The sequence below is a fragment of the Micromonospora sp. LH3U1 genome, from assembly GCF_028475105.1.
GTDB lineage: Bacteria > Actinomycetota > Actinomycetes > Mycobacteriales > Micromonosporaceae > Micromonospora.
Map to the genome: position 1 here is coordinate 2,727,501 of NZ_CP116936.1, position 115,343 is coordinate 2,842,843.

Genomic DNA, 115,343 nt, shown 5'->3' on the forward strand with positions numbered 1-115,343 from the left:
GCGATGGTCGACCCCGCCGATCCGCTGCTGGTCACCGGCGAGGACCCGGCCGAGGAGTACGTCTCCCGGGGCGGGCACAAGCTCGCGGGCGCGCTGGCCGCGTTCGGCCCCGGTGGGCTGCACGTCGCCGGGCGGCGCTGCCTGGACGCCGGCGCGTCGACCGGTGGCTTCACCGATGTGCTGCTGCGCGCCGACGCCGCCGAGGTGGTGGCCGTTGACGTCGGCTACGGGCAGCTCGCCTGGTCGCTGCGCACGGACGAGCGGGTCCGCGTCCTGGAACGCACCAATGTCCGTACCCTCGATGCTGACGCGATCGGTGGGCCGGTCGACCTCACGGTGGCCGACCTGTCGTTCATCTCGCTGCGGTTGGTGCTGCCGGCGTTGGCCGGCTGCACCCGCGACGACGGTGACCTGGCGTTGATGGTGAAGCCGCAGTTCGAGGTCGGCAAGGACCGGGTCGGTGCCGGCGGTGTGGTCCGCGATCCGGAGCTGCGTGCCGAAGCGGTGCTGGACGTTGCCGCGGCGGCCGCGCGGCTCGGCCTTGGACTTGCCGACGTGGCGGCCAGCCCGCTGCCCGGGCCGAGCGGCAACGTGGAGTTCTTCGTATGGTTGCGCCGGGGCGCACCACCGGCCGACCCGCAGCGGGTGCGGGCCGTGGTGGCGGCCGGGCCGGACGGCCCGACGACGGCCGGCGACGTGCCGGACGTGGCGGCGGCGGAGGAGGTCGCAGGGTGAACGCGCGCAGCGAGGGCACCGGAACGACACGCGGTTGTAGCGGGGCGACGGTGGTGCAACGCCGCCCGGTCCGGGACGGGCGGGTGGCCCGATGAGCCGGACCGCGCTGCTGGTGACCCACACCGGCCGTCGACGCAGCACGGAGCACGCCCGGTCGGTCGCCGCCGACCTGATTGCCGCGGGTTTCGAGGTACGGGTGGTCGCCGACGAGGCCGACGACCTGGACCTGCCCGGCGTGGTGCCGGTCGCCGGCCCGCAGGCCGCCGAGGGCGCCGAGATCGTCTTCGCGCTGGGTGGGGACGGCACGTTCCTGCGCGCCGCCGAGCTGGCCCGGCCGGCGAAGGTGCCGCTGCTCGGCATCAACCTCGGCAAGGTGGGCTTCCTGGCCGAGGCGGAGATCGACGATCTGGACATCGCGGTCCGTGACGTCGTTGGTCGTCACTACACCGTCGACGAGCGGCTCACGCTGGATGTCACCGCCGAGTTCGACGGTGGGCCGACCATCGAGTCCTGGGCGCTCAACGAGATCAGCGTCGAGAAGGGCGAGCGGGCGCAGATGCTCGAGCTGCTCGTCGACGTGGACGGGCGGCCGTTGTCCCGTTACGGCTGCGACGGTGTCGTCTGCGCCACCCCGACCGGCTCCACCGCGTACGCGTTCTCCGGTGGCGGGCCGGTGGTCTGGCCGGAGGTGGAGGCGTTGCTGCTGGTGCCGATCAGCGCGCACGCGTTGTTCAGCCGCCCGTTGGTCACGGCCCCGACGTCCACCTTCGTGATCACCGTCGACCCGTTCACCACCCTCGCCGTGCTCTCCTGCGACGGGCGGCGCGTCTACGACCTCCCACCGGGTGCCCGGGTGACGGTGCGTCGGGGTGCCCTGCCGGTGCGCATCGTGCGGCTGCGCCCCCGCCCGTTCACCGATCGGCTGGTCGCCAAGTTCGGCCTCCCCGTGCACGGCTGGCGCGGCAGCCGCCGGTGACCGTGGGGTACACCGTCGGTGGACGTCGGTTGTCCACCTGACGACATGTCGCCGCTGCGGCGGCTGGCGACTAGTGACCTGGTGACACGCTCCGTCGCAGACTCCGATCGGCCCTCATCTACGGATGGCGGGCCTGGAGGAGTAGAGGAGCACATCGCATGCACTGGTCCCCACGCTGGCTCGCCGTCGGCGCGGTCGGCGCGTTGGTGGTTGGCCTCGCCGCACCGGCGTCCGCCGACCCGCCCGCCCGGCCTACCGGCCCGAAATCGGGCACGCCCGCTCCGGGCGCCGCGCCCGTACGTCTCACGCTGATCACCGGCGACCAGGTCGACCTGGTACAGGCCGCACCTGGCCGGGTCGCCGCCACCGTCCGCCCGGGACCCGGGCGCGAGCGGATCGTGTTTCAGACCATGGAGGTCGACGGCGGGCTGCGAGTGCTTCCCAGCGACGCCCTGCCCTACGTCTCCAGCGGGGTTCTCGACGCCAACCTGTTCGACGTTCAGAAGTTGGCCGCTGACGGTTACGGCGACGCCGCGCAGGGCAACCTGCCGCTGATCGTGCGCTACCAGGAGCCGGCCGCCGGCCGGGTCCGGTCGCTCGCCGTCGCCGCGGACGCCCGCCCTCTGGAGAGCATCAACGGCGCGGCTCTGCGGGTCGGCAAGGGTGACCTTGGCGGCCTGTGGAGCACGCTCGCCGGCACGCCGACCACCCGGACCACGGCCGCCGCGCCCCGGCTGGGCGGTGGCATCGCCCGGATCTGGCTGGACGGGAAGGTCCGCCCGACGCTGGAGCACAGCGTGCCGCAGATCGGCGCCCCGGAGGCCTGGGCGGCCGGCCGGGACGGCAGTGGCGTGACGGTGGCCGTCCTGGACACCGGCGTCGACGCCACCCATCCCGACCTGGCCGGACGGATCGCCGAGGCGCGGGACTTCTCCGACAGCGGCAGCGCCCGTGACGGGCATGGCCATGGCACGCACGTCGCGGCCACCATCGCCGGCAGTGGCAACGCGTCCGCCGGGCTGCGCAAGGGTGTCGCGCCCGGCGCGCGGCTGCTGGTCGGCAAGGTGCTCGACGACGGCGGCTCCGGCTATGACTCGTCCATCATCGCCGGCATGGAGTGGGCCGCCCACTCCGGCGCGAAGGTCGTCAGCATGAGCCTCGGCGGCGACCCGACCGACGGCACCGACCCGATGAGCCAGGCCGTCAACGACCTGACCGCGGAGACTGGCGCGCTCTTCGTGGTCGCCGCCGGCAACGCGGGCGAGGCGCGTACCGTCGGTTCGCCGGGCGCGGCCGCGGCGGCGCTCACCGTCGGCGCGGTGGACCGCGACGACAACCTGGCGGAGTTCTCCAGCCGTGGTCCGCGGCTCGGCGACAACGGCCTCAAGCCGGAGATCACCGCCCCGGGCGTCGGCATCGTCGCCGCGCGGGCCGCCGGGACCACCATGGGTACGCCGGTGGGCGACGCCTACACGACCGCGTCCGGGACCTCGATGGCCACCCCGCACGTGGCCGGCGCTGCGGCGATCCTCGCCCAGGAACACCCGGACTGGACCGCCGGGACGCTCAAGGACGCGCTGGTGAGCACCACGAAGGCCAACCCGGCGCTGACCGTCTTCGAGCAGGGCGGCGGCCGGGTCGACGTGGCTCGGGCGCTCAAGCAGCAGGTGTACGCCTCGGCCACCGCTGACTTCGGACGGATCCAGACCGGCGCCGCGCCGGTCGAGCGGACCGTGACGTACACCAACGGCACGAAGGTCGCGCAGACCCTGCGGCCGGCTCTGGAGCTGCGCAATCTGGACAGCGGCGCGGCCGAGACCGACGGGGTGGCGGTCGCCTCCGGCGCGGTGACCGTGCCGGCGGGCGGAAGCGTCGCCGTGCCGCTGCGTGCCGACCCGGCGAAGCTGGCCCGGGGCCCGCACGGTGGCTGGCTGGTGGCGACCGGTACGGACGGCGTCACCGTGCGCACGCCGGTCGGGCTCACCGTCAGCGGCCCGTTGCGCCAGGTCACCATCAAGGTGTTGGACCGGCAGGGTCAGTTGACCCTCACGCCGGGGTTGACCCTCTTCGGCGAGCAGACCGAGTCGGACTATTGGGGCCCGTGGCCGGGCGAGGGCACCCTCCAGGTCGAGGAGGGCACGTACATGGTGACCGCGATGATCCAGCACGGCGTTCCCCTGGACGAGCAGTTGACCCAGGCCGTCGAGCCAGAGCTGGTCGTCGACCGGGACCTGACCGTGGTACTCGACGCGCGCAAGGGCACACCGGTGCGGATCGAGACGCCGAAGCCCAGCGAGCAGCGGGCCACGCTCAGCTACTACGTGCACCGGGTGTTGGCCAACGGCCGGCAGATCGACCACGGCGTGATGGCCTACAGCACCGTCCAGCAGGTCAACGTCACGCCGACGCGCCAGGTGCGCCAGGGTGAGTTCGAGTTCGCCTCGCGCTGGCAGCTCGTCGCACCGATGGTGGACGCGAAGATCAGCGGGGTGTCCGCTCCACTGGACATCAACCTGCTGGGTACGTCACCGGCACCGACCGGCCGGCGCAAGCTGCCGCTGGTCTGGGCCGGCACCGGGACGCCCGCCGACCTGACCCGGGTGCGGGCGCCGCGGCGCTGCTCGCCACCGACCCGGACCGTTCCGAGGAGGAGCAGGTTGCCGCCGCCGCGGCCGCTGGCGCCGCCATGGTGCTGATCGTTCGGCCGGCGGACTTCTCGGCGTGGACGGTGTGGCGCCCGATCCGGGACCGACTGCCGATCCCGTCGATGGTGGTCGCGTACGACGACGGGCAGCGGTTGATCGCAGCGGCGCGCAAGGGCCGGGCGACGCTCGACCTGACGCTCACCGTGGACAGCCCGTACCTGTATGACGTGTGGCAGGTGTCGAAGGGCCGGGTGCCGGAGCGCATCGTGCACACCGTGACCGCGAAGAACACGGCCGAGGTGACCGCGAGCTATGGCGACACGGGTGCCGGCTGGGCCAGCGAGGAGCGGTTCGGCTGGCGTCCGTGGCAGGAGTACTCCTGGAACGACGACCAGCGCATGGTCCGCACCGGCACCACCCGGCAGGAGTTCGTCAGTGCCGGGGACAACTGGTGGCAGCACCGGGTCCAGCACAAGCTCATGTTCATGCAGTGGGGGCAGTTGGCCGGCGGTCTGACCGAGGAGCCCCGGCGCTACGACGCCGACGACCGGGAGACCGAGACCTGGCACTCCCCGGTGATCCGACCGGCCGTACCGGCCAGCGGCGGGGCGCCCGTGCCCACCCGTACCGGGGACACCCTCGACGTGCGGGTCGCCGAGTTCGTCGACGCCGAGGGGCACTACAGCCTGGCCGGCGACAGTGAGGAGTCGGACACCGTCGAGGCTCGGCTCAGCCGCAACGGGCAGCAGATCGCTGACCTGTCCAGCGGGTGGGCTCCGGTGCCCACCACGGCGCAGCGGGCCCGCTACCGGCTGGACCTGACCACGAAGCGGTCCTCGGAGGAGTGGCGCTACGCCACCCGGACCGACACGGCCTGGGAGTTCACCTCGGCCCGACCGACGGGCGACGCCAAGCCGTTGTCGCTGCTGCAGGTGGACTACCGGGTGCCGGCCGACCTGCTCGGCACGGTACGCGGCAACCGCCCGCACCAGGTGGGGCTGACCCTGCGTCAGCCGGCCGGTGTGTCCGCGCCGACCGGCACCAGCGTCCGTGCGCAGGTCTCCTTCGACGGAGGCGTCACCTGGCGGAACGCGCCGACCAAGGGGTCGGGCACCCGATACACCGCAACCGTGCCGGCCGGGCGCGGAACGGTGTCGCTGCGGGTGCACGCCGCCGACCGGGCCGGGAACACCATCGACCAGACGGTGCTCCAGGCGTACGGGCTGCGCTGATCCGGCTGGGCGGGGCGGCCAGGCCGTCCCGCCCGCTCGTCGAGGGGTCCACCGTTTTCCGGCGGTGGGCCCCTTCGGCGTCAGAGCCAGCCGCGTCGGGCGACCTGGAACGCCAGCCCGGGCCGGGTGTCCACGCCCGCGGCGTCCATCAGGTCGGCGATCCGCCGTTGCACGGTCCGCCGGCTCACGCCGAGCTGAGAGGCGATGGACTTGTCCGGTACGCCGGCCACGAACAGCGACAGCAGCCGCGCCTCGTCGGCGTCCGGCTGGTAAGCGTCACTCGGGTGGTCCTCGGGGTCCGGCCGCCGGCTCTCAGCCGCCGGAACGGCGAGGGGGTCGTCGAGTCGCAGCCGGGTGGACACCCGCCAGTGACTCTCGAAGAGGGCGAGCAGCGCGTCGAGCAGTTGACTGCGGCCGATCACGGCGGCGCTGGGTTCACCGCCGTCGCGGTCGGGCACCAACGGGCAGATGGCGGTGCGGGCGTCCACGATGGCCAGTCGGACCGGCAGCCGGTCCAGGACCCGGGCCTGCTCGCCGGCGGCGACGCCCTTGGCCAGGTCGGTCAGGGCGCCCGGTTCCAGCAGCAGGTCACGCTCGTAGATGGCCCGGTAGCTCACCCCGCGGGCCAGGGCGTCGAACTCCTCGACGTTCTCCGGGCCGGCCATGGCGAGGGGGTTCGCCCGGCAGAACCAGAGCACCTCGGTACGCGCCGAATTCTGCAGATCGCGCAAACGGTCCCGGAGGACCCGGGCACCGGTGATCACCTCGACGAGGTGGTCGACGTGGTGCCGGCGTAGCCCGGACCGGTACTCCTCGGCCAGTTGGGTGACCCGGCGGCGGGCCGCCTCCAGGTCCTCCTGGCGACGCAGCAGCGCCCCGCCGAGGGCGACGTCCGGGGCGGTCGGGTGCAGTGGCCCATCGGGGTCGGTGTCGGTGGGCTGCACCAAACCCTTGGCGCGCAGGGCCTCGACCTGGGCGACGACCTGCTCACGGGGGCGTTGCAGACGAGCGACCAGGTCGTCGACGCGCGCCACCGTGAGCTGGAGCAGGCAGCGGTAGAGCTCCTCTTCAGCCGAGGTCAGGCCAATCACGTCCAACACGGGGCAGAACTGTACGTCGGCCGGGTGCCGGCCGCATCCGGGCCCGTCGGCTGGTCAACTGTCGGGCCTCGCGTCTACTGTCGGTGGCTGTGCTGGAAGAGCTGCGCATCACCGGACTGGGCGTCATCGACGACACCACGCTGCCGTTGACCGGCGGGATGAACGTCATCACCGGCGAGACCGGTGCCGGCAAGACGATGGTGGTCACCGGCCTCGGCCTGCTCTTCGGCGGCCGGGCCGACGCCGGGAGGGTCCGCGCCCAACCCGGCCGGGCGGTCGTGGAGGGGCGGCTGCGCCTGTCCGGGCGGGTCGCCGACGCGGTGCACGCCCGGATCACCGAGGCCGGTGGCGAGCCCGACGAGGACGGCACGGTGCTGCTGAGCCGCACGGTGACGGTGGAGGGGCGGTCACGCGCCCACGTCGGCGGTCGGAGCATGCCGGTGTCGATGCTCGGTGAGGTCGGCGAGCAGGCGGTGGCCGTGCACGGCCAGTCCGACCAGCTGCGGCTGCTGCGTCCGGCCGAGCAGCGGGCCGCACTGGACCGGTTCGCCGGCCCGGCGCACGAGAAGCTGCTCGACGCGCTGCGTGAGGCGTACACCGGGTGGCGGCGGGTGGTCGACGACCTGGCCGACCGGCGGCGCAACGCCCGCGAGCGCAACCAGGAGGCCGACCTGCTGCGGCTCGGCCTCGACGAGATCACCCGCGTCGATCCGCAGCCCGGTGAGGACGACGAGCTGAAGACCGAGGCGCAGCGGCTGGAGCACGCCGAGGGCCTGCGGACGGCCGCGCAGATCGCCCAGCAGTGCGTGGCGGGCGGCGCGGAGGCCGCCGACGAGGCACCCGACGCGGCGGTGCTGCTCGGCACCGCCCGGCGGACGCTGGAGGCGCAGGCCGGCACCGACCCGGCGCTGGGTGAGCTGGCGGCCCGCCTGGAGGAGGCTGCCACGCTGGTCACCGACGTGTCGGCGGAGCTGTCGTCGTACCTGGCGACGCTCGACGCGGACCCGGCCCGGTTGCAGCACGTCTACGAGCGGCGGGCGGCACTGCGCGCCCTGACTCGCAAGTACGCCGACGACGTCGACGGCGTGATCGCCTGGGCTGATCGGGCTCGCACCCGACTGTCCGACCTGGACATGTCCGACGATCTGGTCGACGAGTTGGAGCGGGAGGGTCAGCGGCTCGCCGTCGAGGTGACCGACCTGGCTGGGCGGGTGTCGGCCTCCCGGCAGGAGGCGGCGGTCCGCTTCGCCGACCAGGTCACCGTCGAGTTGGCCGGGTTGGCCATGCCGCACGCGCGGATCGAGGTGGCGGTGCTGCCCCGCCCGGCCGGGCGTGCCGAGCCGACGCTGTCGGTCAACGGCGTCGAGGTGGGTGTCACCTCCGACGGTGGCGACGAGGTGGAGCTGCGGTTGCTGGCCCACCCGGGCGCGCCGTCGTTGCCGTTGCAACGCGGCGCCTCCGGCGGTGAGTTGTCCCGGGTGATGCTCGCCATCGAGGTGGTCTTCGCGGGCTCGGGCGGTCCGCCGACGTTGGTCTTCGACGAGGTCGACGCGGGGGTCGGTGGTCAGGCGGCGGTGGAGATCGGCCGGCGGTTGGCTCGGCTGGCCCGCAGTCACCAGGTGCTGGTCGTCACGCACCTGCCGCAGGTGGCCGCGTTCGCCGACCGGCATCTGGTGGTGGCGAAGGACACGGGCGGCGCGGTGACGACCAGCGGGGTGCGGGTCGTGGAGGACACCGAGCGGGCCCGGGAGTTGGCCCGGATGCTGGCAGGTTTGCCCGATTCGGATCTGGGTATCGCCCACGCTGAGGAGCTTCTGGCAGTGGCCGCCAAGGAAAGGCGGTTGTGACGCCGCGTATTGTGAGCGCAAGCACACCGGCTTGTGCCGACGTGTGCTTCCCTGGGTAGGCGGCCCTGCTCAGGCATGTCGCGACAGAAAAGCCTGCCTCACATGCCAGGATGGTCACGATGCGTCTACCCACGTTGCGCCGGAATCGGAACTCCGAACCGGGCAGAGTCCTCGGCACCGCGCGCCTTGATCGCCGGACGAAACGCCTGGTCGGTCGGCTGCGCCCTGGTGACATCGCGGTCATCGACCACGTCGACCTGGACCGGGTGGCGGCCGACTCGTTGGTCGCTGTCGGTGTCGCGGCGGTGCTCAATGCCAAGCCCTCGGTCTCCGGCCGTTACCCGAACCTCGGCCCGGAGGTGTTGATCGCCGCCGGGATTCCGCTCCTCGACGACCTCGGGGAGGGCGTCTTCGAGCAGATCCGCGAGGGCGATCATGTACGCATCGAGGGCAACACGGTCTTCTCCGGTGACGAGCCGGTGGCCCACGGCAGCCTGCAGGACGCCGAGTCGGTCGCCAAGGCGATGGCCGACGCCCGGGAGGGTCTGTCGGTGCAGTTGGAGGCTTTCGCCGCCAACACGATGGACTACCTGCGCCAGGAGCGCGACCTGCTGCTCGACGGTGTGGGCGTGCCGGACATCGAGACCCAGATGCAGGGTCGGCACTGCCTGATCGTGGTGCGCGGCTACGACTACAAGGCCGACCTGGACGTGCTGCGCCCGTACATCCGGGAGTTCAAGCCGGTGCTCATCGGTGTCGACGGGGGCGCGGACGCGCTGGTCGAGGCCGGGTACACCCCCGACATGATCATCGGTGACATGGATTCGGTCACCGACGACGTGCTGCGCTGCGGCGCCGAGGTGATCGTGCACGCGTACCCGGACGGACGGGCGCCCGGCCTGCCCCGGGTCAACGGCCTCGGTGTGCCGGCGATTCTCTTCCCGGCCGCGGCGACCAGCGAGGACCTGGCCATGCTGCTCGCCGACGAGAAGGGCGCGTCGCTGCTGGTCGCGGTCGGCACCCACGCCACGCTTGTCGAGTTTCTCGACAAGGGTCGCGGCGGGATGGCCTCGACGTTCCTGACCCGGCTGAAGGTCGGCGGCAAGTTGGTCGACGCCAAGGGTGTGAGCAGGCTCTACCGGCAGAGCATCTCCGGTTCCTCGTTGCTGTTGCTGGTGCTGTCGGCGATCGCGGCGATGGCGTCCGCGGTGGCCGTTTCGACCGTCGGGAAGGCGTACCTGGGTGTGGTCGCCGAGTGGTGGGACAATTTTGTGTTCCAGCTGTACCGGCTTTTCTAGTTCCCGACCGATCAAGAGGCTGCAAGCGTGATCAACTTCCGCTACCACGTGGTGTCCCTCACCGCGGTCTTCCTGGCTCTGGCGATCGGCCTGGTGGTCGGCACAGCCGCCCTCAACGGCCCGGTCGCTGACTCGCTCAAGGAGCAGGTCACCGGGCTGCGCAAGGACAACCAGCAGTGGCGTCAGCAGGTCAACAGCATGGAGAAGCAGCTCGCGCTGGAGGAGGAGTTCGCCGAGCAGGTGTCCCAGGTCGTCCTTCCGGGCACCCTCACCGGGCGTCGCGTGCTGGTGCTCAGCCTGCCCAACGGGCGCGACCACACCGAGGGCGTGCTCAAGAAGATCCAGCAAGCCGGGGCGACCATCACCGGCCGGGTCGATCTGCAGGACAAGTTCATCAACCCGGACAACAACTCCAACCTGCTGGAGTTGGCCGTCACCGCCGCCCGCCCGACCGCGCAGACCACCGGCCTGCCTGGCAACGGGCACGGCGTGGAGACCTCCAGCGCGCTGCTGGCCAGCGTCCTGCTGGACCGGGCGCAGGGCGCCGCGCCGGTCAGCGACGCCGATCGGCGGGCCGTGCTCGCCGCGTACAACAACGCCGGCTACCTGACCACCGACAACAACAAGGTCACCGGATCCGCCGAGGCGGTCGTCGTGGTCAGTGGGCAACCGTACGTCGACAAGGACTCCGACAAGCGGGACGAGTCGGTCGTCAAGATCGCCGAGCAGTTCGACCGGACCGGATCGATCGTGGTGAGCGGCAACGGCTCCGTCGGCGGCAACGTGGTGGCCGTGGTGCGCGGCGACCCGGTGCTCGCCCAGACCATCTCCACGGTCGACAACGCCAACACCGTGCAGGGCCAGTTCGTCAGCAGCCTCGCCCTGGCGCAGCAGCTCACCGAAAAGAAGGCCGGCCAGTACGGCGTCGGCGACAACGCGGCCTCCGGCTTCCTGCCTAGACTGCCCCAGTGAGCGAACGACGTACCCCCGTGTCCGGATCCAACAAGGCGGCACGTGAGCGAGCGCAGCGAGCGAACCTGCGGCACAGCGAGGTAGTGGCGTGAGGGCGCTGGGCCGGCTGCTGATCGCGGGCGCCGGTGCCGCGGCGGCCCGGTACGCGCTGCGCGAGGTGCGTACCTCCCCGGCCGGTCCCGCGTTGCAGCGCACCAACTTCCGTGGCCGCACGGTGACCCTGGCCGCCGGGCCCGCGCTCGCCGCCGGTGCGGCCGCCGCCGGCGCGTTCGGTGCCACCAGCGGCGCCTCCGGTGGGGCCGCCCTGGTCGCCGGCCTCGGCGCCGGTGGCGTCGGGCTGTACGACGACGTGGTCGGCGCGCGGCCGGAGCAGAAGGCGGCCAAGGGCTTCGCCGGTCACCTCGCCGCGCTGCGCCAAGGGCGGGTCACCGCCGGCCTGGTCAAGGTCGTCGGGGTGGGTGCCGCCGGGCTGGGCGCCGCCGCGCTGCTCGCCGCCGACCCCCGGGTCGCCGCGCACCCGCGCCGGCAGCGCCACGGCGCGTTCGGTCGGGGCGTCGACGTGCTGCTCGGCGCTGGTGTGATCGCCGGCACGGCCAACCTGATCAACCTGCTCGACCTGCGGCCCGGTCGTGCCCTCAAGTCCGGGCTGCTGCTCGCCGCGCCGCTGACCGGCGGCCCGCACGGCGGGATCGCCGCCGGCGCGGCCGGAGCCGCCGCCGGCGTGCTCCGTGACGACCTGGCCGAGGACGTGATGCTCGGCGACAGCGGCGCGAACGCCCTCGGGGCGCTGCTCGGCGTCGCGCTCGCCGCCCGTACCGGCCCGCTCGGCCGGGCCGGTCTGCTCGCGGTGCTCGCCGGCCTCACCGCCGCCAGCGAGAAGGTCAGCTTCACCTCCGTGATCCAGCGGACCCCGGGGCTGCGTGAGCTTGACGCACTGGGCCGGCGCGCCGACTGACGTGACAAGACCGGCACCCCTCGCCGGCGCCGGCCGGCTGGCCGGGGCAGCCGCGCTCATCGCCGTCCTCACCGTGGCCAGCCGCCTCGCCGGCTTCGGCCGCACCGCCGTGTTCACCTGGAGCCTGGCACCCACCGACCTCGGCGGCGCCTACGTGGTGGCCAACGCGGTGCCGAACTTCATCTTCGAGATCGTCGCCGGGGGAGCGCTGGCCAGCCTCGTCGTACCGCTGCTGGCCGGTGCGGTCGCGGCCGGCGACCGGACGGCCGTTGCCCGGACCACCGGTGCGCTGCTGACCTGGACGCTGGCTCTTCTGGTGCCGCTCGCGCTGCTCGTCGTGCTGTTGGCCGGTCCGGTGGTCGAGTCACTCGGCCACCACCTGACCGCCGCTCAGCAGCAGAGCGGCGTCCGGATGCTGCGGGTCTTCGCGCCGCAACTACCGCTGTACGGGGTCGGCATCGTGCTCACCGGGGTGCTCCAGGCGCACCGCCGCTTCGCCTGGCCGGTGCTCGCCCCGTTGCTGTCCAGTCTCACCGTGATCGTCGTCTACCTGGGCTTCACCGCGACACAGGGCCGGTACGCCACCGTCGGCGGGGTGAGCCCCGGTGGGGAGTTGCTGCTCTCCGCCGGCACCACCCTCGGCGTGGTGGTGCTGTCGTTGTCGCTGCTGATCCCGGTCCGCCGGCTGCACCTGGGGTTGCGGCCCGGGTTCGGGTTCCCCGCCGACGCGCGGGCCCGGGTCGGCGGGTTGGCGGTGGCCGGCGCGGTCACTGTCACCACTCAGCAGATCGCCCTGATCGTCAGCCTGAACCAGGTCACCGCCGGTGCGCGGAGCAACCCGGGCGTCTACAACCTGGCGCAGAGCGTCTACCTGCTGCCGTGGGCGGTGCTGGCGGTGCCGTTGGCCATCGCGGCCTACCCGACCCTGGCGGCGGCACGGGCCGCCGCCGACGAGGACACCTACCGGGCGACCCTGGCACCGGCCGTTCGCGGGGTGCTCCTGTTCAGTTGCCTCGGCACGGCCGCGTTGATCGGGACGGCGGGCCCGGTCGGGCACTTCTTCTTCCCCGCGTCCACGGCCTCGACCGCCGCCGCCGCGATCATCGGGTACGCCCCGGGACTGGTCGGCTACGGCCTCTTCGCGCTGCTCACCCGTGCCCTCTACGCCCGGGGCGAGACCCGGGCGGCGACTGCCGCCACCGCCGCCGGTTTCCTGGTGGTGCCAGCCGTCGTCCTGCTGTTCGGTGCGCTGCTGCCGTTGCGGGATCGGGTGCTCGCGGTGACGTCCGCCAACTCGGTGGGGATGCTGGTGCTCGGGGCGTTGCTGCTCCTGGCGGTGCGGCGTAGCGCCGGCCGTCCCGCACTGGCCGGAGCGGCACGGGCCGGGGCGGCCGGTGGCCTCGCCGGTGTGCTCGCCGCGCTCGCCGGGTGGGGTCTCACCCGATGGCTCGACACGCCGGGCGGCGGCACCCCGACGATGGCGGCGGCACTCGGTCAGGGCATGCTGTCCGGGGTTCTGGTCGGGGCTGTGTTCCTCGCCGTGGTCTGGTTCGTCGACCGGCGGGACGTACAGCCACTGCTCGCCGGGGTGCTGCGGCGTCTGGGCCGGCGGGGGCCACGGGGGCGGGGCGGCGGGCCGACGCCGAGCGCGGACTCCCCGGAGCGGGGCGACGGGAAGGAGACGGCGACTCGATGAGTGAGCCAGCTCTGCCTGCCGGCTGGTCGGGCACCGTCGCGTTGGTGCTCGCCTCCAGCACCGGCGGGGTCGGCCAGCACGTCCGCTCGGTGGCACGTGGCCTCGTCGCGGGCGGCGCGACCGTCCTGGTCTGCGGGCCTGCGGCGACCCAGGAGCAGTTCGACTTCACCGGTGTCGGTGCGCGTTTCGAGCCGGTGGAGATCCCGGCCAGCCCGACCCCGGCCGACGCCCGGGCGGTGCTCACACTGCGTCGGGCGCTCACCGCCGCCCAGGTCGATGTGGTGCACGCACACGGCCTGCGCGCCGGCTTGGTCGCCGTATTGGCCCGTTCCGCCGCCCCGCTGATCGTCACCTGGCACAACGCGGTGCTCGCGGGCGGCTTGCGGGGCGGGGTGTCCCGACTCGTGGAACGGGTGGTGGCCCGGGGCGCCCGGGTGGCCCTCGGCGCCTCCACGGACCTGGTGCAACGGGCCGCCGCGCTGGGCGCCAACGACGCCCGACTCGCCCCGGTCGCCGCGCCGACGTTGCCCGCGCCGCGTCGACGCCCGGCGGCGGTACGCGCCGAGTTCGGGGTCCGCCCGGACCAGCCGTTGATCGTCTCCGTTGGTCGGCTGCACCCGCAGAAGCGCTACGACGTGCTGATCGACGCGGCGGCCCGCTGGCGTACGCGTACCCCACCGCCGGTCGTGGTGATCGCGGGCAGCGGGCCGGCCTACCTGCCGCTGGCTGCCCGGACCTCCGCGGCCCGTGCGCCGGTGACCCTGCTGGGGCACCGCACCGACGTGGCCGACCTGCTCGCCGGCGCCGACCTCGCGGTGGTGACCAGCGACTGGGAGGCCCGGCAGCTGTTCGCCCAGGAGGCGCTGCGCGCTGGCGTACCGCTTGTCGCCACCGCTGTCGGCGGGCTGCCGGAGCTGGTCGGCGACGCTGCCACGCTCGTTCCCGCCGGTGATGTGGACGCGGTCGACACGGCGGTGCGCGCGCTGCTGGACGATCCGGCGGCCCGGACCGAGTTGGGCCGGCGCGGCGCCGCACGGGCGGCGACGTGGCCGACCGAGACGGACACCGTCGCCGCGCTGGCCGCCCTCTACGCCGAGCTGGCCGTGGAACCCACCGGTCCGGCGGCCGCCCCAGGCTCCGACGCCCCGAGAACGGGACACCGGTGATGCTGCGCCGAATCGCTCCCGCACTGTTGACCGTGCTCGTGGTGGCGCTGGGCGTCACCGCGCTCGCCGCCCGCCCACCGCAGGGTATCCCGCAGCGCACCGCCGACTTCGTGGTGCTCGCCGGGGTCGCCGGGCTGCGGTGGGAGGACGTGGATCCGCAGAGCACCCCGACGTTGTGGCGGATGGCCCAGGAGGGGTCGATCGGCTCGCTGTCGGTGCGCTCCGCGCACCGACCCACCTGCCCGGTGGACGGCTGGCTGACCCTGGGGGCGGGCAGCTTCGCCGCGTGGAACGGCAGCCGGGTGGACGGTGGCTGCCCACCGGCCGGGGTGGCCGTGGAGCAACCGGACGGCATCGGCGCGAACCTGCCCGACCAGGAGAGCGTGGTCCAGTACAACCAGCAGCGCCTGGCCTGGGGTGCCGTGCCCGGATCGCTGTCGGAGTCGGTGCGGTGCTCGGTCGCCGTGGGCCCGGGTGCGGCGGTGGCCGCCGCCCGACCGTTCGGCCGCGTCGACCGGTACGCCTCGGCGTTGCCCGCTGATCCTCGGGTGCTGCTCGGCTCGTGCGTGCTGAGCATCGTCGACCTCGGCACGGTCGCGGGGACCGACCCGGCGACCCGCGCCGGGGAGGCCCGCGCGGCGGACGCCCAGCTGGCCCGGGTGCTGGCCGCCCGGCCACCTCGGTCGTTGGTGCTGGTCGCGGGGATCTCCGACACCGACCAGACGTCGCGGCTGCACGTGGCGGTCGCCGACGGGCCAGGCTGGGAGCGGGGGTGGCTCACCTCGGCCAGCACCGGCCGGGACGGATACCTGCAACTCGTCGACCTCGCGCCGACCGCCCTCGCCGCGCTGGGCCGGCCGATGCCGGAGCGACTCTTCCTCGGCCGTCCGGCGACCAGCAGCGGCGACCGTCCGGCCGACCTGGTCGACGCGATCAACGCCCCGGCGGACGCCGATCGGGAGGCGGCCGCCCAGCGGGACGTCTCCGGCCGGTTCTTCACACTGCTCGCCGGTGTGCAGGTGCTGCTGGCGCTCGCCATGCTGCCGCTGCTGCGCCGGGCCCGTCCGCACGCCGGGCCCAGTGGCCCGACCCCCGTCTCCGGGCGGATCGTGGCAGTGGTGGAGCTGCTGCTGGTCGCCGCGGCGTTGACGGTGCCGGCGGCGCTGCTGGCCGACGCGGTGCCCTGGTGGCGCGGCGAGCACCCCGGGTGGATCTTCGCCGGGGTGACCGCGCTGCTGGTGGCCGCCGGCACCACGGCGGTGCGGTTCGCCCCCGGGTACGCGGGCAGCCTCGGCCCGGTCGGCGCGGTGGCCGGTCTCACCACCTTTGTCGTCGGGCTGGACGTGCTCACCGGGGCCAGCCTCCAGCTCAACGGCGTGGTCGGCTACTCCGCGTTGCAGGGCGGCCGGTACGCCGGGTTGAGCACGGTGGGGCTGGGAGTGTTCCTCGCCGGCGCGTTGCTCAGCGGGGGCTGGCTCGCGCAACGGGTGCACCGTGGCTGGCGGCCGGCGGTGATGGTGGCCGTGGGTGGCCTCGCCGTGGTGGTGGTCGGCAGCCCGTACCTGGGTGCCGACCCGGTCGGCGCGATCGCGCTCACCGCCGGGGTGAGCGTCGCCGCCGTGATCAGCGCCGGCGGCTGGTTGACGATCACCCGGTTGGCCTGGGCCACCATGGCCGCCCTGGCGGTCGGCATCGGTTTCGCCGTGGTGGACCTGCGCCGTCCGGCGGCGGAGCGGGGCAGCCTGGGTCGGTTCCTCTCCGCGCTCGGTGACGGCACCGGCGGGTTCACGGTGCACCGATCCAGCACGGAGAATTTCGAGACGTTGGTCAACAGCCCGCTGACCGTGCTGGCGCTGGCCGGTGGGTTGCTGGTGTGGTTCGCCCTGTTGCAGCCGTGGGGTGGGCTGATGCGGCTGTTCGGCATCTACCCGGCGGTCCGGGCCGCGTTGGCCGGCACCGTGGTCGCCGCGGTGATCGGTGGTGTGCTCGACGGCGCGGCGCTGGACGTGATGGGCGCTGCCGCCGCGTTGGTGGTGCCGATGGCCGCCCTGGCGTCGTTGCGGGTGCTCGGGCACGCCGCCGACCGGACCCGCCCGGTCCCGGGCCGCTTCCGCGTGGACGGCGCCGACGACGACTCGGGGTCCGGCGGGGTCGGCCCGGCCGGTGGGGGTGGCGGCCCGACCGTCGGTGGTGGGCCTCTGGGTGCGGTCCATCCCCGTCCCATCAGTGGCCCGCCCGCGAGCGCACCCGCCCCGGATGCGCCGCCCTCGGATCCCTCCGCTGGCGCCGACGACCCGGCGGAGCCGACCGCGAGCGGGTCGACGCCGGATGCCGCTCCGCCGGTGGTCGTACCGCCCCGGCAGGTCACCCGGTCGTCGACCGAGGTTGCCGCTTCCTGAGCGCCGGGCCTCGTCCGGATGACCCGGTGGTGTCGCAGGCGGGGTGCGGCCTGCGGGTACCCGCCCGGGAGGTGTTACCGTCAAATCCCGTGGATCGCGTGATCACTTAGCTGATCAAGCACGGCGGTCTGCATGACCGCGACAGACGACACGGGAGCAGGCCTTGGCCCCATCAGCACGGACGACCAGGCACATTTTCGTCACCGGGGGCGTTGCCTCCTCGCTGGGTAAGGGCCTTACCGCCTCCAGCCTCGGCAACCTGCTGACCGCGCGCGGGTTGCGCGTCGTGATGCAGAAGCTCGACCCCTACCTGAACGTCGACCCGGGGACGATGAACCCGTTCCAGCACGGTGAGGTCTTCGTCACCGAGGACGGTGCCGAGACCGACCTCGACGTCGGGCACTACGAGCGTTTCCTGGACCGGGCGTTGTCCGGGAAGGCGAACGTCACCACCGGCCAGATCTACTCCGACGTGATCGCCAAGGAGCGGCGCGGCGAGTATCTGGGCGACACCGTTCAGGTCATCCCGCACATCACCAACGAGATCAAGTCGCGGATCCTGGCGATGGCCGACCCGGACGAGGACGGCCAGCTCCCCGACGTGGTGATCACCGAGGTCGGCGGCACGGTCGGCGACATCGAGTCGTTGCCGTTCCTGGAGGCGATCCGCCAGGTCCGCCACGACCTCGGTCGGGACAACTGCTTCTACCTGCACGTCTCGCTGGTGCCGTACCTGGCGCCGTCGGGTGAGCTGAAGACCAAGCCGACCCAGCACTCGGTGGCGCAGCTGCGCAACATCGGTATCCAGCCGGACGCGATCGTGCTCCGCTGCGACCGGGAGATCCCGGTGAAGCTCAAGGAGAAGCTGTCGCTCTACTGCGACGTGGACACCGAGGCGGTCGTCGCCGCCCCGGACGCCCCGAGCATCTACGACATCCCGAAGGTGCTGCACCGTGAGGGGCTCGACGCGTACGTGGTGCGTCGGCTCGGCCTCTCCTTCCGGGACGTGGACTGGACCAGCTGGGACGACCTGCTGGAGCGCGTGCACCGCCCCCGGCACACGGTCACCGTCGCGGTGGTCGGCAAGTACGTCGACCTGCCCGACGCGTACCTGTCGGTGAGTGAGGCGATCCGGGCGGCAGGTTTCGGCCACCGGGCCCGGGTGCAACTGCGCTGGGTGCCCAGCGACGAGTGCGTCACCCCGGCCGGCGCCGCCGCTGCCCTGGCCGGCGTGGACGGCATCCTCATCCCCGGCGGCTTCGGCGTGCGCGGCATCGAGGGCAAGATCGGCACCGCCCGGTACGCCCGGGAGAACGGCATCCCGCTGCTCGGCCTCTGCCTCGGTCTGCAGTGCATGACCATCGAGGTGGCCCGGCACCTGGCCGGCCTGGACGGCGCCAACTCGTTGGAGTTCGACGAGCAGGCCGCGCACCCGGTCATCGCCACGATGGCCGACCAGGAGGACATCGTCGCCGGCAAGGGCGACCTGGGCGGCACCATGCGGCTCGGGGCGTACCCGGCGACGCTGACCGAGGGCTCGATCGTCGCCGAGGCGTACGGCAGCACCGACATCAGCGAGCGGCACCGGCACCGTTACGAGGTGAACAACGCCTACCGGGACGCGCTGACCAAGGCGGGCCTGCACGTCTCCGGCACCTCGCCGGACGGCCGGCTTGTCGAGTTCATCGAGCTGGACCGGAGCCTGCACCCGTTCTTCGTGGCCACCCAGGCGCACCCAGAGCTGAAGAGCCGCCCCACCCGCCCGCACCCGCTGTTCGCCTCGTTCGTCAAGGCCGCGGTGGCGTACTCGCAGGCCGACCAGCTGCCCGTCGACCTGGACGCGGCGACGGAGGCCCCGACGACGCGCAAGGCCGCCCGCAACGGCGCCGCGACGAAGGCGGCGTCCGCGTCGTGACCGAGATCGAGCACCGCTACGAGGTGCGTTCCCGCGAGGAGCGTTACCGGGGTCGGATCTTCGACGTGGTCACCGAGGAGGTGACCATGCCGGGCGGCGGGACCGGGCTGCGCGACCTCGTCCGGCACGTCGGCGCGGTCGCCGTGGTGGCGCTCGACGACGCCGGCCAGGTGGTGCTGATCCGGCAGTACCGGCACCCGGTCGGGCGGCACCTGTGGGAGTTGCCCGCCGGGCTGATGGACGTCTCCGGTGAGGAGTTGCCGGCCGCCGCGTTGCGGGAGCTGGCCGAGGAGGTCGACCTCACGGCCGGTCAGGTCGACGTGCTGGTCGATCTGCACAGCTCGCCCGGGTTCACCAACGAGTTGGTGCGGGTCTTCCTGGCCCGGGACCTCGCCGAGGTGCCGGTCGCCGAGCGCCACGAGCGCCACGACGAGGAGGCCGACCTCCAGGTCGTCCGGATCGACCTGGACGAGGCGGTCGCCATGGTCCTGGCCGGTGAGATCACCAACGCGTCCGCGGTGGCCGGGCTGCTCGCCACGGCCCGCGCCCGCGACACCGGTTGGTCGGCGTTGCGCCGGGCGGACGCGCCGCTGCCACGCTGAGCGTCGTCGTCTGTCCAGCCGGCGAGGGGGTACGCGCGAAGGGGCCCCGCGGTCAGCCGCGGGGCCCCTTGCCGTCGGTCGGGTCTATCAGTCGCGCAGCGGCCGGCCCTGCGCGTCCGTGCCGCCGTTGACCAGGATGAGGATGCCGTCGATGAGGCCCCAGAGCGCGCCGACACCGCAGGTCACGAGGCTCACCACGAGCTGGAGAACGGCGATCTTGGTGTGTCCGGTGTAGAACCGACCGGCGCCGAAGGTGCCGAGCAGGATGCCGAGGATGCCCGCGACGACCTTGCTCTTGTCGGAGTGATCCGGGGCGTACCCGGGCTGGTAAGGGGGTGTGGTCATGGGCGGACATGATAGTGATCCACTTACTCGATGTCCGCATCAGCTTCCGACAGATGGGACGATGATGGCCGAACAGTGTCCTGACGGCTATGAGGCGCTGCGCCGCCCATTCCGGGCCTGGGGCCCTGACACTCCGTCAGGACACCCGGGTACCGGATGCCACTGTGCTGGCTCACGGCGCGGTCGCACGCGCCTAGACTGCCGCCGGCGGGACCGGTGGACCGCGGTGGCAAAGGGGCCATTGCGGCACCGAGCAGTCGGGGGAGAGCAGCCCCGAAGAGAGGTGTCTGCATCGTGAAGGTCGGAATCCCACGCGAGGTCAAGAACCACGAGTACCGCGTGGCGATCACGCCAGCGGGCGTCAACGAGTTCACCCGCAGTGGCCACGAGGTCTTCATCGAGTCCGGCGCCGGGCTCGGCTCCAGCATCACCGACGAGGAGTTCGCCGCCGCCGGCGCGAAGATCCTGGCCACCGCCGACGAGGTGTGGGCGACCGCCGAGCTGGTGCTCAAGGTCAAGGAGCCGATCGCCGAGGAGCACCACCGGATGCGCGAAGGGCAGGTGCTCTTCACGTACCTGCACCTGGCCGCCTCCAAGGAGTGCACTGACGCGCTGATCGACCGCAAGGTCACCGGCATCGCGTACGAGACCGTGGAGCTTCCCGACCGGTCGTTGCCGCTGCTCGCCCCGATGTCCGAGGTGGCTGGCCGGCTCGCCCCGCAGGTCGGCGCCTTCTACATGATGCGTACCGGCGGTGGGCGCGGCGTGCTGCCGGGCGGTGTCTCCGGGGTGTACGCGGCCAAGACCGTGGTCATCGGCGCCGGGGTCTCCGGCCTGAACGCCGCCGCGATCGCGCTGGGCCTGCAGTCCGAGGTGCTGCTGCTGGACAAGAACGTCGCCCGGCTGCGGTCGGCCGACGCCATCTACCGCGGCCACCTGCAGACCGTCGCCTCCAACGCGTACGAGGTCGAACGGGCCGTGCTCGACGCCGACCTGGTCATCGGCGCGGTGCTGGTGCCCGGCGCCAAGGCACCGAAGCTGATCTCCAACGAGCTGGTCTCCCGGATGAAGCCGGGCAGCGTGCTCGTCGACATCGCCATCGACCAGGGCGGCTGCTTCGAGGACTCGCGCCCCACCACGCACGCCGACCCGGTGTACAAGGTGCACGAGTCGATCTTCTACTGCGTCGCGAACATGCCCGGCGCGGTGCCGAACACCAGCACGTACGCCCTGACCAACGTCACCCTGCCGTACGCCCTGGAGTTGGCCAACCACGGCTGGCGTGAGGCACTGCGTCGGGACCCGGCGCTGGGGCTGGGCCTGAACACCCACGACGGCCACGTCACCTACGGTCCGGTCGCCGAGGCGCACGGCATGGACGTGCTCCCGCTGGCCGACGCGCTGGCCTGAGCGGTGGCGGGCTGACCGGCAACACGGACTCCGCCGGCGTGGGCGAACAGCCCACGCCGGCCCTGCGCCGTGCCGTCCGAGGCTACCTCGACCACCTCACCGTCGAACGTGGTCTGTCCGCGAACACGCTCGCCTCGTACCGTCGGGATCTGGACCGCTATCTCGCGACCCTGGCCGATGCCGGCGTCGCCGACCTCGCGTCGGTCGGCGCCGGCCTCGTCGAGTCGCACCTGGCGCGGTTGCGCGCGGGCGACGACGCACACCCGCCGCTGGCGGTCTCCTCCGCCGCCCGCGCGGCCAGCGCGGTACGCGGCCTGCACCGTTTCGCCCTGCGCGAAGGCCTGGCCGGCGGCGACCCCAGCCGCGACGTCCGCCCGCCCACCCCGCCGCGCCGGCTGCCCCGGGCGCTACCGGTCGACGACGTGGTCCGGCTGCTGGAAACCGCCGGGCCGATCACCGCCACCGGCGACGACGCGCCCCTCGCGCTGCGCGACCGGGCGCTGCTGGAGTTTCTGTACGGCACCGGCGCGCGGATCTCCGAAGCTGTCGGCGCCGCCGTGGACGACGTCGACACCGACGAGGGCACCGTGCTGCTGCGTGGCAAGGGCGGCCGGGTGCGGCTGGTGCCGATCGGTGGGTACGCCGTCGACGCGGTCCGCGCCTACCTGGTCCGGGCCCGTCCTGGGCTGGCCGCCGCCGGGCGAGGCACCCCGGCGGTCTTCCTCAACGCCCGCGGCGGCGCGCTGTCCCGCCAGGGCGCCTGGGGCATCCTGCGCCGTGGCGCGGGCCGGGCCGGGCTCCCCGTCGACGGGCCGGCCGCCGTTTCCCCGCACACCCTGCGCCACTCGTACGCCACCCATCTGCTCGACGGCGGCGCCGATGTGCGGGTGGTGCAGGAGCTGCTCGGCCACGCATCGGTGACCACCACGCAGGTCTATACCCTGGTCACCGTCGAGCGGCTGCGCGAGGTGTATGCCACGTCCCACCCGCGTGCCCGGGGCTGAGCCCGTTCACGGTCGGTGCCGACACGCCGGGCAGGTGCCGAACCCCTGCTGGTCGGTGGCGTACAGTCGGCATCGGCGCGGACCTCCTGGGGCGACACGACCGGGGTGCGCAGCGGCGCCGCGAAGGACGTCGGACGGCTCCGACGCCGGGTGGGTCGTCGGGAGGGGGCAACGAGCACATGGCTGGCAACGGTGACCGTGCCGAGACCTGGACGTCGGAGCTCCGCGAGCAGCAGGCCACGCTCGGCGCGGACCTCGGTCCAGCGGACCCGGCGGCGTACACGATGCGCAAGCCCATTCCTGAGCCGATGCCCACTGATCGGCACGGCCCTGCGCGCATCATCGCGATGGCCAACCAGAAGGGTGGCGTCGGCAAGACCACCACCACCATCAACCTGGGCGCGGCCCTTGCCGAGTACGGCCGCAAGGTGCTGCTGGTCGACTTCGACCCGCAGGGCGCGCTCTCGGTGGGGCTGGGAGTCAACCCGCACAACCTCGATCTGTCCATCTACAACCTGCTCATGCAGGACGACATCCTCGCCGAGGACGTGGTCATCAAGACCGACGTCGCGGGGCTGCACCTGCTGCCGGCCAACATCGATCTCTCCGCCGCCGAGATCCAGCTCGTCAACGAGGTGGCCCGGGAGATGGCCCTGGCCCGGGTGCTGCGTACGGTCCGCAAGGAATACGACTACATCCTGATCGACTGCCAGCCGTCGCTCGGCCTGCTGGCGATCAACGCGCTGACCGTCGCGCACGGTGTGCTCATCCCACTCGAGTGCGAGTTCTTCAGCCTGCGCGGCGTCGCGCTGCTGCTGGACACCATCGACAAGGTGCGCGAGCGGCTCAACTTCGACCTGGAGCTTGAGGGCATCCTCGCCACCATGTACGACAGCCGCACCACGCACTGTCGGCAGGTCCTCCAGCGGGTCGTCGAGGCGTTCGGTGACAAGGTCTACCAGACGGTCATCACCAAGACGGTGAAGTTCCCCGAGTCCACGGTGGCCGGTGCGCCGATCACGACGATGGACCCGGCGTCCTCCGGGGCACGCAACTACCGTCAGCTGGCCCGCGAGGTGATCGCCGCCCAGTCGGAGCGGTAGCCGGACCGCCCGGTGCCCGCCTCGTGGACTACGGTCGTCCGGTGACCGCGCCACCCCTCGACCCGCCGCAGGCCGCTGCTCCGGCCGTGGTCGACGGCGTGCCGCCCGCCGATTCCGCTGCCACCGGCTTCACCGTCCGGCTGGCCAACTTCACCGGCCCGTTCGATCTGCTGCTGCAACTCATCGGCAAGCACAAGCTCGACGTCACCGAGGTGGCCCTGCACACGGTCACCGACGAGTTCATCGCCTACATCCGGGCCATGGGCGACAACTGGGACCTGGACGAGGCCAGCGAGTTCCTGCTCATCGCCGCGACCCTGCTCGACCTGAAGGCGGCCCGGCTGCTGCCCTCCGCCGAGGTGGAGGACGAGGCGGACCTCGCCCTGCTGGAAGCACGGGACCTGCTCTTCGCCCGGCTGCTCCAGTACAAGGCGTACAAGGAAGCGGCGGCGCACATCGCCGAGCTGGAGGCCGTCGGCGGCCGGCGGTATCCGCGGGCGGTCAGCCTCGAACCCCGGTACGCCGAAGCGCTGCCCGACCTGGTGCTCGGCATCGGCCCCCAACGGCTGCTGAAGCTGGCCGTGAAGGCGATGACCCCGAAGCCGGTGCCGGAGGTCTCCATCGCCCACGTGCACATGGTCCGGGTCAGTGTCCGAGAACACGCGGCGATCATCAGCGCCCGGCTGCGCCGGGCCGGCACGGCCACGTTCTCCCTGCTCTGCGCCGACTGCGAGGCGACCCTGGAGGTGGTGGCGCGTTTCCTCGCGCTGCTGGAGCTGTATCGGGAGGGCCTGGTGTCGTTCGTGCAGGAGCAGGCCCTGGAGGAGTTGACCGTGCGCTGGACGGGCCCGGTCGACGGCGACACCGAGCTGCACGTCGACGAGTACGCCGGCACCCCGGCCGACGAGGAGCCCGCCGGCGAGGCCGAGCCGGTGGTGGTTGAGCCTTTGGTGGTTGAGCCGGTGGTGGTCGAGGCTTTGGTGGCTGAGGACGCGGGCGGCGTGTCGGTGGGGGAGGCCGGGGGATCGGGCGGGATGGGAACGACGGAGGGTGCTGGGGATGAGTGACGAGGAACGCCGGGACTCCGGGGATTCCCTGGCCGATCAGGCCGCCGCCTGGATCCCCCCGTGGGAACGCCCCCGCCCTCCCGCTTCCACCGCCGCTTCCACCGCCTCTTCCACCGCCGCTGAAGCCAACGACGACAGTGGCGTCGACGTGCCGCTGGACGCGTCCGGCACCGCCGCGCCCGCTACCGGCGCGCCCGTCGTTGGGGCAGATCGTGGGGGGAAACCGTCCCTCCCGGGGCCGGAATCGTTGGACGAGCCGGGTGAGCCGACTGAAGCGGTCGAGGCGGACGAGCTTGTTGAGCCCGGCGGTGCGGGTGGGGACCCGGCCGGCAGCGCTGCGGACGCGGCGGACGCGGGCGCTCAAGCCGTACCCCGTCGGCAGCCGGCGGCCCGGCGGCGGGCGCCCGTTGTGCCGGAGCCCGCGCCCGAGCTCTCCGACGCCGAGTTGCGCGGCGCCCTGGAGGCGATCCTGCTGGTGGTCGACGAGCCGGTCAGCGAGTTGGTTCTGGCTCAGGTGCTGGAGCAGCCAGCCGAACGGGTCGGGCCGATGCTCGACGAGATCGCCGCCGGCTACACCTCGGCCGGGCACGGGTTCGAGTTGCGCCGGGCGGCCGGCGGGTGGCGGCTGTACACCCGGCCGGAATACGCTACGTACGTTGAGCGGTTCGTGTTGGACGGGCAGTCCGTACGGCTGACCCAGGCGGCGTTGGAGACGCTCGCCGTGGTCGCCTACAAGCAGCCGGTGACCCGTTCGCGAATCTCAGCCATCCGGGGTGTGAACTGCGACGGGGTCATCCGTACGCTGGTCACCCGCGGCCTCGTCGAGGAGTGCGGCACCGAAACGGACAGCGGGGCGTTCCTGTACAAGACCACCACGCTGTTCCTGGAGAAGCTCGGGCTGAACACCGTTGACGAGCTGCCGCCCCTCGCACCCTTCCTGCCCGACGACGTAGAAGAGCTTGCTGATGCGACCCGATAACCGTTCCCCCAAACCCGACGCCCCTGTCTTCGAGGGGGCTGAGCGCCTGCAGAAGGTGCTCGCCGCCGCCGGCGTGGGTTCCCGGCGTGCCTGCGAGGACCTGATCTTCCGCCGCCGGGTCACCGTGGACGGGCGGGTCGCCAAGCTCGGCGACAAGGTCGACCCGGCCACCGCCGTGATCCACGTGGACGGCGAGCGCCTCCAGGTCGACGTCCGCCTGGTCTACGTGGCGATGAACAAGCCGCGCGGGGTGGTCACCACCATGGCGGACGAAAAGGGACGCAACGAGCTGTCCGACTTCATCGGCGCCCGGCTGGAGCAGCGGGTCTACCACGTCGGGCGGCTCGACGCGGACAGCGAGGGCCTGCTGCTGCTCACCAACGACGGCACCCTCGCGCACAAGCTCATGCACCCCTCGTACCAGGTGCTGAAGACCTACCTCGCCGAGGTGGTCGGGCCGATCCCGCGCAACCTGAGCAAGCGGCTGTTGGCAGGGGTCGAGCTGGAGGACGGGCCGGTCAAGGTCGACTCGTTCAAGGTGGTGGACACTCTGGGCAAATCCGCCCAGGTGGAGCTGAGCCTGCACGAGGGCCGCAAGCACATCGTCCGGCGGCTGATGGAGGAGGTCGGCCACCCGGTCACCCGGCTGGTGCGTACCTCGATCGGCCCGATCCGGCTGGGTGACCTGCGCACCGGGCGGATCCGGCGGTTGACCAACGCCGAGGTCGCCGCCCTGTTCAACGCCGTGGGTGACTGACCCCCGGGTTCGGGGTACGGCAGCCGGTAGGCTCCGTAACGGCCGAGACGCGGCCGCTGGAGGTGGCGTGGGTCGCCTCCGGCGGAGTCGCGCGCGGGTCCGCCAGAGGACCCGGGCATGATTGATGACGATGGACAACCGCTTGCGGCGCCAGATCACCGGGCGATCCGTGAGGTACGGGCTGAGGAGGACACGGTGGAGGAAAACGTACGGGCCGGGCGATGTGTGGTCGCTGTGGACGGGCCGTCCGGTTCGGGTAAGTCCACCGTGTCGCGGCGACTCGCCGTCGGCATCGGTGCCCGCTACCTGGACACCGGGGCGATGTACCGGGCGATCACGTGGGCCGTGCTGCGCTCCGGCGTGGATCTCACCGACGCCGCGGCGGTGGCCAAGGTCGCCGGCGAGGTCAACCTGCGCATCGGCACCCACCCGCAGGGGTACGCCGTGACGATCGACGAGGTCGGCGTGGACGCCGACATCCGGGGCCCGGAGGTGACCGGAGCGGTCTCCGCCGTCGCCGCGCTTCCCGCGGTCCGCGAACTGCTGGTCGCCCGCCAACGCGAGATGATCGCCAACGCTGGTCGGATGGTGGTCGAGGGTCGTGACATCGGCTCGGTCGTGGCACCGGACGCCGACCTGAAGGTCTTCCTGACCGCCTCCGAGGCGGCCCGTGCCGCCCGGCGCAGCGCCGAGGACGCCGCCGATATGGCGGCCACCGCCGCTGACCTGGCGCGGCGGGACCGTCTCGACTCGACCCGCAAGGTCAACCCGCTGGCGCAGGCGCCCGACGCGGTGGTGCTGGACACCACTGAGCTGGGCATCGACGAGGTCGTGGCGCGGCTGCGCGACCTGCTCACCGAGCGGGGTGTCGCATGAGTAGCGAAGGTGCGGGGTGGATCGAGCTGCGTGAGCCCGACATCGCCATCGAGGAGCCGACCGGCCCGCAGCCGGTGGTGGCCGTGGTCGGCCGCCCCAACGTGGGCAAGTCCACACTGGTCAACCGGATCATCGGCCGCCGGCAGGCGGTCGTCGAGGACGTACCCGGTGTGACCCGCGACCGGGTGCCATACGACGCGCAGTGGAACGGCCGGTCGTTCACCGTGGTGGACACCGGCGGCTGGGAGCCGGACGCCAAGGACCGGGCCGCGGCCATCGCCGCGCAGGCCGAGACGGCGGTCGTCACCGCCGACGTGGTTCTCTTCGTGGTCGACGCGATGGTCGGCTCCACCGACGTGGACGAAGCCGCGGTGAAGATGCTGCGGCGCAGCGCCAAGCCGGTGATCCTGGTGGCCAACAAGGCCGACAACACCGCCATCGAGATGGAAGCGACCTCGCTCTGGTCGCTCGGCCTCGGGGAACCGTTCCCGGTCTCCGCGCTGCACGGGCGGGGCTCCGGCGACCTGCTGGACGCCATCCTCGCCGGGCTGCCGGAAGCGCCGGCGATCGTAGAGAACCGGCCGCGCGGACCGCGCCGGGTGGCGCTGGTCGGGCGGCCCAACGTGGGCAAGTCCAGCCTGCTCAACCGGTTCTCCGGTGAGGAGCGGGCGGTCGTCGACTCGGTGGCCGGCACCACTGTGGACCCCGTGGACAGCCTGGTCGAGATCGGCGGTCAGACCTGGCAGTTGGTGGACACGGCCGGGTTGCGCAAGCGCGTCGGTAAGGCCAGCGGCACCGAGTACTACGCCAGCCTGCGTACCGCCGGCGCCATCGAGGCCGCCGAGGTGGCCGTGGTGCTGCTGGACTCCAGCGAGCCGATCAGCGAGCAGGACCAGCGGATCCTGTCGATGGTGACCGAGTCGGGCCGGGCGCTGGTCATCGCGTTCAACAAGTGGGACCTGGTCGACGCCGACCGTCGGTACTACCTGGACAAGGAGATCGACCGGGAGTTGCGCCGCATCCCCTGGGCGATCCGCCTGAACCTGTCGGCGATGACCGGCCGTGCGGTGGACAAGCTGGCTCCGGCCCTGAACAAGGCCCTGGCCAGCTGGGAAACCCGGGTGCCGACCGCGCACCTCAACCAGTGGCTGACCGCACTGGTGCAGGCCACCCCCCACCCCGTACGTGGTGGACGCGCGCCGCGGATCCTGTTCGCGACGCAGGCCGGGGTGGCACCGCCCCGCTTCGTGCTCTTCACCACCGGCCCGCTCGACGCCGGCTACCAGCGCTTCGTCGAGCGCAAGCTCCGCGAAGAATTCGGGTACGAGGGCAGCCCCATCGAGATCTCGGTCCGGCCGCGTAAGAAGCTCGGCCCCGGTGGCCGAGGCAAGGCGCACGGCTAACTCGTACGTCGGAAAATGCCGGATGGGCCGTCGCGCCCATCCGGCATTCCCCTACCCCACCCTCCTAGGACGCTGTAGGGGTTGTGCGGTAGTTCGGGGGACTCACGATCCGGGTGGGGCCTGTGCGGAGGACCCGGGGCTGCTGCGCTAAGCTGTACCGGTTGTCGCGGGGGAAACCACGCGAGGACGGGACGTGGCGCAGCTTGGTAGCGCACTTGACTGGGGGTCAAGGGGTCGTCGGTTCGAATCCGGCCGTCCCGACGCAGGTAAGGGGCCATCTCGAAAGATCGAGACGGCCCCTTTGTCGTACCTGGGTGATTAACTGAGTGACTACGCCTCAGCGTCGAAGATCCGGTCCATGGCGACTGCGCCGCCCAGGAGCACCGGCCGCAGCTGGTGCCGGTAGACGCTCTCGGTGACCGTCGTACCGGAGTGGCCGCAGAGGTCCGCGATCTGTTCGAGGCTCATGCCGCTTTGCGACAGTAGGGACACCAAGCTGTGCCGCAGTTCGCGGGGAGTCCAGTCGCGCGGGTCGAGGCCCGCTTTGGCGACGACGGGGCGAAAGGCCCGAAGCACGTTGTGCCGATCGAGGGCCGTGCCGGCGGTAGAGGCGAAGACGAGACGGTCAGCGGCAGGCTGACCTTGGCGCTCGTGGTGGGTGGTGAGCGCGGTGACACACCGGGCCGGCAGAGCCAGGGTGCGACGCGATTTCTTGGTTTTGGTGTCTCCATCGGCGCGGACCGAGCGCCATACCTGGATGGCCGGCGGTACCGGCGGTTCGTTGTCCGGCTTGCCGGCGAGGTTGACGTGTGACCAGGTGAGGGCTCGCAGTTCCTCGGTGCGAGCGCCGGTCAGTAGTGAAACGACGGTGTAGGCGTGCAACGAGCTTGCCGAGTAGGTCACCAGGCGGTGCGTACCGTTCGGACGGCGACCTCAGCACGCGCCCTTTAGAGCTGCGGCAGCTACGCGAGCGCCTAGCGCCATGGCGGCGGGATGAGGAAGTATCTGGACTGAGTCTTGCCATCAAACAGTTGACGACAGCGTGAAGGAGCCAACCTCTGGTTATGCAGTTGGTTACGGCTGCCACAGCGGCCGACGAGAAGGAGCGAAACGCCAAGGTCGCGCTGCTGCCAGTAGGCAACTTTGAACAGCACGGTGACTTCCTGCCGTTGGTCACGGACACCGTCGTCGCTACGGCGATAGCTCGCGAAATCGCGACCGTCCACGCGGTCATGCTTCTCCCTCCCGTCACCATCTCCTGCTCCCACGAGCACTCGACGTGGCGTGGAACCGTCAGCATCAGCTCCCAGACCCTGTCCGCGATCGTGACCGATGTTGCTGAGTCGCTGGCCAGATCCGGCGTCGAGCACCTCGTCCTCGTCAACGGACACGGTGGCAACTACGTACTGTCGAACGTTGTTCAGGAGTACACAGCAGCCAACGGGCCCACGATGAGCCTGTACCCGCAAGGGCATGACTGGACCAAGGCACGCACCGATGCCGGCATGGAGACCAACAGCCACGACGACATGCACGCAGGCGAGCTGGAGACGTCGCTACTGCTACACGTCGCTCCTGAACTGATTCGAGCGGGCAACGAGACCGCGGACTGGACAGCCGGCCACCGGCCGCACCTCCTGACTCTCGGCATGTCCGCCTACACCGCCAGCGGCGTCATCGGTCGACCGTCACTCGGCACAGCAGACAAGGGCAAGGTCGCCCTAGCCAGCCTCACGCGGTCGTTCAACGAGCATCGGCAAGCTCTCGGCATCTGACCGAGTCGGCCGGGCTGCCGGCAATGCCTGGTCTCGCATGATGGTTGACATTGCGACCTCGCCTGACCCTTTACATGATCACGACCAGGCTGACCGACCCAAGGGGCCTGCGCGGACTGGCCATGACGTGGCGCTGCGAGACCCGCTCATGCCGATGAAAGTTCGCCGAATGGCTCCACCTCCACAGCTCGACAGCTCGACAGCTTTATGTTGACGCCTTTTGATAAACTAACGAAATGGTTGCCCACCTCGGACTACCCACCCAACCCGAGTTTCCGCGAGGGAGCGCCAGTGGTCGCTGAAGGCTGGAATGTCATCTTAGGTGCGACGACGGTTATCGGGTTTGGACTTGCAATCTGGCAGGCAGTTCGTGCAGAACAGCTAAACAGAAGAGAACGAGACCTGGATTGGCCGCGCTTCCGCAGTACCACATCAGACCTTGCGCGTTCGATCGATCGATCGGATTTCATGCCAGAGGTGATCCTTGCATTGAGCGAGCGCGGCGCCATGGTCGCCCACCTCGTCGCGCGTGAGCTGCGCAGACAGGTTCCGATCGTGACAGTTGCCTACCTCGGCAGGCCCGACGGAAACGCTGACATTCCGGGCTACGAGGCTATACACGGAACGAAGGCGGTGCTGTTCCTACCGGAGCGGATCGGTGAACTCCAGGGCCGGCGCCTGCTGCTGCTTGACGACTTCGTCATGTCTGGAGATGGCCTCCATGCGACCATTGCTGCTCTGCTCGGTAAAGGATTTGATCGCCAAGACATTCGAAGCGGTGCGGTGGTAGCGACGAAACTCTCGATCGTGAGCAAGAAGGGTCCAGACTACTTCGGACGAGAAGCCAGGAATTTCGACTTTTATTTCCCATGGGGTCGGGCCGAGTAGCCTACCCTGCCGCGATCCGCGCGTCACACAATGTGACGGTAGGCAGCTCGTGCCGAACAACCGCAACTGCCGAAGAGCGGACACCCTGACGGGCCGTTCCCGGGGGTCGCCAAGCTGCGGTGGGTATGGGCACCGTTGTCGATGTTAGGTTCGCCGGCATGACTGTGCAGATCACCGCTGGGCGTTTCCATGCGGCTGACGGTGTCGAGGACTGGCGTTGTCTCTACCACCTAGTCTCGGCATACTTCCCGACCGGCTCGCTGTCAGCGGGCATCGCGCTCGTCGATGAGATGGGTCGGCTCGCCGTCGGCAACGAACGCGAGCATCTCAACGTGGACCTGCGCCACGCCGGCGTGACCGTGTCGCTGTCCCGACGCGACATATCACTGGCCCGAAGGATCTCGGCCGCTGCCCGGGCGCTGGGCATCCCTGCCGACCCCACGGCCGTGCAGCTCATCAACATCACCCTGGACGCCCTGAGCACCGACGTGCTGTCTTTCTGGCAGGCACTGCTCGGCTATCAACTGATCGGTGACGACTATCTGGCCGACCCGGCGCGACGCGGCCCCGGGTTCGGGTTGCAATCCATGGAGGCGGCGCGACCACATCGCAATCGTGTGCACCTGGACATCGCCGTCCCGCACGATCAGGCCGAGGACCGAATCGCAGCCGCCCTGGCCGCTGGGGGACGTGTCATTTCCGACGCGCACGCGCCGATGTGGTGGGTTCTGGCCGACGCCGAGGGCAACGAGGCATGCATCGCCACCTGGGTCGGCCGCGAGTAGCGGCCCTGCTCACACAACGCGCGGAAGACCGCACAAGCCCGTCCTACAGGAGCCCATGGGATTGCATGACATCCGGATCTGCCGCCGATCGCGCGCATTCGAGTCGGAGGCTTTGTCACCCTCGGCAACTATCGGCGGACCCGATCACGGGTGGCTGATAGTCACCCTGACAGGTCTGCTGTACATCGAGGTACGAGCGCACAGTCCCGCCGCGCCGGACCAGTAGCTGGTCCCGTTAGCTGAGACACCGATCCCACTTGCGATCCCGTGACCAGTGCATCCTCTGTGGTGACCCCTTCGGCGGCACCGAAGGCGTCAGCGCTGGCCCCCGGCAGAGGCGGTAGAGCCGCGTCCGCTCATGTCGATGAGAGGGCGTCGCGGTCGCTGTTGTACCGATGTGAGTTCGCCGAGAAGTGGCCGCGAGCGCCGGCCTGGCCGCACAGGTCTTGCATGGCGACCGTACTTCTCGGCGATGTGCGGGCCCGCTGGCGGACGCTGATTGTCGGCGGGCTACAGGTTGTTGATGCGGGCCAGTAGGTCTGCCTCGGTCAGGTTTTCCAGGACGGCGTCCTGCTTGCGGCCCAGGACCGCCAGTAGCTTCTCCTTCTCCAGCTTCTTGGCCGCCGCCGCCTTCGCCGCCTGGTCCTCCGTGAGGCGGACGGCGATGACGTGCTTGACGACCTCCAGCTTGATCTCCAAGGTTGCCTTGGCCGGATTGGCCTCGGTGGCCACGAACGACTCGGTATCGACGGCCTTGAGCTCGGCGTTGACCGCCTTGGCCACATCGTCGAGGCTGAAGCCGGACCTGGCGGTCAGCGGAAGCTCCCACAGTTGCTCCGTGGTCAGCAGTCCCTTGGCCGACGGATAGCGGAACTTCTCCCGTGTGGCCTTCTCGAAAATGGTCACGGTAGCCTCTCTAAAATATCTGGGTAGGGAATCAGAACTGGATGCTGATGAGGCGGCGCCGGCCGCCGGTCATGGTCACCTTGGCGACCACAGAGCTGCGGACCGTGGAGCTGAAGCCGAGGCCGGAAAGCTGATCCGGAGACGGCTCGCACTTGGTGCGGTCGCCGAGAACCTCGAACACCTTGCGGTGCGGTTGCAGGTCGCTGCGGAGGAACTCGTTGTAGATCCCCCGCGTCGGTTGGTCGTTCACGCACCCCTTCAAAATGAAGAAGTAGTGCCGGTTGCCGACCTCGTTGTCGTCGAAGTAGTTCGGCGAGTACATGATGGTGGACACCGGTACGAACTGTTCGGTGGTGACGCCCCACAACTCCTTGCCCGCGCTGCCCGGCTGCACGTCCCTACCCGGCTGGAAAGCGGTGATCACCCCGCCGGTAACCGTCATCCGGCCCACCTCGACGGTCTCCTTGTGGCCGACCGCGCGCTCGTGGCTGTAATGCTCGATCTTTCCGTCGCTCTCGGTCTCGATCACGAAGCCGACCTCGGTGCTGTCCCGCTTGCGGTACTGGTTCACCTCGATCCGGTACTCACCGTCGGGGACACGGTCGGTCCAGGTGACGTTCTCCACCGGCTCGCGGGAGAGCGTCCCGCTGGCGTTCATGTCGACGTCCAGCTTGTTGCGCTTCTCCTGGTACCAGATGTGGTCGCCGTTGGGTTCGTACACGTGCAGGTCCAGGTCGTCGTGGTTGAACCAGGACAGGCTTACCCGCAGCTTGCCGGTGACGTTGCCGCCGGCCCGCTTGACCTTCTCCCTGATCGAGTCGGTGACGTTGCCGCCGTACGACCAGCCGAAATCGTTGTCCCACTTGAACAACCGCGGAGCAGCCGGGTGCCGGCCGGTGGTGAGGCTGACGAGGTGCGGCTCGTAGGTGTTGGCGACCCACAGGTCGATGCTGGCGGCGCCGGGCAGGATGTCCTTCATGAAGGAGACCACGGGAATCTCCTCCGGCTTGGCGTCGCGAAGGAGCGCACCTGACGACCGGGTGGTGGCCGCCTGCATGAGCAGCCCTTCGATGCCGTCCTTCATCCGTGCCTGGGTGTCGTTGTCGACCCACAGCACGTTGGTGACCGACACGTCGGACAGCCGGGCGAACCGTCGCTGCAACGCCTCCTCGATGTCCAGCTCGTCAATGGTCCTCATGGCAGCCTTGACCATGCCCGGGGTGATCAACGCCGTGGGGCGCTGGTAATTCTGCGGCGCCACCTTTGCCTCGAACGACCGGACCGCCTGCTCCAGGTCGACGCCCGCGGAGAGATCCTGGACGAGGGTGCCGATCACCGTGTTGCGGAGCCGGGCCGCCGGGTTCATGGCGTTGGCGAAGACGAAGGCACGTCGGTCGTTCGCCTGGGTCCACCGGTTCTGCAGCGAGCGGAACTCGGTCACCGCCCGGCGATGCTCCGCGCCGCGGTAGAGGGCGTTGTCGTCGACGAGGCCGACGACGGTGTCCAGAGCGTGCCGGGTCAGCTCGGCCAGGCCACGCTGGAAGACCTGCACCGCCGCGTCAAAGTTGCCCTGTGCCGCGCCGACGTCCTCGATGCGATGCCGCTCTTCCACCCGGCCGTGCAGGTGGTGCCACACCTCGACCTGGCCGTCGCGCAGCGTTCGGGTGGTCTTCGTCCCGTACTGCGCCTGAGTGGACCGGAAGATGGTGGACAACGGCAGCGAGAGAACGAACTCGTCCAGAGCGGCGGCGACGACGGAGAAGACCGGGTCGGATGCCGACACCCCGGACCAGACGGTACGGACCCGCCCGTCGTGGATCTCGACGACGTTGCCGAAGTGCTTGATGAAACCACGGCAGGTCGAGCAGTCGTACTCGGGTCGCTCACGGAACCGCAGATTGGTGCCGGCGGGGAACGAATCGAGAAAGGTGAGCCAGAGTGAGTCCCGGTCGAGACCGTCGCCGACGGCGTACAACTCACCCCTGGACATCGTGGACAGACGCGAAGTCACATCCGTCACGAACTGCTGGAAATCGCCCACCGTGCATCCCCCTTGATCGCCAGAGATGCTACGCAGCGAACGCCAATCGGAGAAACGCGTTTGCGACTGTCCGCACGGTCACAGGCGGGCGCCGATGGCCGGCGGTCAGTCGACCGGAGCGCGTACGGCGGTGGGATGCCGGGCCGGCGGTCAGCAGTTTCCGCCAGTTGGCCGGTGGCGCCGTTGAGTACATCCCGGCTCACGCTGTGGTTGCCTTCCCGGGCCCCGGCAGGCCTGGGTGCTTCTCAGGCACGCCAGGCTCGCACCGAGGGACCGTGTGAACGCGCACTCGATCAGATGCTCGCTCATGCCGCAAGGCGCGCGCCAGGCAGCGGTCCCGCCAGGCTTCTGGAGTTGCCGTTGCATGGGGCATCCGGTCCTTCCGATCCCGGCCACGATCCGCCCCGGACCTACGATGGCCTCGATGACCATTCCCGAACGGCGACCCGACGACGTCCCGATCGACGAAGCCCAGGTCGACGAAGCCCTGCGGCTGCTCTCCGGCGTGCCGGTCGAACTCAATGTCGCCGTCAAACGGCTTAGCCGTGGCAGCGGTGTCTACGCTTGGTGGGCTGCTCCCTCGGTCTTTCCCGACCTCCCCGGGCTGCCGAATGAGAACGTCCCGTCAGTACGGCTGCTGTACCTCGGGCGGGCGACCAACCTGCGCGGGCGGATCCTGCGTAACCATTTGAGGCGTTCGGGCAGCTCGACTCTGCGCCGTACCTTGGCCGGACTTCTGGTGGCCGAGGGCTACCGGACGACCTGGACCGACCGTGTCGTCCTGGTTCCCGAGGACGAGGCGCGGCTGACCGCATGGATGCACACGCACCTGCGCTTGACCTGGGCGGAGGACGCGGAACCGGCGCCCATCGAGGAGGCGCTTGTCCGGCGTGTGCACCCGCCGCTCAACGTACAAGGCGTCGACCCCGAGCATCTCCAAGCGGCCGTGGTCGCCGCCAAGAACTCATACAACGCCAGCAGCCGCCCGGCCGAACCTCCGCGAACGCCGTAACTGGTTGCCCGACATGCGGACGGGTGCGGTTGCGCGCTCATGCTGCGATCCGCGCGCTCCGGATCTTGGCGGGCCGTCACAGCGCCCCTGACATTGGCCAATTGCTCCAGTGCGTGTTTCCCGGGAGGGTCGGCCGGTAGCGGGAAGGAATGTGACAGCCAGGTCAGCCCAACAGCGCAGCGCCGTCACCCAACGACGCGAGTTTCGGCCCAACTGCGGCAGGCCCGCCTTCTCTGTACCGCGGAGATCATATTTCGGATTGGGCCATGTCTGACGGTTGGTTTCCAGCCGCTGCAAGGTCACCGTGGGGTTCCGGGCGAATGCGCTCGCTCGGTCGGCTTGTGGGCGACAGAATGGCTGCGATCATGGTGACCTGCGGTGGGAACGGGGGCGTCGGTGGACGCGATGTCGCTGGGCACAGTGCTGCGGCGGTGGCTGCGAGCTATGTCTGCCAGCTCGAGCGAGTCGCCTGAACGTGACTATCTGCCTGAGCTGCCGGCTATCGAGTGGGTGCGGGCTGGGGCCGGCGGTGCCGATCAAAGCGTTAGCCCTGCAGAGTTCTCTGCCGTGTTGCTGACGGTGGCCCGCGACGGTGAGCCGGGCATGCGGGCGGCGGCTGTGGATGCGCTTGGTTCCGCTGAGGCGCGGTGGTGGTTGGCGGTGGATGAAGCGCTGCGGGAGCGGTGGTGGTCGGCGCCGTGCTGGTCGCGGAGCCTAGCGGCGGAGCTGGCTGACGGTGAGGTGGAGGTACTGCGCCTGGTCGTGGCCGGCTGCCACCGTGACGGGCGGATCCGTGAAGCGGCGGTTGTTCACCTGGCTGATCACTCGCACCCGGCTGCGCTGGCGGTGCTAGCGCTTCGGACCGTCGACTGGGTGGCCGAGGTGCGCCAGCGGGCAAGGGCGGCGGTGGATGGTTGGCTGTCGGCATCGCCTGGGTCGTTGACCCAGCTCACGGAGATGGCGTTCGCCCTGCGCGGTCGGGGTCAGGGCGCCTGGTTGGCCGAGCGCGTCGAAGGTGTCCTGCGGGACCTGCCATTGGACGGTTTGGAGCCGTTGCTGGCGGCGCGGGATCGTCGGACCCGGCGGGCGGCGTACCAGGCCGCGGCGACCGGCGGCCTGTTGAGTGTGAGCCGGTTGATCACGGCCGCGATGAAGGACGACGACCTGCCGATCCGGTCCCTGTGCGCCCGAGGTGCCGTTCAGGCCGCGACGGACCCGGCTCAATTGCGTGGGCTACTGGTCAGCCGTACCGCGCTGGTTCGGGCTGAGGCGCTGCAGGCCGTGACTGCGGTCGGTGATCTGGGCGCCGCTGAGGCGGCGTTGCCTGATCGGCATCCGCTGGTGCGGGCGATCGCTCAAGAAGGGCTCCGCCGCAGCGGCGCGGATCCGGCAGAGTTTTATCGCCTGCTTGCTCGGCGGGAGCCGCCGGCGCCGGGGGTGATCGCCGGGCTGGGCGAGACCGGTGGCGTCGAGGATGCCGGCCTGGTTCGACGGTGGCTGGCGCATCCACGTGCGCGTGGTCGGGTCGAAGCGGTCCGGACGTTGCGTCGCCTCGGCGTGACCCGGTCGGCCGAACTGGTGCCACTGCTGCGCGACGAGTCTGGCGCGGTGACCCGCCAGGTGGTGGCGGGACTGCGCCACGACCTCGGCGCCCTTGACCCGGAGATGCTGGAGGCCCTACTCAGGCCGGGCAACGCGCCGCATGTCCGGTTCGCGGGCTACCGGTTACTGATCGCGGGGAACGCCTGGCAACGGCTGGTCACCAACCTGCGGCTGATTGACGATCCCGACGACCGGTTGCGGGGCAGTGCGCGGGCGGACCTCAGCGCGTGGCTCGATCGGCAGGCGGCCACGACCTACCACGGTCCATCCCGCGATCGTGCCGCCGAACTCGACAAGCTGATCGAACGTGCTCGTCCGATCCTCGGCGAAGACAAGGCCCGGCTGCTGCGGTTCCACGCCGGCCTGCCCCGACAGACGGCGCTATGACCGGCGACGACAGGCCTCGCCCGCTCAGCGACGTCGAACGGGACGTCATCGCGCGGCTGCTGTCCGTGCCATTCCCTGGGCGTGAGGAGTTGCGTGCGCAGTTGCCGTTCGCCACGGTCGAGGGTCGGTGCGGGTGCGGCTGTGTGACCGTCAACCTTGCTGTGGACCGTGCCGCAGCGCCGGCCACGGTGTTGTCCGGTGCACCAGTCTCGGCTGACATCAGCGACGACGAGTTCTACGCCGGCATCGTGCTACTCGTTGATGGTGAGGGCTATCTGTGCTGCCTGGAGGTCTACTCCATCGGTGACGAACCCGTTCGGCAGCTTCCACCCGCCGAGCAGATCAACGCCCGTCCGCAGAGGTAAGCCTCAGCCTTCAGCTGGACGGACGGCGCAGCAGCCGGACACAGGATTAACCGCATGATCTTGGGCTCATGTCGGACCAGCGGCGGCCGGCCCGGTATCTGGGTGAGCCTAGTGAGTCTCTCGATTTGAGTCGTCGGCGTGTCGCAGCACCCAACTCTGGTTAGGAATTCAGGCCGCACCACGCGGCGGTGTGTCGCGAACCCTCTGCAGCCAGTCCATGAGTGCGGCGTAGTCAGCATCAGTGAGACCCTGGCGGGGGTCGACGCGATGAAGCAGGGCGTGTCCTGCGTAATGTGCTGACACCCAGGCTCGGTCGGTGTCCGTGATCTCGTCGTCGACCCAGGCGAAGGGGCGGCCTGCGGCCCAATCAACGAGGGCGCGGGTCTTCCAGTGCAGCCCGTCCCGCTCGTCCTGCTCGTCGGTGTCGGTCGGCTCCGGCCAGCTCACCACCGCCAGCTGCGGCAGACCGATCCGTGGCGCGATGGTCTCGTTTGCGTCTTCCATCCAGGTCGTGGCCCAGACCAGATCGCACCGTAGCGCCGTCAACCGGGCTCCGTGTTCGGGATCGATCCTGCCCAAAAGCGGATTCAAGCTGGTCTCTCGTGGTTCAGTGCCCGTCTCGCAAGGTGCGTATTGCTGCGGCGTCCCACCGAACGGAATGAGGGGTCCGTCAACATCGAGGAAGAGCAGCGGACGCCCTGCAGAGCCGGTCACGGCCCCACGATATCGGTTCATCCTGGCCGGCCCGAAGCACTATCGTGCCAGCGTGATCAACGGTGATGGTGCCCGACTGGGCACGGAGGCGGCGCATCGTCTCGCGCAGACCGGGTGCTGTGAGATCGCGCCGGGTTTGGCGGATGAGGAGTTCGATCGCATCGAGCGGACGTACGGCTTCGAGTTCGCCGATGACCACCGGGCGTTCCTTGCGGAAGGGCTGCCGCTGAACGTCCCGTTCGAGCCGGAGGAGGGCGTGTCCTATGCGTGGGAGAGGCCCTGGCCGGACTGGCGCGATGCCAACTCCGGTGCCCTTCGGGAGCGCCTGGAGTGGCCCGTGGAAGGGGTGCTCTTCGACGTGGAACACAACGCGGTATGGCACGACACCTGGGGCGATCGGCCGGCAGGCCGCGATGAGGCGTTGGAGACCGCGCGGCTCAAGCTTGCGCAGGCGCCACGGCTGGTACCCGTCTACGGGCATCGGTTCCTGCCCGCCGGGCGTGGAACCGTCGGGCACCCAGTCCTCTCGATCGTGGAGACCGACATCATCTACTACGGCATGGACCTGGTCGACTACATCCATCAGGAGTTCGGCGGCCCGGGTATGGACAGGACAGATCAGCGCTGGAACCCGAAGGCGACGGTGGCGTTCTGGCGGGACTTCCTCTGATCCGTCCGGCACGCCGGAGCAACCTCGACCCATGCCGCCGTCGTAGCCCTTGCGGTGTTCAACTGACCGCGCGCCAACTGTCGAGGCTTCCGACTGCTCGGTCAACGGGACGTGCTCGTACTGGAAAGGGCCCGTAGGGCCGATCGCAGGCGCCCAACGCGACCTGCGGGTAAGGACAGCCATCAGTTCTGGCCTGTCGAAAGCCCGTTGCACCGCATCCACCCCTCCGGGCCTCGCTCCGGGTGAGCGTGAGCGTTAACCTCCTGCAGATCGCTGGGCGGCGCGACACGCCAGTAGTGCGATCAGCAGATCCACGGAACACTACGGTCCGATGGCGGTCACCTGCTCAGCCGCGTCAGGTCAGCAGGGCCCGGGAGTCATCGTCACCGTCTGCGCAGGAAGGCGTAGACGATCTTGTTGGAGGCGAATTCCGAGATGTTGACGAGGTCCCAGCCGAACTGGCCGAGGGCCTCGGCGGCTGCAACCGCTTCGCTGACCTTGTCGCCGCCGAGGCCGTGATGGGAGACCACGGCCAGCAGGCGATAGGGGTACGTCCGAAGGTCGGCTTTGCCCTGCAGGACCGCCCGGGCGGTGACCATGCGGGTCCGGGCGATGTGCTCCGGGGTCTCTGCGGCGGGCATACCCGGCACCATAGTGGCTCGTCGCTCGGGCAGTCTGCCAGCTTCGCAGCCGGTATGTTCGAGACGTGTCTGCGTCGGCCGGTGTCTCTCGTCTTGTCATGGCGTTCGTTGCGGTGATCGCCACTGCCGCCTGTGACGGTGCCTCGGCTCCTGCGGGTGCGCCGACCGCCGGGCCGGTCACGAGCAGCGTTGCCTCCACCGCGCCCACCGCCTCGGCCGGCCCCATCTATCGCGCTCAAGATCTGGAGCTGTGCGAGCGTACTGATCTTCGGCCGTTGGCGGAGCTGTCCCTGACGGTGGCCCGCACCGATCCGAAGCCACCGCTGGGGCAGCCGGGTGCGGCGTGTCTGTTCGAGATGCGGACGAAGGACGGGCATCAGGCGAATCTGCGGGTGGAGGCGTCCACGCCAGTCAGTGAGCAGGAGGCTCGGCTGCTCTACCGGGCCACGGCGCAGGTGACGGTGATGACTCCAGCCGGCGTCATCACCGGTGTGGGCGACGAGGCCGAAGCCTTCACCAGGCGCTCCGAGCCCGGCTTCAAGTACGCCGAGTACATGGTCCGCGCGCGCACGGGCAACCTGGTGGTGAAGGTCTGGTTTGCTGTCGGCGGTGCTTCGTATGCCGCCACCGAAACACTGGCATCGAAGGCGCTGACGTTGCTCAAGGCGACCCAGGCGGCGGTTCCCATGGTGTGATGCGCCCGTCGGTCATCCTCGGACGGCTTCCGGCCACCGCCCGCCGGGTAGCTTCGAGTGGTCGCCGACCTGCGTGGCGATGTCTCGGATGTTGCCCAGCGCGTCGACGAAGCGCTGGCCGATGGTGAGCAGGAGGTCCAGGCCGGCGGTGACCAGGTCTCCGACCGACTCGGCGAGGGTGGAGATGGCCCACGGTAGGTCGATGACGGTTGCCCCTTCGGACGCCGCCTGCGCCAGTTTGCCGACCAGCCCCGTGACGATCTTCGCGAGTTCGACGGCGTAGTCGACGTTCGCCTTGGCGATCGTGAACAGCCACTGGCTGATGAACTCCGACTTGACGACGGACTCGTCGACCGCGGCTTTCTGCTTGAGCGCCTTGGCGTTGTAGGCACTCGCGGCGTCGCCGGTCCACTTGGGCAGGTTCTCGTTCGCTGGGTCGGTGGTGGCGGAAGAAAGGTCGGAGACCGGGGTCTTCACGTCGTTGACCCAGCGAAAGCTGACCTCGATCAGCGAGAGCACCGGCAGTTGATGCTCCAGGGCCTGCTCGACGCGGTCGAGGATGGCGTTCAGTGCCGTTTTGGTGCTATCCAGGCTGTGCTTGATCCACAGGAGTGCTGCGGGTCCGAGGAGCCATTTCCACTGCTGTACCTGCTCCACGATCTCGTTGAACTTGGCGATCGCCTCGTCGATGCCGGCGCGGATGTGGTCGAACGCCTTGTTGAACGGTTCCCCGTACTCGAGATCAGTGGTACCTGGCTGCATGGGGTGCTCCGTGCCCTCTCCGAACGTCGCGCGGTGGGTCGCTAGGCCTTGTAGATCTTGTTGAGGTCGAGTGAGACGATCTCGTCGGCCCGGTCGTACTCGTCGGCGATGTGCCGCAGGGCCTTGCCCACCTGTTCGAATTCGGTCACCGCCCCCTTCAGAACGGCGACCATGAAGTTGTGGAAGTCGTTGTATGCCAGCGAGTGGATGAGGACGTTCGCGTCACCGATGAAAAAGGCCGATGGGTCGAGATGCAACTGCTCCGCAGCGACCTTGATGGCAGCGACCCGGTCCGACAGCGTCAGCCACTTACCTCCCTCATCGCGTAGCGAATCGGTGATGACGTTCAGTTCAGCCATCTCACTACCTCACGATCCAGTCCGTCCGGCGCTGGCCAGCTCGAACGCGCGGAAGAGGGAACGGGCCTCGAACTGCAGCTGACCCGAGTCTGCCCGTGCGATCCGCCTGACGTCGCCGGTGATGCCGGTGATGCCGCCTCCGCGGATGCGCAACGTCAGGCAGCCGTTGGGGCTCGACATGCTCGACTCGCCTTTCGCCCTGGACAGATGAGCCGCAGCGTCCAGCTCTGCGTCGAGGTCGGACAGCGTTCGCCAGGTGTCGCGCAGCCACGTGTACTCGTCAACGTCCCGATCGGGGATCCCGTCGAGCGGCTCCTGATCGGGCGATGCAGGACCTCTCTTTTCCGCCTGCAGACGAAGGAGAGCCGCCAATTCGAGGGCAGCCTGCACGGCGGCGGTGTACGCCTCGAAGAGCGCATCGGCGAACCCGCTGGGGCCGAGCCGGCTGCGCCAGTCGTGAGCGATCGTGACAGCGGAGACGTTTCGCTGGGTGTCGACCATGACACGGACGGAGCCGGTCTGGTCCGCCCCGGAGCACTCCTCGGGTCGCAGCTCACGTCCCGCCTCGCGCAGCGCACGATTGGCCTGCTCACGCAGGGCGGGATCGTCGCCCAGGAAGTCCAGACTCGCCAGTTGGAGGCGTTGATGGCGGCTGCCCTGCTGCATTCGCCCCCACGGCTTCCTGCTCGGTCAACGCTTTCCGTGATGCGCCCGCCACGGCGAGGTAGGACCACGGTACGTGAATGACCAAGATCCGGGGGACCCCGGGCGCTGGGCTGGACGTCTCGCCGCGGCGACACGATGTCGCGGCAGAGATACCCCGGGGACCGCGCTGAACCCCCTGTTCCGGGGCGGCGTCGAGGGGTCTCCCGTCGCGTGAGGTTGTGCTGACCGAGGAAGGGCTGCCACAGATCCGGTCAGCAGCCGTTTATGACCTGTGCACGTTCTTCCGTACCCGGTTGGGCACGTTGGCCCTTACGCCGACACCCGGTCAAGACCAGCGAGGGCGATGACGAGGCTGGCGCTTGGATCGGTGGCGAACTGCGCGCTCCCGAGGAGCAGGGTTGGCTCGCGTTCCGCAGATGCCCGACCGCTTGCCGAGGCTGTCCTCCGGGCACCCTGGGCCGAGTTCCTGACACGGCGGTCGAGATGGTGTGAGGCTGAACGGCAACCCGGAACAGCTAAGTTCAGCGGGCTTCCAAGACCTTGCAGCCAGCCTGACGGACGCCTCCTTCGGCCCAGGTGGTCAGGTATCGGGCGCAGGCCGCGACGACGGGCGCGATCTGTACTAGCGGGATTCCTCATCTGGAAGCCAACGGAGGATCAGCCTGGCGAGGCTCGTTTCTCGCCTCCGCACTGAACTCTTGGTGGATTCCAAGGAGAGATGCATTCACACTGGAGCCTTAAATGGGTGGTTGGTGAAGGGGTTGAGGCCCGTGTCGAACGTGGAGTTGATCGTGGCGGCGTTGGGTGCGGGCGCGACGGCCGGATTGACGGACACTGCGTCGCTGGCGGTGCAGGACGCCTACGCTGGGCTGAAGCGAGTGTTGCGGCCATGGATGCACGGGGAGGCGCGGCAGGCGTTGGAGGCGGACGAAACCGAGCCGGAGGTATGGGACGCCCGGATTGGCCAGGAGCTGATTAGCTCGGGCGCTGCTGAGGAGGAGGAGATTCTGGCCGCAGCCCGTCGGCTGCTTGCCATGGCAGGCCTGCAGACGGGGGGGAAATATCAGGTGGACGCCTCGCAGGCCAAGGGTGTGCAGATCGGTGACGGCAACACCCAGACCAACAACTTCTAATGGGTGGCACGCGAGCGGACGCTGGCAGCAGAGGTCCGATGGATCCGCAATGGTTGGATGCCTCGCGGGCTCAGGGACTTCTTGTCGGCGCCTACGGCATACAGCACAACCACTTCTACGCCGGCACGTCCATCACGTGGCCACACCGGGTCGGTGTCCTTCCGCCGCTTGCGGATTGCCGACAGCTGCGATCCGTGGACGGCCAACTGGCCACAGCGGCCGCCGGTGGGCAAACCGTCGTGGTGTGTCAGGTCCTCACCGGCCTCGGCGGGGTAGGCAAGACTCAGCTTGCCGCCGCCCTCGCCCACGGAGCTTGGAGAGAGCAGACAGTCGACTTGCTCGTCTGGGTGACCGCCACCTCGCGCTCCAGCACCCTCAGCGTCTACGCCCATGCCGGCAGGGACGTCACCGGCATCGAAGACTCCGACCCTGATCAAGCTGCTGCACGGTTCCTCGGCTGGCTCGCCGAGACCGACCGACGATGGCTGATCGTCCTGGACGATCTCACCAACCCAGCCGACCTGAGGGGGCTCTGGCCACCCGATAACGCCGTTGGACGCACCGTGGTAACGACACGACGCCGCGACGCCGCCCTGACCGCAGGCCGGCACGTCATCGAAGTCAGCCTGTTCACAGCTGACGAGGCCCGCGACTACCTGCGCCATAAACTTGGCGATGACCTCCACCTCCTCCGCGAAGCCGACGATCTTGCCGCTGACCTCGGCTATCTACCCCTCGCCTTGGCCCAGGCCGCCGCCTATATGCTCGACCGCCGTCTTGCCTGCGCCGACTATCGCGTTCGTCTGGCCGACCGCCGTCGTAACCTCTCCGAACTCGTTCCCGAACCCGGCGCGCTGCCCGATGAGCACCAGCAGACCCTGGACGCAACCTGGTCGCTCTCGATTGAGTTGGCCGATCGGCTCCATCCCGCTGGCCTGGCGCGGCCGCTGCTGCAGCTGGCGGCGATGCTGGATCCTAACGGCGTCCCAGCCGAGCTGTTCACCAGCGACGTGGTGCTCGAGTTCCTCGCCGACCGGCGGCAGACCGACATGGATGCCGAACCGAGAGCGCCGCAGGATCGGCCAGTGGACTCGTACGACGCGCGCGACGCCCTCGCTAACCTCCACCGGCTTAGCCTTGTCACCTCGGACAGCTCCGCGCTCAGCGTGCGCGTGCATGCAATAGTTCAACGAGCCGCCCGCGAGGCCCTATCTCCTGACCAGAGGGAAGGCTTGGTCAACATCGCCGCGGACGGGCTGTACGCCATCTGGACGCAGATCGAGCCTGACCAGCAATTGGCCCAGCTGCTGCGGTCCAATACCGCATCGATCCAAACCCACGCAGAGGATCCCCTTCGGAACACCCTTGGCGGCATTCATCCCGTGTTATTCCAAGCGGGAAACAGCCTCGGCCGGACGGGACAGGTTACGGCTGCGCTCGACTACTTCACCCGGCTGTACGCGACTGCCCATCACCGCCTCGGTCCCGACCACCGCGACACGCTGATCGCCCGCAGCAGCATCGGCCGCTGGCGGGCACCAGCTGACGCAGTACCAGCCCTCGATCAGCTGCTTCCCGAGTTGGCGCGGGTGCTCGGCCCCGACCACCCCGACACCCTGATCGCCCGCAGCAACCTCGCCCGCTCGCGGAGCGAGGCGGGGGATCTATCCGGTGCTGTGGCCGCCTACGAGAAGTTGCTTCCCGACCTGGTGCGGGTGTTCGGCCCCGACCACCCCGATACACTGACAGCACGCAATAACGTTGCGGCTGTTCAGGGCCAGTCGGGGGATCCGGCCAGTGCCGTGATCGCCTACGAGCAGCTGCTCGCCGACCGGCTTCGGGTACTCAGCTCCGACCACCCCGATACCCTGATGACTCGCGTCAACCTTGCCCGCTGGCGAGGTGAGGCGGGGGATCCGGCCGGTGCTGTGGCTGCCTTCGATCAGCTGCTTCCCGAGTTGGCGCGGGTGCTCGGCCCCGACTACCCCTACACCCTGGCCGCCCGCAGCAATCTTGCGGCCATGCGAGGCAAGGCAGGGGATTCGGCCGACGCTGTAGCAGCCTACGCGCAAGTGATCCCAGACCTGGTGCGGGTGCTCGGCGCTGACCACACCGACACGCTGAACGCCCGCGGCAACCTCGCCCACTCGCTTGGGGAGACCAGGGGCCCAGCAGATGCTGTGATCGCCTACGAGCAGCTGCTCGCCGACCGGCTTCGGGTACTCAGCTCCGACCACCCCGATACCCTGATGACTCGCGTCAACCTTGCCCGCTGGCGAGGTGAGGCGGGGGATCCGGCCGGTGCTGTGGCCGCCCTCGAGCAGTGGCTTCCTGACTTGGTGCGAGTGTTCGGCTCCGACCACCCCCACGCTCTGACCGCTCGTAATGACTTTTCCCGCTGGCTCGATGAGACCGGGGATCCGGCCGGCGCCGGGACCGCCTACGAGCAGTTGGTTCCTGACCTGGCGCGGGTGTTCGGCTCCGACCACCCTCGTACCCTGACCGCTTGCGGCAACGTTGCCGGCTGCCTGGCCCGGACCGGAGATCCGGCCGGCGCCAGGGACCTTTACGAGCAGTTGATCCCTGACTTGGTGCGGGTGCTCGGCTCCGGCCACCCCGACACCCTGACCGTCCGCAACAACCTGGCCGGCTGTCTGGGGCGGACTGAGGATCCGGCCGGCGCCAGGGACCTTTACGAGCAGTTGGTCCCTGACTTGGTGCGGGTACTCGGCCGTGGCCACCCCGACACCCTGACCGCCCGCAACAACCTAGCTCACTGGCGAGCTCGGGCCGGGGATTCGGCTGGGGCTGTAGCCGCCTACGAGCAGTTGCTCCCGGATCTGGTGCGGGTGCTCGGCCGCGGCCACCCCGACACCCTTACCGTCCGCGGCAACCTCGCCGGCTGGCGTGCCGAGGGCGGGGACCCAGCTGGGGCTGTAGCCGCCTACGAGGAGCTGCTTCCGGATCTGGTGCGAGTGCTTGGCCTCGACCACCCCTATGCGCTGCGAATTCGGACCGACCTGGCCTACTGGCGTCGGCGGACTGGTTGACCGGTCAGTCTTCCTGTGATCCCGGCGCAAAGGATCGATGGGCGTCTTGTCTCGCGGACACGTCTCGCCGAACAGGGTGGCTTTGCGCCACATCATGTAGTGCTCGGCCGTGGCGAAGCGCAGCCCGTCGATGGTGAACGGTGCCGACTACCACTGACTCAACCAACAGGCCCCGATTCCGCCGTCGCGTTGCGGCTGGTGGCCCCAGAAGCACAGGATCTTCACCTGGGTGACCGAACGCATCTCGCCGATCAGTTCGGCGAGGCTGCTCGGCTGTCTGGGAGCGGCCGGCGGGCCAGAAGATCTTGTCGCTGATGTGCAGACATCCCGTCCGGTGCCTGAGGCCGTCCAGCCACCAGGAGACGGTTCGTTCGTCACCACCGCCGGTGGTCAGTAAGGTGCGTACGACGTTGGTTGCGTCCTCCTTGGTGAGCGGGTCGGGTAGCCGACCGGATCGTACGTAGTCGAAGTAGTCCGCGGCGGCGACGCCGACGTTCGTCTAACGCTCGCGTACGGCGTTCGTGACCCGTGCGGCGGTGGCGAGGGCTATGGCATCGCCGACCTCGGCGAGTAGTTCATCGGCTGGAGCGAGTCCGGCCCGCAGCTCACCCGACAACGGAACGGCCCCGACCACTATCAGGATCGGGGCCGTTCGATGCATTAGGAACTCGCCAGCCAGCCCTCACTGGCCAAGTCAGCGGTGGCCGCCTGACCCGTTTGTTAACAGATTTGGGTGCACTCGCGAATGCACAATCGACGCTACGGGAGAGCGCCCGTAGCTTCGTCCCCGTGAGTGAATCTACCGCTACGGTTTCCCAGGCCAGGCTCGCGCAACTCGCTGGCGTCGCACGAGCGGCGGTCACGCAGTGGCGCACCAGGCACACCGACTTCCCGAAGCCTGTCGACGCCGGCGGTGGCCTACGGCTCGCCGACGTCATCGCCTGGCTTGACACGCGGCCTGTACCCGCCGATCGCCGGGGATCGGACGAGGCTGACGGCGTCACCTACGGTGACCGGGTGAGGCGCCGGCTCCTGGCCGCCGAAGAACCCGCTCGAAATCGGGTCCACGAACTTGCGGCGCTGGGCACCGAGTTCGGCGGCAACGCGGTCCGGGCCGAGTATCTTTACCTGCTGCTCTGCCTGACGTATTTGCGCTTGTACGACCACGACCGCTGGTCACGACTGACACGCAGCGTGCCGCCGGACGGCGACCCGGGCATGGCCTGGCGGCTGCTGCACCGTGTCGTGGCGCTGGTCGACGAGTCATTGGCCGCTCCGGACGTGCTGAGTACCTCGGAGGCGCCACCGACCAGGCTGCGGCCCCGTTCGTTCGAGCCGGTCCGCAAGGTCATCGCACTCGTTGCGGGCCTCGGCCCCGCCGACTTCGCTCGGCTCCGCGCCGCATACCTGCGGCAGGTGACCATTGATGGCGACGTCATCTCGACACATCTCGACACCCCAAGGCGTCGCCCGGACCATGGTCGCGCTCCTGGCCGGCACCCCGGTCGACGGCGACGCCTTGATCTACGACCCGTTCGCCCGCTTCGGCGAACTGCCGGCCGAGTTCATCCGTACCGCCGGCGACGCGGCCGCGATGGTTGGCGGCAACCTGGCCGCAGTGCGGGTTCGCGCGGAGCATCCCGACGCGGCCGAGCTCCGGCTGGCCGGTATGTGGTTAGCGGCGTCCGGGACGCCAGCCGAACTCGCCGTGGCACCGGCGCCGACGCCCGTCGGGGCAACCTTCGTACTGACCAACCCGCCGTTCGGCAAGCACGTTGAAGACGCATGGCTGCGGTACTGCGTCGACTCGCTCACTGAGGAGGGACGGGCAGGGGTCCTCATGCCGTACAGCGCCGGTTTCGCCAGCAAGGCGACGATGCGCCGAGAGCTGGTGGATCAAGGTGTGCTCATCGCCGTCGTGGCGCTACCGGCCCGGTTGTTCTCGAACACCAGGGTCGGTGTGTGCATCTGGCTACTGCGGCGGCCCACGGGACGACCCGCTGCAGTGCGGTTCGTCGACGCCCGCCATCGTGGCCGGGCGAGGGGCCTGCACATCGAGTTTGACGCGACAGACGTCGCGGGCATCGTGGCTGCAGTAACGGCAGAGGACCAGGCCGAATGCAGCGTCCTGGCGACCCCCGAGGAAATCCAGGCCCGGGGGTACTCACTACATCCGCCGGAGTACCAGGACCGCATGTTCATGCGGTCGACGGCGGACGTGGCACGCGCGGAACTGGAGGCGCTGGCGACCAAGGTCAACCTACCTTCGTACACGACCGGCAGTGGCTGGCCCGGTCGCCCACTGAACGAACTTTGCGATGTCCGCAGCGGGGTGCCGCACCGGTCGTTGACCGCAGCGGTCGCCCGCGCTGGAACCGCGGGGGTGATCGTGCCGGTCGTGCACCCGCGGCATTTGCGCAGCGGGGTCGTCGAAGCGGCCGACGCCCCGTTGGCCGAGGCCGGGTCGCTGGAGAAGTACCGGCTGCGCACCGGTGACGTGCTCTGGGTGCGCACCGGCGCCATGGGCCAGGCTGCGCTGGTCGGCGACGCGGAGTCCGGCTGGCTGCCGCACACCAACCTGCTCCGGCTGTGTGTCATCGACTTGGATGCGCTGGATCCGGCCTACTTGCTGGCATTCCTGTTGCAGCCCGCCGTGCTGGCCCGCATCCGCGAGCGGTCTGTCCGGTCGGTCACCACTTCGATCAGCAAAGGCGTCCTCGGTGAACTTGTGATGCCGCTGCCGCCCCTTGCCGCGCAGCGGGACATTCTCGCCGCGCTCGCCGCGCTCGACGAGAATGCGGCCTCGCTGCAACGCCGCCTACATGCCGTGCACGCTGCCCAGCCGGTCTTCGGCCAGCATCTAATCGACGGCACCGTCGTCCTGACAGAAAGGGAAGCCCCGTGAACCGCTCCGGCACGATCCACATGTGGATCCTGGTCGTGGGTCTCGCCTCGCTCGTCGCGGCCCTCGTGACGGCGATGCTGAAGAACAGCCTTGGCGCGCCAGTTGCCGAAGCCGTGCTGTCCGCCGGGATGGCGTTCGGGGGCGCTTTCGGCCTGGGCCTCGGCATCCTCGGCGCACTGCAACAATCCCGGTTCAGGAGCACCCGCCGCGGGTCGAGGTGACGCAGCAGACAGCGGAATGCTTGCGGTGATGGCCAGCTCGGTGGCCCGGGCGGAACGCCAAGCTGCGCCAGCACCCGCTTCCGCACGACGCAGGGACAGCGGGCACCGGCATCGGGTTCATGCCCCCGTTTACCTCGGAAACCCGGTCCAAGCAGTGGCCATCAGTGACAAGCAACGATCACGGCCAGGTGGCGTTCGTGCAGCTAGGTGCAAGAATCCGACGACCAATGACAAGCCTAAGGCCGTGACTGTCGGTAAGAGCGTACAGGTGGGCTGGTTGCCTTTGACGATAGAACCCAGTGGACACCGTGCTGTGCGAGGGTGCTGTGCGAGGTAGGTGACGTGTTCGCTTTGGCAGTGCAGAGCGTTCGCTGTAACGACACCGGTGAGGGCCGTCGATCTGGTCGAGTAACGGCGCGGAGCAGGTGATCTCGTTGGTCTTGGCGTCGACGTCGGTGCTGGCCAGGACGGCGCCGTTGCCTCGGTCGCAGGCGGTCAAGACGTGTCGAACGGCGTTGTGGGCGGTGCGGGAGCCGCAGATGCTCTTGCCGTCGACGGCGATCGCACGTCTCTGGCCGGCTGCGGGTGCGGAAGCCCAGCGGCCAGCCACACGGCGATCACCGAGGTCGGCCGGTCGGCGTCCAGTGGCCGGACGTAAGGGCCTGAAACGTCGACCCGAATCAAGCATGACAAATGCCCCGGGTGCAAGGAGCCCGGGGCCCTCCGCATCGCATCGCCGAGCGCGGCCCGCCACACTCCGCGACATTCACGACCGGTGCCGCCGCTACCAGCGCCCAGCTCGCTGTCCGACAGAGTGGAGGGCCTTACGTCCGATACCATGTGCCGTCCAAGCGACGGATGCTCGCGGGGGACGCGGTGTACGGAAGGATTTATCAGCCGGATGAATCTGTACCGACTGCTGGCACAGCAGCAGCGCCAACATGGATCCCGACAGCTGGGCGCTGATGCGCGACCTGACGCGCCGAGACCTCGTCCTGGTCCTATGACCAGCGTCACCGCAACAGCCGAAACCACCGACGAAGGACGCTCCGGGGCCTTGTTGGGCTCCATCGCGCTATGAATCTCCCGATGCCGGTAATCCTCGTCGGAGACCGAGCAGATCCCCACGTCCAAGCCGTCGCTGAACTACTTCCCGCGCGAGGCACGGTGGTCGTCGACGCCGCAACGCTGAGCCAAGGTCTGAAGAGTCTCGACCCAATCCGTATGGTGCTGGTCGACGAGGCCGGCGGCACAGTCGACATTAACCGTGATAGACCCGCTCGTGGCTGGCTTCGCCGACTCGCACCCGCTGGGTGGGACCATGGGACGATCCTCGGCGGACATGACGCCGCCGTGTTGTCCTCGCGACTGGTCCTACTTGCTGCCCTCTTGCGCGACCCTTCACTGACCCTAGTGACGCCGGTTGATGAACTGTTCGCTGCTGAGAACAAGCTGGTGCAGTATCGCGCAGCTCGTGAGGTTGGCATTCGGTATCCGACGACCCTGGTCAGCGGTGATGCAGCTGAGCTTGCGGAGCGACTGGGGGAGACGTTTGTCCTCAAGCCGTTAGGTCCCGGGAACTTCGAGGACCACGAACGTCAGAACGTCGTCTACGTACGCCCCGTTCACGCCGCCGACGTCGCCGGGGCCGATCTGCTCGATGCCCCATTCCTCGCCCAGCAGTTCATCCGTGCGCAGGTCCACTTACGGGTTGTGACGGTCCGCGATCGGGCGTGGGTGACCGAACTCGACGGTACCGACGTGCCGGTCGACTGGCGTGAGCACCAGCCCGCTCACCACGCCTTCAAGGTGTCTTCCGCTTGGACGGAAGTGGGAGTTGCCGCCGTGCGATTGGCCGCCCACTTGCGCGTCGGGTTCAGCAGCCAGGACTGGGTTGTCGACAACGACGGCCCTGCATTCCTCGACCTGAACCCCGGCGGGCAGTGGCTGTTCCTACCTGACAGCGCGACGACGTCCGTTGCTCGTGCCCTCGCCGACTGGCTGGCAGGACGTTAGTGCACGTCGTCAAGGGGCGGCTCGCCGAGGTGCGCGTCTACGGCTGGTATGTGCTGGCGGTGCTTCGACCGGGCGTCGAGGTTCCTACCTTCGGGCAACCAGAGTCGTTCACCGCAGACATCGAACGTTTCACCCCGGACGACCTCAAGATCATCGTTGAAGAAGGACGTCGCCAGGTTGATCGCCAATTCGCAGATCTTGAGAAGACCCGGTCACGTGCCACCACGCTGCTGACGATCGGTCTTGCTGAACTCGCGGTACTGGCGACCAGCGCCAACCGCGTCTTTCTTCTTGGTGTTCCAGCGCGAGTCGTCTGGGCCATCAGCGCCCTGCTGGTGGTGCTTACTATCGGCGGTGCCGCGTCACTGCTCACCTCCCGCGCGGACTTTGGACGCCTGGAGACGCGGCAGCTCGCAAGTGGGCCGATGCCCGTGCTGCGTGAGGCGGCCCTCGGCTACGCCCAAGCAGTGGGGGCGGGTGAGGAAACGGTCCGCACCCGTATTACCGTGCTTCGTGACGGTGTGTTACTAGCCGTGACAGCGGCATTGTTGTATGCAGTGATCTGGCCGTTCGTCACGGCGGCGAAGACACAACCAAGCCCGGCCCCTTGGCCTTCATCCAACGGAGTGAGCACATGCCCCGGGACCTGTACACCATCCTTGCCAGATCGACCGAGCCCGATGACGACCGCAACCCACAACCTCTCCCCGACAAGCGCAACCCCCACACCGTCCTCACTCACGCGGTAGAGACGATCGACAACGACCGGGCAAGCTACCTTCTGGGCACCATCGCCATCTAGACAGATAGGCTCGACTCCGAGGCGTCCCTCTAGCCCCGGCTGCCAGAGGAGCACAGCGGTCCCGCTTCGCCGAGGTATCTACTGCGCGCTTGTGGCGACTTGCTCCGGCAGGGCTGGCGCCAATGCCTGCTTCAGCGGGACGATCCGGAGCAGCGCAGCAGTCATAACGATCAGGGTTTCGACCTCGCCCCGGCTGTACTGGTAATCCTTGGTGCCTTGACGGTGTACCGTGCCGCTTGCTTGGTCCTCCAGCGTCGCCCGGATTCGCGCCCACCGCTCACCAGCAGTCCACTGCTCCCTGTCCTTCTTGCCAGGCCAGGGCCAGCTCGTCTGCTGCTTGATTTCCTCCAGCGCCAGGCGAACGTGAATCATCGCTGCGCGAATCTCGTTCCCGGCCAGTTGCCGCTGTGCCTCCCGCAAGAAGTCGGCTATGCCACGCAGGGGTCGTCGTCTTCCGGGAACGGCACGACGGTTTCCACTCCGACCGTGCGGCCGAGCGATTCAAGCTGCTGACGCCATCTGCTCTCAGCAACGCTGAGATGCGCTGTGACGTCCGGGCAGCCGGCGAAGCCCGGAGCCCCTGGCAGGAAGCCGCGGATCTGAAGCTCCAAGCGCAAGTCGCCGAGACGGTTCTGTTCCAGCGCCAGTAACTGCGGATTCGTCAGAAGATATGACAGCTCGACCCTCCGGACCTCGGCCGGTGCTCCGAACGCCACCGAGACGTTCGTTGACGCGAGGGGCGCGCGGGGACCGCTGGTAACCGGGGCGTACAGCGTTGTCTCTAGGTGAAGAAGTCGGCCCGCGTCCGCCACACCTTCGGGGTTCGCGAGGGCGAGCTGCGCTCGAACGCAGTGGGTCCCAAGTCCTCTGGAGATCCAAACGCTCTCTGGCTCAACGGTTGCGAGGTACGTGCCGAGATTTTTCTCGAACCTGAGCTGCTCCACGTGGTGCCCTTCATCGGCGACGGATGCATCAGACCGACGTGTGACACTACCGGTTCTGGCGCTACCCGCTACTCCAGTTTCACGACCATGCGTCGGAGGGCACTGGGCAACCACCGAATCACGGTCACTGTGCCGGACCGACCCCCGTTTACCCCCCCCGAAAACCCCTGCGAAGTGGCGACCGCCGGTGACAGGCGTCGACAAGCCGAGGACCAGGTTTGCTCAGGTCAGCGTCAAATTTTGATGATCAATGTCAAGCCTAGGGCCGCGACGTTCGGTAAGAGGGGGTCAGGGTTGACAATCAACGGCAAAGCTCCAAAGAGGTTCGTTGGTAGGATGTCGTGGATTCAAAATCTCCTCGTTCGCGACGAGCAACTTGCCCTGACGCCCGACGTGTGGTGATGGAGACTTGGCCGAACCGCGAACGTACACCATGGACGTCGAGCTGGAGGAGCGTCTGCTGCGGCTCGGTACCAGTACGCTGCGCGATGGCGACGGCCCGCCGAAGTAACCGTCGGTGGCGGCCCTAGGCAAACGTGGGGCAGGGGCAGGGTGTAACAAAGCGGTCACGCGAGGAGGTGATGAACAGTGCCTGACGATTTCGGACCGTTCTCGGTCAATCCCGACCACTTAACCGGTCTCGGCGGTGCCCTCTTCCAGGAGCTGGTCAGCCGGCTCCTCGCTGCGGAGGTGGCCGCCGCTGGGCTCTCCCAGGTGACACTTCGCACCTCGCACGACACGAATAAGAAGGACGGAGGCGTCGACGCTGAGACGACCATCGTCGCCGCTACCGATTGGATACCAGTTGGCGACACGGCCTGGCAGTTCAAGGCGGGAACCCTCGGTCCCGAAGGCTGTGCCGATGAACTGGATGGAGCGGCGTTCGCCCGAAAGATCCTTGAGAAGGGCGGAACCTATCGGTTAGTTCTCGGTAAGCGGCACGAAGCCCAGGAGATCGCCGATCGCGAAGCCAGACTGCGCGAGAGGGCCGAGGCCCTCGGGTTCGATGTTTCGGGCGAGCGCTTCAAGATCATCGAAGGGAACCAACTCGCCCGATGGATCGAGCGCTTTCCCGCGCTCGCGGTCTCCCGGGTCGTCGGCAACGCGGGCCCGTTCGCGATCGACTTTGAGTCTTGGATCTTGAAGGACAAGCATCGCTATAGGTGGGTTCCTTCGGTTGCACGGGATGAACTTCGGGACACCATCCTGCAGTTCCTGGAACAAAGCTCCGAGCTCTCGCGACGCATCGAGGGCGCCAGCGGCCTCGGCAAGAGTCGAGGGGCGATGGAGGCGCTACGCGGGTCCCGGTTCGAGCCCCTTGTCATCTACGTGGGGGACGCGACCGAGATTGGAACGTCGGCCATCAATCACTTCGCGCGCCAGAATCGCAGCGCTGTCCTCGTCGTCGACGAGTGCGATCGACAGCGCCACAAGATGCTTGCCGAGCAGTTGGAGTCTGGCAGCCCCGTCAGACTCATAACGATCGGGCAAGCTGACGCGTCCTGGTCGCAGACCCAGCCTCTGAGCTTGTCGAAACTGCCCGATGACGTCATCGACAAGGCGCTTACGCAGAGCTTCCCGACACTGTGGCCCGAGGCCCGTCGACTGGTGATCGACAACTGCGCGGGAAATATCGGGTGGGCGCTGTATCTGGCAAAGGTGATCTTGAAAGACCCCAAGGCTAGCGCCGCCGACCTGATAGACGCCTCTGAACTCGGTGCGTTCATCTTGAGCATGGTTGCGAGCGACGGCGATTTTTTAGCCGTTAGCGTGCTGGCTCTGCTGTCGCGCATCGGCGTCGATGGCGATAAGGCCGCCGAACTGGAGTTGCTTGCCGCTGGCTTGGATCTCCCGCTTGAGGATCTGCAGGCGGCCCTGCGTCGCCTGAACGACCAGGGATTGGTCACGAAACACGGGCGCTACCGAGCCGTCAGTCCTCACCCGCTGGCAGTGTTGCTCGCTTCGCGAGCATGGGATGCGTTGGGCGAGAAGATCATCACGCAGCTGCTGCCTGCCCTTGATGGCGCTATGGCGGAGCGACTGTTCCTGCGCGCCGCTCAGATCGGATCGAGCGGGCCCGCGGCCGTGGCACTGAACAAGATTCTCAACGTCGACGGTCCGTTCGGTTCGCTTGCCTCGATCGCCGAGGAGGCGAACTCACGACTGCTCATCCAGCTTGCGATCATCGCGCCCGCCCAAGTTGCGTCGCACCTGGCGGCGCTCATCGACGCCGCCTCTGACGACGAAATTCGATCGATGACCGGCATCCGTCGCAATCTCGTCTGGACCCTCGAGAAGTTGGTCTGGCATAGCGTAACCTTCGAGATCGCGGCCGACATGCTGCTTCGCCTCGCCTTGATCGAGACGGAAACGTTCAGCAATAACGCGACTGGTACGTGGGTCGGGTTGTTCGGCACAATGCTTCCGGCGACGGCTGCGCGGCCGGACACTCGGATGGCGTACCTCGAACGGGCGGCCGCTGACAGTTCACCTGCAGTACGAAAGCTGACGGTCTCGGCTGCAGATCATGCACTCGACGCTCATGGCGGAATGGTCATGGTTTCGGGTGAGCTACAAGGAGGCGTCGTCGTCGAGCCTCGTGGCACTCCCGCGGATCTTTCCGAGGCATGGGATTACGTCAAGTCCGCGATCGCGCTCCTCAGCGCCTATGCCAACGACGACCTCGAACCGGAGATTCGGACCGCTGCGACGAAGGCGCTCGTGGACGCAATCCACCCGTTCCTCGAGGGCGACGCCGTGCGCGACACACTGTTCGACGCGCTTGCATCACTGCCGCCGGAGGGTCGGCGACGCGCCTGGACAGCGATCAACCACCTGGCCGCACTTTTCGACCGAGTGGATTCGCCTGAGTTCGCGCAGGTCGTCGATACCAAGCACGACACGACCGCTCGGCGCGCCGGTCTCGACATCCTCATCGCTCGGATGCCAAAGCCGGATGCGCAGGAGGAGCTCAGTGTCCTGGCCGACGCTCGGCGTTGGGAATGGGAGGACGGCGAACTGCAGCGGAAGATCGTCGCCACCGCGCAGTCGCTGCCGGCTGACGAGGCAACGTCGTCGCTTCTGACGCTCGCGCAGGCGGTTCCGCCGCCCGAAGCGTCATATGAGATCGGTGCTGTTCTGTACGCGATCGCGTCGTGCGAAGAGACAGCCGAGAAGTTGTCTTTGCTTGCGGACGCAAGCAACATCGCATCACTGACGGGTTACCTGCAGGCCAGTGTAAACGATGGCAAGGTCGATGCGTTCGATGCCTTCATTGATGGTCCTGTCGGGCGAGGCCTGAAAGCCGTTACGAGATTGAGTCTGACTGTCCGTGGACCGAGGTCGGAAGTGGGTTGGGATCGCGCCGTCGAACTCCAGGCTGCGCTCCCGGTCAGCCAAGGTGCTCCGCGGATCTTCGGTTGGCACACCGGCGTCGAACCCGAGCGGATCTTGGCGCTCATCAAGTCCTGGATCCCGCGCATCACCACTCAGCAGGACTACAACGCAGCGGTCGACGTGACGGCGATGATGCTGTTTCAAAAGCCGGAGCTTGAGGCCGCCATCGAGGAAGACGTCGCTGAGCTGGTCAGTATGCGCAGTCAGTTCGGCGAACTCGGACAACAAGGTTACGACTGGGTCCAGCTGGCGAAGCGACGCCTGCGGACCGACCCTCAGGGTTTGCTCGAAGCGCTCCTCGCGCAAGTCGACGCTGGCTCGATGATGACCTTTGATGGCAGTGAGGAACTGCGGCTCCTCCGCGAGGCGATCGCGGCAGCAGGGCCTGACAGCTTGGGACTAGTGCTCGGCAAGATCGAAGGGGGTTCTTGGCGTCTGCAGATGGACTTCCGAGGTTGGTTAACCAACGCGTACGCGGCTGACGATCTCATCCAGTGGGTTGGCGAAGACGTCGAGTGCGCTCGCCTGGTCGCTTCGATGTCAGGGATCGGCGACGGCGGCCCCAACGAGGTAGTGCAGTATCTGCTGACCAACTTCGGGACAGACGACCAGCTTGCGTCCGCTTTGTACGGGACGTTCATCACCGGGTCCTGGTCGGGCAATGAGTCGGTGCGCCTCAACGGCCAGATCGCCCAGCTTCAAGGTTGGGTCAAGGACCGGTCGGTATCTTCGGGCGTCAAATCGTGGGCTCGAACCGTGATCGGTTATCTGAACAACCGACTTGAGAAGGTCCTGGTCGAGGAGGCGGAGGAGAACCGCTAACCGCAGGCGTCAGGCGTTCGGATAGTCGTGGCGGCCTTGGCTGGTCCACCAGCGGCGGAGCGATTCGACGGCGAACGCGGCGGTGTCGTGGTCGGTGCCGACGTTGACCCATCCGGCGTCGGCGGTCAAGTCGTAGACGCTGCAGGCTACCGCTTTGCCGAAGCTGTCGTCGAGGAAGTCGTGGGTGTGGGGTGCGGGTGCGCACCGGGTCACCGGCCGGACCCCATTGCCGGCCGGTGTTGGAGAACGAGCCGGCCGGACGGGTTCGGCGACCAGCTGCACCTCGGCCGCGTCGAGCATGTCCGCAACCTCCGGCGGTTCGTCCTCGTCGGCGAGCTGGCGCTCCCAGCCGTCGATGATCGTGTTCCATCTGGTCACCCGGCCAGCTTTATCGATACCCGTTCCAGGCCAGTGCTGGTCGTCGATCTTGAGGATGATCCCGGACGAGCCTTTCCACGCGACTCGCTGCCTTTCGAACTGCTGCGCGGCGAACGCGTCCCCCGATGCGGTCATCGAGATGCCCGGACCGCCGCCCTGCGCAGGGTGAGCCAACCACACTTGGTGCACCCGCTCCTCGAACGTCCCACCCGCCGATCCGGCAATGCTCATATCGCCCACATCGGCAGTTCGGAACGTGGCCTGACTGGTCACTGGCGCGAGAGGCCGTTGCTGGATTGCGCAATGGGACGAGTGACCCCACCTCGTCGTCGATGCGTCGGGGCCGGTCGCCCGCTGGCGAGCCGGGAACGGCCGCGTCGATGAAGGCCGGCCCAGTTCTCGACGAGATACGGATGGTGGACTGCGCTGGGCTGGGCCCTGGCAACTGGTTTGCCCACGCCGGGCGCCCTGCGATCGTGGACTCGCGTGGCCGACGGATGGTACTAAACGGCGGGACAAGGGTGAGATGAACGGCGGCCCGGCCCCCGTTTACCCCCCGAAGACCTACTCAAAGCGGTGACCATCGGTGACAGGCGTTGATAAGCCCCGACGCGTGTCTTACCAGCTCAACGGCAACTTCTGACGAGCAACGATTAGCCCTGGACCGTAACTTTCGGTAAGAGGTTCTCGTGGGTTCAATTCCCCTCGTTGCCCACGAGCGTCGGGCTCCTGAAGCGAAGGTTGCGTCGGTCGAGGTTACTACGAGCGAGTCGGCTCGCCGACTACATCGCAGCGAGCGGCGCCCAGGGCGTCCTGGGTGTACACGTGAACCTGCTGCAGCTCACCCGCGCCCGCTGCACCCCAATTGCTTGGGCAGCGGTGCCGTTTGTTACGGGTAGCGGGAGGTGTGGCGGAACAAGCCAAGCCGGTCCAGTCCCACCAGGGTCAGCAGAATTCCGGCCAGGAGCACCAGCCACTGCTCGACCAGCGGATACAACGGTACGGCCCACCCTTGCGTGAATGTCACGTTGTCCGTGCAGGAGACCGGGGCCGGTCCGGAGAACCACGGGTTGATACGGCAGCCGTCGATGTGCGGGCCTCGGCTGGGCCGGGATGGCACGTCGACGGTCCGCTCGTCGCCGCTCACGGGGGTGATGGTGCAGGTGTGCGTGCCGCCGCGGACGGCGCTGTGAGGTATGCCGGACCGGTGCCGTCCCAGGTGTGGGCGGTGCCGACGGCCCCGGTGCGGGCGTAACCCATGAGGGCCAGGCACAGCGCGGCGATCACACATCCGAGAGCAACGAGCCCTCGGCCCAACTGTCGGGTAGTCCGCTTTGACCGCGCTCTTACCGCCACGGGCCCTCCCTGTACGGCTCGTCGCCGTCGTTCGTCCAACTCCAGTCCGAGCTGGAATGTGTGCTGTCGGACACGGCTGCGGGTTCATCGCGGGTCGATGGAGAGTGGTCCATCGCGATGGCACGGGCGGCGGTGGCCAGGGCGTCCACGTCGTCATGCGCTTCTGACCGTGGCATGACCGCGTGCACGCTACCCACACCGGGTGAAACGGCCTCGCCGGCCAGCGCTGCCAGCAGCGGCGAGTGCGGAGACGAACATGAGGCCGGCGCGGGTCGGGACTGTGTGCCGCGGGTGCGCCGCGCTGGTCCGCCACCAATGAGAAGCCGTTGGGCGGGGAGCTGATGGCCGGCAACAGGCCGGGGCACGACAGTCGTCGCGCCGCCGCGCCGCAGAGCGAGTCACCGCCGGCCGTGGTGGGGATGCGGCGCGGAGTGTGCGAGGCCGTCCCTCCTAGATCAAGGGAGCTCTTCGTGTCGCTGAATCCGAGCTTTCATGATGCCTCCGGACTCTCACCCTTGAGCCGTGCCAGGACGTCCGGGTCCGTATCCGGCTTGAGCGTGATCTGATCAACCAGCCACCGTCGTGCCGAAAGCATGCGCTCTGCGGGGTTGGCTCCGGCGAACAGGAGATACTTCAGGCCTGCGTACTGAGTCATCTTGTAGGCGGCCTGCAGAGCTTCCAGCATCAGGTACGGGTTTGGCTGGCTGGTTGTCCGGAAGTGACCCGGCTCGTATTCGTCGCCAACGACCACGGTCTGGAGGTCAAGATTCGTCCAGTACATGCCGTGAGCAGCGCCACTCGCCGCCCGCCAGATGCGCTCCACCTCGTCCTTGTCGAGATCTAGGTCATCTGGATTGCAGGCATCACGGACAATGTTGAGATAAGCCGGTGGGGGCTTGAGTTGGTCCTCGGTGAACTCGGCGGCAACCCGCCTCAGCAGTTCGGCATCACGTTCCTTAACCCGTTCCTTGCCCGCGATGTCGAGGTGCTCTTTCGGTGCTCCTGCAGGTCCCACCTGATCAGCTTGAGGTGCCGCTGAACACACACGGCTGGGTCTTGCGTGTCCATGAGCCACACAGCCTGGGCTGCGCCCTCCAACGCAGCACGGGCCAATGTGTAGGACGGACGAAGCGTGAAGAAAACCACCTGTTCGGGATGAAATTTGAACGGTGCAGCGTGGTCGGCCCACATGAGCATGTGCTGCAGGGCGGCGGTCACGTAGTGCCGGGCGCGGTCGGAAACCTTTTCGAACGGGTACAGAGTGTTGACCTGATCAAAGCTCGATCCCCGAGCTGGTGCGCCGCACTCCTCAACCGTGTGCCAGGTGAGGCGGCTGCCCTGAGCGATCTCAGTGAAAGCCTGACTGATCTCCGTAGGAACCGGCACCGGATTATCCATGCTCGGGACTCTAGGACATACCCAAGGAGGCCATAGCGGGCGAGTCACCGCAGTCAGGATCGCCGGTCGAACAGCCTTGACGCTAGACGTGTGGCCGGCACCCTACAACCCCTCGCGCCTCAGCCCGTCGCATGACATCCGCCGACGAGCGCGTGTGTCGGTGACAGCGGACAGTCTCGATGTCACGGCGCCGGTCGGTGTCGGGTTAGTGCTCTAGCCGTACTTGGGCGATCCGGAGTTTTAGCAGTTCACGGGCATGATACCCATCCGAGTCGCGCAGGTAGCGCAACGGTCTATGTCGATGCTATTCGTGCAATGCTCAGGTGATCGCACTGTCTGTCTGTTGTGGCCTATGAGTCGCCGGGCAGGCTCCCGTGCTTGTGTTGATCGATGAGATTGTGGGCTGGCGGGCGGGTCTGGATGATCTGTTGGCGAGGTTCGCGCACCGTTTCGGGCGTGCGGAGCCGCGCCGGCAGGCGCTGACCTACCTGCTCGGGTTGTTGTCACCCCTGGCGAGCAATAACGGCTGGACCCTGGCCGAGGCCGCCGGCGCAGGTCCTCAGCCCAGGCCCTGACGCGTCCGCCTGTCGGCCTGAAGGCCGACGGTTCGGGTAGGGCGATGCGCAGACGCAGGTGCTGATCTGGGTCGCGGAACCAGAGAAACCACCAGTCGGGCGGAGCGTCCCACTCGGCGATCAGCCGAGGGAGGTGTTCAGCCAGGAGTTAGGTTCTGGCGGCGGATGTCTCCGTACAGCTTAGCGAGCAGGAGCCTTGAGGCGGCGGGTCTTTGTTCCTGGTCGCGCCCGATGGCGCGAGCCGGGGTCGGTGTGGGCAGCGGCCTTGAAGAGCCCTGCAACAATGTGTCGTTGGCGTGCTGAAAGGTGACGTGGTGACTGGTGTCGAGATGATCCTTGCCGCCTTGGCGGCAGGGGCTGGTGCCGGCGTGTCCGACTCCGCAAAGGCGCTTGTGGTCGACGCGTATGCAGACTTGCGGGACGTGCTGCGTCAGCGATTGGCGGGCAGAAACCGAGCAGTTGAGGCGCTCGATGGAGTTGAGGTCGCCTCTGGTGAATGGCGAACGGAGCTGGGTGCGGCGCTGGCCGAGGCGAACGCTGACCGTGATGAGGAAGTTCTCTCCGCTGCCCGGGCCATTCTCTCTTCTGCCGATCCGCGGGAATTAGGAGTAAGTCGCTACATGGCGGATCTTCGCGAGGCGCGGGGCGTGCAGCTTGGTGACCATAACGTCCAACACAACTCGTTCAACTGATGGCATCGGCTGGGTTCGGTGAAACGAGGTGGACCATCGATGCGCGCCGCGCTATGGGCGTGCAGGTTGGTGATCAAGGGGTTCAGGTCAACCAGCTCCACCTGCCGCCGCGCTCGGTGACTTGGCCGGTCCGAGTCGGTGTCCTTCCTGCGTCGGCGCAGGGACGCTTGAACCGCTTGGCTGACGCGCAGCTAGCCTCCGCGCTGGTTGATCATCATCGTGAAAGGCTGGCGCTTGGCCAGGTCTTGACTGGTTCGGGTGGTGTTGGCAAGACGCAGGCTGCGGCCGCACTGGCAGATCGCTGGTGGCGGGAGGGAAGACTTGATCTCCTCGTATGGGTCACCGCCGCCTCGCGTACCGCGCTAATTGCTCGTTACGCGCAGGCTGCTGCTGAAGTGACCGGCGTCGTAGATCCAGATTCCAACGACGGGGCAGTCCGGTTCCTGGCCTGGCTGGCCAGCACGCCGCGCAGATGGCTAGTAGTCCTCGACGACCTCGTCGATCCCGCGGATCTACTGGGCCTATGGCCCCCCAATACCCCGTCCGGTCACGTGGTGATGACTACACGACGGCGGGATGCGGCACTGTTAGCTGGCCGGAACGTCATTGACGTCGGTCTGTTCACTCCCGACGAGGCGACCCAGTATCTACGAAGCAAACTCTCGGATGCGCCGCACCGTCCCGATGAGGCCGAAGCGCTTGCCCAAGATCTCGGTCACTTACCGCTGGCCCTGGCACAGGCCGCTGCATACCTCATTGACCAGGACTTGACCTGCTCACAGTACCGACAGAGACTGAGGCGCCGCCGACTTCATGACCTTGCACCGCACGCTCTACCCGACGACCAGGCAGCGCCAGTGGGACTCACCTGGAATCCGTCAATCGACGCGGCCGACGAACATACGCGAGGCGTGGCGCGACCAATGTTGGAACTGGCTGCGCAGCTCGACCCGAACGGAATCCCCGCCGAGCTGTTCACCACCAACGCCGTCACCACCTACGTTGCTGAGCGAGTCGGGCGGCCGATCGACGACGATGACACACATGATGCGCTGCGCCTGCTGCACCGTCTCAGCCTCGCGAGCCTAGATAGCAGCGGTCGCAGCGTGCGAGTACACGCCATGCTGCAACGCGTTGTCCGGGAGGCTACGTCGGCTATCGTCTTGCACACCCTGGCGCGGGTCGCGGCTGATGCCCTCCTGCTGTCATGGCCCGCTCGTGGAGACGTCGGGACCCTCGCCCAGGCGTTCAGAGCCAACACAGCCGTGTTGCAGGCGGTGAGCGAGAGCAGCCTCGTCGACGCCGATTTTGGCGTGCATCCCGTGCTGCTGCGGAGCGGAAGCAGCCTCGGGGAAGCAGGGCTCGTAGCTGCTGCCCGCGACTACTTCCAGAGTCTGCAGGATATTTCGACTGGACGTCTCGGTCCGGACCATCCGCATACCTTGTTCACCCGCGGCAGTGCCGCCAACTGGTTGGGAAGGGCTGGGGATGCGGCTGGTGCCGCTGCTCTGCTTGCGCAGTTGCTGGCTGACCTAAATCGGCTTGTCGGCCCCAATCACCCCTACGCCCTGGAGGTCCGTGGTCGCCTGGCTAACTGGCAGGGGACTGCTGGTGATCTTGAGGCTGCAGACAGAGGGCTGCACGAACTCCTTATTGATCAAAGTCGTTCCCTCGGTGGCCACCCCGATCTTATGGACACCCAAAGTAATCTTGCCTTTTGGCGGGGGCAAGCGGGCGATGCTGCTGGTGCGGTGAGGGAGTTTGAAGTGCTGCTCGTGGAGCGGCTGCGAGTCCTCGCCCCCGACGATCCCGACACCCTGGCGACCCGGGGTAACCTCGCCCATTGGCGGGGGCAGGCGGGTGATGCTGCCGGTGCGGTGGCGGCTTTTGAGGAGTTGCTCGTGGATCGGCTGCGGCTCCTCGGTCCCGATCATCCTGGAACCCTGTTGACCCGCGGCAACCTTGCCTTCTGGCGCGGAGAAGTGGGCGATGCTGCTGGTGCGGTGACCGAGTTTGAAGTGTTGCTCCTGGATCGGCTGCGAGTCCTCGGCCCCGACCATCCAGAGACCCTCGGCGCACGGCATAACGTCGCTAACTGGCGTGGACGGGCTGGCGATGCCGCTGGCGCAGCGGAGTTGCTTCAGGAGCTATTGCCCGATCGCGTTCGCATCCTCGGCGCTGATCACCCTGAGACGCTCGCCACGCGGCATAACCTCGCCGCCTGGCGGGGAGAGGCTGGTGACATAGCAGGCGCAATTCTCGCGCTCCGCGAGCTACTCCCCGATCTGTCGCGGGTCCTCGGCCCCACTCATCCTGACGTCATGTTCACCCGCAACAACCTTGCTGATCTGCACGGGCAAGCTGGGGACGCTACTGGGGCGGCTGAGGTACTCCGTAAACTGCTTCCTGACCAGGTGCGTGCCCTCGGCGCCGATCACCCCGATATTCTTCGGACGCTAGAAGCTCTGGCGTACTGGCACATACAGGCAGGAGAGGCTGCGGGTGCAGTCGCGGCACTCCGGCTACTACTTGCCGATCGGGTGCGGGTTCTCGGCTTGGACCATCCGCACACCTTGGCCGCACGCGGCAACCTCGCTCATTGGCAGGGAAAGGCAGGTGATGCCGCTGGCGCGGCGAAGGCCTTCGCGGAGGTGCTCGCTGACCGATTGCGAGTCCTTGGCCCCGATCACCCTCATTGCATGGTCGCTCGTGGCAACCTTGCTTATTGGCGGGAGCAGGCCGGGGACGCCAGCGGAGCGGCAAGCGCATATGGCGACCTGTACCGAGAGCGGGTTCGGCTCCTCGGCCTGAACCATCTCGACACGCAGGCCGCCGCGGTTAAGTTCGGCTACTGGCGGACGAAGGCATCGCCGCCGAGGACAGGAAGCAAAACCGGCGGACAGACTCGTAGGGGACCGGAGCCCGATGCCCCAAGGTTCGGCGGCAAACAGGTCTGACCGCGGGGTGCTGGTGGGGTACCAGCCCGCTGCTCGACGGGTTCTGAGCCGCACACGGGCGTGGCCGTTGGGCAGGCGGCGCACGTAGTCCAACCGTGTCTGACCCACCTGGTGCGGACATCCGCAACGGCCGCACGGGCAGTTGCTAAACGGCGAACGCGAGTTGGCAGCCGGTCGCGGAGGTCTCACCTGGCTTACCTCACGCGGGGGAGTAGGGAGCGGTACGACCCGGCAACGTGGTGTTGGTCTGCCCCCGTTTTACCCCCCGAAAACCCTTGCCCGATGCTAACCACCAGTGACAAGGAGCGATTATTGTTTGATCGTGTCTGTGCAGCTCAGTGGCTACTTCTGACAGTCAATGACATGCCTGGGACGGCTACGGATGGTAACAAGCAATGACAAGCCCTGAACGAAGCTCGACATGAGGTGCTCCTCGGTTCGAATCTCCTCGTTTGCCACGAGAGAGTCTGGTGTGGAACCGAGAGTGCGCCGATTGAGGATCGCCTGCTCAGCCTCGCATCCCGCCCAGTGCAAGAACTTTGGTTGAGTGCTCAACACAACGAGTGGTCCGCGGCGGCCGGCAGGCCGAGGCAATGGGCGGTGAGCCTGCACAACATCCGCCGCCAGGTGGCTGAGATCGCCATTTCGATGTTCCCGGCCGCAGCCCGCCTTCTCTGCGCCTGGCTGGCGACCTCGCCGCTGCGCGACGCTCTCTGATTGCTTCAGTCGTTTTTGCCGTCATCGGGCTCGTCATCGGCTGTGGAGTGCTCGGGCTGCTCGGTCGCGCGGCGATGTGGTTGCTGCGAGCAGAAGAGTGCGCACTGTAACCTGCAGGTTGTGGACCATATCGGTTCTGCTGCTGACCTATGGAGGCGGCTCTGTCAACTCGGGCAACTACGTCCGCGTGACTACGACGCGGATTTGGTCCGTAGTGTCAAGACCGAGTTCGGCTTGATCGCGGGTCGGGAGGTAGCCCGTGAGCTCGACCGGGTAGGTGTGCAAGCGGAGGCTCTTGTACGCGTGGTGCTGCGTGATCTACAACCCTTCGCGATGATGATGACCGATTTACTCCGGCTGTACGAACGCATCGCCGCAGCGAGCGCAACCAAAGACAGTCTGAGGATCGTGTACGAGTTCTCCGAGGACGACCAGCTTGACGTCCTGCTTTCCGCGTTCCGTGAGCAGGTACGGGTGACTCAGAGCAGCATTCAGTCGGTGCTGCGCCTCGAGATCACGCTCGACCAGCTATGGAGGTTTCCATTCTCAGCTCCGATCAGCAATCTGTCGCCAGAGTTGGAAGCGTGGGCCGCGACCTATGACGCAGGCTTCTGGCCAAATAGCCTTCCGGCGCCAGCGCCGACCGGAGCTCCGACGCTCGACGCTGCGGTGGCTGACACCATGGCCGTGCTGCGCGCGTACCTCGACCGAGCCAGATCGTTGGCTGCTGACCGTCGCTCGCTTTGGCCTGGCACCCGAGACCTGCTGCCGGCTGACGCCGAAGTCGTTGGACTTAGTGACGCCGAGCGCTGGCTCCCTCATCGACTGTTCGGTTTGCACTCGGAGACGGCGAAGGCGGCCGAGGGTCGGTTTTACGGGAACCGGATCGCAGCGAGGTTGCGTGGTTGGCTCGACGACCTCGACTGGCGGCAGACCGAAGCAGAGGTCGTGCGCGAGGCTCTCGAGGAGGTGCTTGCGCTGCCGATCTGGGGCAAGCGCCACGAGTTCTACTCGGCGTGGCTGGTGACCGAGTTCGACAAGGCCCTTCCCGGGCGATTGACCTTCAGAGTCCACGAAGGTGTACTGGCGTTTCCCTTCCGGGCCACCCCAATAGCGGACATGGACAGCACTGCAGGCCCCGTCCAGCTCTGGGCCGAGATGCGGTCGCCGTACCACGCTCCAATTAGTGCCTCCCGCAAAAGGGGCATTCAGCCGGATTACAGGTTCTTAGCAGGACCAGACCTGGAACGCGACACGCTCCTCGCGGTCGAAGCAAAGCAATACCTACGCCCTGCCGCCAAGAATCCTGGACAGGCGCTGGCCGACTACAGCGGAGGCCTGCCCAACGCGCTGGTCATCTTGGCCGCATACGGTCCGGTGAGCCAATCGGCCATTACCTACGTCCCACAGAGGCGGCGGCATCGGGCACAGGTGCACGACTACCTGCGTCCCGGCGCCGTGGCCTGCGACAGCTTCCAACAGCAGATCACTGCAGCGCTGCCGCCGCCCAAGCCGAAGCTCGCCACCCAGGAGGCAACGCTCGAGCTTCACTGGGATTCGGTGGTCCCGGATCTGGACCTACATGCCTACGTCAGGAGAGGCGACGGCGAGCAGCATGTCTTTCATGAGCAGCCATCCAGTGAGCACGTGGAACTCCTGAGAGACGTGCTCGACGGTCGAGAGCCCGAAAAGATGATCATCAGGCAGGGTGGGAACGCAATTCGCCTGCGCGTTGATATCGAGGTCTGGGCATATACCCCAGGCGCGGCCCTGGGCGACGCTCATCCATCTATCTCAGTCCCCACGGATCGCGGGCGACTCTCGGTCTCCCTGCCTGCGTCAGCACCTCCGACCGCCCGTACCTGGTTTGCGCTCACGATCGATGCGGACGGCACCGTCGATGTCCATCGCGAGTTCGTACAGCGTCGTGAAGGTGTCAACCAGGATGTCTAGCCGTGCCAGAAACCCACGCCAAGCGGTCTCCGATCCAACCGCGCGACGTTCCCTCATCGCCTGGACGGCGATCATTGCGGCCTCGACCTCCTGACGCTCTGGAGAGAAGCAGAGGTCACCGTAGGTCAATCTGTGGCTCTCCAACGATCGCGTTCGGCGGCTCGGTAGCCGCCTTGGGCCTGACGCCGGTTCGTCGTTCATCGGAACGTAGGGGCGTGGGCGGAGTCCGAGTCCGCCGGACCGGAGGCAACGTTCCAGCGGTGCGATCAGGACTGGGCGTCCGACAGCGGCTAGCCGAGCAGGCGCTGGGCAACCTGGACCGGTAAGCCGCAGCCGCGCGGCGCGCAGGGTGCACACGGCACGGCGGGAGTGTCCGGACCGAATCTTGATCTTCAGCACGCTGCATCTCTCGCCGTGCTGGGCGAGTACCTGGCGCATTACAACGGACCCGGCCACATCGGGGCGCTGGTGGTGACCGTGCTGGGAGCGCAGGCGTTACAGCAGGCCGACGAGTCGTAGGGGCTCGCGGAGGCCGTCCATGGTGCGTGGGTGCTCGTGGTCCAGGCACTTGATCAGAACGTCGTCGGTCCCCTTCGGTACCTTAGAGACGTGGAACGTCCCCCACTGGGAGCACTTCTTGCAGATCAGACCGAGGATGAACGGCCGGAGCAGATAGAGGCCGCGCTCGTCCTTGATGTAGAGGCTGCTGTCCTCAATGTGGCCGGGATATTCCAAGGTCTGCGCCGGTACGACCGAGTGATCGCCCATCATCTCTCGATATCTGACGGTCGACGTGTCTGCAAGTGAGTCGTACCTTACGTTGAAAACATATATGAGCTTCAGGTCGCAGAGGAACTCGGCGGCCGCGAGTACAGTCTGAAGGTCGACCTGTGACTGCTGCAACGCCTCGTCAACGTCGTCCTCCTGTTCGTGGGCCTCGTCGTTACGGCTAGCCTTAAGCCGCTCCCACGCTTCCGCGACGCCTGGACGGTTCCAGTAGCCGCGTACCTCGATGAGGGGCGCCGAGTCCGGGAGCCGCGAGAGTCCTTTGGGGAGTCCCAGGAGCACGTCGAGCCAGTCATCAAAGGTCGTGCCGCGGCCGGACTGAAGCTTGGCGCGGATGCTGCCGACTGCGCCGAGAGAGATGCCCGCCTCCCGGGCCGCGACCACGCCGAGGAGCGCGACGTAGGTCGCTACGGCCTCCGCCATTCTCAGGGTTCGCTTGAGCACGGTCTCGGCCGGGTCCGAACCGAGCGCAACGTGGACGTGGCGCCACCGCAGTGCGATGGGATAGGGGTACCTCGTCCGAACGGCGTATGGGAAGTCGTCAACAAGGCTGGCGGCCTGCGTCCGCATCCGCAGTCGTCGCCCTGATTCCAACAGGCGGCTGCGGGCGGACCGGGGCTCGTCGAGGAACACGGTCTCCAGAAGCGACGTGGCCTCCGACCGCCACGCCTCCAACTGACCGGCCGCATGCTTTAGGTCCTTAATTGCCGACGTCAGTGCTTTGTCGGGCTGGGGAACCCGGAGCTCGCGAAGCCCAGTCAGCGGGATATGCATCGGATTGTCGAGCATTACCAGGGTCTTCGCGAACGAAGTGCCGAGAAAGAGCCGGAGCAGTTCGATCTGAGTGTCCGAAACGCCAGCGCGCGGGCGCAGGATCAGCAGCATGTCCGAGGCAACAGCCGGCAGGTCTGCCTCCGACACCTCTGCGACCAGCAGCCCGCTCGGGTCGTTACGCCGCGCGATCCGGCGGACCAGCAGGTCTCCCTGGCGCAGCAGTTGGCTGTCGCTTACGGCGGCCCACAGGTCGTCCTCCTCCGATGGTGCGAGCGTGCCATCGCGCAGCACATCCCGGGCGCGCAGAACCCGAGCCGCTCCCGGTTCACGATTCGATTTGAGAAGCTTGCGGTCGAGCGTGAGGTTGATTCGGCCATCCGGGGTTTCGCACAGCTCGCTGAGCGCGACGAGCTGACCGAACTCCGCCCACGCCTGCTGCCGCCTCGCCACAGCCGGATCGTTGCGATCGAAGCCATAGCCGTCCGCCGGAGCGACGGGTATTCGGGTCGCATACCCATGCTTCAACCGGTGACCGCCCTTGGCCCGCAGCACACGCTCGAAGTCCTCCGCGATCGCGTCCGGCTCGCCCTCCGCCGGGATCCGGTAGATGCGCGTCGGCTTGGGCTGACGGTCGGCGCTGGCGCGGAGCACGATCGCCGCGACCGTGAACCTGGGGTCGACATCGTCGAAGACGTTCGTGGCATAGATGACGAAGGGAACCTGCCACTGTTCGCCCAGTCTGGCACGCCAATCCGCAGTCGTACGCGACTCCACTGCTGCCCCTGGAAGAATGGCCGCCATCACCGACTCGGGATCCGCAGGCGCGCACTCCGCTAGGACCATCTCATAGGTGTTGGCGTAAGGAGTGCGGGACGGTCGTGGACGGGGAACTGGGCTGTTCAGCCTCTCCCACGGCGGGATCGCCACCACGGGGCCGTCGGTTAGCCGGCTCGCGAGCACCTCGCCGAACGCCTCGGGCGCCACCATCACCGCCTGCGCCCATAGCCGGGTGGGTGGCACTTGGACGGAAGACTCCGCGACCATGGGGGTCGGGGTCCGGCCGTCGAGGGACGCAACAGCGCGCTGCACGAGCCGGGCGAACAGGTCCCATCGCTGGCCGGTCGTCATCGCCATGATCGCCACGACTGCACCCTAATACTCTAACGTCACTTGATCTTGACGCAACAGTCTCAATATGTCCGGCGGTCTACGGCTGGGTGGACGAAGGTCGCGCGGCCCTGACTTTCGCCGTCCGGGCGCTGATGTTGGCGATGCTCTTCAGAGTGCCGACGTACTCTGCCTATCGCGTTGACTGCGGCGGTCTTGGTTTCACTCGATTGTGGGCGCACTCGACGTTCCTCGCCGACGCTGCTTGGCGGCGAGGAGCCACACGCCCGACCCGACGGCGGCGACGCCGCGCCCGAACTCCTTGCGGCTGACGATCCGCACGATGCCGAACACCAACTGGGTATGCGCGAGATCCTGTCGGAACCGGATGGGATCGGCCTTGACCAGTGTCCGCAGAAGTTGCACCGACTCGTTGCTGGCGGCGAGGGCGTCACCGTGCCGGTCGAGGAGGAGCAGGTGCCCTGCCTGCGCCTTGAGTGCTCGTGCTAGACCCAGTGTGCGCGTGGGGGTGGGGTGCGATTCCCGCAGGACAGCGACCGCTTCGGTGCTCGCCTGCAGGGCGTCGCGGGGCCTGGACCGGGTGGCGAGGACATTGCTCAGGTCAGTCAGGGCGATCCCCAACGCGATCGGGTTCTCCGAGTCCAGGCTGCGGAACAGCGCGACGGCCTCGCGGGAGTACGGCTCCGCTTCCGGGCGGCGGTTGGTGGCAACCAACGCCGCCACCATGTTCTGGAGCGAGATTGCGAGGTCCTCGGCGTGTGCGTGGGGGTCCGCCGCCGCGAGGGTCCGGCGCGCCGTTAGCGCGGTCGTGGTCAGCCGTAGGCCATCGGATTGTTCGCCGACGCTGATGAGCAAAAATCCGAGATTGCTGAGAACCTTGGCGTGTTCGTGGCCGTGCCGTGCGAAGTTCGCCTCAGCCAGTCCGGCCAGCAGACTTACTGCCTCGCGGGTCGACGAGATGGCCTCCTTCTCTCTACCAACTTCGGCATACGCGGATCCGAGCGTGCCCAGGGACACGGCGAGGGCGCTCCTGTGGACGTTAGGCTGGGCGTCCACGAGGAGACGGTTCGTCGTGACCGCCTCCTCGGCGGCTTCGATCCCGGCTGAACCGCGGCCGGCGCGGACCAGTTGGGAGGCGAGGTTGCTGAGCGCGCCAGCGAGGCCCGGTAGGTGCGCCTCTTCGTCGCGTCGCAAGAGCGTGCGGTACTCGGCGACGGCCTCCTGCGCCTGGCGCACCGCCTCGTCGAGGCGTCCGAGGCGCCCGTGGTATGCGCTTTGGTTGCTCAGCGCCGTCGCAAGTTCCGACCGGAACGCTTCGGGATTTGCCTCACAGAGCCTGACGTAAATGTCGACCGCCGCCTGACCGGTCCCGGCTGCCTCCCGGTGCTGGCCGAGACGAGTGTGGGCGACTGCGAGGTTGACCAACGACAGCGCGGTGTCGTGGCCTCCGGTGACGTGGTTTGTCAACTGGTCACAGCGGATGGACAGCGACCGCTCATGGTGAGCCAGGGCCTCGGCGTGTCGGCCGAGGGCGCTGTAGAGATTACCTGCTGTGGTGAGGGTGACGGCCAGTGTGGTCACAGCGGCCGGCGAGAGGGTTACGAGTTCCTCGTAGATCTCGACCGCTTCCCGCGCCGCGGCCATCGCCTCCTCGTGGTGGTGTAGGTCGGAGAGGACGATGCTGTGGTTGTTGAGCGACTCCCCGAGGTGCTGGAGGTGTGGTTCGCGATCTGCTTGAACCAATTCGCGGCGTATCGTGACTGCCTCCTCGCTGACTTTCAGCGCGGCGACGTGCCGGCCCAGGTTGGTCATTGCGGAGGCCTGGCCGGCGATGGCATGGGCCAGTCGTGGGCGGAAGGCGGGATCGTCACTGACCAACTCCCGCAGGATCTCGACAGTACGCTCCCATCGGGTGAGGGATTCCTCGTAACGGCCGGCGTTCGACAGCCGCCATCCGAGTGCTGCGTGCAGTGTCGCTTGGTTCGAGGGGGTGTCGTCGGCGGCGAGGCGCTGCTCGGTGTGCCGGATGGCCAGTACCGCGATTCCCGGATCCAGGTCGGGGTCCGGACTGGCCGGCAGCGCGTCCACGATCGCCGTGAGGAGCGACGCGTCGGCGCTGGGAGTGTTGGCTAGGGCGATCAGCGAACTGGACCCGCCGACTTGGATGAGGCGCGGTTCCGAGCGCAGCAGCGGGAAGAAACCGGCCGGTCCCAGATGCGGCCATCGTTGCGCGGAACTGGCGAGAAAGATCATGGTGCGGGCGGTGTGCGCTGGCCGTAAGGCCTCGTGGTCCGGAGCGAGAAGGTCCGCCATGTCCTGCGTTGCCCAGGTGTGCGCCGGGTACGCGATGTCGTGCCCTGGAGTGGTCAGCGCGATGAAATCTTCGGCGAGTCGATCCGGGTACAGCGGCGTCAGTACCGTGTCGCCGTCGGCCGCCACGGGCGGGTAGCACCAGCGGTGGTCCTCGAGCAACTGGGGGACATCGCCGGACGCGGCGAACCCGCTCAGTACGCCCGCACCGACCGTCTGCGGGACCGTGCCGGTGAGTGCCGCCGTGAATACGACGCGGCCCATCGTTTCCGGCTCCGTCCGGTATGCGCGACCTGCGGTGACGGTTGGTTGTTCCTCGTAGAGAACCGCCCAGTGCCGGCTCTCCCGGTCGAGCAGATAGACGGTCAGGTCCGACATTGTCTCCGGCGCCCGTCGGCCGGAAACTGCGGCGTCCACGCTGACAAGGGCGAACATGTGCAACGCCAAGGGCAGCCCGAACTCAACCCGGTCAATCGCGCCGGGCACAGGCAGCCGGTCCAGCGCGGTGAGCCCGTAACGTCGCGCGAAACCGCGTCGCGCCGCATCGAACATCTCCGCCCGGTCCGGGCTCGCGTTCGGGATCGGCAGCAGCGCCTGCGCCGATCCGCCGGCTTGGCGTGCCTCCAGGCTCTGGCGTACGCCAGTCCAGCTGTCCGCGCTGCGGCCCAGCAGCAACACGCGAGTGCGTACCGCGAGGTGGAACAGCAGACCGTTGCCGAGCAGCAGGTTTAGATGTGACAGTGGCCAGCGGTCGGCGTAGTCAACGACTATTAGCAGACCGACGGCACCATCGAGACGCAAGTCTTCTGCCCCGGAGTCGATGACAGAGCCCGCGGCGTACACAGCGGTGATCACCCGCCATCCGTCAGCCTCGGCGTCCCGGGCGAGCCGGCCGGCCAGGCGGCTCTTGCCCTGCCCGCCGGGCCCGTACAACCAGCGGACGTCGAGCCGTGGCCCGCCGCGGAGCCACGCGTGCAGGGATGCAAGCTCGTCAGCGCGGCCGGTGAAATCCACTACCTCGAACTGCGCATTTAGCATTCGACTCGGCAGTTCGCGGAGCCACTCGGGATCCGGGTCGGGCGCAGGCCGCCACCGCTGCAATCGGTACACCGGACTGCCGTCCTGGAAGACGTGCAGGTCGGCGCCATCTATGCCGTACCCGAAGCCGCTGGTTACCGTGACCTTCTGCCGGAGAGCTCGATCCACCGGAGCCGCCTTTCGCGAAGGGTTGCGTTGAAATCGGATCACCGAGACGGTGCGCGCTGCGCCGAGTCGCGGGCCCGGAGGTGCGCCAGCGACGCGCGCAGCGCGGGCCAGGCATTGAGGGTGTCGGCTCCGAACAGGACGCGGGCCGGACGGTGCGGCTGGTGGAACAACGCGTTGCTGAGCAGCCATGTGAGTTCTTTTAGCGGCCAGCTGGCGGCCTCGTCGACGAGGAGCAGGATGCCGGCGGGAACTGCATTGTCGGGGATCGGCTCGACCGCCGGTGTTGGGTCGCCTGGGCCGATCCGGGACACCTCCACCACCTGCCACCGATCCGCGTGGCAGGACGCTGCGAACGCGTCCCGCATCGCCGAGCGCCCCTCCCTGCCGCCGTGCAACCAGCGCAGGGCCAGGTTCGCGGGACGATTCCGCCAAGTGCTCAGGTCGCCGTAATCGACGGCCGGCAGGCTAGGTGCAAGCGGGTGGGGTGCCGGCGGGCGCCAGGGCGTGAGCAGGTAGCGATTCCGAGGCGGGCCTACCGTGTACAGGTCGCCATCGATGACACCGTACGCGAATCCACCGTTGGCGGTGATGATCTGCCGGATGCCAGTCATGTATACCGGCCGATTCGGGCGTGCAGGGCACGCCGGAACTCGGACACCGATGCCAGCGCGGGTGCCACTTCCGGCCGGCTCCCCACGTGCCGGGCGAGGAGAGCGGTGGACTCTTCGACGGCGGCCACCGCCTCGGTGAGGAGCGTAAGCTCCTGCTTGCGCCGAGACGGTCGGATCCGGGGTCGTCCGAGCGGATTCTCCCGCCGGACTACGTCGGCCAGACAGGTGGCAAGGTTGTTCAACGAGAGTGCGAGCTCGGGCTCGAAGAATCGGGCGTCTCCGGGTGCCATCTGCTCCAGCAACGCACGTCGCAGGGGGATGACCTCGCGGAGGATACGGATTGCCTCGTCGGTCTCGCCGCCGGCGGACAGGCGGCGGGCGAACTCGTGCAGCGAGGCGGCCAGGTCCGGCATGAACGCTGCGGGGTTCGCCTCGGCAAGCTGGCGCCGGATCGCCACTGCCTCACGGGCGGCGTCTAGCGCCTCGGCGTAGCGGCCTGCTTCGGCCAACCGGTTGCACAGCTCGCTCTGGGCGCGGGCGACGTCTGGGAGAAAGGCGGCGGGCCGGGTAGCGGCGAGCCGTTGATCGATCGCCAGCATCTCGTGGGCGACGGCGACGGCGGCGCCGGTCCGGCCGAGACCGGACAGACACCGGCTGAGGGTGTCGAGCGCGGCTGACAGCTCCGGGACATACATATCGTCGGCGTCGGCCAGCTCACGCTGGATGGCGACCGACTCCTCTATGTACGGGAGGGCCTCCCCGGGACGGTGGAGGTCGGTGAGCTGCGCGGCGACGTTAGCCAGCGCCTTGGCGTGCTGGGGCCGGTACGTCTGTGGCTGTGCCTCGGCCAGTTCGGCCCGGATTCGGTTGCTTTCGAGCCCGTGTGCCAATGCGTCCTCCCACCGGTTCACGTCGGCGAACGCCCGGGACATGTTCAGCTGCACGATGCCCAACTGCGGTAGATGAGTCCGGTCGATCTTGGCGAGCCGCGTCTGGATCGTGACCGCCTCGCGGGCCGCCGTCACCGCCTCGTCGCGCCGGTTTACCCGACCTAGGTCCACCGCCAGGTTGCCGAGCGCGCTGGCAAGGTCGGCGAGGGAGTCCGCGTTGCCGTCGCGCGCCAGTTCACGTCTCACCGCGATCGCCTCCTTGGCCCGTGCGAGGGCCTCGTCGCGGCGGCCTACGACGCCCAGCGAAACCGCGAGGTTGGCGAGTGCGTCCCCGAGGACCGCGAGCCGGCCGTCCTGGTCTGGGTCCGCGTCGTGGCACAGCTCCACCGCACGTCCTTCGTGTGCGAGCGCGTCAGCGTGCCGGCCGGCGTTGGTAAGGCGGTACCCGCACCGCACGTGTGCGTCGGCGCGAACCAAGGGATCCGGATGGACCTCGTCCCGCCATACGGTGAGGACCTCGGTGATCGCGGCTATACCCGAGTTAAGGTCCACATGGTTGTCCTCGGGGAACATCTGGTCCAGTGTGAGCATCACCTTGGGGGAAAGGCCGGGTACGGTGGCGAGCGCGGCGAGCGCGCCGCTGCCTGCGTCGAGGGCGAGTTGCGGTGCGCGCAGCAGGATCGGATAAAGGTACGCCTCGCGCAGGTGTGGCCAGCGCGCGGCCGCCGCGATCAAGAAGGTGAGGGCACGCCGCCGCCCCGATGAGGTGGCGGCGACGTCGGTGCCTAGGATCCCTTCGGTGGTGGGCAGGGCCCAGTCCTGAGCCGGGTAGTCGGCCTCATGTCCGGGCAGGGTGAGCGCGAGGAAATCCTCGGCCAGCCGATCGGGATAGAGCGGTTCGAGGGCGTCGAGGCCGACGGCGGTGGCGGGGTAGCAGCGGCCATGGTCATCTAGCGCCGGGTCGGCGACGTCGAGGCGTTCGAGCAGGCCGGAGGCGGCCGGCCGGGGCATCGCGCCGGTCATCGACGCGGTGAACACCACCCGGTTCATCACTGCGGCCGGGGTCGTGACTGCAGCCTGCTCGTGCAGCAGCGCCCAGTGGCGGTGCTCGCGGTCGAGTAGATAGACGCTTAGCCCGCCCAGTTCCGCCGGTGGCCGCCTGCCTGTGACGTGTGCATCCACCGCGACCAGGGCGGCCATGTGCAGGGTAAGCGTGAGACCCAGTTCACCGTCGTCGCCATTCAGCCGTGGCAAGGCAACGTCGGCCTCCTCGGCGCCGTATACCTCGGCGAAGCAGCGACGGGCAGTCTCCGCCATGGTCTGCCGCCGGCCGTGCTCAGTCCCGACCGGTGCCAGCCGCAGACGGGCGCACTGTGCGCCGTGTTCCCCGACTAGGGCGTTGAGCGCCGGCCAAAGGTCGTCGGCGCGCGCGAGCAGCAGAACCCGCACGCGCACACCGTCGCGATGCAGCAGCGAGTTGGCGAGCAGCATCGACAGCTCGGTGAGCGGCCAGCGATCCGCGTAGTCGACGATCAGCAGGATTCCGGCGGCTCCGGCAAAACTCAGGTCGTACGCCGACGCAGAAGGCAGGACTGACCCCGTACCGGACGAGGCCTGGACCACTCGCCACCCTTCGGCTGCGGCCTCCTCCGCGAACCGTGTAGCCAGGCGAGTCTTGCCCTGTCCCCCCGGGGCATACATGAGGCACGCGGCCAGCCGGGCCGAACGGATGCGCCACTGATGCAGCGCGGCGAGCTCAGTGCCGCGCCCGACGAAGTCGACGACGCCGAAGGCCGCGTTGAGCATGCGGCTGGGTAGCTCCAGCAGCCAGTCCGGGTCGGCTCGTCGGCGGCCCGTGCCCGTCGTCAGCAGGTACACCGGTGACCCGTCCGGGCGCTTGTGCACGTCAGCGCCTGTGACCCCGTACGCGAAGCCGGCCGTTGCGGAAGCCCGCTGGTGGCCGCTATGAGCCATTGTCGCCCGGGTTCGGGCCGTTCTTGATGTCGCCGTTGATCACACCCTGCGCCGTGGACAGGGGTGCCGACGCGTTGATGTGCATGCTAATCGGAGCTGTCGGCGCCGCCGGAGCAGCCCGGTCCGTCGGCGTTAGAGGCGCGACCAGTTGCTCGGGGACCGCCCGCCTTGCCTGAACAAGCGAGACGATCAAGCCGATGGCCGACACCAGGAGCGCTGTGATGCCGACGAACATGCCCACCACGCTGGCGATCTCGTCGCGCTCGGACAGCGGCCGCCGGAAGTAATCGATTAGCGGCTCCCGCAACAGCCGCGCACACGCGACCGCCATGACACCGCCCACGAGGCCGAAAAACAGCCAGAACCAGCACCGTCCTACCCGGGAATCCACCGGAGGCATAGTGACCTTCCTTCGCCGCCACGATCGGGACAGTCAACACGAGGACGGAGATCAAAACAATCGAGCTCACAGCTGAGGGATGCCTGGTTGAATGTCAGAGCCGCTCCTGCCCGCCGGTCGTAGGAGTGCCGTGTAGGTGGTTGCCGGCCGGTTGGCAATCAGGACCCAAGCGACGCCGCTCTCTAAATGTCAGTGGCTCGATCTGATCTCAGAGATCATCACTGATTGCTTACGATTGCGAGCCACCACGGCTCGATGAGAACCCATCCGACTGATCGGATCGAGCTCCTATTCGTGGCGCCCGAGTGCCGGCGACGACCTGTGGTTCCAGTTCGTGGCGTTCTCGACGTTCCCGCGGGCGACCGGGGCACGGTCGTCAACAACATCGTCAGAAATTTCTGTGACAGCGAACTGCGTCGGCGTTACGCGTCGGGTGCGTTCGTCGAGGTGGAGCCGCTTGCTGCGGGGATTGGTGGCTGCTGGCGACGGAAACCTGGGGCGAGTACGGCCCGGAGCAGGCGAACCGCCTATTCGAGCTTCTCGCGCCGGTGCTGCCGGCGGTCTTCGTGGATTCAATTCCCCTCGTTCCCCACGAGCACCTGGCTCCTGAAACGGAGGTCGAGGCGCGAACGGCGAAGTGCTCCGCGTTCCGGCAAGTTCCCAGCTAACCGAACCCGGGCCGATGTGAACCGCCGTGCAGACGCTTCTCAGATGCTGTACCTACGGCGGCGGCCGGCTACATCGATGAGCCTGCTGAGACTCTGACTGAGTTGGCAACGCGTTTTGTCCTCGGTACGGGCTTGCAGCGTAGCGAGCCCGACTCGGACTGGACGCTGTCGGCGAGCGGCCCGTAATCGGGGCGCGCCCCAACACCGGGCCTGCGCCCTACCTGTCGACGCGGGATGACGGAGGGCGGCAGCCCCGTGAGAGTAGGCGTCCGGCGGGGACGGCTCTGGCGGGTGTGTGGTGCGGGTGCCTAATGTCAGTCGGTGGCGGAGCGTTAGAGGTGGTGGTCGTCTCGATCGAGCGGGATGGGAGCCGATGAGCGAGAGCCGAGCGACGAAGCGGATCTCCGGTGCTGCGTACAACGCGTTGCGGGCTGCGCTGGCCGGGGTGTTCTGGTATCGGCCGACGCTGGAGAAGTTTCTGCGGGCCGCGTTGCGGGAGCATCCGGAGTTGCTGGCCCGGGTGAACTTTGGGGTTTCGACGCGCGAGATCGCCGACGAGGTGGTCGACCGGCTTATCGAGGGCGAGCGGCTCTATCAGCACGCGAGCGTGCAGTTGATGGTCGAGCTAGCCAACATGCAGCGGTTTCCCGAGCTGGAGCGGCACGAGAACGCCGAGAAGTGGTTGCCGCGGGCGCAGGCCGCCGTCGCCGACCTGAAGACGTACACGGCCGCGTACGAAGAATTAATCAGCGAACGTGAGCGCCTGGATGCCGAGCAGGCGGCCTACACCCAGCAAGTCGAGCTGCAGCGGCGCTTCGCGCAGGACCTCGACGACCTGCGCGGCCGATTCCTGGCCATGCACTCGATGGCCGACGTGCACGAGCGTGGTCGGCAGTTCGAGGACTTCCTCAACACCCTGTTCGCGTTGTTCGACCTCTCCCCGCGGCTGGCCTACTCGCTGGCGGCCGAGCAGATCGACGGGTCGGTCAGCTTCGACACCGACGACTACATCATCGAGGCGAAGTGGACCAAGGATCCAGTCAGCCGGGAACAGGCCGACGCTTTCGCCAAAAAGGTCGAGCGTAAGGGCAAGAACGCGCTGGGGCTGATCATCAGCATCAACGATCTGAGCGAGCCCGCACGTACCACCTACAGCGAGGGCACCTGCTTCATGACGATGAGCGGCTCCGACCTCTTCACGATCCTCGAAGGACGCATCCCCTTGGACGATGTGCTGCGGCGTAAGAAGCGGCACGCCAACGACACCGGCAGCTGCCACTTCCCGGTCACCGAAATGTTCTGACCCGACCCACCAGAGACCGTGCGGGCGCGGCCCGGCAGGCGAGGGCTGGATGCGTCCGCGTGGTGGAGGTGCCGAACGTGTCGGGGCTTTCCGTTAACGTGACTGCTCGGAGAAGCGACGAAGGGCGGGACGGGCGTGGCAACGGATGACGACGAGGTTGATCCTGCCGCGGGCATCGTTAACCCACGACTGAGTGACGTCTTCGGCCTGGTCATCCGGCAAGACGAGGTGGACTTCGTAGTCCCTCACCTGCGCGAGGACCTTCCGCTCTACCTCGACCCTTTCTTGCTCTGGAAGTCTGAGGACCCGCAGTACCGGCAGCTTCACGCCGACCTGCTCGGCTTCGTCGAGGAGGTCCGTCGGCAGGCCGTCGGCGGGCAGGCTACCCGGGCGGCCATGCTCCTGTCGGAGGTCAGTGAGCCGGTCGAGCTCGGCCTGGGCTACGCCGCCGGGACCAAGCGGGGATCGGCCCTGGGCCCGGGCACCATCGACGGCATCATTCGCACGTTCCAGCAGGTACCCCAGTTGCAGACCGCGGGCCTGGACCATTTGGAGATCCTCGCGCTGCTCGTGCCGGGCATCGCCGAGGACCGCATCAGCGACCTGACCGCCTCGGTCATCAAACGGTGGTTGGCCGAGTTCACCCAGCGTCACTGCCAGCAGTGGGGCATCCCGACGACACGCCGCCGGCTGGTCGGCTGGGACCCGGCTGCGCTCGACTGGCGGCCGTTCGACGCGCACCTTCCGTACAACCCGTCCGACGGCTCGCCCGTCCTGCTCGCGCCGCTGAACCTACTGCGTCGGCTGCCGTGGATTAACTACGGCGACTACTACCGCACAGCTTACGCGCCGCTTGTGCTGCCGCCGGGGCGCACGGGCCGGGCCGTCGCCAAGCAGGACGTGCTCGCATACAACCAGGCCCACTTTGATACCGTCCGCGGCTACGTCGCCGAGCGGGAGGCCGCCGCCGACGTCTGCGCCCCCGACCCGCTGTTCACCCCGCTGCGCCTCACGACCATCGCCAAGAAGGTCAAGGAGGTCAAGGCGCTGCCGACCGGCCGGGTCAACGGCGCGGACAAGAAGTTCGAAGACCTCGCATTCGACGTCCTATCCTCGGCGCTCTACCCCGAACTCGACCTCGCCGGCCAGCAGGAGCGCACCATCAGCGGTGCCCACATCCGCGACGTCATCTTCCACAACGACGGCAAAACACCGTTCCTGACCGACCTGCGAAACCTGTACGGCGCCCGCCAGCTCGTCTTCGAACTCAAGAACGTCGCCGAGCTCGACACCGAACACGTCAACCAGCTCTACCGCTACCTCGACGACGACGACATGGGCCGTCTCGGCATCCTTGTCGCGCGCCACCCGCCCAAGAGCAGCGTCCAGCGGAACATCATCGACCTGCACTCGTCCAAGCGCCGAGCCGTCCTTTGCCTGAATGACTCCGACCTCGAGCTGATGGTCGCCCTGCTTGACTCTGGGCGGCGGCCCATCGAGGCGCTGCGTAAGAAGTACGTCGAGTTCACCCGCATGCTCCCGAAATAGGAGACCGTATGCCCCGCCGCACCGCCACCAACGATGCATCCTCGCCGTCGCCGACCGAGGATCAGGCCGCGACCTACGACCGGCTCGTCCCGATGCTGGAGGCCGCCCACCGCGAGATGACCGAGCTGTCCAAGAAGAAGCAGGACGGCATTGTCAACACCCTCAAGATCAAGATGCTGAACCGGCTGCTTGGCGAGCTCAGCAAGATCATCGAGAATGATCCCAGCCACGCCTTCGTGGACATGCTCGACGAAGAGACTCTCCCGCAGAACAGCGATGCGGTCCTTATCCTCAGCCAGTGGCATGCCGCCCTCAAGCAGTACAAAGCCCGGCACTATGGCCAAGATGCCGGGACGCACGAATTCAGGTGGCTCACCGTGGAGAACCCGGGCGAGCGCTATCGCTGACGCCTCGCCAGCGCGGTTCGTCGATCGGGATCCACCCGAACGGGGGCAGCTGCCACGTGCGAGCAGTCGCAATCTACCTGTATTTCCTCGGCCGCTCGACCCGCCGGCGCGGTCGTCGTGCATGACGCCCCGTATGAGGCTGGAACCCAAGCGGGTTAGGTCGCGATCGGCTTGCCGGCGGTCAATGGCGTCGCCAACTGGCGCATCAACGCCGGGTGGCGAGTCGGCGTGGGCCAGCTCTGGCGGAACGGGTCTCCTTCCTGCTTGGCCGTGCGGTCGTTGTCCTGGCCACGTCGGGAGCGGAGCGCCGTACGCCGGTCGTGGTGGTGCGGGGGCCGAGGACGGCATCTCTGTCATCGGAAGATCGACGGCAAGCGGTCACCGGCTGGTCGTCATGATCGACTAGCGGTGGTCGGGCGGCCGGGGGCCGCAGCACCGAAGCCTTTCGCGGATCGGATCCGTCGGATGAAGTTACATTCGTCGTGCAAGTGCCCTGTGGACCGCTCGTTGCAAGATGGCATTCAGAGGCCGCCACCGCACTAGGTTGCGGTGACGGTGGTGCTGACCGAGGAAGGGCTGCCACAGGTTCGGTCAGTACGCATGCTGTGAGGCGCGCACGGCAGGTTGGCAGTTGCAGCGGGGCGCTCAGACCTGGCGGAGTGGGGTCCCCGTTTACCCCCCGAAAACCCCGGCCGATAGTTGACGAAGGGTGACAAGCAGCGATGAGCGCATGGGGATGTCTCTGCAGCCCAGCGACCACTTTCGGCAAGCAATGACAAGCTTGGGACGATTACTGTCGGTAACAAGGGGTTTTGACAAGCAATGACAAGCCTTGAACGAGGCTCGACAAGAGGTTCTTCTGGGTTCAAATCTCCTCGTTCCCCACGAGGGCTGCCTTGGCAACTACCCCCGCGGTCACGGTAGTCGATACGTGCACGAGGAGTCTGGAGCTGTGGAACCGGCAGCTGTCGAAGTCGCAGGTCTCGGAGACGGCAATACCCGGTGGAAGTAGCCCGCCTCGGCCACATCGAAGCCGACACGGCCGGCGGTGCCCAGCTGGGCCAGCGCGGCCCGGACCCGGTCCGCCGAGATCCCCGCCGAGGCGGCCAACGCGTGGACATCGATCGTCGGGTCCCAGGACAGCAGCGCGGCGTCGTCGGCCACGTCGTCCGTGGCGAGTGCGGTCAGCGCGCCGCCCTCGCCGGAGAAACCCCGGTAGGACTCCGGCGACAGGGTCAGCGACAGCCGCAGCGCGCCGGTATCGAGCTCCCACACGCTGGGCAGCGGCGGCGATCCGGCCGCCGCCGGTGGCCCGTACACCCGCAGAGTCTTCACGTATCGCAGCAGCCCACGCAGCGTGGCGAGCCGTGTGGCGCCGGCCAGGCACACCGCGCCGGGCACCGGGCGTGAGGTCAGCCGCAGCGAGCGACCGGCCGACACCACCCAGAGCACCGATCGGTTGTTGCCCGCCGCCAGCCGGCGCAGGAAGGCGGCCGCCTCCGCCGCTGGGATCTCCGCCCGGGGCTCCATGGCCGCAGCGATCAGATGGACCTCGGCGAACCCCCGCAGCCAACGCCCAGGCAACGGCACCATCTTCTCCACCACAGGACCGTCGAGGGTGGACACGGTCAGGTCGTCTGGCCCCCCCGACAGGTGCAGGGTCGATGCCGCCCACCCGGGCCAGTGCCTCCCGCAGCGGCGCGTTCACGTCGACGTGGTGGTGCCGTGCTCGACAATGTCGCCGTCGAAGCCGGCCGGCACAACGTCCAGCCGCGCGTACACCCCGCAGCAGCCGGAGAACGATTCGAAGCGCATCCGGTCCCAGCTGCCGGTGACCACGGGATCGAGGCTCGCCGGGCTGACCGGCTGGTGATAGCGGGTCCGGGCCACTTCGGCGACCGCCAGTCGCCCGGCGGCCGCCGCCTGCGGAGTCGTCAGGAAACCGGAGAAGAACTGCGGGTGCGTAGCCGGCCCGCCACTGGTTTGCAGCGCCAGGTCACCCGGGTGCAGCGTGGATGGCTGGAGATAGCGGTAAGTCTGAAGGGCGCGCACGGCTGCAGAACTTACGACCGACACCCGACACCTTGTTAGGGATGCTGTCGAAACCACGTCGGGTCACCTCGAACGCCTAGACCAGCCCGATGAAGAGATCGTGTCCCTCTTGTAAGCGAGGCGTCAGGGCGGGTGCTAGGTGGCAGCGGTGAGTTCGGCCAGGTCGACGGCGTTGATGAGTTCGGCCAGCGCGGGCTCGGTCTCGAGCTTCAACGGCAGGAGTTCCCCGGTACGCGGTCGCTGGTTGAGTAGCAGTTCCGAGTTGGCGTCGTTGACGATGTCGGCTGCATCAGCCTCCAGCCACCGCACTCCGGTAAGCGCGCCGCGCTCCAATCTAGTCGCCATCAGGCACGACACGCGGGGTCGGCCGTAGCTGTCCAGTCCATCCTGACGAAGCACAGCCATGCGTGCTGCGGCGATGCCGGGTGCGACGGCGAAGGCTTCCCGCACGGTGACTAGGACCTGTCCGCAGACGAACGCCTTGTAATAGTCCGCGCGGTCGCGCTGCGCCAGCTTAGGTAGCGACAGGTTGCCAGCCTGCGTTGTCGTCGGCATTCGCTCCGGCACCACCTGGTCAACCGCGGGCACCAGCACCACGAGGGAAACCTCGTCGCCGGTGACCCCGACTGCGGCGCTGGCTGCCTCGTTGTCCTCGAAGGCTTCCTCAAGAGTCTCCAGGACGACGTCCGGCTCGTTGCTGCACAGTTGCTGCCAGCGGCCGTCGAAGTACCGTTGCCAGCCTGCCTGCTGCTCTCGAAGGCTGGTCCACTGCCGCTGCACCTCGGCCTCGGTCCACTCGGTCGCTCGTTGTTTCGCCTGCGTTCGTTTGGTCCGGTCGAAGATGCCGATGCCGGCAAGAGCGTGCCGCTCGTAGTGCTTATAGATGACGGTGCGGTCAGGCGGTGAGGGTTCAGGCGCGATCGGTCGGGACGCGGCGGGGAACTCCACTCGGTGCAGGTCGAGGATGCGCAGAAACGCTTGTGCAAGGCTCCTGGCTTCCTCGGTGCGCTGCGACTGCGTGGCCTGGCGTTGCTGCGCGGCCATTTCCCGTTGGTAGTTTGCCGCCGGCGCGCCTCGGCGGCCACCGCCCAGTGAGGTGTAGAACCCGACCGGTCCGACGCCGCTGGAGATGCCGGTGCTCCCGGCGCCGAAGTGAACACGGGCTGCCCGAGGGCCGACGCTGGTACGGATGCCGCGCGAGGAAGCGCGAATCCGCACCCCGGGAGCGAGCTTGATGGAAAATCCCACGTCCTGACCATAGGGCCGAGGCCTGGCTCTGCCCTTCAGCCTGTCGCCCGATGTAGGTCCAGACGCATGGTCACTCCTTACCGCTGATGATCATGATGGCGTGGGCCGGACAGAGAGGGCGGCGTACCGACGCCGCATCAAGATCCAGCTGGCTGGTCGCAACCAGCCGGCCAATCGGATGGTGTTCACCCTTACGGACCAGGGCAGACTCCCGACCGTGACCCATTCACCACCGCAGGACCCGTGGCAGGGTCAAGAGCCGCCCCCGCCGCAGCCCCCGACTTATGAACCGCACTCGGCGAACCAGCCCTACAGGCAGGAGGCTGGCCCGGAGCTACCGCCCATGCAACGGCTGGCGCCGTCCCAGGCGGTGACGGGAAAGAAGCTCGGCCGCAAGGGCTGGATCGGACTTGCCTCCGTCGTTCTGCTGCTGTGCTGCTGCGGTGCTGGAGTTGTCAGCCTGATCGAGAACGATGATCCGCCTGGAGTGCCGAAGTCGCAGAAGACGGAGGCGTCCCCTAGCGCTGCCCCGTCCCTTAATGGGCGCCAACTCGCCGAGAGGGACTACGTGGCAGAAGCGGCGGTGATCTGGCCGGGCGTCGGGCAAGATGAGTTGCTAGCGCTGGGCAAGGTGACGTGCGAAAAGCTCGTGGGAACCGGCGGAGATGCGGGTGCACTGGCAGCAGCGGTTCCGGCTGCTGAACGGGCCCGGACGACCGAGACGATGCTCGTCGCCAGCAAGTACCTCTGCAAGCCGCAGCATTCCTCCGTGGTGTCTTGGAAAACCTTCGACGAGGCCCAGTCAGCTTCTCCTAGCACCAAACCCCGGCCGACTGCGCCGCGGACCACTGCTCCCACCAAGCCCAAACCAGCACCAAAGAATGATCCACGCTACGGCACCTGCGCCGAGGCGAATGATCACGGTCTTGGGCCGTACCGAGACGGCTCGGACCCCGAGTACGACTGGTACCAGGACCGCGACAGAGATGGCATCGTCTGCGAACAGTGAAGGTAGAGGTCAGGGCGTCACTAGGGTGTCAGGGCGTCAGAACCCGACCAGTGATGACCATCGACGTCCATTGGCAGCCGGGCATGCGGCCAGTCGCAGCCTCGATCGAGGTTGCGAGCTGGTGGGCGACGGGCAAGTCGACCTGTGCGCCGGATTCAGTCGGCCGCTAAGTGAGTGTCAGGCGAGGGGATAGGCGGGGAAGGATGCGTCGATGGCTCGATCGGCTGTGTTAAACCGCGTCCAGGAGCTCTGGGTCAACCTCGCTGGTGTCGCCACCAGTTTCCCGGCATTCGGCGTGGGGGTGATTGTTGCTGCCGAGTCGCGGCTGTGCCCGTCGGCGTGGGCCGGGCTTCGTGTTGGGAAGCTCAGGCATCGCCACCGCGCCGAACGCTGCTACCGCCCGGTTCTTGCGCGAATCCCTGAGCTTGATCTTTAACCTTGGGGTCCCCACAGGACCCCAAGGTTAAAGATCAAGTTAGGGCACGTGAGGATTTGCGGATCTTCTGGACACCAGAGACCCCGCAAGCCGTCGTCCGTGCGCTTGAGCTCGATGACCACGAGATGCCCGGCCTTCTCTACGGCGAGCAGGTCGACCCGGCGCCGGGCGTCCTCCCAGTTGCCGAACTCCTCGGCCACGACCAGACGATCGGGGCTGAGCACGGCAATGTCGTTCCCGGAGGAGTCGTTGCAGGTCCTTGCGCTCGTAGAGCCCGAGGGTGGCGAACCGGGCCGCGTCGTGCCGCCGCAGGTGTCTCGTACAGTGGCATGCCGCCTCGCCGCTTCGCCTCACCGAGAATGGTGCACCGCTAGGGAGTGATGAGCTGGGCCAGGCCACCGGCTTCGGCTATTGCCGTACGAAGGCGGGTCTGAGCATTGATGAACCAGGTTATGTACTCGGGCCAGTCGTCTCCGTTGCCGATGTCACCCTCGCGGTACTCCGCGATGCGGCAACCCTTCCTGGCCTGTAGCGGTTCGTACGACAGGGTGTTTCTGAAAGTCGGCTCCAGCTTGGCGCGGGCGACGGCGAAACGCGCGTCGTTGACCGCGGGATCGGGGTCCTGAAAGAAGATCTCGCTCGACAGGCCCGATCGGCCGAACGTGCATGTGTACGACATGCCGTTCATACCGGCGGGCAGGGACTGCCAGTTCTGCGGCGAGCCCTTGGTCGACGTCGTCCACCCGAGCTTGCGGTCATGGACCGTCTCCAGGAACCTCGTCCAGAACTCCTGGTAGGCCAATGCTCGGTCGCTTGCCGCGGTGTCGCCCTTGGCGATCGCCTTGACCTTCTTGCCCCAGTCGTTCGGCTGCACGACCAGGCGCATGAGGGGCGCCGGCGCCGACTCGCCGATGCGTACCGCACTGATCTCAATGCCGAAGAACCGCGTGTTCTTGTCCGTACGGGTGTTGAGCCAGTCCAACGCGGCCCGATGCTCGTCGCGAAACTCGGTCGCGATCCACACCACGTTGACCGGATCCGTCCCACCGGCGTAGGTCAGCAACTGACCCAGGTGGCCGTGGTCTGTCCTCGTCAGCTGGTTTTCGATGATTACTGTCTCGTTCGTCGCCTCATCGACGCCGATCAGGTCCAACGAGAATCCGCCCACCGGGTGTTCCGCTGACGACAGCGCCAAGTCCATGCCGAGCAGCTCGCCGAGCACGTCCGCGTTCGCCAGCAACCACGGCGTGAAGGTGTGCGCCTCGTGCTTCCAGACTTGCCGCGCGTCGAGTAGTTCGAGCTTGCCGAGCGTGGGCAGTCCTTCGCCGGCATCCACAGAGGTCATATCGCCGACCGTATCGGTCTGAGGCGGGGCCTGACGCCCATGACCACCATATTGGTGCTGGCGTCGCAGGTCGACCGTCACGAGGCCGCTGAAGCCCCTCGGTCCGGCATCCAGGCGAGGATGTCCAGCAGGCGTACGTCCGACAGGCGATCCGCTGCCTCGGCGACCAGTGGATCGTCGTGGTCGCGTGCGGCGCCCCGCAACAACGCGAGGCCCTCGGTGGCCTGCAGCAGATCCGTGCGGTATGCCGCCCAGTAGGCCCGCCGCGGTGGTGCGTGCCGGCTGCCTGCCTGCTGCAGTTCACGTGCCGCGACCTCGGCGGCCCGCCGGTACCGCCGCAGCAGCGCGCTGTCGAGGATGAGGAACAGGCCAGGCCGCACCAGGTGTAAGGCCTTGCTCACCTTCGCGTGCCCGAGCCCTTGCGGACGATCCTGGAAAAAGTGCTGGTACAACCGGCGCGCACAGTCGTAGTGGCCGTCGTCGAGCATTGGGTCGGCGTCGCGGAGGTGGGCGTCGAGCGGGACATCGTCCCAGGGCGCGGTTTCGCTCAACCGGAGCAGGTGGCGCTCCTGCTCTCGACTAATTCTGCTGCCCATGTACGGTGCGCGAGTTACCTTGATGAGCTTCGGCGTCAGCACGGGGTGCGTGCCGGCCAGCCAGTCGTAGGCGCGGACCGTGCGGGCATGCCCCTTGCAGTAGTCGACGAAGACACCAAGCGGGTCGTTCACAGGTCGACCGGCGACCTCGATCGGGGCCACTGTGGCACCTGCTTCCTGATCACTCGGCGGAGTCTCCGCCAGTTCCCAGCCTGCTTCCGTCCAACAACCGTGACAACCTCCCGGGCGGCCACCGAGAGGAGCGCTCGGGTGACGACAGCCACCCGAGCGGGTCGTTCCGCGTCGGCTGTTGGTCCCGTTCTGACCCCCGGCTTTCTTCGGTGGCAGCGTGCTTGTCAGCGCATTTACTAGCATCACCATTCCTTCATCGCCCACTTGGGGGCGCTCGGGTCGTCGGCCTCAGGCCGGGACGAGGAGTCGGCGAAGCATATGGTGGCCAACGGCAAAAACCAGTTCGAGCGGCTCAGCGAGAGCGCGTACTACTCCGCCGTGGTCGAGGCGAACCGGGCGTACCTGGACGTCGCGGTGCCCAACCCGGCCGGCACGGAGCGGGAGTACTGGACCCTTTCCTGCCTGCCGAACACCAAGAGCAGCCCGCGTCGGCTGTCCGCGGTGTGCATGCGAACGATGGAGACGTTTGTTCTGCACCAACCGCTCGATCCGGAGAACCAGGACGTAGCCGAGGGGTTCGTCGTCGTCCGGCAGTCCGTGCTCCGTCGGCACTGGCCGACCGGCCGAGCCCTGGCCCGGGAGTTTCCGGGCCTCACCGAGGAGCGGTCGGACTACCGGGACGCGGGACCGGACCAGGCTCGGGTGTGTGGTCCGTACGACCAGCTGGTTGCGGCGCTCGCCGACGAGCGCTTCGCTGCCGCAGTCCGGCACCTGACCTCCGCCCTCCTCACCGCGCGGACTATGCAGGGCGCCGGGCACAGCCACCGGCTTGTCGACGAGGTGCTGGGCCGCGCGCGCCCCGACACCGAGTGGATCTATCCGGTAAACGACCGGACCGAGATGTGGGGCTACCACCAGGACGTGCCGGAGATGTTTGGGAGCCTGCCAGCCGACGGCGCATACGACGACTGGCACCTCTCCTCCTGCTTCCATCAGATCCGGGCCGGGGACCGCATCTGGGTCTACGCCAGCACCCCGCACCGGCGGGTCGTGGCCGCTGGGACCGCCTGGGCTGACCCGTACCTCCGCGCCGACGGCGACGGTTCGGAGTGGCGGCTGGAGATTCGCTGGGAGGTGCCGCTCACCCGTTTCCTACTCAGACGCGGCGTGGCGGGGACAGACGTATTGGAGAAGGTCGTGCAGGGCGTTCGCGCCGTGCAGCCGGTAGAGGCGGACCGCCTGGCCAAGATCCTGGACGAGGCCCGGGCGCCCGAACCCGAGGGACTGCCAGAGGGCCGCCGTCGGCGGCTGGCGCAGGTGACGGCCCGACAGGGACAGGCCGACTTCCGTCGCCAACTCATCGAGGCGTACCAGGGCCGCTGTGCGATCAGCGGTTGCGGCGTGGAGGCGGCGCTACAGGCCGCGCACATCGAGCCGTACGACGGGCCGGCCACCAACCGGGTATCCAATGGCCTTCTACTCCGAGCGGACCTACACAACCTCTTCGACCAAGGGTTGCTCTGGATCGACGACTCGTACCGGGTCCAGGTTGCGGAAGGGCTCGACCACTACGGCGAGTTCGCCGGGGTTGAACTCCCGCCGACGGCGGATCCCACGCACCGGCCGGACCAGCGGGCGTTGGCAGCGCACCGCCGCGACCACGGCGTAGATTGACGATTCCGCAGCCGACCGACACCCGGACGGTGCGGTCGACCGCGGCGGTACTTACGAGGGCACGCACAGGGAGCCTCCTGATCAGGGCCTGGGCAGGAATCCTCGGCAGGCATTCCAGCCGGCCTCAGGTGCTGTGCGCCTCCTCAAAGCGGAGAGCCACGAGACCACCGGCGCATGCGGTGACTACAGTGCGCGGCCCAGGGCACACGTCTTCGCCCGCCTCGCCGGTCACGGCCTGGTGCTGATGCCGCATTGGCCGTACGCCTTCGAGCGCTCCGACGCCGCGTCCGACGCCGTAGTGGTGACGAACTGGCAGGCGGACGCCCCGGCGAAGGCGCTCGTCGACCCGTCGACCGGGCCAGGCCTGGGGCCATGTGTCGACGGGGCCACCGCGCGACGAGGACTGATGGCGCCTGTCACCAGCCGACACGATCTACGGTCTACCCGCCACTGGGGACAGTGACACGGAGGTGCGCCAATCAAACCGGGATGTGGATACCTGCGGCTGGTGCACCTGCCCGTCGACCGCACCGCCGAAGCCGTCCGCGACGCGCCCCTCGCCGTACTGGCGGGACTTCCCGAGGCCGAGCGCCTCACACTGACCTGTGACCAGGGCGCGGAGATGGCCCATCAACAGCAGGTTGCACCGTTGCTGCGTGACGGGGTGCTCTTCGCCCATCCCGGCCGGCCGTCGCAGCGCGGCACGAACGAGATCACCAACGGTCCGCTGCGCCAGTACTTCCCCAACCGCAGGGACCTGTCGCAGCACACCGCCGCCGATCTCCGCGCCGTCGAGCAACGCCTCAACGACCGGCCTCGCAAGACGCTAGGCCGGCGCACCCGGCCGACGTCTTCCACGCCGCTCTGGCACCCTGACGACCGTCACCGTTGCGACGACCGCTCGAATCCGACCTCCCAGATTGGTCGGTTCACGGGCCCCTGGAGGTGGTCCCTGGCGTGCAGTCGGCGTTGGACCGAGACGTTCGACTCGTCCGCGGTGCCCGCCAATCGGCTGCTTGCTCTGGTCGACGCCGCATTTGCCACACTCGACTCGTGAGGCTTCGTAGAGTTCGGCTGGCCGATGCGAGACCTACGTGACGTGCTGGCCGATTTGAAGGACACGGACGGGTCGTCAGGCTCAGTTTCCTTTGTGATGACCTGGCAGCGGCAGACGGAACACCGTCCGCCGGCCCTGGCCCAGAGGATTTTCCTCGTCCGATCAGAGACGCCCCGCATCGGACGGTACGCCATCACACCGACTCGTCGGCATCCTCGACGCCACACGAGCCGACCTTCCACCCGCGACAGACGCAGCACTCCACGCTGCCCTGTGTTTGGGCCTTGGTTGTCGCCGCCCAGCACTGCGTGAGAACGTGGCCCTTCAGGCAGATGCGGAGAACCATGGCAGAGCATCGAGTGCGGGGCGCGCGTCCCTGGGTATGGGGAGTTGGCGGCCTCGTGGGCGGGCTCCTGCTCGCGTTCGCGCTTGTGGTGGGTCCGTGGCTACTCACCCGATACCCTCATCAGGGACTGACAGCCGAGCAGAAGTTCAAGGCCAGGAACGACGTACGGACAACGCTTGTGCAGGCCCTGGCCGGACTTGCCGTGGCTGGCGGTCTCGTTGTCACCTACAGCACCTATCGCCAGAACCAGCGTGATCAAGCGGACCGGCGGATCGAGCAAGACCGATCACATCGGCTCATCGAGGTTAGGCATGTCAACGACCTCTACATGAAAGCGGTCGAGCAGCTCGGTCATGCCCAAGCGCCGGTTCGGCTCGGTGCCCTGTACTCCTTGGCGCAGCTCGCTCAGGCAAACCTGGGACAGCGGCAGACCGTGGTCGACGTGTTGTGCGCCTACTTGCGCATGCCCTACTCACTCGCGGATTCAGCTACGCCGGCCGCAAAGGAGGAGCACGCGCAGCAGCTCCAAGTGCGTCTGACTGCTCAACGTCTCCTCGCTGGCCACCTCTGTCTCCCCCGCGATGTGTCGGCTGCGGACGCCGGGCGCGCGCAGCAACGGGTTGCGTCCGAGGACGACGTCTTCTGGCCTGGCATCAGTCTGGACTTGACCGGTGCATCTCTCGTCGACTTTGAGTTCGCCGGGTTGTCGGTCCTCGGGGCAGTCTTCGACCGGGCAAAATTTGCAGCCTCCACGATCTTCACTGGCGCTACCTTCTTCGGCTTCGCCGGGTTCCGCGGCGCAAGCTTCGACGAGGAAGCCGTGTTCGACAAAGCAACCTTCGCCGGCCACACCGACTTTCGTGGGGCGACCTTCGTGGAAGCTGGCTTCGTCAGTGCAGCCTTCCATGACGGTGTCTGGTTCGACGAAGCAGTTTTTAAGGTCGACGTCAACTTGGCCTACAGCCGTTACGGCGGCTATGCCGTGTTCAGCAAGGTCACCTTCAACGGCGGCGCCTGGTTTGACATGGCACGCTTCATCGATAGCGCCACGTTTGAAGAGGCTACCTTTAGCGGTGGAGTCTCATTCCAATCTGATACGCCCCTGGATGCCATGTTCAATGGCGCGCGCGTACTGCCGCCGAGCGACGAGTACCTCGAAAGCGGCCGCGATGCCGACCGGGAATGGCCACCTGGATGGACCGTGCAGCCGGATGAAGACGACCCTAACCGCGGTACGTTGGTTCGCCTGCAGCCCAAGAATCCCTCCGAGGTGATGCCACCATCCTCCCGACCGAATGCTGACTGAAGAAGCTGGCCATTCCGTCACGCCGCATCAGACCCCTGGGCTGATTGTCGACGCGAGGAGACCTTGAGCGGCCCCCGCTTTCATCGAGCTTCTTGATCAGGGTCTGATGGCCGTGGGGAGGAAGTCGTCCGTGGCAGCAACGAAGAAGTACCCCGACGAGCTGCGTCAGCGCGCTGTGCGTTTGTACCGAGTCGGACCCAAAGCCCGTCATCCGGCGGCCGAGCAACTCGGCGTGCATCACGAGGCGTTGCGGAACTGGATCCGGCAGGCCGAGGCCGACGCGGGCGAGCGCATCGATCGGCCCACCAGCGAGATGGTCGAGGAGAACCGGCGGCTGCGTCGCGAGGTGGCGGAGCTGCGGCAGGCGAACGAGATCCTGAAAGCGGCGAGTGCGTATTTCGCGGCGGAGCTTGGCCCGACCCGGCGACGGTCATGACGTTCATTTTTGAACACCGTGACCAGTTCACGGTCGTGCTCCTGCTACGGGTCCTGAACATCGGCGCCTCGACTTACTACGCGTGGGTCCGGCAGGTCGAGCAGCCCTGCGACCGCGACGTGGTCGACCTGGGGCTGATGTCCAACATCCACGAGATCTGGGAGGCGTCTGGGCGCACCTACGGCGCGGACCGGGTGCACCGGCAGTTGCGCCGTGACGGAATTCGCGTGGGCCGCAAGCGGGTCGAGCGGCTGATGGCGGCCCAGGGCTGGCAGGGCGCGTTCCTGCGTCGAGGCTGGCGCGGCGGCTCCACGAGGCAGGACCCACGGGCGACGCCGGCGCCGGATCTGGTCAACCGGCAGTTCACCGCGCCCGGGTCGAACCGGCTCTGGGTCGCCGATGCCACCCCGCATCCCCTGCGGCGAGGGCGTGTTCTGGCTGGCCGCGGTCCGTGATGCGTTCTCCCCGCCGGATCGTCGGCTGGAAGACCTCCGACCGCTGCGACACCGACCTGATCCTCGCCGCCCTCGAATACGGCATCTGGTCCCGCGACGTCCGCGACGGCCAGCTGATCCACCACTCGGACCGCAGGTCGAACTACACGTCTTTCCGCTTCGCGGAACGCTTACAGGACAACGGAATCCTGCCCTCAATGGGCTCCATCGGCGACTCATTCGACAACGCGCTCATGGAGAACTTCTGGTCGACGCTGAAGATCGAACTCGTCTACCGCACCTCATGGCGCACCCGAGACGAGGCCGAGAACCCGATCTTCGCCTACATCGACGGCTGGTACAACACCCGCCGCATCCAACGCGAACTGGGCTACCTCAGCCCCGACGAGTACGAGACCGCCTGGCACACCCGCCAGCACGGCCCAGCCGAGCCAACTATCCCCACCCCTGCACCAGCCGGCAGCAGGTAACCACTGCTCCAGCAAAGCGGGGGGACTCACTCATGCCGTAAGGCGGGCGCGGTGGCACGGCCAGCGGGGGCGATCAGACCTGGCGGGGATCCGTGAGGGACCCCCGTTTACCCCCCCCGAAAACCCCGCTTGATCGTTGACGAAGGGTGACAAGGAGTGATGAGCGTCTGGCGGTGTCTCTGCAGCTCAGCGACCGCTTTCGGCAAGCAATGACAAGCTTGGTCCGATTACTGTCGGTGACAAGGGGTTTTGACAAGCAATGACAAGCTCTAAACGAGGCTCGACATGAGGTTCTCGTGGGCTCAAAACTCCACGTTCCCAGTACGCACTGGTCCTAAGGCGAGGGAAGGCGCATTTGGTGGACCTGAGGCGTGCACCGAGCGCGTTGATGGGGGCGGTTACGCCTCATCGCACCCGTCCTATGCCTAAGTCCATCAAGGGTTCATCCATGAGCACAAAGCCGCGAAGACTTCCGTGCTTTCCAGTTCATGCCCTCTATCCAAACTCTTGAGCAGCGCCGTCGATCGACTAAGTCGATCAGGGTAGTAGAGCTCCGGAGTGAGGCAGGAGGGGCAGTCCTCCAGGACGCAGAAGGGGGCTAGGGGAAACCTGTCTCCATTTTCGCTTACTACGTAAAGCCGATGGTCACCCACGGGTTGTGAGGCGTCGAACTCTAGCGGCTCGAAGTCCGGGTGATCTCCCATGATCGCAAGGGCTGAGACCCGGAATTTGTCGGACTCTGGCACCCAGCTCAATCGCGTCGGGTAAACCCATTTAGCTTTAGCGAGGAACGAGCTTGCAGAGAGACCCCTGAACATTAGCTGTTCGATATTGTTGAGACTCTTCTCAATCTCTGCCTGAGTGCGAGGGCCTGCCCCATGTCTAACCTTATTCCTCAAAGAGACAAGCGATTCGAGATCTGAAATAAGACCCTTTCCTCCTTTTTGAGTGGCTGTCGCTTGTGCCAAGCCAGCGGCTTCATCGCCGCCCTTCCTCGCGAAGTTTCCAGCCGCTCTAATTACTCCGAGCCAGTGGCCGAGGGACACGCCACCCCGTTCTACTGATTCTGACCAGCTCGTGACCTCGCTCAGATCCTGCCATCCCCTGTCTGCTGCGAGCGATAGCGAAACGATACCGAGGGACAAAATAAGTGATTCGACGCACTGGATTGCGCTCTCGTGGCGCTCCTGAAGGGAACTGCTGTGCCGGAAGCGCCGTACAGCCCGAGCGATGGCATAGGGATACGCGTCCTGGAAGGCCTGGTAAGGATGCTTCTGTTTGCGCAGGTTCTGCGCCGTCAGTGCGCTCAGTTCTGCGGCAGCATCTAGCCGGAGCCGTCGCTCACTGCTCGTACAGTTATCGAACACCTTCACCCGAGATTCGTCTAGCATGGTTAGAATTTGGCGAGCTTCCTTCACCCCCTCCTTCACCTTGAGCATGGCAGAGGTGATGGAAATATGACTTCCATCGCAAGGCGGGATCAAAATATCGGCTAGTCCACCCGACCGAATTCTAGGAACAACATCATAGCGGGGGAACTGGCTCTCCGCTTGATTGCTTGAAAGGTACTCGACCAGGTACTCAGGGGGGAATGCGTGGCCCGTCGGCCTAATCACAACCAATCCTTGTCCGGCTTGGACCCCTTCATAAGTTTCGGGAAGTACTGTCCAATGCCGAGATTCGCCCAAATCCCGGCCGACGATGTCGCCGCTACTTAGACGTCGCTTTGGTTCTCGTCCTGTCTTCCGGACAGGAAGTTGTCCTACCTCCGGCAACACTGCGGTCAGGAGCGAGGGGTGAAGTACCCGCACCTCTTTTGGGACTGCTTCTTGGCGCTCCGTTCTATCCAGGTCGGAAGCCGGAACCCACCCCGTGAATACCTCTGCGAAGTCTCCTAGCCGCAATGCTTTTTCTTCGAGGAGCCGTTGCTGTTCCCTGCTCTCTCTATAGCGCTGGAGGCTGAGGTCATAGTCGTTGGCGACGATGTTGTGCTTCTCCACCAAAAAACTCTGGTCGGTCCGATTGCGCTTACGCTCGCTGTTATCGCGTTCTTTCCATCGGGCCACAAGGTCCGGAAGGTTGCTCATGTCATGCTCGGTCGCTGTCAGTTTCGTGATAGGAGTGGGGCCGAGTTTGTCCCAGCTCAACAGGGGAGTCTGCTTCCCGTCCAAGCTCCAACCGTCGGCCGTGACTTCGTAGAACCACACAAGGTCAGTTCCACCGCTGTTGGTTTTCGTAAAAAGCAATATCGCTGCCGGTACTCCCAGGTGGTGCGTGAACGTGCCTTTGGGTAGCTTTACGACTCCGTCGAGCCTGTGCTCCTCGACCAGGATCCGACGTATTTCCTTGTGCGCCTTGCTTGAACCGAAGAGGACCCCGTCCGGCACGATGACAGCAGCGCGACCGCCAGGCTTTAGTAGCCGGATAGTGAGAGCCACGAAGAGTAGTTCGGTCTTTTTGGTCTTGACCAGTCGCTGCAGGTCCCTGGAGGTGCTGTCAGCGTCAATGCTTCCGGCGAACGGCGGATTGGCCATGACCAGGGAGTATTTTTCCGACTCGCTGACGTTCTCGGCCAGTGAGTCGCGGTAGCGAATGTCCGGGTTCTCGACGCCGTGCAGCAGCATGTTCATGCTGCCGATGCGCAGCATGGTGTTGTCGAAGTCGAAGCCGTGGAACATGCCTTCGTGAAAGTGTTTTTGCTGGATGGTGTCCGAAAGCGCGTCGGGATGGGTCCGGCGGACGTACTCCCCAGCCTCAACTAGGAAGCCGGCGGTGCCGCACGCCGGATCGCAAATCTCGTCGGTGGGCGTCGGGGCCATCATCTCAACTACTGACTGGATGATGTGTTGAGGGGTTCGGAACTGGCCGTTGTGGCCAGCCGTGGCGATCTTGCTGAGTGCATACTCGTAGAGCTCGCCCATGGTGTCACGGTCATCCATCCGGAGGCCATCAAGCATGTCAACAACTCGGGAAAGCAGGGCCGGGTTGGGGATTGTGAATCGGGCGTCCTTCATGTGGTGCGAGTAGGTCGACTCGTCGCCGCCCAGCGTCCTCAGGAAGGGGAAGACCCGCTCGCTGACGATCTTGAACATCTCGCTCGGCGCTGCATGCGCGAACCGCGACCAGCGCAGGTCGTCGTACTTGCATCCCTGGTCGTCGCAACTCTCAGGGAAAATGTGGCGTTCCATTGGCTCGCCGGTTCGGATCGCTTTCTTCTCTTCGAGTGTGTGTAGGTCGTCCAGCCGCTTGATGAAGAGCAGGTAGGTGATCTGCTCGATGACCTCCAGCGGGTTGGAGATCCCACCCGACCAGAAAGCGTCCCAGAGGCGGTCGATTTTACTCTTCAGTTCACCGGTGATCACTTAGCTTCTGTCCCCATGCGGTCGGCCGTGTCGAGTTGACTTTCGTAGGCTAGTGCGGGGTGATTGACTACGGCATGGGGCGTTGAGATGATTCCGCGGACCGACAGGCGCTCGACCAGCGCCAGGACCGCTTGGCGTCCCGGTCCGATGAGATGACGGTTGGACCGGTCGATAGTTCGAGCCACGAGGGAGCTACTCCGAGTTCTACCTGGTGTGGCACCTCGAGCCGGCCCTGGCACCGATCGCATTCCCCGAGCGGACGCCCAACGCCATAAGGGATTGAGCCTTTTCATCCTCGGTGGTCGGGTTTTGACGCGATGTAGGACGAGGGTGGCCTGCACGGTCGGGGTCGCCCGGTGCGGGCTGCAGCGCAGCCTGGTCGGTACTTTCCAGGTCGCCCGGCGGTGGTCTGGGCTGTTCGACGAGCTGAGGGACATGATCGGGGCGCGTTTGGCCAGCCCGAGCCAGGGCGTCGGGTCCGGGATTCGTGGTTGCTGGCGCCGCTGGCGACCAGAAGCTGCTGGACGATCGCGGAGCACGCAGGTGACGACGGTCCGGACGGGAGGCAGGACCTGATTGGTCGGGCCAGCTGGGACGACGCCGAGGTCCGTGTTGACGTGTGGGACTTCGTCGCGGCTCGTCTCGGGCACCCCGACGGTGTCCTGCTGATCGACGAGACCGGAGACCCGGCTGTCGGCGGCCGGCGGTCTCATCTTGGGCTCACCTGGCCCAGGGAGGTGTCGACGGCGACACCCACTTGACGGTGACCGCTGCGCTGCGGCAAGAGCCGGGGCGTCAGTCGAGGGCGTGGGTGACGGCGCAGTCGTGGCCGGCGGCCTGTAGCACCGTCGCGAACCCGTTCGCCCAGGCCAGGGCCGGCTCGTGGAAGGCGCTCGGCGCGGTGAGCTGCGTGATGCCACCGTCGCCGCGGTGGGCATGACCTTGCGCGAGTAGCCAGGCCGCGAAGGCGGACCCGGCGGGCAGGTTTACCCATGCGCAGCCAGCAGCGCCTTCGGTAATGATGACGTTAGGAGCTTGCCCGCCGGTGGTGACGACCGGGGTGGGCCGGCAGTCGCGGCGGGCCTGCCCAGCCACGGCATGGGCGATGGCATAGACGCCGGGGAGGTCGCCAGTAGCCGAGGTGATGTGCTCGCCGTCCGCTGGCGGCGGTTCGTCGGCTGTACCGGGCTCGGGCGTGCGTTTCTTGCCGGGGGTGACGGTGACGAGTTGGACCGGGCTGTCGTCCTCGGCCTTCCACGCGGCAGTGACCATGGCGGTGCGGCCGTTGGGCCCGATGACCGGGCCGGTTGTCTCGAACCGCAGGTGCTGGCGTTCACCGTGGGCGGGCACGTCACGGAACTTGGCGGGGGCGCTGGCGTGCAGCCTCGAGATCAGTTGGATGGCGAGCAACCGCCAGTCGCCCTGACCGATGCCCAGCGCCTGGGCGAAAAAGCGGGCCTTGGGTGCACCGTCGCGGGATGTGGGGTCCAGGGCATAGCGGCGGAGTTTCGGTTCTAGGTCGGCCACGGTGGGATGGCGGCGGCCGACAGCGAACGCCAGGGGCCGCTCGGCGTCGGTGTATTGGCGCACCATGTCGATCAACGTCTCCTGGTAGGTACCCGGCGACTCGGCGGGATGGTCAGGGCCCGGTGCCCAGCGGATGCTGGCCTCGGCTCCGGTCAACGGGTGCGGGCCGGGGCCGAACCCGTCAACGGGCAGGCCGGTGAACATTTCGCGCGGGTGGATATGGTCGTTAGGGTTCGGGTCGTAGACCCAGCCGTTCGCGTACGACCACCCGTCGATGAGGTCGAAGAGCCGGTGGTGCAGCGCGTGGGCCGGGTTGACGGTGACCAGGCCGACGTACCACGGCTGCGGGGTCAGAGCGTCGTGCAGCCGGTCGCAGGTCGCGGCGGGTAGCGCCGACAGGACGCCGACGTAGATGGCCCCGTAGTTGAAGCCGAGCTGCCACGGAATCCCTTCGGTGGGCAAAGCCCAGCGGGCATCGGCGTCGGCGACCAGTTGGGCTGCGCTCGACCACAGCAGCGACGGGTCCACTTCTAGGGTAAAGGTGGCGGCGTCGACCGATGTTGGGCGCCGCGCCGGCAGGTCCAGCGTTCCCCACCAGGTGGCGAACCGGCAGGCCCGGTCGTCGTCGGCGGCCAGGATCGCGGCGAGGATCTTGCGTTTGACGGTCATCCCGTAGTGGGTGCCCAGCGACTGGACCTCAGTGTTGACGAGCACGGCCACCGGGCGGGCGGCGACGGCATCCGGCTGAGGGTCCACCAGATGAGTATCGACCGCTAACCATAGATCGTCTAACCGATTCGGTCTCTATGCGGGGGCGCGAGGGCACCGTCGCCGCGTGACGGTGTGGCGGGGCCAGCAGGGCAGGCGGCTGGCTAGTTCGAGCGGCTCATCGCAGACGCGCCGACACAGGCTGGCCGGGCCGCCCACTGACGGCCGCCATCAGGACCGGCAGCGCAGCGAGTCCCGGCGGTCGAATGGCCACCGGGACTCGTGGAGTCGTCAGTCGACGAGGTAGTGAGGGGGTACTTCGTTCCCGTGGTGACGGGAGGCCCCGACGGGCACGGTCGGATCTGGCGACGTCCTGTCGGCCTGCCCCCGTTTACCCCCCGAAAACCCCCACCTGAAGTTGACAACCAGTGACAAGGGGCGATCGGTCTCTGACCGTGTCTGTGCAGCTCAGCACTCATTTTTGACAGCCAATGACAAGGTCGAAATAGCTACGGATGGTAACAAGGGGTTTTGACAAGTAATGACAAGCAATGACCCAGCCCTGAACGAGGCTTGGCATGAGGTTTTCCTGGGTTCAAATCTCCTCGTTCCCACGAGGGCTGGCCTGGCAACACACCCCGCGGTCACGGTAGCCGATACGGAGGAGCCTGGGGGCGCGGAACCGGCAGCTGTAGAAGTCGCAGGTTCGTGCTGGTAGAGCTTCTCGGGGTAGACGTTCGACGACCAGTGAGTCGTTCGGCTGGGGTGACTGTCTCACTGTTCGGCGGAGCGTATGTGGCTGCGGCGGTCACGACAATTGTCGTACGCCCTCTCACTGGAGACGCCGTGCAGCAGACACCTGATTCGTCGGAGCCATCTGCTCAGCATCCGCCTGGAGTCGACGCGTCGCCGTCTGCTGGGCGGTCCTCGGTGCAGCCGGTGGTTCCGGCTGCCCAGCTTCGGGCGGGCGTGAGGGTGGGAGTCGTCCTGTCAGTGGTAGTCGTTGGTGGACTCTTCATGTGCTGTGTCGGTGTGGGCGCTCTTACCGCTGTCGGTTTGATCATCGGCGAGGCGCCACCTTCTCAATCCGCTCCGACTGTCTCTGCCGCCGGACCGACGCCGTCACCAAGTACCCGAACACCTGAGCCGGTTCGCACCACCGCTTTACCTAGCCAACCGGCCACGGCCCCCGCACAGCCGACTCGGCTACCGACGCCTGGACAGCGCCTACCCGTCTTCGACACCTTTGAGCGTCGGGACGTCAGCTCCGGATCCGGCGCTCGCCGTCTGGCCTTGCGGGTCGAGCTACGCGTCTTTCCCGTCGACGGCCGGCAGGTCATCGACGTGGCGACGCAGATCGTGGAGAGCCATCGAGGGCAGGGGTGGCAGGCGCTGTCAATCGTTGTCACGTACGACCGGCGTGAGGTGGTGCCCAGCTACGCGGTGTTCGAATGGGCGCCCGAGGGGCGCTGGACGGACGCCGCCAACGGAGACGCCGCTTCGTGGCAGGGCTACCGGCTGCATCAGGCCGTCGTTCGCGACAAGCTGTCGGAGCCTGATGAGTGCCAGGTGCCGTCGGAGCAGGCCTATGTGCTCAACGCCGAGTTCAACCAGGCAACCGAGGACAACGTCGACGTCAGCGAGGAAGCAGTGCTGGCGGATATTGCTGAACAGCACAGCATCTCGGTTGCCCGTGCGGAACAACTGGTCCTGGCTGTCGAGGACTGGACAATGTGCTGAGCCCCAACACGCAGGCCGTGTCCACCCGGTCCTTTAGGGCATCGGTCGATCCCGCGGGCGGGCCGAGCACGAAGACCACCTCGCGGTCGACGGACGCGGCCGACCGTTGTCGGTCCTGCGGCGCGATGACCTGGTCGGTCAACTGGGACGTGACGAACGGCAACCGCTTCGCCAGCACGGTCGGCCCGCACCTGGACGCGCTGCCCTGAGGCCGGCACCGCCGGCACGGATCCCGCAACGGGATCCGTGCCGGGTGGGTCGATCAGATGAACGTGAGCGAGCTGAAGAACGCCGGGTAGCAGTCGACATAGATGTCGTAGACGCCGGGCGGCACGTGCACGGGGCCCAGGGTGGCCCCGTTGGAGCACCGGGCGCTGACCGCGGTCGTCGGCTGGCCGGTGAGGGTGCAGCCCTGGAACACGATCAGCCACGGGTCGATGTACTGCCCGGCGTACGGGCAGGAGCCCGACATCACCGAGAAACCGCCGCCCTTCGCCGGTGAGGCGGCGGCCGCCGTTGACGTCGTGACGCTCAACGTGCCGGCGGAGCTCGCCGATGCCCGCTCGGCTCCGATGGCGGCGACAGCCGCGTCGCCGCTCGGCGCGGGTGCCGCGACCGCCGCGGACGGTGCGGCCATGAACGCGGCGAGCATCGCCGTCGCGGCCAACAGCAGACTGGATGCGCGGAGAATGCCGGATCGTGCTCCGGCGGAGGGTCGACTACGCCATGTCATAACCAGAACCACCTCTCGAGTGCTGTGCGATCTGCGGAGGCCGGGGCGCGTACCTGGTCGCGCCCGACCCGGCCGGGCCGTCGTCCGACGTCCATGGCGAAGCGTTCCAGGGTGCCGGTGGCCGGGTCTTCGTGACAGGGCGAGAACCCGGTCGCCGGCGTACCCCGGTTCTTGCGAATGTCCGCAAGGCTGTCCGGTCCGCGTCAACCGGGCGGCGTGGCCGGAACGCATCGATTACCGTTGACCGGCATGGGCGGTCTGTTCAGCCTCTGGCGGCAGCGAGTGGCCGACAACGCCCGCCGGGCGGTGGACGCCTACCAGGAGGAGCTGCTGGAATACCGCAACCTCGCGGCCATGCCGCGGGTGCGGTCGGAGATGCTCGATTTCGCGGTCTTCCTCCGTCAGCGCACGGTCGACCTCGCGGCGGACAGCGCGCCGTTCCACGTGCAGGATCTGGACCTGATGGCCGCGATGGGCCGCCAGCGCGGCGAGAAGGGACTCACCCTGACCGCGCAGCGGCAGGTGCTGCTCGTGCACACCCGGCTGACGCTGCGCGAGGTGTACGAGGCGGCCGGCCCGAACGACATCGCCGCGACGATGCACACGCTCGCCTGGCTGGCTCCCGCGGGACTGGCCGCCCAGGGCGCGTACACCCGGGGCTGGATCGAGGGGCAGCGGCGTACGCTGGCGACCGTCGCCCAGGTGCGGCTGCTGACGGTGATGTTGCTGGCCGGCGACGACAGCGCGACCGACTTGGCGCGCGGCCTGCACATGCCGGTCCCCGACCACGTCGTCGCGACGGTGGTCCGGGTGGCCGGCGGGTCGCCCGGGCCGGACCAGGCGGCGCGGGACGAGTTCGCCGGCGCGCTGCTGAAGACGCACTGGATGCCGCTGAGCTGGCCGGAGCCGCACGAGGTGGTCGCGCTGATCCCCAGCTCGCCGGGCGGCTGGCAGCCGGCGGTCGAGCGCGGGCTCGCGCTGGCCCGCGACGTGGCCTTGATGACCGGCCGGCCGTGCGCGGCCGGCACCGCGCCTGGGCGAGTGCGCGCGTTCGGCGACGCCGTGGCGCTGGCCCGGCAGGTCAGCGAGGTCGCACCGGTGCGGGCCGTGCCGCGCCACGCGTACACGGTCACCGACGTCTTCGCCGAGCTGGGCGCCGCCCGGCTGGCGGAGGTCGGGCAGTGGCTCCAGGTGGTGGCGGCGCAACTCGACGCCGGCCCCGACCTGGTCGCCACGCTGGACGCCTACTACCAGCACGACATGAACCGGCTCGAGACCGCAGCCGCGCTGTGCATCCACCCGCGCACGCTCGACTACCGGCTGACCCGGGTGCGCGACCTGACCGGGCTGGAGGCGGGATCGACCCGCGGCGTACGCGTGCTGAGCACCGCCGTCGCCCGGATCCTCGCCGGCTAAATGTACTGCCCAGGGAGGTTGGTTAAGCGGCTGATGGGTGGGCGTTTGCCGATCGCGGTGTGGGGCCTGTGATGGTTGTACTCGTGTAGCCAGGCGGGTAGGGCGTTTCGGCGGGCTGACTCGCGTCAAGGGCGCGGACACCGCGCCCCGCGCCACCCGCGGCTACGACGCCGGCAAGAAGATCAACGGCCGCAAGCGGTTCATCGTCACCGACACCCTCGGCCTGCTGGTCACCGTCTGGGTCCTGGCCGCCTCCTGGCAGGACCGCGACGGCGCCAAAGGAGCCCTGCTCGCTACCTACGCGGCCACCCCGATCCGGCACATCTTCGCCGACACCGGCTTCGCCGGCCGCCTGGTGGACTGGACCCGGGACCTGCTGAGCACCACCCTGGAGATCGTCCGCAAACCCGCTAACCAGCGAGGCTTCGTCGTGCACCCCCGCCGCTGGGTCGGCCTGCTGGCGGGGGAGAGGCCGGGGGTCTCCAGCACCGAGCGCAGGGTACGGATCACACGGTGGTAGACCTCGTCGACTGGTTCACGACGGCCCAGTGCTGCTACGCCGGCGATGCGCGCGACCCGTGCCCGGTCCGTCGGCGGCAGTCTGGACCATGACAACAGGTCGACAGCCTTGGTGTGGTCACCCGAGGCCATGGCCAGCTCGGCGCTCTGCTCGGCGTACCGTGCCCAGGACTGCGTCTCGCCCGCCTCCCGGAAGTGGTGGGCAAGGGGTGCCACCGGCAGCGGATGGATGCCCTCCAGAGCCCGGCCGGCCAGCAGGTGGAAGTGCCTGCGGTCGGTCAACGGGATCGCTTCGTAGACAGCCGTGGCGGCCAGAACATGGCGGAATCGCCACCGGCCGCGGTCGTCTCCGTCCAGGACGCCGGCGCTGGCCGCCTCCGCGACAGCGCCCCGGCACTCAGCCGGTGACAGGCCAGCGGTCATCGCGATCGTGGCCACCGATGACCGCTCGGCCAATGTGGCCGCGGCGCGCAGCACCTGCTGCGCCGCCGGCGACAGACGGCCCACCCGTTCCCGGGTGGAGTCGCGCACCGTTGGCGGCACCTGTAGCTCACGTAGCTTCAGTCGGACCCACTGTCCGTCGCGGAAGACGAGGTCGGCGCGGTCGCTCATGGGGCGGACCGACTCCTCCAGAGCCAGAGGAACGCCGCCGGTCCGCTCATGCATGAACGTCGTGAACTCCTGCGATATCGGGTTGCCGTCCAGCATCGAGGACACCAGCGCCGCCGTGTCGTCGGGTCGCATGGGCGCCAGCGCGATCCTCAGCTGGGTCACGCCGGCGGGCAACCGGGACGTCAGCCGCAGCAACAGCGATCCGACGTCGACCTCCTCCGGCCGATAGGAGATCACCAGGCTCGGTCCGTCCGACTGCTGTCGGGAGATGACGAACAGCAGGAACTCCAACGTCACCTCGTCGGCCCAGTGTGCGTCTTCGAGCACGCGGACGTCGACACGCAGAGCCCGCAGCAGCTCGTCCAGGGCGCGGAACAGGCGATGCCGTGCCGCCTTCGCATCGCCCAGGGACTGCAACGCGGGCGGCAGGTGCGAGGACCATTCCGGGAACAGGGGCCGCAACGCACCAGCGAGTTCGGTGAGCCGCAACCGCGACACGGGGCGGTCGATCCCACGGAACGCGTCGACGATCGGTCCCAACGTCAGCGACTCGCGAAGTGGTGGGCACACCGAGACCAGGGCGGTGTGCTGCTCCGGCGCCGCCAACCACTCCCGCAGCAGCCGGCTCTTCCCGATGCCCGCCTCGCCCTCCACCAGCACGATCGCAGGTGGACGGGCCAGGGCGCCCCGAAGCGCTGCCAGCTCCCGGTCGCGGCCGACGAAACGTGGCGTGGAAACGGTAGGTGAGGTTCCGTCGTCCTCGGGCGAGGGGTCCAGCATGCGTGATGATCTCGCTTTTCCCTGCCCGGACACAAGACCACCAGGCGACTCGCGTCGCGGGATCCTCACCGCGGTGCTGTGGCCTTGCTCGAATCATCTTAGTCATTAAGATAACTGCATGGGCGTATCGACTGACATCTCCGTGGTGATCGCCGGTGCCGGCCTCTCCGGCCTCTGCCTCGCCCAGTACCTCATGCGCGCCGGCATCGACGTGCACGTCTACGAGCGGGACCCGGGCCCCTTCGTCCGGCGGCAGGGCTACCGGATCATCCTCGACCGGTACGGGCTGGAGGCGCTGCGCGAGAGCCTGCCCCGCGTGCTGTACGACCTCGCGCTTACCACCGGGAACGAGCCCGGCGGGCAGCTCCGTTTCACCGACAGCCGGCTGCGGGACGCATTCAGCATCACGTTCAAGGACGATCCGTACGCGACCCGCCAGGTCGACCGGCTGACCCTGCGGTCGATCCTGCAGTCCGGGCTGCACCAACGCATCCACTACGGCAAGGACGCCGTCGCGGTAGAGAACGGCGGCCCGGCCGGGCTGCGGCTGCGGTTCGCCGACGGCGGGGCCGCCTCGGCAACCGTCGTCGTGGGCGCGGACGGCGTCGGCTCGGCGCTGCGCGCGCAGCTCATGCCCGACGCGGACCCGGAGAACACCCCGATGGCGGGCATCTACGGTCGGTCGCCCCTGCATCGCAACGGTCAGAGCGTCATCCCGGATGCGTTGCGTACCAGCGGGGTCCTTGCCATCGGCGACCGGCCGGGCCGCGCCTTCTTCTTCACCTCCATGCGGTTCGGCGAGAACCCGCAGGAAGCGTTCGCGCGCCTGGCCCCGGGCAGCTATGCGCCCACCGGCTACGACTACGTCATGTGGGGACTACTGCTCCGGCAGGAGGAGGTGCCCGTCGGCATCCGTGGCGACCTGCTGGCGCTGTGGAGACAAGCCAGCCTGATGAGCGGGGACTTCCACCCGCTCGTCCGGCGACTGGTCGGCACCGCCGAGCTGGACGCCACGGTGCTCAACCTCTTCGCCACCGGCCGACGCCCGCACCGGTGGGCGGTACCCCGGGCCACGATGATGGGCGACGCCGTGCACGTCATGCCGCCGTTCGGCGCCCACGGCGGCAACACGGCGCTGCGCGACGCCGCCCTGCTCGGCAGGAAGCTGGTCGAGGCCCGGATGAGCGGCGCGCCGATGGAGGAGGCGATCGCCCGCTACCAGAACGAGATGGTGCCCTACGCCTTCCGTGCCGTCGACACCGCCGCCCGGCTGATGCGCCGCCTCACCGGAGACGCGGCAGCGCCACACTGGGTGCTGACCCGCGTGTTACCTCGACTGCACCGGGTCACCGTGCCGGAGGCATGATTGCGGCCATGTCCCACGATCCGGCCCGTACGTCCGCGATCGCCGATCTCATGCGCGCCGGGCGGGAGATGTCGCGGCTGTCCATGGTGTTCCGGTACGCCATCGCGGAGCGGCTCGGCCTCACAGTGAGCGACCTGGAATGCCTGGACTACCTGGCGGACGTCGGATCCGCCACCGCGGGGCAGGTCGCCGAGCGGACCAACCTCACCACCGGGGCGGTGACCAGCATGCTCCGTCGGCTCCAGCAGGCGGGCTACGTGACGGCCGAGCGCGACCCCGCGGACCGGCGGCGGGTGATCGTCACCCTGCGGCCCGAGCGGATCGCCGAGCTGACGCGACCGTACGAGCGGTTCGCCGAGAGGGCGGCGCGGCTCATCGAGGGCTACAGCGCCGAGGAGGTCCTGCTGCTGGTTCGGCACTATGACCGCATGCAGGCGATGTACCACGCCGAGCTGGACAGCCTCCGCTGCGGCGACACCGCGCAGCGGTCTGCCTGAGCCAGCGTCGCGTGACGCCGGGCAGGTGTGGGCCGCGATGTGGTGATCAGCTGTACAAGTGGGCGGGCCCGGCATCACGCCGAGCCCGCCCGTTTCACTCCGGACTTCTGGTCGTCACGCCCGGGCGACGAGCCGGAACTGCTGGTTGGTCTGCCCGTGGCAGTCGTACAGCTGGATCTGGGCGCCGTTGGCGGTGCTCCAGGCGTCCAGGCACCGTCCGGATTGGACGCTGCTGATCGTGCCGTTGGCGTTGATGTTCCACTGTTGGTTGGTCTGGCTGTGGCAGCTGTAGATCTGCACAGCCGCGCCGTTGCCGGTGCCTGCGGCGTCGAGGCACATGTTGCCGTACACCTGGAGTTGTTTTCCTGCGGTGTAGGTCCAGGTCTGGTTGGTCTGCCTGTTGCAGTCGTAGAGCTGTACCCGGGTGCCGTTGTTGCGTGAGGCGTTGGGTACGTCGACGCACCGGCCGGACTGCGTACCGACGATCTCGCCGGCGGAAGTGGGCGGAACGCTCGGCGACACGGTGGGGGTTGGCCCGGGCGTGGTGGGCGTCGGGGTGGTCGGCGTCGTGGGCAGCAGCGGGCAGGTGCTGCGGTAGGTGACCACTCCGCTGGAGTCCAGCAGCGGGCAGAGGAACTGGCTGTACCGGGCGTCGTTGTCGACGAACATCTTGACGAACGGCAGCATGGTCCGGACCATCACCGGGTTTGGTCGTCCGACCATGAATCCATGGTCCGCGCCGGCGACCTCGAGGTAGACGTTTTCCGTCGTGGACGGGAGGCTGTTGTACAGGCCGGTGGCGTAGGACGGCGTGACCACCGTGTCCGCCTGCCCCGACAGGATCATCGTGGGCACCCGGTCGTTGGCGAGGTTCGACGAGGGCGAGTACGGCGCGATGCCGACCACCGCCTTCAACGACGGACGCCGCATGGCCGCGCTCAACGCGCCACCGCCGCCCATGGAGTGACCCGCCACCGCCAAGCGGGTGGGGTCGACGCGGTCGCGTACCGGGCTCTGCTGTGTGAGGTAGTCCAGCGCGGCGAGCAACTGGGTGCCGCGGGCCGTGTCGAAGTCGTTGCGGCTGTTGGTCTCGATGCCGATCACGACGAAGCCGTGGGACGCCAGCCACGGGCCCATCCAGGCCAGTTCGGCGGAGAACAACGCTGTGTAACCCGGCGAGATGGCGATGGCCCCGAAGGTGCCCTGGCTGGTGTCGGTCGGGTAGTAGATCCTGCCGCCGTTGAAGCCGTACCCGGTCGGGACGCTTACCGACGTGTTGGCGAAGGGGCCGTTCACGGCGGTGACGCTGCTCGGGGTGGGGTCCGGGCCCCGCTGGTACGGGTTGTCGGCGGCCGATGCCGACCCGGTCGCCACGGTGATGGTGAACATCCCGACCACGGCGGCGATCCCTACCGCGGCAAGCTTCAACACCCGTCCCCGAAAGCGGGCGGGTACTCGGTCGGCATTGGTGTTCCCCGAGGGCGGGGGGTGGTGTCCGTGTTCTCGCACTGTCGGTGCCTCCTGGTGGTGGGGGAGTGCGGAACGGGCAGACTCGGCTGCGTGCCGAGCCTGCCCGTTCCGGCGGTGTCCGGTTGTCAGCGTTGCAGCGTCAGCAGACCCGGCCGGTACGGCAGGAGCCCGTAGTCGCCGCCGGAGCTGGGAGAACGCCCCTGGTAGAGCAGTTGCAGGTTGCAGGCGTCAACGGTCATGGTCTGGTCGGCGTTGCTGCGGATCAGCTCGCCGTGACTGATGTCGTTGGTCCAGGTGGCGCTGCTGTTGGCCTTGCCGGCGAACGGGTTGCTCTCCGAGGCGGCCTGCGGCGTCCACGTGCCACCCAGGCTGGTGGCCGTGAACGAGCGGAAGTAGCGCCCGTTCGCGCCGATCGCCTCGACGAGCATGAGGTACCGGTTCTGGCCCTGGAGCTTGTAGACCTGAACGCCCTCGAACAGGTTGTTCGTCGAGTCGGTCATGATCGTTGTGTAGTTCGACCCGAAGCTGCCCGGGAAGTTCCCGATGGGCATGCTGGCCCGGTAGATCCTGCCGTTGTCCCCGGCGAAGAACAGGTACATGTTCTGGTCGTCACCGATGACTGCCTGGTCGATCGGGCCAGTGCTGGAGTTGGAGATGCTTCCGGTGAACAGCGTCTGCGCGGATGACCAGCTGTTCACGTTGCTCGGATCGGTCGACGTGCGGTACGAGAACGCCGTCGGACCCCACTGATAGGCCAACACCCAGACGTTGCGCGGCGCGAAGTAGAACAGTGACGGTGCCACCGCCGCGAACGGCATCTGGTTCTGCGACGCGGATCCCATCTGGTTCCAGTTCGAGAAGAGACCGAAGTTCATCGAGCCCCACGTCGTACCGGTGTCGTGCGTCGTGGCGTAGACCAACTGCTGGCCGTTGTACGGCGCGTGGGTGAAGTCCTTCAGCGACACCCAACCCGACCTCGGCTGAGCCAGCGCACCCGTCGACGACCAGCGGTACGACGACGGAAGATCACAGGAACCCGGCGTCGGGGTCGCCGTTGGCGTCGGGGTCGGCGTCGGCGTGGAACCGCCGCCGAGGGACGCGAGCCGGAACTGCTGGTTGCTCTGTCCGTTGCAGTCGTAGAGCTGGACCTGGGCGCCGTTGGCGGTGCTCCAGACGTCGAGGCATCGTCCGGACTGCACGCCGCTGATGGTGCCGTTGGAGTTGACGTTCCACTGCTGGTTGGTCTGGCTGTGGCAGCTGTAGATCTGTACCGCCGCGCCGTTGCCGGTGCCTGCGGCGTCGAGGCACATGTTGCCGTACACCTGGAGTTGTTTTCCTGAGGTGTAGGTCCATGCCTGGTTGGTCTGCTTGTTGCAGTCGTAGAGCTGCACCCGGGTGCCGTTGGTGGTCGACGCGTTGGGTACGTCGATACACCTGCCGGATTGGCTACCGACGATCTCACTGGCCGAGCCGCCCGGCGGGACTGTGGGAGTCGGGCCCGGCGTGGTGGGCGTGGGGGTGGTGCCGGGGCCAGCGCTGTTCAGAGCCTCCAGGGTGGAGTTGTAGGCGGCTTTCTTGTTGCCGTTGCACTCGAAGAGCAGCGGAGTGCCGCCGGAGCGCCACGAGTCGCAGTCACGCACGCCCCACACGGTGACACCGTTGCAGCGAGCCACGGCAAGGCAGTCGTTGACCACGTTGCGGTAGGTGTTTGCCTGCGTCGTGCCGGATCCCTCGATGTCCAGCTCGGTGATCTGCACGTCCACGCCGAGGGCGGCGAAGCTGGACAGCGTCGTGCGGTAGTTGCTGTTGTACGGCGAGTTGGCGTTGAAGTGCGACTGGAAGCCTACGCAGTCGATCGGCACCCCACGGGACTTGAAGTCGCGCACCATGTTGTACACGGCCTGGGTCTTGGCCCAGGTCCAGTTGTCGGTGTTGTAGTCGTTGTAGCAGAGCTTGGCGTTCGGGTCCGCCGCGTCGGCGGCGCGGAACGCCGCTTCGATCCAGTCGTTGCCGGTGCGCTGCAGGTTCGAGTTGCGACGGGCGCCGCTGTTGCCGTCCTCGAACGCCTCGTTCACCACATCCCACGAGTCAATCTTGCCCCGGTAGTAGCTGGCCACGCGGGTGACGTGGTTGAGCATCGCGTTGCGCAGCGTGGTGCCCTCCATGGACTGCATCCAGCCCGGCTGCTGCGAGTACCAGGCAAGGGTGTGGCCCCGGACCTTCCAACCCCGGGAAAGGGCGTGGTTCACGATCCGGTCCGCGTTGCCGAAGGTGAAGTTGTTCTGCTGCGGCTCGGTCGCGTCGATCTTCATTTCGTTTTCGGGGGTGATGCTGTTGAACTCGCGGTTCAGGATCGTCGTGTAGGCGCTGTCGCTGAGCTTGTTCGCGGCCACGGCGGCACCGAAGTAGCGGCCGGACTGGGCTGCGGCAGCGCCGAGGGTCGTCTCGGCGGCTTGGGCGAGATTGGGCAGCAGTGATACGGCCAGGGCCAGAATTATCGCTGCTGTTCCGGAAAACGTGAGTGTTCGCAGTCGGGTGCGCATGAGGGGACGGGTTCGGGGAATCATGCTGATCCTCCAGTGGTGGGATAGGACATTCCTGTCGCTGTCCAGTGGGAGGCCCCGCTCGAACGGCGGCGGCCACGATGCTGAGTCCGCCCGGGCGGGCCGGGACTCACGTCAGGCGTCCGCCCCCGATACGACTCGGCTCGGGCTAGCTGGCCAGCATGTGAAGGGTTGCGACGAGTGGTCCGGTCACCCGCCGGGGATTCGTTGCGGGCGGAGGGCTCTCTCGGTGGTGGACGTGGTCACCTGGCAGGTGGTGGGCCTGGCAATCGCGTGAGGCGCCTCCAGTGCTCAAGCGATCTTGTTAACGTTCACACTGATCGATGGCTATCAGGCTGGCAGAAGGTTCCAGGTTTTTCAACCGGTAGTTTCGGACCTGTTACGGGCCAACGGGGAAGTTCGAGCCCTTCCCCTTCGGCTCGGACGGCAGCCATTCGTTCGACCCGCCGTTCCCGTGTCACTCGTTCCTGCTCGGCCAGGAGAAGTACGGCCTGACCCAGCTCCGTAACCTGGCGCAGTTGCCGCCGACCGGCGCGGTGCTGATCGCCGGACCACTGCCGATCGTCTCCGGTTCCGGCAGCCCGTGCCGGGTCCTCGCGCTGGTCGAGCGGTAGGACCGAGCCGCAGACGCGGGTAGCCGAGGTGATCGGGCGGGTTCTGTACGGACACGGCGCGCGGCACGTCATGGCGCGGCGCCGGAGCCGCTCGCGGCGGGCGGGAGGCGGTTCTCACCACCCTCGGTACGTGGCTTCGTAACCAAGATCGGGGGCGGCTGGGATGGCATGGAAACGGCCATCACCCGCACCGACCTCGCCCCCAGGCGCGACCTTCGACGCCTTCCTGATGCTTAAGTACGAAGGTCGTTTCCCGCTGAATGTGTTGTTCGAGTCGAGTGCCACGAGCTCGGTGGCGGCCGTCGTACCTGGCGCCGTTCCTGCGCTGCTCAAGTGACGGAAACTGCTGTGCACGAGGAAGTCCAAGACCGAGGCTGGCGACGGCTGCGAAGCTAGCGGCTCGGCGTGGGCGGCTGTGCCGGCCGCCGAGCATCGCTAATGTCGGCTCGATCGATCCCCCTCTGAACGGAGTGCCCGTGAGTGTCGACGAGTACGTGACTGACCGCGATCGGTGGGGCTACCTCGCTGGCGCCCGTTTCGTCGGACCCCACGAGTGGGCGGAAGTGGCGGAGAAGCACCTCTACCCGTCGATGCACCTTTGGGGGCTCGCTGAAGGGCTGATCGAAGCCGCCGACGAGGAGGGCAGGCTGATCGACTTTCGGCCCAACGAGTTCTACGAGGGGGCGCTGTCGGACAGCATGCGCAACGAGGACGACCCGGCGGATTGGAAGCTCACCTACGACCGGTTCTCGGCCGCTGTGGTGATGGGGGGCACGGTCGAACTGGCGCACCGAGGCTTCCTCGCTCAGCGCGGCAACGGGGACACCGCCGATTACCGTCTTTCCCTGCCTCCCGTCGGAGAGCCAGCGTGACCGAGGCACCCGAGCCCCACAGCCACCAGCCCACACCGTCCGAATCGAAGATGGCAAGGGTCCGACCGTAGAGTTCGTCGCGCACAACTTCGAGCACGGGCTCTTCGACGAACCGTGCGTCGACTTCACCTTCTCCGTCGAAGCCGACGCGAACGGGAAGATCTTGTTCTCACACCGCGGTGGCCTGTGGGGCACGGACATCGACGCCGTGATCGAGGCTCTGATCAAGGCCCGGGACGACGCCTACCGGGAAGCCCGTGAGTACGGGTGGCGGCCGGACAACGAACCGTCCGAGCAGCACCCATAGCACAAGGCGACATGATCAGGGAGTTATCCACAGGTCCACGGCTATTGCGTAGTCGGGTTGCCCCTGGTCATGGTCGGGCTGCTGGTGGTCACGGCGTCGATCAGGTCGTGTGAGCGCTGGTTGGCGCGTCGGATCACGCGGGTCAGGAATCATGGCCAACACCTTGAACAGGCCGTGGTGCTCACCGTCGGTGAGCGTGTCCGGGGCCATGCTGGTGGTCGGTGCGGCAGCAAGATCTCGGTGGGTATTGATGACATCGGCGAGTGCGGTCCTTCTCTGGGTCATGTGGTTTTCGCGAACACGATGATCACCAACGGGCCGCATCCGTCCTACATGGACCTCACCCCCGACCGAAACCAAGCCAAACCCTCAGCTCAAGCGCCCTTCAAACGACTATGCAACGGCCCTCGGGTTGTGGGTCCCCCGTTTACCCCCCGAAAACCCCGGCCAATCGTTGACGAACGGTGACAAGGGGCGATGATTGCCTGGCGATGTCTCCGCAGCTCAGCGACCATTTTTCGCAAGCAGTGGCAAGCTTGATTCGGTTACTGTCGGTAACAAGGGGTTTTGACAAGCAATGACAAGCCCTGAACGAGGCTCGACAAGAGGTTCTTCTGGGTTCAAGTCTCCTCTATCCCCAGGACCACCTGGCAACTACCCGGCGATCAAGGTGGCCGCCGCCTGCTCCCGGAGACGCTGTTGTTCTCGCTCTGTGCGCACGCCGTCAACCTTGATGCCCTCGCACCGCAGCGTGAGGTGGAGCTGCCGTACGGACTGGCCAGGCTGCTCTGGCCCCTCGATGGCGCTCGGTACGATGCACACCGTGCGGTCGGCGCCTCCAGTAATCAGCTGCCCGCGATCGCCGAACGCAACCGTGGTGACCGTGCCGCTGTGCAGACCTGTCTGCCATAGGGCGGTTGCACGACCAGCGGGGGTAGTTCGGGCGAGTGACTCGACGCGTACCTGTCCGTCGTGCCGACCCAGCGCCAGGAGTACGTCGCCGTTGCGGGTGAGACCGAGTCCCAGGCAGCTGATTCGGCCGATCTTGAATTGATCTTGGCGACTCCACTCTTGTGGGCACTCAACGCTGACCGATGTGGACGGTGCGTACCAATATGCCGACTGGGTATTTTGGGGCTGATCGGTGCGGTTTGACAGCGGCGCCGCGACTGGTGGCGGATCAGCCAGGGAGGCCTCGCTTTGGCCTGGACACGTCCGCGCAGGCGCGTCACGGTGCCGGGTGGGGCGCCGGGGCCGGCGCACGCTTGGCCCGCTGGATCTGCGCGTAGACGTGGGTCCGCAGCTCGGTGAACCGGGGCAGCGCCCGGGTGGTGAGCTGATCGCGTTCCTGCGGGAGGTCGATCACGAGGTCTTCCTGCACCCGGGTCGGCGAGTGGGACAGGACGAGCACGCGCTGGCCCAGATACACGGACTCGTCGATGTCGTGCGTCACGAAGACAGTGGAGATGCCGCGGTTCAAGTGCAGGTCGCGTACGAGGTCCTCCAGGTCCGCGCGGGTCTGCGCGTCCACCGCCGCGAACGGCTCATCCATGATCAGCACTTCGGGCCGGTACGCGATGGCGCGTGCGATGGCCACCCGTTGCTGCATCCCGCCGGAGAGCTG

At 67.7% G+C, this 115,343-nt stretch carries 87 protein-coding genes, 1 tRNA gene and 8 pseudogenes (2 of these 96 cut by a window edge); 59 read left to right on the forward strand and 37 right to left on the reverse strand.

Translation table 11 applies throughout. From position 1 onward, the window contains the following. The 4 genes from PCA76_RS12425 to PCA76_RS12440 all read left to right on the forward strand — a co-directional run. Positions 1-735: the 3' portion of a TlyA family RNA methyltransferase gene (locus PCA76_RS12425; RefSeq protein ID WP_272617731.1), read on the forward strand. It extends 129 nt beyond the left edge of the window; 735 of the gene's 864 nt are visible here — the last part of the coding sequence; the start codon falls outside the window, past its left edge; it ends in the stop codon at positions 733-735. A gap of 91 nt (positions 736-826) precedes the next feature. Next, on the forward strand, positions 827-1,711 hold the full coding sequence (locus PCA76_RS12430; protein WP_272617733.1) for an NAD kinase: 885 nt from the start codon (positions 827-829) through the stop codon (positions 1,709-1,711). A gap of 158 nt (positions 1,712-1,869) precedes the next feature. After that, positions 1,870-4,407 carry a S8 family peptidase gene (locus PCA76_RS12435; RefSeq protein WP_272617735.1) on the forward strand — a complete coding sequence of 846 codons (2,538 nt, stop codon included), beginning with the start codon at positions 1,870-1,872 and terminating at the stop codon, positions 4,405-4,407. Beyond that, positions 4,398-5,588: a hypothetical protein gene (locus tag PCA76_RS12440; protein WP_272617737.1), complete on the forward strand. Its 1,191-nt coding sequence runs from the start codon at positions 4,398-4,400 to the stop codon at positions 5,586-5,588. Before PCA76_RS12435 ends, PCA76_RS12440 begins: the two co-directional genes overlap by 10 nt. A gap of 80 nt (positions 5,589-5,668) precedes the next feature. Here PCA76_RS12440 and PCA76_RS12445 read toward each other — a convergent pair whose 3' ends face one another. Next, complete coding sequence (locus PCA76_RS12445; RefSeq protein WP_272617739.1) at positions 5,669-6,688, reverse strand: helix-turn-helix domain-containing protein; 1,020 nt, start codon at positions 6,686-6,688, stop codon at positions 5,669-5,671. An 89-nt stretch (positions 6,689-6,777) separates the two neighbouring features. On the opposite strand from PCA76_RS12445, the gene recN reads away from it, so the two are divergent. From recN to PCA76_RS12490, 9 genes are all read left to right on the forward strand, one after another. Continuing rightward, positions 6,778-8,535, forward strand: coding sequence for a DNA repair protein RecN (recN, locus tag PCA76_RS12450; RefSeq protein WP_272619349.1), 1,758 nt, complete (start codon positions 6,778-6,780; stop codon positions 8,533-8,535). A gap of 119 nt (positions 8,536-8,654) precedes the next feature. Next, the gene (gene steA / locus PCA76_RS12455; RefSeq protein ID WP_272617741.1) at positions 8,655-9,833 is read left to right on the forward strand and encodes a putative cytokinetic ring protein SteA; all 1,179 of its coding nucleotides are present in this window, start codon (positions 8,655-8,657) and stop codon (positions 9,831-9,833) included. 27 nt (positions 9,834-9,860) lie between these two features. Beyond that, on the forward strand, positions 9,861-10,805 hold the full coding sequence (locus PCA76_RS12460; RefSeq protein WP_272617743.1) for a copper transporter: 945 nt from the start codon (positions 9,861-9,863) through the stop codon (positions 10,803-10,805). Between the two features lie 88 nt (positions 10,806-10,893). Then, positions 10,894-11,760, forward strand: coding sequence for a hypothetical protein (locus PCA76_RS12465; protein WP_272617745.1), 867 nt, complete (start codon positions 10,894-10,896; stop codon positions 11,758-11,760). Position 11,761: 1 nt separating this feature from the next. Further along, complete coding sequence (murJ, locus tag PCA76_RS12470; RefSeq protein WP_272617747.1) at positions 11,762-13,456, forward strand: murein biosynthesis integral membrane protein MurJ; 1,695 nt, start codon at positions 11,762-11,764, stop codon at positions 13,454-13,456. Beyond that, complete coding sequence (locus PCA76_RS12475) at positions 13,453-14,622, forward strand: glycosyltransferase family 4 protein (RefSeq protein WP_272617749.1); 1,170 nt, start codon at positions 13,453-13,455, stop codon at positions 14,620-14,622. Before murJ ends, PCA76_RS12475 begins: the two co-directional genes overlap by 4 nt. Beyond that, a complete protein-coding gene (locus PCA76_RS12480) occupies positions 14,622-17,021 on the forward strand; it encodes a hypothetical protein (protein ID WP_272617751.1) in 2,400 nt (799 codons plus the stop codon). Before PCA76_RS12475 ends, PCA76_RS12480 begins: the two co-directional genes overlap by 1 nt. A 163-nt stretch (positions 17,022-17,184) precedes the next feature. After that, a complete protein-coding gene (locus tag PCA76_RS12485; protein ID WP_272617753.1) occupies positions 17,185-18,936 on the forward strand; it encodes a CTP synthase in 1,752 nt (583 codons plus the stop codon). After that, positions 18,933-19,538, forward strand: a complete 606-nt coding sequence (locus PCA76_RS12490) for an NUDIX domain-containing protein (protein ID WP_272617755.1) — start codon at positions 18,933-18,935, stop codon at positions 19,536-19,538. Before PCA76_RS12485 ends, PCA76_RS12490 begins: the two co-directional genes overlap by 4 nt. 87 nt (positions 19,539-19,625) lie before the next feature. Here PCA76_RS12490 and PCA76_RS12495 read toward each other — a convergent pair whose 3' ends face one another. Then, a complete protein-coding gene (locus PCA76_RS12495) occupies positions 19,626-19,883 on the reverse strand; it encodes a TM2 domain-containing protein (protein WP_272617757.1) in 258 nt (85 codons plus the stop codon). Between the two features lie 294 nt (positions 19,884-20,177). On the opposite strand from PCA76_RS12495, the gene ald reads away from it, so the two are divergent. The 9 genes from ald to PCA76_RS12540 all read left to right on the forward strand — a co-directional run bounded on the left by ald (position 20,178) and on the right by PCA76_RS12540 (position 28,743). Next, positions 20,178-21,293: an alanine dehydrogenase gene (ald, locus tag PCA76_RS12500; protein WP_272617760.1), complete on the forward strand. Its 1,116-nt coding sequence runs from the start codon at positions 20,178-20,180 to the stop codon at positions 21,291-21,293. Between the two features lie 38 nt (positions 21,294-21,331). Then, a complete protein-coding gene (locus PCA76_RS12505; protein ID WP_272617762.1) occupies positions 21,332-22,297 on the forward strand; it encodes a site-specific tyrosine recombinase XerD in 966 nt (321 codons plus the stop codon). Between the two features lie 179 nt (positions 22,298-22,476). After that, positions 22,477-23,400 carry a ParA family protein gene (locus PCA76_RS12510; RefSeq protein ID WP_124817891.1) on the forward strand — a complete coding sequence of 308 codons (924 nt, stop codon included), beginning with the start codon at positions 22,477-22,479 and terminating at the stop codon, positions 23,398-23,400. Positions 23,401-23,441: 41 nt separating this feature from the next. Next, the gene (locus PCA76_RS12515; protein WP_442930223.1) at positions 23,442-24,467 is read left to right on the forward strand and encodes a segregation and condensation protein A; all 1,026 of its coding nucleotides are present in this window, start codon (positions 23,442-23,444) and stop codon (positions 24,465-24,467) included. After that, positions 24,460-25,446 (forward strand): SMC-Scp complex subunit ScpB, encoded by a 987-nt coding sequence (scpB, locus tag PCA76_RS12520; RefSeq protein WP_272617767.1) that lies wholly within the window; start codon positions 24,460-24,462, stop codon positions 25,444-25,446. The genes PCA76_RS12515 and scpB overlap by 8 nt, the downstream gene beginning before the upstream one ends. Continuing rightward, on the forward strand, positions 25,433-26,203 hold the full coding sequence (locus PCA76_RS12525) for a pseudouridine synthase (protein WP_179778442.1): 771 nt from the start codon (positions 25,433-25,435) through the stop codon (positions 26,201-26,203). The genes scpB and PCA76_RS12525 overlap by 14 nt, the downstream gene beginning before the upstream one ends. Before the next feature lie 195 nt (positions 26,204-26,398). Then, a complete protein-coding gene (cmk, locus tag PCA76_RS12530; RefSeq protein ID WP_272617772.1) occupies positions 26,399-27,079 on the forward strand; it encodes a (d)CMP kinase in 681 nt (226 codons plus the stop codon). Then, positions 27,076-28,482: a ribosome biogenesis GTPase Der gene (gene der / locus PCA76_RS12535; protein ID WP_272617774.1), complete on the forward strand. Its 1,407-nt coding sequence runs from the start codon at positions 27,076-27,078 to the stop codon at positions 28,480-28,482. Before cmk ends, der begins: the two co-directional genes overlap by 4 nt. Before the next feature lie 187 nt (positions 28,483-28,669). Next, positions 28,670-28,743: transfer RNA gene (locus tag PCA76_RS12540), tRNA-Pro, on the forward strand. A gap of 69 nt (positions 28,744-28,812) precedes the next feature. Here PCA76_RS12540 and PCA76_RS12545 read toward each other — a convergent pair. Next, positions 28,813-29,388: pseudogene (locus PCA76_RS12545) on the reverse strand (site-specific integrase); the annotation flags it as partial. A 158-nt stretch (positions 29,389-29,546) separates the two neighbouring features. On the opposite strand from PCA76_RS12545, the gene PCA76_RS12550 reads away from it, so the two are divergent. The 3 genes from PCA76_RS12550 (at position 29,547) to PCA76_RS12560 (ending at position 31,930) form a co-directional block, all read left to right on the forward strand. After that, positions 29,547-30,257, forward strand: coding sequence for a creatininase family protein (locus tag PCA76_RS12550; RefSeq protein ID WP_272617777.1), 711 nt, complete (start codon positions 29,547-29,549; stop codon positions 30,255-30,257). 291 nt (positions 30,258-30,548) lie between these two features. After that, a complete protein-coding gene (locus PCA76_RS12555) occupies positions 30,549-31,145 on the forward strand; it encodes a phosphoribosyltransferase (RefSeq protein WP_272617779.1) in 597 nt (198 codons plus the stop codon). 125 nt (positions 31,146-31,270) lie between these two features. Then, positions 31,271-31,930, forward strand: coding sequence for a VOC family protein (locus PCA76_RS12560; protein WP_272617781.1), 660 nt, complete (start codon positions 31,271-31,273; stop codon positions 31,928-31,930). Between the two features lie 510 nt (positions 31,931-32,440). Here the strand turns inward: PCA76_RS12560 and PCA76_RS12565 are convergent. Together PCA76_RS12565 and PCA76_RS12570 are read right to left on the reverse strand one after the other, a co-directional pair. Next, positions 32,441-32,836, reverse strand: coding sequence for a hypothetical protein (locus tag PCA76_RS12565; protein ID WP_272617783.1), 396 nt, complete (start codon positions 32,834-32,836; stop codon positions 32,441-32,443). 31 nt (positions 32,837-32,867) lie between these two features. Next, the gene (locus PCA76_RS12570; protein WP_272617785.1) at positions 32,868-34,877 is read right to left on the reverse strand and encodes a hypothetical protein; all 2,010 of its coding nucleotides are present in this window, start codon (positions 34,875-34,877) and stop codon (positions 32,868-32,870) included. A gap of 424 nt (positions 34,878-35,301) precedes the next feature. On the opposite strand from PCA76_RS12570, the gene PCA76_RS12575 reads away from it, so the two are divergent. The 3 genes from PCA76_RS12575 (at position 35,302) to PCA76_RS12585 (ending at position 38,243) form a co-directional block, all read left to right on the forward strand. After that, positions 35,302-35,889 carry a GIY-YIG nuclease family protein gene (locus PCA76_RS12575; protein WP_272617787.1) on the forward strand — a complete coding sequence of 196 codons (588 nt, stop codon included), beginning with the start codon at positions 35,302-35,304 and terminating at the stop codon, positions 35,887-35,889. Between the two features lie 405 nt (positions 35,890-36,294). Then, on the forward strand, positions 36,295-37,878 hold the full coding sequence (locus PCA76_RS12580) for a hypothetical protein (RefSeq protein ID WP_272619353.1): 1,584 nt from the start codon (positions 36,295-36,297) through the stop codon (positions 37,876-37,878). Further along, positions 37,875-38,243 carry a hypothetical protein gene (locus tag PCA76_RS12585; protein WP_272617789.1) on the forward strand — a complete coding sequence of 123 codons (369 nt, stop codon included), beginning with the start codon at positions 37,875-37,877 and terminating at the stop codon, positions 38,241-38,243. Before PCA76_RS12580 ends, PCA76_RS12585 begins: the two co-directional genes overlap by 4 nt. A gap of 168 nt (positions 38,244-38,411) precedes the next feature. Here PCA76_RS12585 and PCA76_RS12590 read toward each other — a convergent pair whose 3' ends face one another. Then, positions 38,412-38,957 carry an HAD domain-containing protein gene (locus tag PCA76_RS12590; protein WP_272617791.1) on the reverse strand — a complete coding sequence of 182 codons (546 nt, stop codon included), beginning with the start codon at positions 38,955-38,957 and terminating at the stop codon, positions 38,412-38,414. A gap of 52 nt (positions 38,958-39,009) precedes the next feature. Between PCA76_RS12590 and PCA76_RS12595 the strand changes: the two genes are divergently transcribed. Next, entirely contained in the window at positions 39,010-39,627 is a 618-nt protein-coding gene (locus PCA76_RS12595; RefSeq protein WP_272617793.1) for a hypothetical protein, read from the forward strand. Between the two features lie 383 nt (positions 39,628-40,010). Here PCA76_RS12595 and PCA76_RS12600 read toward each other — a convergent pair whose 3' ends face one another. Then, the gene (locus PCA76_RS12600) at positions 40,011-40,268 is read right to left on the reverse strand and encodes a transcriptional regulator (protein WP_272617795.1); all 258 of its coding nucleotides are present in this window, start codon (positions 40,266-40,268) and stop codon (positions 40,011-40,013) included. 98 nt (positions 40,269-40,366) lie between these two features. On the opposite strand from PCA76_RS12600, the gene PCA76_RS12605 reads away from it, so the two are divergent. After that, a complete protein-coding gene (locus tag PCA76_RS12605) occupies positions 40,367-40,963 on the forward strand; it encodes a hypothetical protein (protein ID WP_272617797.1) in 597 nt (198 codons plus the stop codon). Positions 40,964-40,975: 12 nt separating this feature from the next. Here PCA76_RS12605 and PCA76_RS12610 read toward each other — a convergent pair whose 3' ends face one another. The 3 genes from PCA76_RS12610 to PCA76_RS12620 are packed head-to-tail and all read right to left on the reverse strand — an operon-like array spanning position 40,976 to position 42,750. Continuing rightward, entirely contained in the window at positions 40,976-41,725 is a 750-nt protein-coding gene (locus tag PCA76_RS12610) for a hypothetical protein (RefSeq protein WP_272617799.1), read from the reverse strand. A 41-nt stretch (positions 41,726-41,766) separates the two neighbouring features. Then, complete coding sequence (locus PCA76_RS12615; protein ID WP_272617800.1) at positions 41,767-42,084, reverse strand: hypothetical protein; 318 nt, start codon at positions 42,082-42,084, stop codon at positions 41,767-41,769. 9 nt (positions 42,085-42,093) lie between these two features. Beyond that, a complete protein-coding gene (locus PCA76_RS12620; protein WP_272617801.1) occupies positions 42,094-42,750 on the reverse strand; it encodes a hypothetical protein in 657 nt (218 codons plus the stop codon). A 770-nt stretch (positions 42,751-43,520) separates the two neighbouring features. Between PCA76_RS12620 and PCA76_RS12625 the strand changes: the two genes are divergently transcribed. The 6 genes from PCA76_RS12625 to PCA76_RS12655 all read left to right on the forward strand — a co-directional run bounded on the left by PCA76_RS12625 (position 43,521) and on the right by PCA76_RS12655 (position 52,824). Continuing rightward, positions 43,521-43,883, forward strand: coding sequence for a hypothetical protein (locus PCA76_RS12625; protein ID WP_272617803.1), 363 nt, complete (start codon positions 43,521-43,523; stop codon positions 43,881-43,883). 38 nt (positions 43,884-43,921) lie between these two features. Beyond that, positions 43,922-46,933, forward strand: a complete 3,012-nt coding sequence (locus PCA76_RS12630) for a tetratricopeptide repeat protein (protein WP_272617805.1) — start codon at positions 43,922-43,924, stop codon at positions 46,931-46,933. A 1,426-nt stretch (positions 46,934-48,359) separates the two neighbouring features. Beyond that, positions 48,360-49,838: an N-6 DNA methylase gene (locus tag PCA76_RS12640; RefSeq protein WP_272617807.1), complete on the forward strand. Its 1,479-nt coding sequence runs from the start codon at positions 48,360-48,362 to the stop codon at positions 49,836-49,838. After that, the gene (locus PCA76_RS12645) at positions 49,835-50,059 is read left to right on the forward strand and encodes a hypothetical protein (RefSeq protein ID WP_272617809.1); all 225 of its coding nucleotides are present in this window, start codon (positions 49,835-49,837) and stop codon (positions 50,057-50,059) included. The genes PCA76_RS12640 and PCA76_RS12645 overlap by 4 nt, the downstream gene beginning before the upstream one ends. A 1,167-nt stretch (positions 50,060-51,226) precedes the next feature. Beyond that, positions 51,227-52,075 (forward strand): hypothetical protein, encoded by an 849-nt coding sequence (locus tag PCA76_RS12650; protein ID WP_272617811.1) that lies wholly within the window; start codon positions 51,227-51,229, stop codon positions 52,073-52,075. After that, entirely contained in the window at positions 52,075-52,824 is a 750-nt protein-coding gene (locus PCA76_RS12655; protein ID WP_272617813.1) for a hypothetical protein, read from the forward strand. Before PCA76_RS12650 ends, PCA76_RS12655 begins: the two co-directional genes overlap by 1 nt. A 131-nt stretch (positions 52,825-52,955) precedes the next feature. On the opposite strand, the gene PCA76_RS12660 is transcribed toward PCA76_RS12655, so the two are convergent. Both PCA76_RS12660 and PCA76_RS12665 read right to left on the reverse strand, forming a co-directional pair. Continuing rightward, positions 52,956-53,297, reverse strand: a complete 342-nt coding sequence (locus PCA76_RS12660) for a hypothetical protein (RefSeq protein WP_272617815.1) — start codon at positions 53,295-53,297, stop codon at positions 52,956-52,958. A gap of 8 nt (positions 53,298-53,305) precedes the next feature. Then, positions 53,306-53,821 carry a hypothetical protein gene (locus PCA76_RS12665; RefSeq protein ID WP_272617817.1) on the reverse strand — a complete coding sequence of 172 codons (516 nt, stop codon included), beginning with the start codon at positions 53,819-53,821 and terminating at the stop codon, positions 53,306-53,308. A 588-nt stretch (positions 53,822-54,409) separates the two neighbouring features. On the opposite strand from PCA76_RS12665, the gene PCA76_RS12670 reads away from it, so the two are divergent. Beyond that, positions 54,410-58,039 (forward strand): hypothetical protein, encoded by a 3,630-nt coding sequence (locus PCA76_RS12670; RefSeq protein ID WP_272617819.1) that lies wholly within the window; start codon positions 54,410-54,412, stop codon positions 58,037-58,039. A gap of 12 nt (positions 58,040-58,051) precedes the next feature. Here the strand turns inward: PCA76_RS12670 and PCA76_RS12675 are convergent. From PCA76_RS12675 to PCA76_RS12690, 4 genes and pseudogenes are all read right to left on the reverse strand, one after another. After that, positions 58,052-58,292, reverse strand: a pseudogene (locus PCA76_RS12675) (ISAzo13-like element transposase-related protein); the annotation flags it as partial. Between the two features lie 1,014 nt (positions 58,293-59,306). Next, positions 59,307-59,564, reverse strand: a complete 258-nt coding sequence (locus PCA76_RS12680; RefSeq protein WP_272617821.1) for a hypothetical protein — start codon at positions 59,562-59,564, stop codon at positions 59,307-59,309. A 699-nt stretch (positions 59,565-60,263) separates the two neighbouring features. Beyond that, entirely contained in the window at positions 60,264-60,788 is a 525-nt protein-coding gene (locus PCA76_RS12685; RefSeq protein ID WP_272617823.1) for a hypothetical protein, read from the reverse strand. Further along, positions 60,707-61,171, reverse strand: a complete 465-nt coding sequence (locus tag PCA76_RS12690) for a hypothetical protein (protein WP_272617824.1) — start codon at positions 61,169-61,171, stop codon at positions 60,707-60,709. Before PCA76_RS12690 ends, PCA76_RS12685 begins: the two co-directional genes overlap by 82 nt. A 398-nt stretch (positions 61,172-61,569) precedes the next feature. On the opposite strand from PCA76_RS12690, the pseudogene PCA76_RS12695 reads away from it, so the two are divergent. Further along, positions 61,570-61,734: pseudogene (locus tag PCA76_RS12695) on the forward strand (IS701 family transposase); the annotation flags it as partial. Between the two features lie 43 nt (positions 61,735-61,777). On the opposite strand, the pseudogene PCA76_RS32820 reads toward PCA76_RS12695, so the two are convergent. Then, positions 61,778-61,891, reverse strand: a pseudogene (locus PCA76_RS32820) (hypothetical protein); the annotation flags it as partial. A gap of 169 nt (positions 61,892-62,060) precedes the next feature. On the opposite strand from PCA76_RS32820, the gene PCA76_RS12700 reads away from it, so the two are divergent. From PCA76_RS12700 to PCA76_RS12710, 3 genes are all read left to right on the forward strand, one after another. Then, positions 62,061-62,438 (forward strand): hypothetical protein, encoded by a 378-nt coding sequence (locus tag PCA76_RS12700; RefSeq protein WP_272617826.1) that lies wholly within the window; start codon positions 62,061-62,063, stop codon positions 62,436-62,438. A gap of 176 nt (positions 62,439-62,614) precedes the next feature. Then, positions 62,615-65,395 carry a tetratricopeptide repeat protein gene (locus PCA76_RS12705; RefSeq protein ID WP_272617828.1) on the forward strand — a complete coding sequence of 927 codons (2,781 nt, stop codon included), beginning with the start codon at positions 62,615-62,617 and terminating at the stop codon, positions 65,393-65,395. Positions 65,396-66,232: 837 nt separating this feature from the next. Further along, the gene (locus PCA76_RS12710) at positions 66,233-68,065 is read left to right on the forward strand and encodes a hypothetical protein (protein ID WP_272617830.1); all 1,833 of its coding nucleotides are present in this window, start codon (positions 66,233-66,235) and stop codon (positions 68,063-68,065) included. Positions 68,066-68,560: 495 nt separating this feature from the next. Here PCA76_RS12710 and PCA76_RS12715 read toward each other — a convergent pair whose 3' ends face one another. From PCA76_RS12715 to PCA76_RS12735, 5 genes are all read right to left on the reverse strand, one after another. Beyond that, on the reverse strand, positions 68,561-70,768 hold the full coding sequence (locus PCA76_RS12715) for a hypothetical protein (protein ID WP_272617832.1): 2,208 nt from the start codon (positions 70,766-70,768) through the stop codon (positions 68,561-68,563). A 186-nt stretch (positions 70,769-70,954) separates the two neighbouring features. Continuing rightward, positions 70,955-74,269 carry a tetratricopeptide repeat protein gene (locus PCA76_RS12720; RefSeq protein ID WP_272617834.1) on the reverse strand — a complete coding sequence of 1,105 codons (3,315 nt, stop codon included), beginning with the start codon at positions 74,267-74,269 and terminating at the stop codon, positions 70,955-70,957. A gap of 38 nt (positions 74,270-74,307) precedes the next feature. Next, positions 74,308-74,880: a hypothetical protein gene (locus PCA76_RS12725; protein WP_272617836.1), complete on the reverse strand. Its 573-nt coding sequence runs from the start codon at positions 74,878-74,880 to the stop codon at positions 74,308-74,310. After that, entirely contained in the window at positions 74,877-77,648 is a 2,772-nt protein-coding gene (locus tag PCA76_RS12730; RefSeq protein ID WP_272617838.1) for a tetratricopeptide repeat protein, read from the reverse strand. The genes PCA76_RS12725 and PCA76_RS12730 overlap by 4 nt, the downstream gene beginning before the upstream one ends. Before the next feature lie 85 nt (positions 77,649-77,733). Beyond that, positions 77,734-78,144 (reverse strand): hypothetical protein, encoded by a 411-nt coding sequence (locus PCA76_RS12735; RefSeq protein ID WP_272617840.1) that lies wholly within the window; start codon positions 78,142-78,144, stop codon positions 77,734-77,736. Between the two features lie 1,041 nt (positions 78,145-79,185). Here PCA76_RS12735 and PCA76_RS12740 point away from each other — a divergent pair. The 3 genes from PCA76_RS12740 to PCA76_RS12750 all read left to right on the forward strand — a co-directional run bounded on the left by PCA76_RS12740 (position 79,186) and on the right by PCA76_RS12750 (position 82,070). Then, the gene (locus PCA76_RS12740; protein WP_272617842.1) at positions 79,186-80,115 is read left to right on the forward strand and encodes a restriction endonuclease; all 930 of its coding nucleotides are present in this window, start codon (positions 79,186-79,188) and stop codon (positions 80,113-80,115) included. Positions 80,116-80,250: 135 nt separating this feature from the next. Beyond that, on the forward strand, positions 80,251-81,663 hold the full coding sequence (locus PCA76_RS12745) for a hypothetical protein (protein ID WP_272617844.1): 1,413 nt from the start codon (positions 80,251-80,253) through the stop codon (positions 81,661-81,663). An 8-nt stretch (positions 81,664-81,671) separates the two neighbouring features. Next, on the forward strand, positions 81,672-82,070 hold the full coding sequence (locus PCA76_RS12750; protein WP_272617846.1) for a hypothetical protein: 399 nt from the start codon (positions 81,672-81,674) through the stop codon (positions 82,068-82,070). A gap of 915 nt (positions 82,071-82,985) precedes the next feature. Here PCA76_RS12750 and PCA76_RS12755 read toward each other — a convergent pair. The 3 genes from PCA76_RS12755 to PCA76_RS12765 form a co-directional block, all read right to left on the reverse strand. Beyond that, positions 82,986-83,696 (reverse strand): hypothetical protein, encoded by a 711-nt coding sequence (locus PCA76_RS12755; protein ID WP_272617848.1) that lies wholly within the window; start codon positions 83,694-83,696, stop codon positions 82,986-82,988. Positions 83,697-83,774: 78 nt separating this feature from the next. After that, positions 83,775-84,122 (reverse strand): hypothetical protein, encoded by a 348-nt coding sequence (locus PCA76_RS12760; protein WP_272617850.1) that lies wholly within the window; start codon positions 84,120-84,122, stop codon positions 83,775-83,777. 135 nt (positions 84,123-84,257) lie between these two features. Next, positions 84,258-85,370, reverse strand: a complete 1,113-nt coding sequence (locus tag PCA76_RS12765; protein WP_272617852.1) for a DUF4236 domain-containing protein — start codon at positions 85,368-85,370, stop codon at positions 84,258-84,260. 343 nt (positions 85,371-85,713) lie between these two features. Here PCA76_RS12765 and PCA76_RS12770 point away from each other — a divergent pair, with 343 nt between their 5' ends. Continuing rightward, positions 85,714-86,379 carry an excalibur calcium-binding domain-containing protein gene (locus tag PCA76_RS12770; protein WP_272617853.1) on the forward strand — a complete coding sequence of 222 codons (666 nt, stop codon included), beginning with the start codon at positions 85,714-85,716 and terminating at the stop codon, positions 86,377-86,379. A 432-nt stretch (positions 86,380-86,811) separates the two neighbouring features. Here PCA76_RS12770 and PCA76_RS12775 read toward each other — a convergent pair whose 3' ends face one another. From PCA76_RS12775 to PCA76_RS12785, 3 genes are all read right to left on the reverse strand, one after another. Beyond that, positions 86,812-87,015, reverse strand: coding sequence for a hypothetical protein (locus tag PCA76_RS12775; protein ID WP_272617855.1), 204 nt, complete (start codon positions 87,013-87,015; stop codon positions 86,812-86,814). Between the two features lie 170 nt (positions 87,016-87,185). Continuing rightward, positions 87,186-88,160, reverse strand: a complete 975-nt coding sequence (locus tag PCA76_RS12780) for a DUF4268 domain-containing protein (protein ID WP_272617857.1) — start codon at positions 88,158-88,160, stop codon at positions 87,186-87,188. Positions 88,161-88,237: 77 nt separating this feature from the next. Next, positions 88,238-88,918 (reverse strand): DUF6308 family protein, encoded by a 681-nt coding sequence (locus PCA76_RS12785; RefSeq protein WP_272617859.1) that lies wholly within the window; start codon positions 88,916-88,918, stop codon positions 88,238-88,240. A gap of 291 nt (positions 88,919-89,209) precedes the next feature. Between PCA76_RS12785 and PCA76_RS12790 the strand changes: the two genes are divergently transcribed. The 6 genes and pseudogenes from PCA76_RS12790 to PCA76_RS12815 all read left to right on the forward strand — a co-directional run bounded on the left by PCA76_RS12790 (position 89,210) and on the right by PCA76_RS12815 (position 94,632). Continuing rightward, positions 89,210-90,562 (forward strand): HNH endonuclease, encoded by a 1,353-nt coding sequence (locus PCA76_RS12790; RefSeq protein WP_272617861.1) that lies wholly within the window; start codon positions 89,210-89,212, stop codon positions 90,560-90,562. 496 nt (positions 90,563-91,058) lie between these two features. Continuing rightward, positions 91,059-91,438 (forward strand): annotated as a pseudogene (locus tag PCA76_RS12795) (IS30 family transposase); the annotation flags it as partial. 582 nt (positions 91,439-92,020) lie between these two features. Next, on the forward strand, positions 92,021-93,271 hold the full coding sequence (locus PCA76_RS12800) for a pentapeptide repeat-containing protein (protein WP_172862003.1): 1,251 nt from the start codon (positions 92,021-92,023) through the stop codon (positions 93,269-93,271). A gap of 130 nt (positions 93,272-93,401) precedes the next feature. Continuing rightward, positions 93,402-93,707 (forward strand): transposase, encoded by a 306-nt coding sequence (locus PCA76_RS12805; protein ID WP_272617867.1) that lies wholly within the window; start codon positions 93,402-93,404, stop codon positions 93,705-93,707. Next, the gene (locus tag PCA76_RS12810) at positions 93,704-94,162 is read left to right on the forward strand and encodes an IS3 family transposase (RefSeq protein ID WP_272617869.1); all 459 of its coding nucleotides are present in this window, start codon (positions 93,704-93,706) and stop codon (positions 94,160-94,162) included. Before PCA76_RS12805 ends, PCA76_RS12810 begins: the two co-directional genes overlap by 4 nt. Next, positions 94,162-94,632 carry an IS3 family transposase gene (locus tag PCA76_RS12815; RefSeq protein ID WP_272617871.1) on the forward strand — a complete coding sequence of 157 codons (471 nt, stop codon included), beginning with the start codon at positions 94,162-94,164 and terminating at the stop codon, positions 94,630-94,632. The genes PCA76_RS12810 and PCA76_RS12815 overlap by 1 nt, the downstream gene beginning before the upstream one ends. A 434-nt stretch (positions 94,633-95,066) precedes the next feature. On the opposite strand, the gene PCA76_RS12820 is transcribed toward PCA76_RS12815, so the two are convergent. Together PCA76_RS12820 and PCA76_RS12825 are read right to left on the reverse strand one after the other, a co-directional pair. Next, positions 95,067-97,994 (reverse strand): type I restriction-modification system subunit M, encoded by a 2,928-nt coding sequence (locus PCA76_RS12820; protein WP_272617873.1) that lies wholly within the window; start codon positions 97,992-97,994, stop codon positions 95,067-95,069. A 795-nt stretch (positions 97,995-98,789) separates the two neighbouring features. After that, complete coding sequence (locus PCA76_RS12825; RefSeq protein ID WP_272617875.1) at positions 98,790-100,277, reverse strand: DUF6883 domain-containing protein; 1,488 nt, start codon at positions 100,275-100,277, stop codon at positions 98,790-98,792. Positions 100,278-101,522: 1,245 nt separating this feature from the next. Between PCA76_RS12825 and PCA76_RS12830 the strand changes: the two genes are divergently transcribed. Both PCA76_RS12830 and PCA76_RS12835 read left to right on the forward strand, forming a co-directional pair. Beyond that, entirely contained in the window at positions 101,523-101,969 is a 447-nt protein-coding gene (locus PCA76_RS12830) for a hypothetical protein (RefSeq protein ID WP_272617878.1), read from the forward strand. Beyond that, positions 101,963-102,178, forward strand: a complete 216-nt coding sequence (locus PCA76_RS12835) for a hypothetical protein (RefSeq protein WP_272619834.1) — start codon at positions 101,963-101,965, stop codon at positions 102,176-102,178. Before PCA76_RS12830 ends, PCA76_RS12835 begins: the two co-directional genes overlap by 7 nt. 53 nt (positions 102,179-102,231) lie before the next feature. Here the strand turns inward: PCA76_RS12835 and PCA76_RS12840 are convergent, their stop codons facing one another. Continuing rightward, positions 102,232-102,636, reverse strand: a complete 405-nt coding sequence (locus tag PCA76_RS12840) for a hypothetical protein (protein ID WP_238670810.1) — start codon at positions 102,634-102,636, stop codon at positions 102,232-102,234. A 315-nt stretch (positions 102,637-102,951) separates the two neighbouring features. Here PCA76_RS12840 and PCA76_RS12845 point away from each other — a divergent pair, with 315 nt between their 5' ends. Further along, positions 102,952-104,118 carry a PucR family transcriptional regulator gene (locus tag PCA76_RS12845; RefSeq protein WP_272617881.1) on the forward strand — a complete coding sequence of 389 codons (1,167 nt, stop codon included), beginning with the start codon at positions 102,952-102,954 and terminating at the stop codon, positions 104,116-104,118. Here the strand turns inward: PCA76_RS12845 and PCA76_RS12850 are convergent. After that, positions 104,115-104,240 (reverse strand): annotated as a pseudogene (locus PCA76_RS12850) (integrase core domain-containing protein); the annotation flags it as partial. The gene PCA76_RS12845 and the pseudogene PCA76_RS12850 overlap by 4 nt on opposite strands. Positions 104,241-104,278: 38 nt before the next feature. Between PCA76_RS12850 and PCA76_RS12855 the strand changes: the two are divergent. Further along, positions 104,279-104,569, forward strand: a pseudogene (locus PCA76_RS12855) (transposase); the annotation flags it as partial. Positions 104,570-105,492: 923 nt separating this feature from the next. Here PCA76_RS12855 and PCA76_RS12860 read toward each other — a convergent pair. Next, positions 105,493-106,029 (reverse strand): annotated as a pseudogene (locus tag PCA76_RS12860) (ATP-binding protein); the annotation flags it as partial. A 118-nt stretch (positions 106,030-106,147) separates the two neighbouring features. On the opposite strand from PCA76_RS12860, the gene PCA76_RS12865 reads away from it, so the two are divergent. Together PCA76_RS12865 and PCA76_RS12870 are read left to right on the forward strand one after the other, a co-directional pair. Then, positions 106,148-107,395: an FAD-dependent oxidoreductase gene (locus tag PCA76_RS12865; protein WP_272617883.1), complete on the forward strand. Its 1,248-nt coding sequence runs from the start codon at positions 106,148-106,150 to the stop codon at positions 107,393-107,395. Between the two features lie 8 nt (positions 107,396-107,403). Next, positions 107,404-107,892 (forward strand): MarR family winged helix-turn-helix transcriptional regulator, encoded by a 489-nt coding sequence (locus PCA76_RS12870; RefSeq protein WP_231640239.1) that lies wholly within the window; start codon positions 107,404-107,406, stop codon positions 107,890-107,892. A 114-nt stretch (positions 107,893-108,006) separates the two neighbouring features. Here the strand turns inward: PCA76_RS12870 and PCA76_RS12875 are convergent, their stop codons facing one another. Further along, positions 108,007-109,401: a poly(ethylene terephthalate) hydrolase family protein gene (locus tag PCA76_RS12875; RefSeq protein ID WP_272617886.1), complete on the reverse strand. Its 1,395-nt coding sequence runs from the start codon at positions 109,399-109,401 to the stop codon at positions 108,007-108,009. Between the two features lie 86 nt (positions 109,402-109,487). Further along, positions 109,488-111,929 (reverse strand): non-reducing end alpha-L-arabinofuranosidase family hydrolase, encoded by a 2,442-nt coding sequence (locus PCA76_RS12880; RefSeq protein ID WP_272617888.1) that lies wholly within the window; start codon positions 111,927-111,929, stop codon positions 109,488-109,490. 1,087 nt (positions 111,930-113,016) lie between these two features. On the opposite strand from PCA76_RS12880, the gene PCA76_RS12885 reads away from it, so the two are divergent. Next, positions 113,017-113,412 (forward strand): hypothetical protein, encoded by a 396-nt coding sequence (locus tag PCA76_RS12885; RefSeq protein ID WP_272617890.1) that lies wholly within the window; start codon positions 113,017-113,019, stop codon positions 113,410-113,412. 163 nt (positions 113,413-113,575) lie between these two features. Further along, positions 113,576-113,719 (forward strand): hypothetical protein, encoded by a 144-nt coding sequence (locus PCA76_RS12890; RefSeq protein ID WP_272617892.1) that lies wholly within the window; start codon positions 113,576-113,578, stop codon positions 113,717-113,719. 15 nt (positions 113,720-113,734) lie between these two features. Here PCA76_RS12890 and PCA76_RS12895 read toward each other — a convergent pair whose 3' ends face one another. Together PCA76_RS12895 and PCA76_RS12900 are read right to left on the reverse strand one after the other, a co-directional pair. Beyond that, complete coding sequence (locus PCA76_RS12895; RefSeq protein WP_272617894.1) at positions 113,735-114,004, reverse strand: hypothetical protein; 270 nt, start codon at positions 114,002-114,004, stop codon at positions 113,735-113,737. A 943-nt stretch (positions 114,005-114,947) separates the two neighbouring features. Then, positions 114,948-115,343, reverse strand: partial view of an ABC transporter ATP-binding protein gene (locus tag PCA76_RS12900; RefSeq protein ID WP_272617896.1) — the end only. 417 nt of this gene lie beyond the right edge of the window; only the last 396 of its 813 coding nucleotides appear in the window; the start codon falls outside the window, past its right edge — the gene reads right to left on this strand; it ends in the stop codon at positions 114,948-114,950.

Excerpts from the sequence above, each read along its gene's own strand:
- PCA76_RS12430 (WP_272617733.1), top strand. The coding sequence starts at position 827 with ATGAGCCGGACCGCGCTGCTGGTGACCCACACCGGCCGTCGACGCAGC.
- PCA76_RS12435 (WP_272617735.1), top strand. The coding sequence starts at position 1,870 with ATGCACTGGTCCCCACGCTGGCTCGCCGTCGGCGCGGTCGGCGCGTTG.
- PCA76_RS12440 (WP_272617737.1), top strand. The coding sequence starts at position 4,398 with ATGGTGCTGATCGTTCGGCCGGCGGACTTCTCGGCGTGGACGGTGTGG.
- steA (WP_272617741.1), top strand. The coding sequence starts at position 8,655 with ATGCGTCTACCCACGTTGCGCCGGAATCGGAACTCCGAACCGGGCAGA.
- PCA76_RS12475 (WP_272617749.1), top strand. The coding sequence starts at position 13,453 with ATGAGTGAGCCAGCTCTGCCTGCCGGCTGGTCGGGCACCGTCGCGTTG.
- PCA76_RS12480 (WP_272617751.1), top strand. The coding sequence starts at position 14,622 with ATGCTGCGCCGAATCGCTCCCGCACTGTTGACCGTGCTCGTGGTGGCG.
- PCA76_RS12495 (WP_272617757.1), bottom strand. The coding sequence starts at position 19,883 with ATGACCACACCCCCTTACCAGCCCGGGTACGCCCCGGATCACTCCGAC.
- PCA76_RS12510 (WP_124817891.1), top strand. The coding sequence starts at position 22,477 with ATGGCTGGCAACGGTGACCGTGCCGAGACCTGGACGTCGGAGCTCCGC.
- scpB (WP_272617767.1), top strand. The coding sequence starts at position 24,460 with ATGAGTGACGAGGAACGCCGGGACTCCGGGGATTCCCTGGCCGATCAG.
- PCA76_RS12525 (WP_179778442.1), top strand. The coding sequence starts at position 25,433 with ATGCGACCCGATAACCGTTCCCCCAAACCCGACGCCCCTGTCTTCGAG.
- der (WP_272617774.1), top strand. The coding sequence starts at position 27,076 with ATGAGTAGCGAAGGTGCGGGGTGGATCGAGCTGCGTGAGCCCGACATC.
- PCA76_RS12550 (WP_272617777.1), top strand. The coding sequence starts at position 29,547 with ATGCAGTTGGTTACGGCTGCCACAGCGGCCGACGAGAAGGAGCGAAAC.
- PCA76_RS12560 (WP_272617781.1), top strand. The coding sequence starts at position 31,271 with ATGGGCACCGTTGTCGATGTTAGGTTCGCCGGCATGACTGTGCAGATC.
- PCA76_RS12575 (WP_272617787.1), top strand. The coding sequence starts at position 35,302 with ATGACCATTCCCGAACGGCGACCCGACGACGTCCCGATCGACGAAGCC.
- PCA76_RS12580 (WP_272619353.1), top strand. The coding sequence starts at position 36,295 with ATGTCGCTGGGCACAGTGCTGCGGCGGTGGCTGCGAGCTATGTCTGCC.
- PCA76_RS12585 (WP_272617789.1), top strand. The coding sequence starts at position 37,875 with ATGACCGGCGACGACAGGCCTCGCCCGCTCAGCGACGTCGAACGGGAC.
- PCA76_RS12600 (WP_272617795.1), bottom strand. The coding sequence starts at position 40,268 with ATGCCCGCCGCAGAGACCCCGGAGCACATCGCCCGGACCCGCATGGTC.
- PCA76_RS12605 (WP_272617797.1), top strand. The coding sequence starts at position 40,367 with ATGGCGTTCGTTGCGGTGATCGCCACTGCCGCCTGTGACGGTGCCTCG.
- PCA76_RS12610 (WP_272617799.1), bottom strand. The coding sequence starts at position 41,725 with ATGCAGCCAGGTACCACTGATCTCGAGTACGGGGAACCGTTCAACAAG.
- PCA76_RS12615 (WP_272617800.1), bottom strand. The coding sequence starts at position 42,084 with ATGGCTGAACTGAACGTCATCACCGATTCGCTACGCGATGAGGGAGGT.
- PCA76_RS12620 (WP_272617801.1), bottom strand. The coding sequence starts at position 42,750 with ATGCAGCAGGGCAGCCGCCATCAACGCCTCCAACTGGCGAGTCTGGAC.
- PCA76_RS12630 (WP_272617805.1), top strand. The coding sequence starts at position 43,922 with ATGGATCCGCAATGGTTGGATGCCTCGCGGGCTCAGGGACTTCTTGTC.
- PCA76_RS12640 (WP_272617807.1), top strand. The coding sequence starts at position 48,360 with ATGGCGACGTCATCTCGACACATCTCGACACCCCAAGGCGTCGCCCGG.
- PCA76_RS12690 (WP_272617824.1), bottom strand. The coding sequence starts at position 61,171 with ATGGATAATCCGGTGCCGGTTCCTACGGAGATCAGTCAGGCTTTCACT.
- PCA76_RS12725 (WP_272617836.1), bottom strand. The coding sequence starts at position 74,880 with ATGACTGGCATCCGGCAGATCATCACCGCCAACGGTGGATTCGCGTAC.
- PCA76_RS12735 (WP_272617840.1), bottom strand. The coding sequence starts at position 78,144 with ATGCCTCCGGTGGATTCCCGGGTAGGACGGTGCTGGTTCTGGCTGTTT.
- PCA76_RS12740 (WP_272617842.1), top strand. The coding sequence starts at position 79,186 with ATGAGCGAGAGCCGAGCGACGAAGCGGATCTCCGGTGCTGCGTACAAC.
- PCA76_RS12750 (WP_272617846.1), top strand. The coding sequence starts at position 81,672 with ATGCCCCGCCGCACCGCCACCAACGATGCATCCTCGCCGTCGCCGACC.
- PCA76_RS12770 (WP_272617853.1), top strand. The coding sequence starts at position 85,714 with ATGCAACGGCTGGCGCCGTCCCAGGCGGTGACGGGAAAGAAGCTCGGC.
- PCA76_RS12780 (WP_272617857.1), bottom strand. The coding sequence starts at position 88,160 with ATGACCTCTGTGGATGCCGGCGAAGGACTGCCCACGCTCGGCAAGCTC.
- PCA76_RS12810 (WP_272617869.1), top strand. The coding sequence starts at position 93,704 with ATGACGTTCATTTTTGAACACCGTGACCAGTTCACGGTCGTGCTCCTG.
- PCA76_RS12815 (WP_272617871.1), top strand. The coding sequence starts at position 94,162 with ATGCGTTCTCCCCGCCGGATCGTCGGCTGGAAGACCTCCGACCGCTGC.
- PCA76_RS12845 (WP_272617881.1), top strand. The coding sequence starts at position 102,952 with ATGGGCGGTCTGTTCAGCCTCTGGCGGCAGCGAGTGGCCGACAACGCC.
- PCA76_RS12865 (WP_272617883.1), top strand. The coding sequence starts at position 106,148 with ATGGGCGTATCGACTGACATCTCCGTGGTGATCGCCGGTGCCGGCCTC.
- PCA76_RS12870 (WP_231640239.1), top strand. The coding sequence starts at position 107,404 with ATGTCCCACGATCCGGCCCGTACGTCCGCGATCGCCGATCTCATGCGC.
- PCA76_RS12880 (WP_272617888.1), bottom strand. The coding sequence starts at position 111,929 with ATGATTCCCCGAACCCGTCCCCTCATGCGCACCCGACTGCGAACACTC.
- PCA76_RS12895 (WP_272617894.1), bottom strand. The coding sequence starts at position 114,004 with ATGACCCAGAGAAGGACCGCACTCGCCGATGTCATCAATACCCACCGA.